Origin of the sequence: Anaerocolumna xylanovorans DSM 12503, assembly GCF_900143645.1 — a bacterium.
Taxonomy (GTDB): domain Bacteria; phylum Bacillota; class Clostridia; order Lachnospirales; family Lachnospiraceae; genus Anaerocolumna; species Anaerocolumna xylanovorans.
Window position 1 is genome coordinate 173014 of record NZ_FRFD01000005.1, and the last position, 115343, is coordinate 288356.

At 40.7% G+C, this 115343-nt stretch carries 110 protein-coding genes, 1 pseudogene and 1 riboswitch (2 of these 112 only partly in view); of the genes and pseudogenes, 90 read left to right on the forward strand and 21 right to left on the reverse strand.

Annotated features, from left to right (window positions below; translation table 11 throughout):
* The 5 genes from BUF11_RS09140 to BUF11_RS09165 all read left to right on the forward strand — a co-directional run.
* A protein-coding gene (locus BUF11_RS09140) for a sulfatase (protein ID WP_073588548.1) crosses the window boundary here: on the forward strand, positions 1 to 470 show its 3' end. Its footprint begins 1312 nt before the window's first position; only the last 470 of its 1782 coding nucleotides appear in the window; the start codon falls outside the window, past its left edge; the stop codon is at positions 468 to 470.
* Positions 471 to 604: 134 nt separating this feature from the next.
* Positions 605 to 1546: an ABC transporter ATP-binding protein gene (locus BUF11_RS09145; protein WP_073588549.1), complete on the forward strand. Its 942-nt coding sequence runs from the start codon at positions 605 to 607 to the stop codon at positions 1544 to 1546.
* Positions 1547 to 1567: 21 nt separating this feature from the next.
* Entirely contained in the window at positions 1568 to 2719 is a 1152-nt protein-coding gene (locus tag BUF11_RS09150; protein ID WP_073588550.1) for an ABC transporter permease, read from the forward strand.
* Positions 2694 to 3857: an ABC transporter permease gene (locus BUF11_RS09155; protein ID WP_073588551.1), complete on the forward strand. Its 1164-nt coding sequence runs from the start codon at positions 2694 to 2696 to the stop codon at positions 3855 to 3857. Before BUF11_RS09150 ends, BUF11_RS09155 begins: the two co-directional genes overlap by 26 nt.
* A 392-nt stretch (positions 3858 to 4249) precedes the next feature.
* The gene (locus BUF11_RS09165; protein WP_073588553.1) at positions 4250 to 11845 is read left to right on the forward strand and encodes a polysaccharide lyase family 8 super-sandwich domain-containing protein; all 7596 of its coding nucleotides are present in this window, start codon (positions 4250 to 4252) and stop codon (positions 11843 to 11845) included.
* A 60-nt stretch (positions 11846 to 11905) separates the two neighbouring features.
* Here BUF11_RS09165 and BUF11_RS09170 read toward each other — a convergent pair whose 3' ends face one another.
* Complete coding sequence (locus BUF11_RS09170) at positions 11906 to 12718, reverse strand: AraC family transcriptional regulator (RefSeq protein ID WP_073588554.1); 813 nt, start codon at positions 12716 to 12718, stop codon at positions 11906 to 11908.
* Between the two features lie 258 nt (positions 12719 to 12976).
* Here BUF11_RS09170 and BUF11_RS09175 point away from each other — a divergent pair, with 258 nt between their 5' ends.
* Positions 12977 to 14143, forward strand: a complete 1167-nt coding sequence (locus BUF11_RS09175) for a glycoside hydrolase family 88 protein (protein WP_242952349.1) — start codon at positions 12977 to 12979, stop codon at positions 14141 to 14143.
* Positions 14144 to 14169: 26 nt separating this feature from the next.
* On the opposite strand, the gene BUF11_RS09180 is transcribed toward BUF11_RS09175, so the two are convergent.
* The 3 genes from BUF11_RS09180 to BUF11_RS09190 all read right to left on the reverse strand — a co-directional run bounded on the left by BUF11_RS09180 (position 14170) and on the right by BUF11_RS09190 (position 17577).
* The gene (locus BUF11_RS09180; RefSeq protein ID WP_073588555.1) at positions 14170 to 15339 is read right to left on the reverse strand and encodes an ABC transporter permease; all 1170 of its coding nucleotides are present in this window, start codon (positions 15337 to 15339) and stop codon (positions 14170 to 14172) included.
* Positions 15290 to 16555 (reverse strand): ABC transporter permease, encoded by a 1266-nt coding sequence (locus BUF11_RS09185; RefSeq protein ID WP_073588556.1) that lies wholly within the window; start codon positions 16553 to 16555, stop codon positions 15290 to 15292. The genes BUF11_RS09180 and BUF11_RS09185 overlap by 50 nt, the downstream gene beginning before the upstream one ends.
* A gap of 92 nt (positions 16556 to 16647) precedes the next feature.
* Positions 16648 to 17577 carry an ABC transporter ATP-binding protein gene (locus BUF11_RS09190; RefSeq protein WP_073588557.1) on the reverse strand — a complete coding sequence of 310 codons (930 nt, stop codon included), beginning with the start codon at positions 17575 to 17577 and terminating at the stop codon, positions 16648 to 16650.
* Positions 17578 to 17758: 181 nt separating this feature from the next.
* Between BUF11_RS09190 and BUF11_RS09195 the strand changes: the two genes are divergently transcribed.
* Positions 17759 to 18946, forward strand: coding sequence for a sensor histidine kinase (locus BUF11_RS09195; protein WP_073588558.1), 1188 nt, complete (start codon positions 17759 to 17761; stop codon positions 18944 to 18946).
* Positions 18943 to 19602 (forward strand): response regulator transcription factor, encoded by a 660-nt coding sequence (locus tag BUF11_RS09200; protein WP_073588559.1) that lies wholly within the window; start codon positions 18943 to 18945, stop codon positions 19600 to 19602. Before BUF11_RS09195 ends, BUF11_RS09200 begins: the two co-directional genes overlap by 4 nt.
* Positions 19603 to 19859: 257 nt before the next feature.
* On the opposite strand, the gene BUF11_RS09215 is transcribed toward BUF11_RS09200, so the two are convergent.
* Positions 19860 to 22973 (reverse strand): discoidin domain-containing protein, encoded by a 3114-nt coding sequence (locus BUF11_RS09215; protein WP_084558570.1) that lies wholly within the window; start codon positions 22971 to 22973, stop codon positions 19860 to 19862.
* Positions 22974 to 23279: 306 nt separating this feature from the next.
* On the opposite strand from BUF11_RS09215, the gene pdaA reads away from it, so the two are divergent.
* The gene (gene pdaA, locus BUF11_RS09220; protein ID WP_073588804.1) at positions 23280 to 24056 is read left to right on the forward strand and encodes a delta-lactam-biosynthetic de-N-acetylase; all 777 of its coding nucleotides are present in this window, start codon (positions 23280 to 23282) and stop codon (positions 24054 to 24056) included.
* 320 nt (positions 24057 to 24376) lie between these two features.
* Complete coding sequence (locus tag BUF11_RS09225; protein WP_073588805.1) at positions 24377 to 25213, forward strand: TerC/Alx family metal homeostasis membrane protein; 837 nt, start codon at positions 24377 to 24379, stop codon at positions 25211 to 25213.
* A gap of 90 nt (positions 25214 to 25303) precedes the next feature.
* Here BUF11_RS09225 and BUF11_RS09230 read toward each other — a convergent pair whose 3' ends face one another.
* The 3 genes from BUF11_RS09230 to BUF11_RS24325 all read right to left on the reverse strand — a co-directional run bounded on the left by BUF11_RS09230 (position 25304) and on the right by BUF11_RS24325 (position 30592).
* Positions 25304 to 27994, reverse strand: coding sequence for a cation-translocating P-type ATPase (locus BUF11_RS09230; protein ID WP_073588560.1), 2691 nt, complete (start codon positions 27992 to 27994; stop codon positions 25304 to 25306).
* A 216-nt stretch (positions 27995 to 28210) separates the two neighbouring features.
* Positions 28211 to 30193 (reverse strand): endonuclease MutS2, encoded by a 1983-nt coding sequence (locus BUF11_RS09235; RefSeq protein ID WP_073588561.1) that lies wholly within the window; start codon positions 30191 to 30193, stop codon positions 28211 to 28213.
* Positions 30194 to 30454: 261 nt separating this feature from the next.
* Positions 30455 to 30592 (reverse strand): hypothetical protein, encoded by a 138-nt coding sequence (locus BUF11_RS24325; protein WP_175562027.1) that lies wholly within the window; start codon positions 30590 to 30592, stop codon positions 30455 to 30457.
* An 83-nt stretch (positions 30593 to 30675) separates the two neighbouring features.
* On the opposite strand from BUF11_RS24325, the gene BUF11_RS09240 reads away from it, so the two are divergent.
* The 7 genes from BUF11_RS09240 (at position 30676) to BUF11_RS09270 (ending at position 35160) form a co-directional block, all read left to right on the forward strand.
* On the forward strand, positions 30676 to 31017 hold the full coding sequence (locus BUF11_RS09240) for a spore coat associated protein CotJA (protein ID WP_242952350.1): 342 nt from the start codon (positions 30676 to 30678) through the stop codon (positions 31015 to 31017).
* Positions 31014 to 31271: a spore coat protein CotJB gene (locus BUF11_RS09245; protein WP_073588562.1), complete on the forward strand. Its 258-nt coding sequence runs from the start codon at positions 31014 to 31016 to the stop codon at positions 31269 to 31271. The genes BUF11_RS09240 and BUF11_RS09245 overlap by 4 nt, the downstream gene beginning before the upstream one ends.
* A 2-nt stretch (positions 31272 to 31273) precedes the next feature.
* The gene (locus BUF11_RS09250; protein ID WP_073588563.1) at positions 31274 to 31870 is read left to right on the forward strand and encodes a manganese catalase family protein; all 597 of its coding nucleotides are present in this window, start codon (positions 31274 to 31276) and stop codon (positions 31868 to 31870) included.
* A gap of 304 nt (positions 31871 to 32174) precedes the next feature.
* A complete protein-coding gene (locus BUF11_RS09255) occupies positions 32175 to 32552 on the forward strand; it encodes a zinc ribbon domain-containing protein (RefSeq protein WP_073588564.1) in 378 nt (125 codons plus the stop codon).
* Positions 32553 to 32614: 62 nt separating this feature from the next.
* Positions 32615 to 33166, forward strand: coding sequence for an NAD(+) diphosphatase (locus tag BUF11_RS09260; RefSeq protein WP_242952351.1), 552 nt, complete (start codon positions 32615 to 32617; stop codon positions 33164 to 33166).
* A 121-nt stretch (positions 33167 to 33287) separates the two neighbouring features.
* On the forward strand, positions 33288 to 34310 hold the full coding sequence (locus BUF11_RS09265; protein ID WP_073588808.1) for a S66 family peptidase: 1023 nt from the start codon (positions 33288 to 33290) through the stop codon (positions 34308 to 34310).
* Positions 34311 to 34386: 76 nt separating this feature from the next.
* Positions 34387 to 35160 carry a nucleotidyltransferase domain-containing protein gene (locus BUF11_RS09270; RefSeq protein ID WP_073588565.1) on the forward strand — a complete coding sequence of 258 codons (774 nt, stop codon included), beginning with the start codon at positions 34387 to 34389 and terminating at the stop codon, positions 35158 to 35160.
* A gap of 77 nt (positions 35161 to 35237) precedes the next feature.
* Here the strand turns inward: BUF11_RS09270 and BUF11_RS09275 are convergent, their stop codons facing one another.
* A complete protein-coding gene (locus BUF11_RS09275; protein WP_073588566.1) occupies positions 35238 to 35957 on the reverse strand; it encodes a lysophospholipid acyltransferase family protein in 720 nt (239 codons plus the stop codon).
* A gap of 42 nt (positions 35958 to 35999) precedes the next feature.
* The gene (rpoD, locus tag BUF11_RS09280) at positions 36000 to 37115 is read right to left on the reverse strand and encodes an RNA polymerase sigma factor RpoD (RefSeq protein ID WP_073588567.1); all 1116 of its coding nucleotides are present in this window, start codon (positions 37113 to 37115) and stop codon (positions 36000 to 36002) included.
* A gap of 389 nt (positions 37116 to 37504) precedes the next feature.
* Between rpoD and BUF11_RS09285 the strand changes: the two genes are divergently transcribed.
* On the forward strand, positions 37505 to 37849 hold the full coding sequence (locus tag BUF11_RS09285; RefSeq protein WP_073588568.1) for a phenylpyruvate tautomerase MIF-related protein: 345 nt from the start codon (positions 37505 to 37507) through the stop codon (positions 37847 to 37849).
* Positions 37850 to 37896: 47 nt separating this feature from the next.
* Here BUF11_RS09285 and BUF11_RS09290 read toward each other — a convergent pair whose 3' ends face one another.
* The gene (locus tag BUF11_RS09290; protein WP_073588569.1) at positions 37897 to 38472 is read right to left on the reverse strand and encodes an N-acetylmuramoyl-L-alanine amidase family protein; all 576 of its coding nucleotides are present in this window, start codon (positions 38470 to 38472) and stop codon (positions 37897 to 37899) included.
* Positions 38473 to 38674: 202 nt separating this feature from the next.
* Here BUF11_RS09290 and BUF11_RS09295 point away from each other — a divergent pair, with 202 nt between their 5' ends.
* The 3 genes and pseudogenes from BUF11_RS09295 (at position 38675) to BUF11_RS25135 (ending at position 40277) form a co-directional block, all read left to right on the forward strand.
* A complete protein-coding gene (locus BUF11_RS09295; protein WP_073588809.1) occupies positions 38675 to 39019 on the forward strand; it encodes a DUF134 domain-containing protein in 345 nt (114 codons plus the stop codon).
* Positions 39012 to 39848: pseudogene (locus tag BUF11_RS09300) on the forward strand (P-loop NTPase); the annotation flags it as partial. The gene BUF11_RS09295 and the pseudogene BUF11_RS09300, both read left to right, overlap by 8 nt.
* A 6-nt stretch (positions 39849 to 39854) precedes the next feature.
* Positions 39855 to 40277, forward strand: a complete 423-nt coding sequence (locus tag BUF11_RS25135) for a NifB/NifX family molybdenum-iron cluster-binding protein (RefSeq protein WP_334293030.1) — start codon at positions 39855 to 39857, stop codon at positions 40275 to 40277.
* Here BUF11_RS25135 and BUF11_RS09305 read toward each other — a convergent pair.
* The gene (locus BUF11_RS09305) at positions 40274 to 41476 is read right to left on the reverse strand and encodes a DNA polymerase Y family protein (protein ID WP_139243359.1); all 1203 of its coding nucleotides are present in this window, start codon (positions 41474 to 41476) and stop codon (positions 40274 to 40276) included. The genes BUF11_RS25135 and BUF11_RS09305 overlap by 4 nt on opposite strands.
* Before the next feature lie 220 nt (positions 41477 to 41696).
* Here BUF11_RS09305 and fba point away from each other — a divergent pair, with 220 nt between their 5' ends.
* The 3 genes from fba to BUF11_RS09320 all read left to right on the forward strand — a co-directional run bounded on the left by fba (position 41697) and on the right by BUF11_RS09320 (position 45741).
* Complete coding sequence (gene fba, locus BUF11_RS09310; RefSeq protein WP_073588572.1) at positions 41697 to 42560, forward strand: class II fructose-1,6-bisphosphate aldolase; 864 nt, start codon at positions 41697 to 41699, stop codon at positions 42558 to 42560.
* Between the two features lie 355 nt (positions 42561 to 42915).
* Complete coding sequence (locus BUF11_RS09315) at positions 42916 to 43938, forward strand: glycoside hydrolase family 130 protein (RefSeq protein WP_073588573.1); 1023 nt, start codon at positions 42916 to 42918, stop codon at positions 43936 to 43938.
* Between the two features lie 87 nt (positions 43939 to 44025).
* Positions 44026 to 45741 carry a phospho-sugar mutase gene (locus BUF11_RS09320; RefSeq protein ID WP_073588574.1) on the forward strand — a complete coding sequence of 572 codons (1716 nt, stop codon included), beginning with the start codon at positions 44026 to 44028 and terminating at the stop codon, positions 45739 to 45741.
* A 95-nt stretch (positions 45742 to 45836) separates the two neighbouring features.
* On the opposite strand, the gene BUF11_RS09325 is transcribed toward BUF11_RS09320, so the two are convergent.
* The 4 genes from BUF11_RS09325 to BUF11_RS09340 form a co-directional block, all read right to left on the reverse strand.
* A complete protein-coding gene (locus BUF11_RS09325; protein ID WP_073588575.1) occupies positions 45837 to 46796 on the reverse strand; it encodes an SPFH domain-containing protein in 960 nt (319 codons plus the stop codon).
* Positions 46797 to 46839: 43 nt separating this feature from the next.
* Positions 46840 to 47754: a TPM domain-containing protein gene (locus BUF11_RS09330; protein WP_073588576.1), complete on the reverse strand. Its 915-nt coding sequence runs from the start codon at positions 47752 to 47754 to the stop codon at positions 46840 to 46842.
* Positions 47751 to 48827 (reverse strand): hypothetical protein, encoded by a 1077-nt coding sequence (locus BUF11_RS09335; RefSeq protein ID WP_073588577.1) that lies wholly within the window; start codon positions 48825 to 48827, stop codon positions 47751 to 47753. The genes BUF11_RS09330 and BUF11_RS09335 overlap by 4 nt, the downstream gene beginning before the upstream one ends.
* A gap of 139 nt (positions 48828 to 48966) precedes the next feature.
* Positions 48967 to 49641: a PspA/IM30 family protein gene (locus BUF11_RS09340; protein ID WP_073588578.1), complete on the reverse strand. Its 675-nt coding sequence runs from the start codon at positions 49639 to 49641 to the stop codon at positions 48967 to 48969.
* Between the two features lie 317 nt (positions 49642 to 49958).
* On the opposite strand from BUF11_RS09340, the gene BUF11_RS09345 reads away from it, so the two are divergent.
* The 38 genes from BUF11_RS09345 (at position 49959) to BUF11_RS09530 (ending at position 79942) form a co-directional block, all read left to right on the forward strand.
* On the forward strand, positions 49959 to 51002 hold the full coding sequence (locus tag BUF11_RS09345; RefSeq protein ID WP_073588579.1) for a LacI family DNA-binding transcriptional regulator: 1044 nt from the start codon (positions 49959 to 49961) through the stop codon (positions 51000 to 51002).
* A gap of 285 nt (positions 51003 to 51287) precedes the next feature.
* Positions 51288 to 52175, forward strand: coding sequence for a class I SAM-dependent methyltransferase (locus BUF11_RS09350; protein WP_073588580.1), 888 nt, complete (start codon positions 51288 to 51290; stop codon positions 52173 to 52175).
* Between the two features lie 76 nt (positions 52176 to 52251).
* Complete coding sequence (locus BUF11_RS09355; protein WP_073588581.1) at positions 52252 to 55335, forward strand: ATP-binding protein; 3084 nt, start codon at positions 52252 to 52254, stop codon at positions 55333 to 55335.
* A 53-nt stretch (positions 55336 to 55388) separates the two neighbouring features.
* The gene (locus BUF11_RS09360) at positions 55389 to 56510 is read left to right on the forward strand and encodes a response regulator (protein ID WP_073588582.1); all 1122 of its coding nucleotides are present in this window, start codon (positions 55389 to 55391) and stop codon (positions 56508 to 56510) included.
* A gap of 182 nt (positions 56511 to 56692) precedes the next feature.
* Positions 56693 to 61477 (forward strand): collagen binding domain-containing protein, encoded by a 4785-nt coding sequence (locus BUF11_RS09365; protein ID WP_175562028.1) that lies wholly within the window; start codon positions 56693 to 56695, stop codon positions 61475 to 61477.
* A 319-nt stretch (positions 61478 to 61796) separates the two neighbouring features.
* A riboswitch (cyclic di-GMP riboswitch) is annotated at positions 61797 to 61885 on the forward strand.
* 14 nt (positions 61886 to 61899) lie between these two features.
* Entirely contained in the window at positions 61900 to 62721 is an 822-nt protein-coding gene (locus BUF11_RS09370) for a transglutaminase-like domain-containing protein (RefSeq protein WP_084558572.1), read from the forward strand.
* 470 nt (positions 62722 to 63191) lie between these two features.
* Positions 63192 to 63509, forward strand: coding sequence for a 30S ribosomal protein S10 (gene rpsJ, locus BUF11_RS09375; protein ID WP_073588811.1), 318 nt, complete (start codon positions 63192 to 63194; stop codon positions 63507 to 63509).
* Between the two features lie 143 nt (positions 63510 to 63652).
* Positions 63653 to 64285 (forward strand): 50S ribosomal protein L3, encoded by a 633-nt coding sequence (rplC, locus tag BUF11_RS09380; protein WP_073588584.1) that lies wholly within the window; start codon positions 63653 to 63655, stop codon positions 64283 to 64285.
* 27 nt (positions 64286 to 64312) lie between these two features.
* Positions 64313 to 64933, forward strand: a complete 621-nt coding sequence (gene rplD, locus BUF11_RS09385; protein WP_073588585.1) for a 50S ribosomal protein L4 — start codon at positions 64313 to 64315, stop codon at positions 64931 to 64933.
* Positions 64933 to 65232, forward strand: coding sequence for a 50S ribosomal protein L23 (rplW, locus tag BUF11_RS09390; protein WP_073588586.1), 300 nt, complete (start codon positions 64933 to 64935; stop codon positions 65230 to 65232). The genes rplD and rplW overlap by 1 nt, the downstream gene beginning before the upstream one ends.
* Positions 65233 to 65304: 72 nt before the next feature.
* A complete protein-coding gene (gene rplB / locus BUF11_RS09395; RefSeq protein WP_073588587.1) occupies positions 65305 to 66147 on the forward strand; it encodes a 50S ribosomal protein L2 in 843 nt (280 codons plus the stop codon).
* Positions 66148 to 66164: 17 nt separating this feature from the next.
* Positions 66165 to 66443, forward strand: coding sequence for a 30S ribosomal protein S19 (rpsS, locus tag BUF11_RS09400; protein ID WP_073588588.1), 279 nt, complete (start codon positions 66165 to 66167; stop codon positions 66441 to 66443).
* Positions 66444 to 66469: 26 nt separating this feature from the next.
* Positions 66470 to 66856, forward strand: coding sequence for a 50S ribosomal protein L22 (gene rplV, locus BUF11_RS09405; protein ID WP_073588589.1), 387 nt, complete (start codon positions 66470 to 66472; stop codon positions 66854 to 66856).
* 11 nt (positions 66857 to 66867) lie between these two features.
* On the forward strand, positions 66868 to 67524 hold the full coding sequence (gene rpsC / locus BUF11_RS09410) for a 30S ribosomal protein S3 (protein WP_073588590.1): 657 nt from the start codon (positions 66868 to 66870) through the stop codon (positions 67522 to 67524).
* Positions 67524 to 67961: a 50S ribosomal protein L16 gene (gene rplP / locus BUF11_RS09415; RefSeq protein WP_073588591.1), complete on the forward strand. Its 438-nt coding sequence runs from the start codon at positions 67524 to 67526 to the stop codon at positions 67959 to 67961. The genes rpsC and rplP overlap by 1 nt, the downstream gene beginning before the upstream one ends.
* Positions 67951 to 68160 (forward strand): 50S ribosomal protein L29, encoded by a 210-nt coding sequence (gene rpmC, locus BUF11_RS09420; protein WP_073588592.1) that lies wholly within the window; start codon positions 67951 to 67953, stop codon positions 68158 to 68160. Before rplP ends, rpmC begins: the two co-directional genes overlap by 11 nt.
* A gap of 129 nt (positions 68161 to 68289) precedes the next feature.
* Complete coding sequence (rpsQ, locus tag BUF11_RS09425) at positions 68290 to 68544, forward strand: 30S ribosomal protein S17 (RefSeq protein WP_073588593.1); 255 nt, start codon at positions 68290 to 68292, stop codon at positions 68542 to 68544.
* 24 nt (positions 68545 to 68568) lie between these two features.
* The gene (gene rplN, locus BUF11_RS09430; protein WP_073588594.1) at positions 68569 to 68937 is read left to right on the forward strand and encodes a 50S ribosomal protein L14; all 369 of its coding nucleotides are present in this window, start codon (positions 68569 to 68571) and stop codon (positions 68935 to 68937) included.
* A 14-nt stretch (positions 68938 to 68951) separates the two neighbouring features.
* Positions 68952 to 69269 carry a 50S ribosomal protein L24 gene (gene rplX, locus BUF11_RS09435; protein WP_073588595.1) on the forward strand — a complete coding sequence of 106 codons (318 nt, stop codon included), beginning with the start codon at positions 68952 to 68954 and terminating at the stop codon, positions 69267 to 69269.
* Positions 69270 to 69293: 24 nt separating this feature from the next.
* Complete coding sequence (gene rplE, locus BUF11_RS09440) at positions 69294 to 69833, forward strand: 50S ribosomal protein L5 (RefSeq protein WP_073588596.1); 540 nt, start codon at positions 69294 to 69296, stop codon at positions 69831 to 69833.
* Positions 69834 to 69848: 15 nt separating this feature from the next.
* Positions 69849 to 70034, forward strand: coding sequence for a type Z 30S ribosomal protein S14 (locus tag BUF11_RS09445; RefSeq protein ID WP_073588597.1), 186 nt, complete (start codon positions 69849 to 69851; stop codon positions 70032 to 70034).
* Positions 70035 to 70057: 23 nt separating this feature from the next.
* Positions 70058 to 70459 carry a 30S ribosomal protein S8 gene (gene rpsH, locus BUF11_RS09450; RefSeq protein WP_073588598.1) on the forward strand — a complete coding sequence of 134 codons (402 nt, stop codon included), beginning with the start codon at positions 70058 to 70060 and terminating at the stop codon, positions 70457 to 70459.
* A 141-nt stretch (positions 70460 to 70600) separates the two neighbouring features.
* Complete coding sequence (gene rplF / locus BUF11_RS09455) at positions 70601 to 71143, forward strand: 50S ribosomal protein L6 (protein ID WP_073588599.1); 543 nt, start codon at positions 70601 to 70603, stop codon at positions 71141 to 71143.
* A 17-nt stretch (positions 71144 to 71160) separates the two neighbouring features.
* The gene (gene rplR / locus BUF11_RS09460) at positions 71161 to 71529 is read left to right on the forward strand and encodes a 50S ribosomal protein L18 (protein ID WP_073588600.1); all 369 of its coding nucleotides are present in this window, start codon (positions 71161 to 71163) and stop codon (positions 71527 to 71529) included.
* A 16-nt stretch (positions 71530 to 71545) separates the two neighbouring features.
* A complete protein-coding gene (gene rpsE / locus BUF11_RS09465) occupies positions 71546 to 72055 on the forward strand; it encodes a 30S ribosomal protein S5 (protein WP_073588601.1) in 510 nt (169 codons plus the stop codon).
* A 13-nt stretch (positions 72056 to 72068) separates the two neighbouring features.
* Entirely contained in the window at positions 72069 to 72251 is a 183-nt protein-coding gene (gene rpmD, locus BUF11_RS09470; RefSeq protein WP_073588602.1) for a 50S ribosomal protein L30, read from the forward strand.
* A 28-nt stretch (positions 72252 to 72279) separates the two neighbouring features.
* Positions 72280 to 72720: a 50S ribosomal protein L15 gene (gene rplO / locus BUF11_RS09475; RefSeq protein WP_073588603.1), complete on the forward strand. Its 441-nt coding sequence runs from the start codon at positions 72280 to 72282 to the stop codon at positions 72718 to 72720.
* 3 nt (positions 72721 to 72723) lie between these two features.
* Complete coding sequence (secY, locus tag BUF11_RS09480; RefSeq protein ID WP_073588604.1) at positions 72724 to 74052, forward strand: preprotein translocase subunit SecY; 1329 nt, start codon at positions 72724 to 72726, stop codon at positions 74050 to 74052.
* A gap of 72 nt (positions 74053 to 74124) precedes the next feature.
* The gene (locus BUF11_RS09485) at positions 74125 to 74766 is read left to right on the forward strand and encodes an adenylate kinase (protein ID WP_073588605.1); all 642 of its coding nucleotides are present in this window, start codon (positions 74125 to 74127) and stop codon (positions 74764 to 74766) included.
* Between the two features lie 106 nt (positions 74767 to 74872).
* Complete coding sequence (gene map, locus BUF11_RS09490) at positions 74873 to 75622, forward strand: type I methionyl aminopeptidase (RefSeq protein ID WP_073588606.1); 750 nt, start codon at positions 74873 to 74875, stop codon at positions 75620 to 75622.
* A 34-nt stretch (positions 75623 to 75656) separates the two neighbouring features.
* Positions 75657 to 75941 carry a KOW domain-containing RNA-binding protein gene (locus BUF11_RS09495; protein ID WP_073588607.1) on the forward strand — a complete coding sequence of 95 codons (285 nt, stop codon included), beginning with the start codon at positions 75657 to 75659 and terminating at the stop codon, positions 75939 to 75941.
* 35 nt (positions 75942 to 75976) lie between these two features.
* Entirely contained in the window at positions 75977 to 76195 is a 219-nt protein-coding gene (infA, locus tag BUF11_RS09500) for a translation initiation factor IF-1 (protein ID WP_033168705.1), read from the forward strand.
* Positions 76196 to 76274: 79 nt separating this feature from the next.
* Positions 76275 to 76388, forward strand: coding sequence for a 50S ribosomal protein L36 (gene rpmJ, locus BUF11_RS09505; RefSeq protein ID WP_073285411.1), 114 nt, complete (start codon positions 76275 to 76277; stop codon positions 76386 to 76388).
* Positions 76389 to 76847: 459 nt separating this feature from the next.
* Positions 76848 to 77216, forward strand: coding sequence for a 30S ribosomal protein S13 (gene rpsM / locus BUF11_RS09510; RefSeq protein WP_073588608.1), 369 nt, complete (start codon positions 76848 to 76850; stop codon positions 77214 to 77216).
* Positions 77217 to 77369: 153 nt separating this feature from the next.
* Positions 77370 to 77765 carry a 30S ribosomal protein S11 gene (gene rpsK / locus BUF11_RS09515; protein WP_073278635.1) on the forward strand — a complete coding sequence of 132 codons (396 nt, stop codon included), beginning with the start codon at positions 77370 to 77372 and terminating at the stop codon, positions 77763 to 77765.
* A 16-nt stretch (positions 77766 to 77781) separates the two neighbouring features.
* Complete coding sequence (rpsD, locus tag BUF11_RS09520; protein WP_073588609.1) at positions 77782 to 78378, forward strand: 30S ribosomal protein S4; 597 nt, start codon at positions 77782 to 77784, stop codon at positions 78376 to 78378.
* 41 nt (positions 78379 to 78419) lie between these two features.
* Positions 78420 to 79379: a DNA-directed RNA polymerase subunit alpha gene (locus tag BUF11_RS09525; protein WP_073588610.1), complete on the forward strand. Its 960-nt coding sequence runs from the start codon at positions 78420 to 78422 to the stop codon at positions 79377 to 79379.
* 26 nt (positions 79380 to 79405) lie between these two features.
* Positions 79406 to 79942: a bL17 family ribosomal protein gene (locus BUF11_RS09530; RefSeq protein WP_073588611.1), complete on the forward strand. Its 537-nt coding sequence runs from the start codon at positions 79406 to 79408 to the stop codon at positions 79940 to 79942.
* Between the two features lie 61 nt (positions 79943 to 80003).
* Here the strand turns inward: BUF11_RS09530 and lepB are convergent, their stop codons facing one another.
* Entirely contained in the window at positions 80004 to 80555 is a 552-nt protein-coding gene (gene lepB / locus BUF11_RS09535; protein ID WP_073588612.1) for a signal peptidase I, read from the reverse strand.
* A 237-nt stretch (positions 80556 to 80792) separates the two neighbouring features.
* On the opposite strand from lepB, the gene BUF11_RS09545 reads away from it, so the two are divergent.
* From BUF11_RS09545 to BUF11_RS09625, 17 genes are all read left to right on the forward strand, one after another.
* Entirely contained in the window at positions 80793 to 81650 is an 858-nt protein-coding gene (locus BUF11_RS09545) for an energy-coupling factor transporter ATPase (RefSeq protein WP_073588614.1), read from the forward strand.
* A 102-nt stretch (positions 81651 to 81752) separates the two neighbouring features.
* Positions 81753 to 82601, forward strand: a complete 849-nt coding sequence (locus tag BUF11_RS09550) for an energy-coupling factor transporter ATPase (protein ID WP_073588615.1) — start codon at positions 81753 to 81755, stop codon at positions 82599 to 82601.
* A gap of 197 nt (positions 82602 to 82798) precedes the next feature.
* Positions 82799 to 83611 (forward strand): energy-coupling factor transporter transmembrane component T family protein, encoded by an 813-nt coding sequence (locus tag BUF11_RS09555; RefSeq protein ID WP_073588812.1) that lies wholly within the window; start codon positions 82799 to 82801, stop codon positions 83609 to 83611.
* A gap of 129 nt (positions 83612 to 83740) precedes the next feature.
* On the forward strand, positions 83741 to 84490 hold the full coding sequence (truA, locus tag BUF11_RS09560; protein ID WP_073588813.1) for a tRNA pseudouridine(38-40) synthase TruA: 750 nt from the start codon (positions 83741 to 83743) through the stop codon (positions 84488 to 84490).
* Positions 84491 to 84621: 131 nt separating this feature from the next.
* Positions 84622 to 85056 (forward strand): 50S ribosomal protein L13, encoded by a 435-nt coding sequence (rplM, locus tag BUF11_RS09565; protein ID WP_073588616.1) that lies wholly within the window; start codon positions 84622 to 84624, stop codon positions 85054 to 85056.
* 25 nt (positions 85057 to 85081) lie between these two features.
* Entirely contained in the window at positions 85082 to 85474 is a 393-nt protein-coding gene (gene rpsI / locus BUF11_RS09570; RefSeq protein ID WP_073588617.1) for a 30S ribosomal protein S9, read from the forward strand.
* Between the two features lie 409 nt (positions 85475 to 85883).
* Positions 85884 to 87809: a zinc-ribbon domain-containing protein gene (locus tag BUF11_RS09575; protein WP_073588618.1), complete on the forward strand. Its 1926-nt coding sequence runs from the start codon at positions 85884 to 85886 to the stop codon at positions 87807 to 87809.
* Positions 87781 to 88476, forward strand: coding sequence for an ABC transporter ATP-binding protein (locus BUF11_RS09580; RefSeq protein WP_242952352.1), 696 nt, complete (start codon positions 87781 to 87783; stop codon positions 88474 to 88476). The genes BUF11_RS09575 and BUF11_RS09580 overlap by 29 nt, the downstream gene beginning before the upstream one ends.
* 12 nt (positions 88477 to 88488) lie before the next feature.
* A complete protein-coding gene (locus BUF11_RS09585) occupies positions 88489 to 89727 on the forward strand; it encodes an ABC transporter permease (protein ID WP_073588619.1) in 1239 nt (412 codons plus the stop codon).
* An 11-nt stretch (positions 89728 to 89738) separates the two neighbouring features.
* Positions 89739 to 90884 carry an ABC transporter permease gene (locus tag BUF11_RS09590; protein ID WP_073588620.1) on the forward strand — a complete coding sequence of 382 codons (1146 nt, stop codon included), beginning with the start codon at positions 89739 to 89741 and terminating at the stop codon, positions 90882 to 90884.
* Between the two features lie 156 nt (positions 90885 to 91040).
* Positions 91041 to 91841: a hypothetical protein gene (locus tag BUF11_RS09595; protein ID WP_073588621.1), complete on the forward strand. Its 801-nt coding sequence runs from the start codon at positions 91041 to 91043 to the stop codon at positions 91839 to 91841.
* A gap of 466 nt (positions 91842 to 92307) precedes the next feature.
* The gene (locus BUF11_RS09600) at positions 92308 to 93201 is read left to right on the forward strand and encodes a phosphotransferase (protein WP_073588622.1); all 894 of its coding nucleotides are present in this window, start codon (positions 92308 to 92310) and stop codon (positions 93199 to 93201) included.
* 42 nt (positions 93202 to 93243) lie between these two features.
* Complete coding sequence (locus BUF11_RS09605; protein WP_073588815.1) at positions 93244 to 94203, forward strand: DUF1848 domain-containing protein; 960 nt, start codon at positions 93244 to 93246, stop codon at positions 94201 to 94203.
* Positions 94204 to 94290: 87 nt separating this feature from the next.
* Entirely contained in the window at positions 94291 to 95199 is a 909-nt protein-coding gene (locus BUF11_RS09610; protein WP_073588623.1) for a helix-turn-helix transcriptional regulator, read from the forward strand.
* 29 nt (positions 95200 to 95228) lie between these two features.
* Positions 95229 to 96104 carry an SPL family radical SAM protein gene (locus tag BUF11_RS09615; RefSeq protein ID WP_073588624.1) on the forward strand — a complete coding sequence of 292 codons (876 nt, stop codon included), beginning with the start codon at positions 95229 to 95231 and terminating at the stop codon, positions 96102 to 96104.
* A 57-nt stretch (positions 96105 to 96161) separates the two neighbouring features.
* Positions 96162 to 96605, forward strand: a complete 444-nt coding sequence (locus BUF11_RS09620) for an NUDIX hydrolase (RefSeq protein ID WP_073588625.1) — start codon at positions 96162 to 96164, stop codon at positions 96603 to 96605.
* Positions 96583 to 97251 (forward strand): YkgJ family cysteine cluster protein, encoded by a 669-nt coding sequence (locus BUF11_RS09625; protein WP_073588626.1) that lies wholly within the window; start codon positions 96583 to 96585, stop codon positions 97249 to 97251. The genes BUF11_RS09620 and BUF11_RS09625 overlap by 23 nt, the downstream gene beginning before the upstream one ends.
* A 159-nt stretch (positions 97252 to 97410) precedes the next feature.
* On the opposite strand, the gene BUF11_RS09630 is transcribed toward BUF11_RS09625, so the two are convergent.
* Positions 97411 to 98640 carry a DUF6273 domain-containing protein gene (locus BUF11_RS09630; RefSeq protein ID WP_073588627.1) on the reverse strand — a complete coding sequence of 410 codons (1230 nt, stop codon included), beginning with the start codon at positions 98638 to 98640 and terminating at the stop codon, positions 97411 to 97413.
* Between the two features lie 545 nt (positions 98641 to 99185).
* Between BUF11_RS09630 and BUF11_RS09635 the strand changes: the two genes are divergently transcribed.
* The 4 genes from BUF11_RS09635 to BUF11_RS09650 all read left to right on the forward strand — a co-directional run bounded on the left by BUF11_RS09635 (position 99186) and on the right by BUF11_RS09650 (position 105108).
* Entirely contained in the window at positions 99186 to 99884 is a 699-nt protein-coding gene (locus BUF11_RS09635) for an ABC transporter ATP-binding protein (protein WP_073588628.1), read from the forward strand.
* Positions 99885 to 99897: 13 nt separating this feature from the next.
* Entirely contained in the window at positions 99898 to 102240 is a 2343-nt protein-coding gene (locus BUF11_RS09640) for an ABC transporter permease (RefSeq protein ID WP_073588629.1), read from the forward strand.
* Between the two features lie 272 nt (positions 102241 to 102512).
* Positions 102513 to 102779: a CD3324 family protein gene (locus tag BUF11_RS09645; protein ID WP_073588630.1), complete on the forward strand. Its 267-nt coding sequence runs from the start codon at positions 102513 to 102515 to the stop codon at positions 102777 to 102779.
* A gap of 193 nt (positions 102780 to 102972) precedes the next feature.
* On the forward strand, positions 102973 to 105108 hold the full coding sequence (locus BUF11_RS09650) for a methyl-accepting chemotaxis protein (protein WP_084558574.1): 2136 nt from the start codon (positions 102973 to 102975) through the stop codon (positions 105106 to 105108).
* A gap of 50 nt (positions 105109 to 105158) precedes the next feature.
* Here the strand turns inward: BUF11_RS09650 and BUF11_RS09655 are convergent, their stop codons facing one another.
* Positions 105159 to 106130: a helix-turn-helix transcriptional regulator gene (locus BUF11_RS09655; protein ID WP_139243366.1), complete on the reverse strand. Its 972-nt coding sequence runs from the start codon at positions 106128 to 106130 to the stop codon at positions 105159 to 105161.
* 436 nt (positions 106131 to 106566) lie between these two features.
* On the opposite strand from BUF11_RS09655, the gene BUF11_RS09660 reads away from it, so the two are divergent.
* From BUF11_RS09660 to BUF11_RS09675, 4 genes are all read left to right on the forward strand, one after another.
* A complete protein-coding gene (locus tag BUF11_RS09660) occupies positions 106567 to 107574 on the forward strand; it encodes an ABC transporter substrate-binding protein (RefSeq protein ID WP_073588817.1) in 1008 nt (335 codons plus the stop codon).
* Positions 107575 to 107660: 86 nt separating this feature from the next.
* Complete coding sequence (locus tag BUF11_RS09665) at positions 107661 to 108719, forward strand: FecCD family ABC transporter permease (RefSeq protein ID WP_242952353.1); 1059 nt, start codon at positions 107661 to 107663, stop codon at positions 108717 to 108719.
* On the forward strand, positions 108719 to 109711 hold the full coding sequence (locus tag BUF11_RS09670) for a FecCD family ABC transporter permease (RefSeq protein ID WP_073588632.1): 993 nt from the start codon (positions 108719 to 108721) through the stop codon (positions 109709 to 109711). Before BUF11_RS09665 ends, BUF11_RS09670 begins: the two co-directional genes overlap by 1 nt.
* A gap of 10 nt (positions 109712 to 109721) precedes the next feature.
* On the forward strand, positions 109722 to 110543 hold the full coding sequence (locus tag BUF11_RS09675) for an ABC transporter ATP-binding protein (protein ID WP_073588633.1): 822 nt from the start codon (positions 109722 to 109724) through the stop codon (positions 110541 to 110543).
* A gap of 163 nt (positions 110544 to 110706) precedes the next feature.
* Here BUF11_RS09675 and BUF11_RS09680 read toward each other — a convergent pair whose 3' ends face one another.
* Positions 110707 to 111726, reverse strand: coding sequence for a LacI family DNA-binding transcriptional regulator (locus BUF11_RS09680; protein WP_073588634.1), 1020 nt, complete (start codon positions 111724 to 111726; stop codon positions 110707 to 110709).
* A 338-nt stretch (positions 111727 to 112064) separates the two neighbouring features.
* Here BUF11_RS09680 and BUF11_RS09685 point away from each other — a divergent pair, with 338 nt between their 5' ends.
* The 3 genes from BUF11_RS09685 to galE all read left to right on the forward strand — a co-directional run bounded on the left by BUF11_RS09685 (position 112065) and on the right by galE (position 115255).
* Positions 112065 to 112982, forward strand: coding sequence for a nucleotidyltransferase family protein (locus BUF11_RS09685; protein WP_073588635.1), 918 nt, complete (start codon positions 112065 to 112067; stop codon positions 112980 to 112982).
* A gap of 53 nt (positions 112983 to 113035) precedes the next feature.
* Positions 113036 to 114148, forward strand: a complete 1113-nt coding sequence (locus BUF11_RS09690; protein WP_073588819.1) for a phosphotransferase enzyme family protein — start codon at positions 113036 to 113038, stop codon at positions 114146 to 114148.
* A gap of 93 nt (positions 114149 to 114241) precedes the next feature.
* Positions 114242 to 115255 carry a UDP-glucose 4-epimerase GalE gene (galE, locus tag BUF11_RS09695; protein ID WP_073588636.1) on the forward strand — a complete coding sequence of 338 codons (1014 nt, stop codon included), beginning with the start codon at positions 114242 to 114244 and terminating at the stop codon, positions 115253 to 115255.
* A gap of 63 nt (positions 115256 to 115318) precedes the next feature.
* Here the strand turns inward: galE and BUF11_RS09700 are convergent, their stop codons facing one another.
* Positions 115319 to 115343: the final stretch of an AraC family transcriptional regulator gene (locus BUF11_RS09700; protein WP_084558576.1), read on the reverse strand. The gene runs 890 nt beyond the window's last position; 25 of the gene's 915 nt are visible here — the last part of the coding sequence; the start codon falls outside the window, past its right edge; its stop codon occupies positions 115319 to 115321.

Below are 115343 nucleotides of genomic sequence, written 5' to 3' on the forward strand. Positions count from 1 at the left end.
AGAATCTGCTTTTTGATACGATGGAAGACCCTGGGCAGACTCATAATATTGACGACAGGGAGACAGAGACAAGGCTCATAAATGGCATGCTTACCCTTCTTAAGAGCAGTGAGGCACCGAAGGAACAATATGAGAGGTTTGACCTGCCGGAAGAAGGAGAATTCAGCCTTTCCATGCTGCAAGACCAGAGGATGGAGAGAGAAAAAAGTATGTCCGGTGGTATTTATGATAAATACAGGTGGACTCCGGAAGCAAAGGAGCTCTATTATACCATATCGACATTATTCCGTCCGCAGCAATCAGAGCAGCTGACGGAAAGCCTTGATAAGTATTTAAGCGGAAACAGGGACGAAACTTTCATAGAAATTAGAGATATTACCTGTTTTGTGGAAAGAATGACAGAGAGTATGCAGGAGATGAAAATGGTTAAAAAGGTACTGGCAACTCTGATTGCCTATGCCAGAGCTTAAAAGACTGAATAAGTTCACTTAAAGAGTTCTTATGACAATTGTCATAAGAACTCTTTACAATTTACACTATTCATCCTTACAGGGAACTGGTAATATACCAATATGCACCAATAATTTCCGGGAGGAGAAAGAGAATGAGTGAAACAGTCGTAAAGATTGAGAATTTGGTTAAAAATTATAAGAATTTGACTGCTGTCGACCATTTTAACCTTGAAATAAAAGAAGGAGAGATACTTGGACTGTTAGGACCAAACGGTTCCGGCAAGACCACTACCTTAAACTGTCTTCTGTCCCTTTTAAGCTTTCATGAGGGAAAAATAGAGGTATTTGGAGAGAAAATGAAACCGGAAAGTTACTCTTTAAAGAAGAATATCGGAGTAATTTTTCAGAATGTTGCCGTTTTTGATACTCTCACTGTCTATGAAAACATTGACTTCTTCTGTGGACTCTACATAGAAGAAAAAGCACTTAGAAAAAAGTATGTAGAGGAAGCTATCCAGTTTGTAGAGCTTGGGGATTTTAAAAATTACTATCCTAAAAAGCTCTCCGGCGGCTTGCTTCGAAGGCTGAATATCGCCTGCGGCATTGCCCACAAACCCAAGCTGATTGTCTTAGATGAGCCTACCGTGGCAGTAGACCCCCAGAGCCGGAATAAAATCCTGGAGGGAATTCTGGAGTTAAACAAGCAGGGTGCAACCATTATCTATACCTCCCACTATATGGAAGAGGTGGAGGAAATATGCTCCCGGATTGTTATTATGGATAAGGGTAAGAACCTTGCAGAAGGTACGGCAGAGGAGTTAAAGCGCAGGATAAAGAACAATGAAACGATTTATATAGATATCAGGTCTCTTCCTGCGGAAGACATGGATAATATCCGGCAGCTAAAGCATGTATATTCGGTGGAGTATTCGGAGGAACGCCTTACTGTAAAATGTGACGGAGGTAACCACAACCTGATACACGTAATGGATTATCTGCAGGAGAGGGGAATTTCCTTCGGACGTGTTCATTCGGAGCTTCCCACATTAAATGATGTATTTCTTGAAATTACCGGCAAAGAACTTAGGGATTAAGAGGGAAAGGAAAGAGGCGCCATGTTCTTACACTTATTAAAATATAAATTAAAAAGTCTTTTCAGAGAAAAAGACCTGCTTGGCTGGGTATTTGCCTTTCCCCTTGTATTGGGTACTTTCTTTTACCTGGCTTTTGGTAACATGATGAATAGCGATGAGTATAACTTTAACCCGGTACCGGTAGCCTTTGTTTCGGAAGGAAATACGGATGCAACCTTTGAATCAGTGCTTGACAGCTTAAGCAAGGATACGAAGGACCGGATATTTGAAGTAACCAAAACCGGGGAGGGAAATGCCAAAGAGCTTTTGAAAAAAGGCCGGATAGACGGCATTATTTACACCTCGCCCGAGCTTTCGGTCATGGTTTCCGGTGATGGCATAAACAAAACCATTATCAAATCCTTTTTGGAAGGATATCTTAAAAATAAAGCAATCTATGAGCAGATTGGAAGTACTCATCCGGAAAAATTAGAATCTGCCGTAAGCATATTATCGAAGAATATTTCCTTTAACAAAGAGATTTCTTTTTCCAATACCAAGATGAACAGCTTATCCCAGTATTTTTTTGCACTTATTGCCATGACCTGTCTTTATGGCTCCTTTATGGGAAGCCGCGCCGTTGAGGATATCCAGGCAAACCTGTCCGCTATAGGGGCAAGAAGGGGAATTGCACCGGCCCATAAGCTAAAGGTAATCTTTGCGGATTATCTTGGCGCCGTTATTGTAAATTATTCCTCGATTCTCATACTATTCTTCTATCTGATTGTAATATTAAAGATAGATTTTGGAACAAGGATTCCTTATATCCTGGCAACCGGATTCTTAGGCTCGGTTATCGGAGTCTCCATGGGAACATTTACAGGCTCTATCAGTAAAATATCTGCCTCACTAAAGGGTGCTATTATGTCTGCTCTTAGCCTGATCCTTTCATTTTTAAGCGGTCTGATGATTGGTAATATGAAGGATATCGTGGAGCATCATGCGCCTCTCTTAAACAGGATTAATCCTGCCGCGTTGATTACGGACTGTCTGTATTCCCTTAATATGTACGAAAGTTTTGACAGATTTTACAGCGATATTGCTATTATGGGAGTGATAGCCGCGCTGCTTATTACCGGAAGCTATTTACTGTTAAGGAGGACCCGATATGAAAATATTCCAAGTCTTTTTTAAGACATTAAAGAAACGATCTGTCAGTGTTATCATTTATTTTATGATTTTCTTAGCCTTATCCGTATTGATGTCCGGCAACGGAAAGAAGCAGACGGAGGCAGTGTATAAGGATGCGAAGGTTAAGGTAGCCGTTTTAGACCGGGATAATTCCGTACTTAGTAAGAGTCTCTACGATTATCTTAGCAATACCCAGAAAATCGTAGAGATTAAGGATGATAAGCAAAGTATATCCGACGAGCTTTTTTATCAGAATGTAGAATATGTCCTGATTATCAAGAAGGGATTTGAAGAGGGAATAAAGACAGGAAAGTACGAAGATATCGTAGAAAATGTCAAGGTTCCGCAGAGCATTTCCGGAAAGCTCTTAGACAGTAAGATTGACCAGTACCTCTCTGAATTAAGTACCTATATGGCAGCAGGTTTTTCCGCAGAGGAAGCTGCAAAGAACACACTTAAGAACTCTGAAATCACGGCAGATGTGAAGCTTTATAAGGTACAGGGAGCAAGTGAGGAAAAGAGCAGCGCCTATTACTATTACCTCTATATTCCTTATGTGCTTATCGGTATGTTAATGACCGGTGTGGGAAGTATTCTCTTGATTTTCCGTAAGAAGGATCTGGATTGGAGAATAAAGTGCTCTTCTATGCCTGAACTCCGCAAAAATTCCATCCTGCTTTTAGCTTGCGGTGTCTTTAGCTTTGTTTGTTGGGCCGTATTTGTACTGCTCTCCCTGCTTTTATACCGCACGGATATACTGACCGGAAAGGGAGCGTTATTTATCTTAAACAGTCTGGTATTTTTACTGGTGGCAATGAGCCTAATCTATATGGTGAGTTTTTTGGTAAAGACATTAAATGCCATGAATATGGCCGCTAACGTTATCAGTCTTGGACTTAGCTTCCTTGGCGGCATTTTTGTACCGCTGGAATATATGAGTAAATCGGTGGTCCAATTCTCAAAGGTACTGCCCACTTATTGGTATGTAGTAAATAATGAGGCCATTGATTCTTTTGTCAATACAACAAAGCAGTATCATACTATTTTACGGAATTTCGGAATAGAGCTTATATTTGCTGTCCTTTTCTTTGTAATAGCACTGTATCTGTCAAAATCAAGAGCGATAGCACAGCATGGTTAAAACCTGGTATCCTTTCCTATAAATTTATGGCTATAAATGAATACTGGCAAGGAACTGCTGCAAAATGGATTAAAATTAAAATAAATAAAATGATGCATAGAAGAGGCCTTAAATTTCTTCGGTGCATCATTTTTTGCTGTAAAAGTCTGGTTGGTATAAAAATATAGTTACAGGATAAATCGTAACGAAAATAGTGGAATTTTAATAATGTATATCCTGCCTGTAAAGCAATAATATAAATATTGACTATAAAGTAATAATATTGCTTATATAACATTGTATATATTGTCTGTTAAATTATATTTGAACTATAGCTATATAGGGGTGTTTCGTTTTAAGTTAATGGGTCCAGGCATTTCAATGCCTATTAAACGAAAAACAAGGAGGAAGGTATGAGAAAAGTAAATCAACTAAAAGTAAAAGCTGTTTCACTGTTAATAATATTATGCTTTATGGGAAACAGCCTAATTCCGGCATTAGCGATGGAGGTACCGGAGGTTTCAGAGATGAAAGATGAAAAAGATACCGGTGAGAACCTGGAAACCAAATCAGTAAGCAATCTGCTGAATCTGGCCGGGTCCAATAACAGCAGCTTTGAAGAAGAACAGGCGGCAACCGGTACGGCTGCTAATTGGTGGGCAGATAAGATCAGCCCTATGTATTGGAATGATATGTGGGCAGCAAAGGTGCCGACTGTGAACCCAGGCTCTGTTAAATTTTCTTTGGATAAAGAAATATCTTATGACGGACAGCAAGCGGTGAAATATGCTTCCGGGGACAACACCGGGCGTTTTGAAATATACACCAATGTGGACAATATGAATTTGAAAGGCAGCTATGAATTTTCTGCAAAGGTTAAAACGGAAGCCGTTAGCGGAGCGGGTATATATTTAAGGATGCAAACCTATCGCCCTTTAAGCAGCGGGAATAATGCTACCTTACAAACCTATGGGACAAGTGCCAAAATAGCGGGAACAACAGATGGCTGGACAACTCTGAAATTACCTGTTGAAATCAATGAAACAATTGATGTCGGACGTATCCGTTTAGAGATCTTTTTTGAATATTTAACCGGAACCGTATGGGTGGATGATGTGAGATTAGTGCGTTCACCAAAACTAAATTTAAACGAAACAGAGAAAAAAATAGCAGTTTCAGAGAACTTTGAACTGGTAACTGCCTGCGATGATAATACCGTGGACTTAAGCGGGATTACCTATGATTCTTCCGATCCGTCAGTGGTATCTGTGGAAGGCAGCGGAAATAAAGCGAAAGTAACAGGACTAAAAACAGGTAACGCTACCGTTACAGCTTCTTTAGGGGAGTATCAAACCTCCTGTTTCGTTATAGTTGAAGATTCCTCCGTAAAAGAAGTCTTTGATACAGTAAGACAGAAATGGTCTGACCGGTTAACCGGTAATAATTTTACAGATATATCTGACAGTGACTATATAAAAAACATGGAACAGATGGACAAAACGGCAAAGGCTTATATTGACACGTTAATTGCGAAACCAACGGGAACGGATACAAGAACTACCTTATGGAGTGATTTAAACCTGAAGGTTTCTTATAAGCCGTCAAGCAATTCAGCGGATTCGGCAGCCTTTGAGACGGCCTTTGAGCGGATTTATGCCATGGCATTGGCATATGCGTCAAAAGGCTCCCAGTATTATAAGAATGAAGCACTGAAGACAGAAATCATATCCGCTTTGGAATGGATGTATACCAATGTATATAATGAAAATTATAGTGTAAAAGACAAGCTATACGGAAATTGGTGGCATTGGCAGATCGGAATGCCCCAGAACTTAGCGAATACCGTTATTTTGATGTATGATGTACTGGATAAAGAATTTATTAACAAAGAAGTTAAAACCTTAGAGAAATTTAATGAAAATCCCAACTATGCGTACAAAGTACAGGGCTGGGGCAAGATGGACATGACCAGTGCGAACCTCATGGATACTTCACTGGTATCAGCATTAAAATCAGTCATTGGAAGGGAGAGTACGGGCATCAGCTTCTCAAAAGATGCAGTCAGTACAGTATTGCCTTATGTCACTTCAGGAGATGGATTTTACGAGGATGGCTCCTGTATACAGCATACAAATCTTGCCTATACCGGAGGATATGGAGCAACCTTACTAAAAGGAATTGAGAAAATATTATTTTTAGCAGATGGAACTCCCTGGGAAGTATCAGATCCCAATGCAGAAAATGTATATGAATGGATATGGAACGGATACCGTCCATTGTTTGCAAACGGGGCTATTATGGATATGGTCAGCGGAAGAGGAATTGCAAGGCCCTCCAGAACAGATCTTACTGCCGGTCAGGGAGTTTTACAAGGAGCTTTGTTATTATCTGTAACGGCGCCGGAGCCTGTAAAATCCAATATTCAGGGCTTTGTAAAAAAACACTTGCAAAGTGCCATGGCATATGATGAAAACTATCTGGCCGGCATGTCAGCGGGAGAAATGACAGAGGCCAAAAATATATTAAATAACTCCGGAATAATTCCGGAAGATGGCACCCCTTATTTTAAGATGTTTTCTGTTATGGACAAGGCTGTCCACCACACTGATAAATTTTCCTTGGGAATTAGTATGTATTCTAAAAGGACCGGCAGCTTTGAGTATGGTAATGGTGAAAACATAAAGGGCTATCACATGTCAGACGGTGCATTATATCTATATAATGGCGACCAGTCCCAATTTGCCGATAATTATTGGCCGACAGTTGATCCTATGAGATTGCCCGGCATTACCACGGATCATACGGAAGGTACCATAAGCTCAACCTGGAATGCCCATACCAGTACAAAAAGCTGGGTTGGAGGTTCTTCCGTACTTGATTTATACGGTTCTGCGGGTATGGAATTTGAAGTTGAAAACAGCAGCCTGACCGGTAAAAAATCCTGGTTTAATTTTGATAATGAAGTAGTTGCCCTGGGAGCAGGAATTACTTCATCAGAAAATAAAAAGACAGAAACGATTGTAGAAAACCGTAAGATTAATGGAAATAATACATTACTAATCAATGGAACACCCGAAATAAATAGTATGGGGGATTCTAAGACAATGGGTAATGTAAGTTATGCCTGGCTGTCGGGGAATTTAAAGGATGGCTCTGATTCTATTGGTTACTATTTTCCGAAGGCAGCGGAATTAAGCCTGTTAAGGGAGGCAAGAACCGGCAGCTGGAGGGATATTAATACCTCTGTGCCGGCAAATTCGGAAGCGGCTGTTCCGGTAACGAGAAATTACCTAAGCCTTGCTATTGACCACAGCAGCAATCCCGATAAGGAATCTTACAGCTATGTTCTATTACCGGGCTTGACGGCAGAGGAAACAAGCAGTTACCAGGAATCACCCCAGATTGAGATATTATCGAATACGGATGCAGTTCAGGCGGTGAGAGAAAAAACACTGGGAGTAAGCGGATATAACTTTTGGTCAAAGGGAAGCGTCAATGGAATTGCATCAGACGGACCCTCTTCCATAACGGTGAAAGAAACGGAAGACGGGTTAATCCTTGGTATTTCCGATCCGACACAGTTACAAGCCAGTGTAAGCATTACGTTAGACGGTACCTATGAGGTAAAAAGCGGTGATGGAAGTATAGCGGTATCTGCTGAAAATGGAAAAACCGGTATTGCAGTCACTACGGCAGGTGTGCAGGGAAAAACTTTTTATGCCGAACTAAAAAAGGCAGAGGAAGGCAAGAATGAATTTAATCAGTTATATGACCGGGCATACCGGCAGATATTAGGAGTTATGCCTGATTCTACATTTGATTTAGGGAATGATGCTTTAAAAGCATATGTAGATAAGTTAAATAATGAAGCTAACAAATACTGGAATATACTTATCCCGTCCTCAGATACAACCAGGGATAGAATTTTTCAAGGGGTGAAGCCTGTACTTGCAGGAGGGGCCAATGCAAATAGTGCTGACTTAACTACCACATTTACATATTTATTGAAACTGACACAGGCTTATGCTACCAATGGAACAGATTTATATCAAAATGAAAGAGTAATAAAGGAAGTAATGGCAGCCGTTGATTTTATGATCAACAACAAATGGTATGGGCGGAATGTGCCTAAAAACAGCAGCAGCGTAAATTATTACGGGAACTGGTGGGATCACCAAATCGGGGTACCGGCTCAATTATTACCTATTATGATCTTATTACAGGGTAATTCACAATTAACCAAAGAACGCTATGATACCTATATGGATGCAATGGCCTATCAAAAGGCAAACGACTGGGGAAGCTATACCAGTGCGAACCTTGCGGATATTGGCTTAAATGCTATGTACTATGGCATATTAAAGAAAGACGGCAAGCTTTTAATAAATCTGAAAGAACGGTTTGGAAAAGAGTTGTTTGAATACGTTACTTCCGGAAACGGATGGTATAAAGACGGCTCTTACATTGACCATTCTATTTACGCCTATACCGGAGGATACGGTTCCGCTTTAATTTCAGCCATGAGCAGAATTCTTCCTGTTTTAAAAGATACGGAATTTGAGATGAAATTCGGCGATGAAAGAGATACTTTCTATGATAATGTTCTATTAGAAAGCTATATACCTCTTCACTATGCAGGAACTATTTCAGATGCAGTCGCAGGAAGAAGTGTCACAAGGGAAACGGCACAATTCAGGACCAGCGCAGGCCAATTAGCCGTTATGTCGGACTCTTTGTCACCGGATGCCGCACTTAAAGTGAAGCAGGTTGTGAAAAAGTGGCTTTTAGAGGATGGCGCCTTGCTGGGCAGATTAGTCAGACCAGGTGAATTAACTGCCTGTATCAATATTTTAAATGATAAGTCTATTCAGCCGGCAAATGTAAAAGCAGGAGTATATACATATTCTAATATGGATAAAGTAGTTGATCATACGGATAATTATATGGCTGTAATATCAAAGCACTCTAAGAAAATTGCTAACTTTGAATCCATCAATACGGAAGGATATAAACTGTGGAATGTTTCGGATGGCGCATTATTTTTAAATACAGCAGATATTAATCATTTCCGTGACGGTTATTGGGCAACGGCAGACTTACTTAGGCTTCCGGGTATCACAACGCTATATGATGCTGCCAGAGGGAAAGCGGCCGGTGCCGGGACAACGAATCCAAATGATTGGGTGGGCGGCACCAGTTTGGATAAATACGGAGCGACCGGGTTACAGGTTACAGCTATGGGAAATGGTGCGGTAAGAGATGGTGTGGAGGCTAAGAAATCCTGGTTTATGTTCGATGATGAAATTGTTTCATTGGGTTCAGACATTCACATTAAAAATACCGGTTTAACTTCCAGGGCGGAAACGGTAGTTGAAAATAGAAGAATCGATACAGAGCTGACCAATCGTTTTCTCATTAACGGCCAGGAGGTCAATATAAACAACAACAGAAAAGAGATTCCTTATCTTTCTGTTTATGCCCCGGTATATGACGCCTCCAATACTGCTGCGGACAAGATACATGCACATTCTTTAAATTACCCCATAAGCAAAACGGCTAAGAGTATTAAGCTGAAAACAAAAATACGTTTTCCGGAAGGTAAACGGAATTCGGCACTGCGTATTTATGGGGAAACAAACAGCGGCGTTTCAGGCGTAGCTTATGAATTGTTCTTAAACAATGGAACTACAGGTGCATTAAAAGCCTGGGGGGGTGCAGGCGGTGATTTTAATATTGACGGCAGGCAATGGTTTACAGTGGAAGCAGAAATTATTCCGGCCTCTCAAACGATTACTATAAAAATAACGGATCAAAATAATAATGTTGTTACAAGAACAGGTGTATTTATGAGCAGCTTAAATAATCCTACCAGGATTACAAGCATTGGATTTTATACACCGGGTACTTTAGAAGGCATGGTTGATGTATCGTACTTACATATTACAGAGGATGATACAGTTACTTGTGACGTTGACTTTAGTAAAGTAACGGCTTTAAAACTTCCTGACAAGTTTTTCACCTTATGTGCCAATGGCTACGGAACACCATGGGCAAATCATGATCATAAAGGATTTACAGTAACAACGAAAAAGGAAGTAATAGTTAAGGATCAAGAAGATGATGAATATAAAAATGTGCATTGGGCTTACCTGTCAGAGAAGGACGGCAAAGGGATAGGATATTATTTCCCGGAAGGTGAGACAGTAAAGGCATTTAAAGAAAGCAGAACCGGAAAGTGGGAAGATATCAATGGTTTATCGGGAATGCGGTATTCGGATGACCCATTGGCCAGGGGATATGCCACCATGTATATCGATCATGGTGTCCAACCAAAGGATGCTGCATATGCTTATGTGCTGTTACCGGGAGCTGCTTTGGAAAAAACAAAAGAGTATGAGGCATCACCAGATGTAACAATTCTTGCAAATACCTCTGATGTACATGCGGTATTTGAAAACAAACTGAACATTGCAGCAATGAATTTCTGGCAGGAAGCAGGAAAGAGTATAACAGCAGGAAAAGTAACTTCAGATGGTCCGGCTTCCGTAATGGTACAGGAAACCCCTGCGGGCTTTACTGTTTCCGTATCGGATCCAACAAGTTTACGCAGTACAATGAAGATTGCAGTAGAGATTCCATATGGTACTATTACATCTTTATCAGAGGGAATGACAGCCGGATTGTCCGGAAAGAATACCGTTATAACCATTAATTCCAATCCTGGGGCAAAGGGAAAAGTATTTCTCGCAGAATTTATAAAAGCAGAGACGAAGCCGGGAGAGATGGAGCCGGGAGAGACGGAGCCTGGAGAGACGGAGCCTGGAGGAACAGATCCGGGAGAAACGAAGCCAGGGGAGACGGAGCCTGGAGAAACAAATCCTGGAGGAACAGATCCGGGAGAGACGAAGCCGGGAGAAACAGATTCAGGTAACACGAAGCCGGATAACAATTCCGGCTCCGGAAATACGGTACCTAAGAATAATACAACGGTTGTGGAAAATGTAGAAACCAAAGATAATGTAAGAACTACTACCAGGATTACTACGGAATATAACAGTAAAACAGGGCAGACAATAACTTCTAAAATAGTTTCTGTTAAGGATTTGATCAGTAACAAGACTGTTAAGTCAGCAGAAAATACTATTTTAGACAGTAAAGGAAATGTAACAGAGCAATCCATATTAAAATATGAGTTTGATAACAAAGAAAATATCAAGCTGACAGAAGTAAATATAACCGTACCCAAAGAGGCCTTGCAGGCAGCAGAAAAAGAAGGACGTAATATAACGGTAGAGGTTAAAGACCATACCGGTAAAAAAATGGCCGAATGGCTAATCAGTAAGAAGGACCTGGAACTTTCATCCCAAAATCTTAAAGATCTTAAGGCATCCTTTATAATAAAGGATATAAAAGAACATAGTGCTATATCTTTTAAGGATAAGAATCAAAAGGGATTAGTTGTAGAATTAGGTGATAATAAGACAGAGATACCTTCCCGGTTGAAGATTCATGTGAAAGATACTGGCACCTTAGATGCCGGCAAAACCTTCTATATGTATCAATATAATGATAAATTACAGAAGTATGAAACAATTCCTTATACCTCCGGGCTGGCAGTAGATAAAGATGGTTATGCGGTGATACCGTTTTTTGAAGGAGGAGAATATGTATTATTGTCTAAAAAGGTACCTGCTAAAGAGCAATTAAATCTATTGAGCCGTATTACAGTACCACGCAGTTCTTATTTAATAAGTGCAGGAGAAAAATCAGCAATAACAACAAAGATACCAAATACTTTAAAGTTAACCAATAATCTTTTGGATAAATCAGTGCCGGACATAAAGGGTGCTGTGGTAATCAGCTATAAATCCAGTAATCAAAAGGTTTTAAAGGTAGCAAAGGATGGTACGATAACAGCCATAAAACAAGGAAAGGCAACAGTCACACTTAAGGTGGAATTATATTCACATAAATCCAAAATCATTAAAATTAATATTAAGGTCAAATAAAATTTAATTCAAATCCACAGAGCATGATAAATTAGTTTACTGCTCTGTGGATTTTTAATTTTAGGGGTATGGAAATCTCTCTTCCAGGGCGGCCTTAAAAAGATGCCGGTATTGGGTGGGAGTAAGTCCTTCCTTTTTCTTGAATTGCCGTATAAAATGCAGCTCATTTTCATAGCCGCAAAGGTCGGACAATGTCTTTACGGGCATATCAGTAGTGGAGAGGTAGAATTTTGCCCTTTCAATTCTGGCCAGGATAACCTCCTGCATACAGGAAATAGAAAAGAGTTCTTTATAGAGATGCTGAAAATAAGAAGGACTTATGTGAACGGAATCCGCCATCATATCTACCGTCCAGCTTTTATGAGGGGTATTATGAATATTCATCCGCAGCTGGTTCATAATTGGATAATACCGGCTGCTTTTACTGTTTGCCGGCAGCAGGGCAATCTGGGAATCCAGACTGTAGAGAAGAATGCGCATAAGAGAATCCTGCACCTGTTCCCGGTGAAGAGAATCCGAATGGTTTTCCTGTACCAGCAGGCGGACATAATTGGAGAGAGAATTCATTTGGGGCAGGTAAATAGGGCGGTTAAATGGGATATTTAAAGACTTAAGAAGAGAGGGCTCTCCCATAAAATCAAAATGAATCCAGTCATCATTATAAAAGTCCGCCACACCTTCATAATGGGTACAGGTATTCCGGTCAAAAAGAATCGCCATATTCGGATTGGTTGCAGTCATGGCCCCATCCAGTTCGAAAAGGGCCTCGGTTTTGACCAGCAGCAGAATGTAATTGGGAACACCTGACTTTCGGAGCATACAAAAATTTGTTTTGTGCCTTGAGTCGTGGCCGCAGTTTGTTACAGTAATCACAGAATATCCCTCCGGTAAAAAAGCAGAAATGGTAAGTTTATAATATTATAAAGCATTGTTCTTACAAAAGAAAGAGATTATGATAAATTATAGGACTTAGGCTAATATATCAGCCGGAATAGGAACTGTTTTTTTGTTTTCCAGAAAGGAAAAAGGACAGTTTTGGTTTATTCATGGAGCGGGTGTGAATTATTGAAAAGCATAATTTACACTCAAATTTGTGCCTGCGGCCCCAAATTCGCAGGTACAGGAAAGGGCATGGTTATTATTATGATTACAGACAAAGATAAGCAATGGATTGAGGAAACAGTGGAAAAGATAAAGGAAAAAATGGCATGGGTCAGTGAGAAGTCAAGGGATAAGATACCCTATACAACCGTAAACGGAACCCATGATACCTACAATGACAGTGATAAGTCTTACCGCATGTCTGAAGGACTTAATTGGTGGACCAATGGATTTTGGGGAGGGATGCTCTGGCTTATGTATCAGGAAACCGGAGAGGAAAAATATGCAGAGTATGCAAGGATATCAGAAAAAAGGCTCGACCAGTGCTTTGCAGATTTCTATGGGATCCATCATGATGCGGGTTTTATGTGGCTGTTAACGGCTGTGGCAGATTACAGGCTGACTAAAAATCCGGAAGCAAAAAAGAGAGGATTATATGCTGCCAATCTTTTAGCAGGACGCTTTAATTCTGTTGGTAAGTTTATTAGGGCCTGGAATGACTGGGGGAACGGAGAGGATAATACTGGATGGGCAATTATTGACTGCATGATGAATATTCCCCTCCTATACTGGGCTTCTGATGAGACAAAAGATCCAAGATTCAGCCACATTGCGTTAATGCATGCAGATACTGCTATGGCTCATTTTATAAGACCTGACGGTTCCTGTGAGCATATTGTGGAATTTGATTCAAAGACCGGTGAGAAGGTCAGAACCCACGGAGGGCAGGGCTATGAGAACGGCTCTTCCTGGACGAGAGGACAAGCCTGGGCTTTATATGGCTTTACTCTAAGTTATATTCATATGAAAAAAGAAGAGTATCTTAATGCTGCCAAACGGGTGGCCCATTACTTTATTGCCAATATCCCGGAGAGCGGTCTGATACCCATAGATTTCAGGCAGCCTGGGGAGGATGCCTGGGAGGATTCCTGTGCCGCAGCAATTGCAGCCTGCGGTCTGATAGAGATAGCCAAAGCAGTAGGAAAATATGAGAAGGACTTGTATTTAAGTGCAGCCTTAAAGATGTTGAAAGCCCTTACGGAGAAGAGAAGTGACTGGACGAAGGATTGTGATTGCATCATACAAAACTGTTCCGAGGCCTATCATACCAATAAGCACATGAATATTATCTATGGGGATTACTTCTTTATGGAAGCAATCTATAAGCTTAAGGGGAATGACATTCTTCTGTGGTAAAGCAAAAGTGACTTCTTATTGGATTATTAATTAGCGGCTTTTCGCCTAAAAGCTATAGAGAATACTGTAAATGCCGCTGTCATGCATAGTAAAGCAATACCCATAAGAGATAACAAGGGTCCTAACTGGGAGGCAATTGAGCTGTTGTGGAATAATACTGCTTCAAGCAGCTTCTGTCCCCAGCTTTCCGGAGTAAATTTTGAAAGCAGTACCAGATATCTTGGAGCTGTTTCCAGAGAGAAGAAGGAACCTCCCAGTATTCCGGTAGCAATGATAATAACAGCAAATGTAACAGTAAAGTCTTCATGCCGTTTCATAAACAGGGCTAAGGGCAAGCTAATGCCGCATAGTAAGAAGATATAAACGGCAAAGATAAGGATGGCAGGCAGAAGGTGGCTAAAAACGGGGAGCTTTAAGAAGTACTTTCCGACAAGAAGCACTGCCAGAATATGAAATGCTCCAAACAGATAGGCAGCAGCTATTTTGGCAGCCAGATATCTGTTATAGCTGGCAGGGGTGCTTAACAGCCTGTAATAGGTATTGTTCTCTCTTTCCTCGATTAAGGTGCGAAAGCCCTGGGTGATGGCAAACCAGATAAACATTACCAGAAAGCCAAGGAGTGTCTGTATCATTGTCTCCTGTTTAAGTGCCCGGGTATCAGCGGCATTGTTATTAATCTCGGCGGCAGAAGTATTTTCTATACCGTCAAATAACTTAGTAGTAAGGCTGTTTACGGGCACATTCAGTTCTTTTGAAAGAAAGGATGAGTCGGACACGATTTTTTTTAAGATGGACAGCTCTGTATTTAGCACCTGTTTTAGCACAGCTGAATCGGCGGATTCAAAGTTTTTGATAATCTCTGCAGGAAGAGGCTTATTATTTAAAAGGGCATTGTCAAAGCCTTTGTCTATCACAAGACCCATTGGAATAAGCTGGTCGTCAACCTTTTTAAGGATTTCCGCTCTGCTGGTGTTTACAACGGTAATATCCTTATGGCTGGTTATCATTTGCAGAAGCTGCCTGGAATAGAAGCTTTTGCTTAGATCTGCTACGTAAAGGCAGGGTTTTTCGGAGCTGCTTATGGAATTGGAAAACAAGTAGGTGAGTATCACAGGTACGGCAATTCCTGCAAATATGATAAGTCGGTTAGAAAATAGCAGCTTTAATTGTTTTTTTATCATGATTAGTATTTCCATGTCTTATAATCTCCTTTCCGCGAAAGATAAATAAAGTCAGAATCAGAAAAAGGGTTCCCATTAAGAATAATTGCAGCAGGTTGTCCCCAATGTCAGCAAAACCCTTGCCCTCACAAAGCAAAAGATAGCAATTAAGGGCGTTACCATTGGGAATAAGATTCTGTATAGGCTGTAAGCTTTTTGGCAAGGCATTACTGCTGACAAAGGAACCTCCAAGAAAGCCCAGGCCAAAAAGGATGGGTGAAGCAAGGCTTGAAACGGCATTTTGATCCTTGGCAAGCAGTCCCCACAGAAGAATGGGTGAGCCAATGGAAAAGGCATAAAGTATTGTTGTGAGCAAGATTAATTCTGGATTTCCCCACGTCATCCCATAAATCAGCCTGCAAAGGAGTATAACAGCACTCATTTGAATGACGAGGGTAAAAAGAATACTGCACAACTTGCCGGACACATATTGAAACTGGTGGGCTGGAGTTGACTTTATCCGAAAGAGTGTATAATTAAGCTTTTCTTCTACCACTTTGTGTGCAAGAGTAAAAGCGGTGGAAATGGAAAATAGAACAACCATGGCAATGGAAACATACTGCATGGCACTGATAGGAATTGCCTTAGGATTTGTAGAAACTTCGGGTATGGTAACGGGAGAAGAAGTATTTAGCTGCTTCTGAATTTTTGTCATGTCAGCCACTGTATTTCCGGAGGTATTTAAGAGCGTACCAAGTGCTTTTTCTTCGGTAAGAGTCACCTGAGTATTGCGGAGAAATTGCTCCAAAATACTGGTGATAATACTTTTATCAAAAGAAGTATCTCTACCTGCTGTTATAACAATACCGTTGTTTTCCTGCTGCAGGACAGCTTTTGTAAAATTCTTTGGGATATAAACAAATACAGAAGCTTTTTTATCCTGTATTAGATTAATACCTTCCTTATAGCTTGCTGCGGTTACGGTATGAAACAGACTGGCAGCATCTTTCGACTGAAAAACTTTATTTTCCAGAGTCTTTCCAAAGGAAATTGGCTGGCTGTTACTGGAATCCCCTACGTCTTCATTAAAGACAACCAAAGAGAAGGAGGAAATAGTACCGTCACTGCCGCCAAGAGCCCTGCCAAGCAGTATGATTAAAACCATGGGAAACAATATCAGTTTTAAGTAAAAGGTCTTGCTTTTCATCAATTGTTTAAAATCCAGCAAGGTAAAATGTATTATTTTATCCATAAAAATAACTATGCCCTTTCCTGTACCTGCAAATTTTGGGCAGGCACAAAATTGCGTGTAAAAAATGCTTTTTATTTTTCAACTAGCTTCGGCTAATTCCTTAGGGATTTTCCTGTTAATTGAAGAAAAATACTCTCCAGATTAATTTCCTCATATTGAAAACTTGTAAGGCGGATACCGGTATTTTTCATATCCTCTACGATATCAAGAACATTGGAACCTGGTGAAACAAGCAGTGTTATCATATCTTTTTCCACAGAAGTCCTTTTTACGCCCCGAATCGTTTCTAAACGTTTCAAGGCATCGGGGTTTGCTTTGCTAAAGCTTGCGGTTAAGGTATCACAGGCATCCAATTCCTGTTTTAATCCATCCTTAGAACCCAGTGCAATGAGATTCCCATGATCGACAATACCAACCCTCTCACATAGACACTCCACTTCCTCCATATAATGGCTGGTATAAACCACGGCCACCCCTTTCTCTTCTTTTAAACGTCTGATAGTATCCAATATATGGCTTCTGGATTGGGGATCAATACCCACTGTGGGTTCATCCAATATCAGTAATTTAGGGGAATTCATGAGGGCAATGCCAAAGTTGACCCTTCTTTTCATACCGCCGGAATATTCTGATACCTCCTGATTTCCTTTGCCTGTAAGCTTTAAAATATCCAGAACCTCTGATACCCGCTGCTTTAAGCGGTTCCCATAGAGTCCGTAAAGGCTGCCGAAAAATTCAAGGTTATCTCTGGCGGTTAAAGATTGGTAGAGTGCCAATTCCTGGGGTACAATTCCCATTCGTGTTTTACAATCGTGGGGGTTTTCACTTAGTGAGATACCATCGATAAAGATTTCACCTTTTGTAGGCTGTAAAATGGTTCCTATCATCGAAACAATCGTTGATTTTCCGGCACCGTTAGGGCCTAAGAGTCCAAATATTTCGCCCTTTCCGACCTCAAAGGAAACGTCCTCTACAGCTGTGAAATCTTTATATTTTTTTGTTATATTTTTTAACCGGAGCATGGTTAGTACCTCTTTCTTTCCTGTTATGATAGGTATTCTACACCGCAAAAAGGAAGATGGATATTCACTATAGTACTCAAAAATCTATTACTTTGGTAATATGTAGCTTCAGGCAATTACATGGTATAATAGTCTTAACAGGTAACATAAGCAAATCAGCTTATTGCAAAGGAGTAATCAGATGGACTTTTTATTATCCTTGGAAAAGAGAAATTACATCTTTAAAATCATTACAGCAATTATTACGGTTCTTTCCGTTATGCGTATCCTTAAGATTGATAGCCCCTTAAAGGTAGGAGTATTAATAGGGCTGCTTTTCCTGTTTACCGTCAATAATTATTGCCGGAGAAATTTCTTAAAAAAGAACCGGAATATATGCTTTTCCCTATCTTATGGACTAAGCGTTCTTGTCCTTGGATGTTTGAATTACGAAATTTTATTTACAGGAATATATATTTTTAATATTATTTTACTCATTGAAATTATCATTTTTAATGGTAAGCTAAACAAAAGGTTAATCGTCTTTTATTTTGTGGCTTATATGGTATCCTTTACTGCACTTGTGGATTTTAGCACATTGAAAAGTGCTTATAGTGATTTTATAGAGATATTTTTAAATCTTTTTATGCCATGTCTGGTATTGTTCTTATTCCGCAGCGTGATGGGAGAAAAGCTGAAATATGAAAAGCTGAATGAGGAATTAGAGGAAGCCAATATGACCTTAAAAACTTATGCAGATAAAATAGAGGAACTTACCAAAGCCAAGGAAAGGAACAGGATTGCCCAGGAACTGCATGACTCCATGGGGCATTCCCTGATGGCTCTTAATATGAGTCTGGAGTATGCGGAAAATGTGATTACCACGAAGCCGGAAAAAGCAATGGAAGTCATACACAAAACCAGAGATATGACGAAAGACTGCGTAAACGACTTAAGAAGAGTAGTAAGCCTGTTAAAGGATACTACTCATACCGAGCAGTTAAGACAAGCAATCAATGAGCTGTTCCATAATTTCAAGGAGAGCAGCAGTGTGAGATTTCGTCTTAATGTGGACGACTCCATAGAAGGAGAGCCTCCGGATATTAAAAGCTGTATTTATAAAATTATCAGAGAGGCAATAACCAATGGAATAAAGCATGGAAGGGCTACGCTATTTACGATAAATATCCTGGGGAAGGCGGATGCCATCAGCTTACGAGTAGAAAATAATGGGGCTGTGAACGAAAATATCATAAAATCAGACGGTATAGCAGGAATGGAAGAAAGAGTAAAGCTTCTGGGAGGAGGTATTCAATTTACCTCTGCCAGGGAAGGCGGCTTTGCTGTTGAAGCTGTTATACCCAGGCTGGAAAAGGAAGGGCTTTTATGATTAATGTTATAATTGCAGATGACCAGGAGAGTGTCAGGGAAGGTTTAAAGATGATTTTAAGCATGGGAGATGAAATTGAGATTATTGGAGAGGCCACAAATGGGAGGGACCTTCTTGATAAACTTGCCATATTATTGCCTGAAGTTATCCTGATGGATATCAGAATGCCGGTGATGGATGGGATTGAGGCCACCAGGATGGTTAAGGAAATGTACCCCCACATAAAGATCATTATTCTTACAACCTTTTATGAGGACAGCTATATTTTTGAGGTGTTAAAAAATGGGGCAGACGGATATATCTTAAAGGATTCCAGTTCGGCGGAAATTATCCGCTCCATAATAGCTGTCTGTGAGGGAAATGTTCTTCTAAATCCCAAGGTCGCCGCAAAGGTAGTAAAAGCCCTGGACTCTGTGAAAGACAGCCAAAGCATATCGGTCATAAAGAGAGAAGAGGAGAAGATTCTAAGTCTTTTAACCCAAAGAGAATTGGAAGTAGCAGAGCACATTCTAAAAGGGAAAAGCAATAAGGTGATTAGTGAGGATATGTTCGTAACAGAAGGCACCGTTAAGAACTATGTATCAAGGATTCTGGAAAAGCTTGAGCTGAACAGCAGGGCAGAGCTTATGCTGTACCTGCAGAAAGTGCGCCGTTAAGCACTTATTTATAAAAAGGGGTGCTGTAATGTATAAGCCTATCGTTTGATCAAAGCGAAAACCATACAAATATGATAGAAAATAAGAAAAATCGGCCTATTGGTTTAAATAAACCGGAGCATTTACTTGGTATTGCAGCGGAATTGGCAAAAGATAAAAAGATTTCAACATGGCACCGGAGGCCGCTCTTAGAGAATCAACTAAGAACAGCCTCCGTTTTTCTGCTTTAAATCAGTGGATAACCGGCCGATGTGATATTAATTCGCGGCAGTCCCCATTACCTGGAATTCCCACAGGGAATAGCCGTAAGGCAAGGCTCTTTCGATTCCTTTAAACTTCACATACCTTGCAGTAACCGGAGTGAGGTTATAGGTTTCTACTTCGCCGGTACCATTAGCCTGGTTTAACAGGCTGGTGAAATTTACTCCATCGGAAGATACTAAAATCTCATACTTTTTACCGTAAGCTGCCTCCCAGTTTAATATCAGCTGGCTTATCCGGCAGCTGTTTCCAAGGTCAAGAACAAACCAGGCATCATCGGCAAAGTTGGAAGACCATCTGGTGGCAGTGTTATTATCTGTCAGGTAGGAAGCGGGAAAAGTATCATTTTCCGAACCGGAACAAAGGACGGATTTATTTATGGCAACATTGGAGGCGGTAGAAGAACCTCCGTCTGTCCCCTGTGTCACTCCGTGAATATAGGTAAACCACTGGGTATCAAGAGCTCCTCCGCCCGGATTATAGGTAAAGAAATACTTTATGGTATCGCCATAGACAAGGTTATTAAGCGGATAGGTGAAATTGCCTTTGCCATCCGGTGCCATGGCTATATTTATCTGCCCTCCGTTATTAAGGATATAATGCAGGTCGGCAAAGGCTGCGCCATTGACATAGAACAGCACATTATCCCCGGTTTTCTTAAGACCCTTAACGGCATCTCCTATAGTAACTACAACAGGCGGCGGATTCGTTACAGTTACCGAACAGGAGGCATGGTAGCCGCCATCCTCTGTGGTGGCAGTAATAACAGCGCTTCCCGGAGCTACTGCCGTGACATTACCGCCTGAAACTGTTGCAACAGAAGTATTACTGGAGGACCAGGCAACAGCCTTGTTGGCAGCATTGGAAGGAGTAACCGTCGGGGTAAGGCCCAGGGTATCCCCGGGGAGGAGAGCAGCACTGCTCTTATCAAGGGAGATTCCGGTTACAGCAACGGTTCCCGGGGTCCCGCCGCCGGATTCTTTATAGACACGTACATAATCTACCTGCATAGTAGCAGGGATATCCCCGGCACCAGGTGTCAGTCCGCCGTCAAAGGTACCGCCTATTGCCAGATTCATGATAACATAAAAAGGCTGGTCAAAGGGAGCATTTTTATTGTCCGGAGCACCGGCAGAATACCACTGTTCCTTTGTGACCTTTAAGAAGCACTTACCGTCTACATACCATTTGAAATTGTCATTTTCCCATACGACGCTGTATACATGGTAGTCATTGTTAAAGGTCTGACCGCTTGGAAATGCATATTCGCCGCTGATATAACGGTCAGCAGGCCATTGGCCTCCAAAATGCAGAGCACCGCTGGTAATGCCGGAAAGTCTTCCCTTCGCTTCCATAACATCTACCTCACCGGAGGCCGCCCAGGTTCCGTAACGGTCTTCTAAAGGAAGCATCCAAAGGGCAGGCCAGATACCGTTCCCGGTAGGAAGCTTGGCTCTGAAATCAATTCTTCCCTCATGGAAGGAGAAGCTATTTTTTGTGGTGATTTTACCGGAAGAATAGGTGGCATACCGGGCAGGGTCCTGGGGGAAGGATTTGGGTTCATTATAAGCGGTAATATTTAATTTACCGTCTGATAGATAGATGTTTTTTGTACTGTCGGTATAATACTCCAGTTCATTATTTCCCCAGCCCCAGCTATTGGGATCATCGCTCATATAATAGCCGGTATTATAGCTCCATTTACTTGTATTTAAGGAAGAACCGCCAAATTCATCCTGCCAGATAAGGTTCAGGCCGTTAATAGATGGGTTGTCCGGTGTTCCAATCTCAATATTACCAAGGTCTGATACATCGGGACGGGGTGCATCCGGATTACCGATAAAAGTATAATAAATATAGTTGCTGCCGACAGAACCGCCCTTTTGCCCGTTTAGGGGGTAGCCGATACGAAGTTCCATATCAGTCTGAATTGGCTGGAACCACAGCCCATAGATATGGTCGGCGAAATAACCCCACTGGTTGGCATCGGATAAGCTGTTATAGCCGTTTGCCTGGTAGCGGAAGCCGCTTTGGCTGTAATCACCAAGTTCTGCCCAGTTTCCGTTTATCTTAATTTCATAAACGAAGTTATCAAGTTCAGATTTAACCGGAGCACCGCCGTCTATCTTCGGCAGGGGAACACCGATGGCACCCGTCTCACCGGCGGTATACCGGGTGGTATCGAAAGCAGTAAGCTGGTAGGTGTTTCTTACAGGTGTGTTGTAGTTTATGGTATAGATAAAAGAAGCGCCGGAAGTGGCGGAAACAAGCTTCACATTGATGGATTCGCTTACGATAAACCAGTAACCGCCTCCACCGTCGGTAAATTGTCCGAAATTGCTGTCATAAATCCAGCCGCTGGCGGCATTGTTATCGATACTTATCCATTCACTGCTGTTAACTGGCTTTACAAAGAGTCTTAAATCCTCTGCAACTGCAGCATAGGGAATAGAAGCATTCCCGTTAAAGACAGGATAAGTAAAGCCGGAACCTCCGGTTGTATCAGCGGTGATGACAGGCCCTTGGGTAGGTGCCATAGAGGTGATAGTGGTCTTTGGTATGCTGGTAAATTCTAAAGTATAGTCCAGTGTAACACCGGTTGAGCGGGAAGCGAGCTGGAGGTAGGTGGTTTTAGATATAGTAAACCAATAGCCGTAAAAGCCGCCGTCATTCCAGTTTCCCCAGTTCTGGTTGTAAACAAAATCGGTACTGTCGATATCAACCCAGCTTCCGTTTACCTTGACATTGACCTTTAAGTCAGAGGCTACATCCTGCCAGGTGGCAGCACCGCCGTTAAATACCGGCATCACAAAGCCATAGCTGGCCTGTCCCACACCGGAGTGAGAGATAACCGGACCGTCGGATGCCGAAAAGTACGCCATGGATGTAATTACCGTCGCTGCTGCCTGAACTCTCCCCGAAGTTCCCAGTGCCGGCAAATACGACCCTATGGCAATCATTGTTACCGTTAAAATGAAACTTAATAGCTTTTGTTTTAAACCCCTGTGCTTCCTTTGAAATTGATACATAAAATTACCCATGCCCTTTCCTGTACCTGCAAACTTTGGGCCGCAGGCACAAAGTTGCGTGTGAAATGTTTCTAATTTCACACTATACCCTCCTTATTAACGTTGCCGGTTAATAGTTTCCACAGAGTAAAAAAAGTGCGGGCTTTTTTATAATGCCTGCACTTAGTTGCTCTGTTACCATTATTATACAGTAATAAATTTACAAATTAAAGCATGAAGTTTAAAAACAGTGTTTAAAAACTATTTTTATTTGAAATTTTTTAGGAAAGATACAGAAAGGACAATGCATGGAGGAATCATAGGCTAATCCGTAAAATATATTGTATAAAAAGGGTAAGGGAGTTTATTTTGAATAACATACCATATAAAAAATGTATTATCATTGCGATGCTTTTCATTTGTGCCTATTTCTTGGGCGGAGGTGTCGCCATGCTGGTACAGGCTTACGGCAAGGATAGTGTGAAAGAAGAAGCTAACTGGGGACTTGGTTTTTCCACAGAAGGGCAGCCGCCAAAAGCCAATGCCACAGCGGATGAGATGAAAAAATACGATGCTTATTATATAGGAGATACAAGTAAAAAGGTCATTTACCTGACCTTTGATGCAGGATATGAAAATGGAAATATGCCGCCTATTCTGGATGCATTGAAAAAGCATAACGTTCATGCTACCTTTTTTGTAGTCGGTAATTTTATTAAGACCAGTCCGGATTTACTTAAGCGGATAGTGGCAGAAGGGCATCAGGTGGGAAACCATACATACAACCATCCCAATATGTCCAGCATTTCCTCTAAGGAAGCCTTCCAGAAAGAATTGGGAGATCTGGAGAAGAGTTATGAGGAGGTTACCGGACAAAAGCTGACGAAGTACTATAGGGCGCCGCAGGGAAAGTACAGCATTCCCAATCTTGAAATGGCAAAGGAATTAGGCTATAAGACATTCTTTTGGAGTCTTGCCTACGTAGACTGGTATCAGGATAAACAGCCGACAAAAGAGCAGGCATTTAAAAAGCTTCTTGGCAGAATCCATCCGGGGGCAATCGTTTTGCTTCACAGCACTTCAAAGACCAATGCAGAAATATTAGACGAACTTCTAACGAAATGGGAAGAGATGGGATACACCTTTGGTACCCTGGATGAACTGGTAAATGAAAGCAGCAAGTAGCGGAACTTGACAGGGACTTTTATCCCATGTTATACTAGAGTCCATTAAGAGGGAGTAGCTTACAAGATATAAAGTCAACAACCGGCACATACTGATTGCCTGGCTTTATGCTCCGTAACCGGATAGCAAGACTTTTAATATTTTCTGACAATGCCAGTTAATATTAAAAGTCTTTTTTTAACCCCTCATTAAAGGAGGAATTAAATAGAGGACAGACGCATATTTTCTTAGAGAAGTGCAACAGAAAGGCTGTGCATATGATTGTAAAGGAAAATCAACTACAGCAGATGAATAACAAAAAAACCGAGGAGGATATTTCATTGTCAACAAAAAAAGCACTATCATGGGTATTATTTTGGGTCGGATTAGCGCTATGCTTTAACATGGGCATCTATATATTTGCAGGAAAAGAAAAAGCGTTGGAATTCTTGGGAGGTTATGTAATTGAGCAGTCTCTTAGCGTAGACAACCTCTTTTTGTTCCTTATGGTCTTTTCCAGCTTCGGCATCAAGGCCAATTATCAAAGGCGTGTACTGAATTATGGAATTTTAGGTGCCATTATCCTAAGGCTGATATTCATACTGCTGGGAGTTACAATTGTAGATAAATTCGAATGGGTTCTTTATATCTTTGGTGCGATATTAATTGTCAGCGGTATAAAGATGATGCTAAAACAAGAGGAAAATACGAACTTTAAGGAAAGTGGAATTATCAAAATATTGGGTAAAATCATACCTGTTACTAACGAGCTGGAAGGGGACAGGTTTTTTGTAAGAAAAGGTAAAGTTCTTTATGCCACCCCCTTATTTGCCATAATAATATTGATAGAATTCACTGATATCCTATTTGCGATAGATTCCATACCGGCTGTTTTTTCCATATCAACAGACCCTTTTATCGTATACACTTCCAATATTTTTGCAATATTAGGACTGCGAAGTATGTATTTTGTTCTAAGCAAGGTTCAGGAGCGGTTCCAGTATGTAAAATATGGTGTTGCCCTCATTCTTACCTTTACCGGATTTAAGTTGGTTTCATTGCTGTTTGATCTACATATATCCGTAGAACTGTCACTGTTTGTAATCTTTGCAATTTTGTTATTAAGTGTAATCCTATCGGTCGTTTTTACAAAGAAGGACGATGTGAAGGTTAATTAAAAAAATCCCTGAAAGAATCAATGAAAGATTTCTTTCAGGGATTTTTTATGCTCTTTTCCAACCCGAAGGAGGTCGGAGAAATGGACAAATTTATGCGGCGGTTGGTCTTTTTGTAAGACTGACAAAAAATTTAATCAGCTCATTGACTGTTAAAGGTACCAGTGAGAACAGAATAACAAGTCCCCAATCTTTTAAGCTGATGTTATGAACTCCGAAAGCATCTGCTAAGAATGGTACGGAGATTACAACTTCCTGTAATAAAAGTCCGATGATAATAGAAGCAATAAGAAACTTGTTTTTAAACAGACCAATCTTAAAGATGGACTTATCATGGCTTCTCATAGAGAGGGAGTAAAAGAGCTGGGAAGCTGCTAATACTACGAAAGCCATAGTTCTGGCATAAATTAAAGCGGTGTTGTAATCAGAGGACTTTGTAACCTCTTTTGCCAGATTTGTAAAGATATTAAAGCCATGTTCATACATTCCAAAGAAGAAGGCAGTTAAGGTCAGAAGTCCGATTAAGAAACCGCCGATTACCGCACGGGCACCGGAGCCTTCTGCAAAAAAGCTCTGCTTTGGATCTCTTGGCTTGAGCTTCATAACATCCTTATCGCCGGGGTCAATACCAAGGGCGATAGCAGGCAGGGAATCTGTAATCAGGTTAATCCATAAAAGCTGGGTAGCTGCTAATGGTACCGGCCAGAAAAACAGGATGGAGAAAAGAATGGAAATTACCTCACCCAAGTTACAGGAAAGAAGGAAGATAACCGATTTCTTAATATTGTTATAGATATTTCTTCCTTCTTCAATAGCATTAACGATGGTTGAAAAATTATCATCAGTGAGAATCATATCGCTGGCACCCTTTGCAACATCCGTTCCCGTAATACCCATGGCAACACCAATGTCTGCATATTTAAGGGAAGGTGCATCATTTACGCCGTCTCCGGTCATAGATACGATATTTCCATGGGCCTTAAATGCCCTTACAATCTTAACCTTATGTTCGGGAGAAACTCTCGCAAATACTCTGTAGTGATTAATCTTTTCAGAAAATTCCTCATCGGACATTTCATCAATTTCAGCACCTGTAAGGCTCTGGCTGATAGAATCGGCAATACCAAGTTCCTTTGCGATAGCAACTGCTGTATTCTTATGGTCGCCGGTTATCATAATCGGTGTAATACCGGCAGCCTTTGCTTCCTGTATGGAATCCTTTACCTCAAGTCTTGGCGGGTCGATCATACCCACAATTCCGACGATCGTCAGTTCTTTTTCCATCTCTTTGGCATCAATCACAGATTCCGAATCCTTATAGGCTACACCTAAGACTCTTAGAGCAGAATCCGACATCTCTTCCGTTACCTTTAGGATGCGTTTCCTGATTTCGTCTGTCAGGGGAACAACCTTGCCGTCCTGCAGGATAGTCGTAGATATGCGGAGCAGATTGTCAATAGCACCTTTTGTATGGACACGGTAAGTACCGTTTTCTTCATTCAGGGTAGACATCAGCTTTCTGTCAGAATCAAAGGGTTTTTCTCCAACACGCTTGTGGGCATTGTTCAGGAAGTTCCTGGTAAGGTTAAAACGCTCACCCATTACTACAAGTGCGATTTCTGTAGGATCTCCGGTACCGGCGCCATTCTCATAGGTGGCATCGGAGCAAAGGACAAAGGATCTTATCAGTTCTTTTTCGTCGGAGGAAGGAGTCAGGGTATCCTTTCCGGCAGGGATATCTCTTAAATTATTAAGAGTGTAGGTTTTAACCACTGTCATCTTGTTCTGGGTCAGGGTACCTGTCTTATCAGAGCAGATAATATTGACAGAACCTAAAGTTTCAACAGCAGGAAGTTTCTTTACAATAGCATTAATCTTTGACATTCTGGTAACGCCAAGGGCCAGTACAATGGCAACAATAGCGGCAAGGCCTTCCGGAATGGCAGCAACGGCGAGGCTGATAGCTGTTAAGAACATCTCAAATAAATCACGCTTTTGTATAAGGGCTATGACAAATATCAGAACGCAGATGCCGATTGCCAGATAGCCGAGGGTTTTACCAAGTTCTTCAAGGCGTCTTTGCAAGGGGGTTAATTCATCGTTGTCCTCATCCAGAATCTTTGCAATCTTACCGATTTCCGTATCCATTGCCGTAGCAGTTACAACACCTTCACCACGTCCGTAAGTCACGAGAGTGGACATAAATGCCATATTGGCTTTATCACCGATAGGCGTTTTGGGGTCCTCCAAAAGTATTAAAGAATCCTTGCTGGAAGGAACGGATTCACCGGTCAGGGCGGATTCCTCAATCTGAAGGTTGGCACTTTCAATCAGCCTGATATCAGCAGGTATAAACCGGCCGGCATCAAGAATAATAATGTCACCGGGTACCACCTCTTCGGAGTTGATTTCTTTTACTTCACCGTCGCGGCGGACTAAGGATTTGGGTGTAGTCATCTTTTGCAGGGCTTCCACTGCTTTTTCTGCCTTGGATTCCTGAATTACGCCGATTACTGCATTCAGGATAACCACTAAAAGAATAATAATGGCGTCTGCATATTCCTTGATGAATATTGTAATGACAGCAGCCCCTAAAAGTACATAAATAAGCATATCCTTTAATTGGGACATAAACAGTGATAACAGGCTTTTCTTGGGCTTTCCCTTTAATTTGTTGGGCCCGTACTTTTCCAACCTGCTTTTAGCTTCCGCAGAGCTAAGCCCCTGGGATGGGTCTACATTAAGCTCTTTTAAAGCTTCTTTCGTAGGTTTTGAAAACCACATAAAAACACCTCTCTTATAATTTTTATCCGGCAGATTTATTCGGGTAATGGACATAAACCAGCAGATTTTAATGGTTTGGAACTAGTTTTTTCTATTCTGTAGAAGAATATACTTTGAACTATAATTGTACTATGTAATTGTCCCATAGTACAATTAAAATTTGATTAAAATTGCTAATTTTCCAAAAAAATGGTGCAATGTGGTGAAAATGGAAGGTCAGGGCTTAATGGAAGGATAATTTATTTCAAGACCCGGCTGGTGTCCTTTTCCCATCTTGTGCCGGGCTTTCCGGTTGGTAACCGTGTCAAAGATAATAGAGAAATCATAATCCGGAGGATATAGCTCCAGGGCCGGAGATATTAGCTTTAGGCGCTTGTGGTTTACGAATTCCTTTTTCTTTTGAAGCTGGACACCGATAAGTCCTTTCTCATCTGCAACTTGAAATACAATTCCAATTTTTTTCTGGGGATAGACCATAACACTGTCCCCTATGGTATATTTGGAGGCTGCGTTGCTTTTCTTCTGGACAGGGTCCTTTTTCCCGGCCTCAATCTTTGGAAAGACGGAAGAGGCAGAATAGGAAGGGGTACTGTCAGCCAAAGGTTCCTTCATAGAAGCGGTATCAGAAACAGGTGATAATCCGCCATAAGTCTGATGGGAGGACTCATAAGAATTCCGGCGGTAAGCTTCCTTATAGGCTCTTGCCAACATGCCTTCCGCCATTCCTAAACGTTTTGCAATATAGAGGGCACAGCTTTCGCCGGCTTCTCCGATTTCCAAATGGTAGAGGGGTTTTAGGCTTTCCTTGTCAAAGGCCATTCTGGCATTTATAAGCCCTTTCGTCTTTGCTGCATATTCCTTTACCTCGGGGTAATGGGTGGTAGCAACAAAGAGACAGTTCTTCCGGCGAAGCTCCTCTAAAATAGCAATGGCAATTCCCATGCCTTCAGCCGGATCAGTGCCGGAGCCAAGTTCATCTAAGAGTACCAGGCTTTCCTCATTGGAACTCTTTAAAATCTCAATAATATTTGTAATGTGGGAAGAGAAGGTGGAGAGATTCTCTGTGATGCTCTGACCGTCTCCGATGTCACAAAAAATCCCGTTGTTCATGGCTAATTCAGCCTCTATGCAGGGAACATGGAGGCCGCATTGTGCCATGAGGGAAAGAAGTCCGACAGTTTTTACGGCTACTGTCTTGCCGCCGGTATTAGGGCCGGTGACAATAACTCCCTGTATGCCTTCTCCCAGTCTGAAATCAAGGGGAACACATTCTTTGGCATTTAAAAGAGGATGCCGCCCCCCGGTAATGGATATCCTTCGCTCATGGTTCATATGAGGTGCCGCTCCCTGCATATCCACACTTAGCTTTGCCTTGGCAAAGAGAATATCAAGTGTTTCCATAGCCTGCATATTCAGATAAATATCCGAAGAAGCCTCTGCTATCATTCCTGTCAGCAGGTACAGGATTCGTCTGACTTCATTTTCCTCTCCGATTTTAAGAAGAGAGAGTTCTTCCTCCAGCTTTAATACCGTATTAGGAACGATAAAGCAGGTGGAACCGGTGGAAGAGATGTCTTGGGTAGAGCCGCTTATCTGATTCTTGTATTCTTTCTTTACAGGGAGGACATAATGCCCGTTCCTTGAGGAAACATAACTTTCCGAGAACCATTCCTTCTTGCTCCTTAACAGATTCTCCAGCTTATTTCGAATCTCTGTCTGGAGCTGTTCCATGCTTCTTCTTATCCCTTTCAGTTCCCTGGAAGCCTCATTTTCCACCTGATTTCCACGAAGGCAGCGGTTGATTTCTTCGGTCAGGGAAGTAAGGTCTGCAAAGGAGTTGCCATAATAGGCAATGTCCGTCTGTAAAAATTCAGCCTTTAGAAGGTATGATTTTAAGCGCTTTGTGGCAGTAAGAAACTGGGCAACAGAAAGCAGCTGTTCCGGTAACAGCATACTTCCTATGGAGGCCAGTTCCAGATATTTATCCATGTCCTTCATAGAGGGAAGCGGCGGCGTTCCAAGAGCTGTTAAGATAGCCTTAGCTTCGGTGGTTTCCTTTATTTTAAGATTAACCTCAGATAATGAGAGCAGAGGGGAGAGCATCATGAGTTTAGCTTTGGCATTATCTGATACTGCTCTTTCACATAGCATGGTTCTTATGGTATCAAATTCTAAAGTATGGTAAGTTTTATTAAACATTGTTCTAATCCTTTCTGTTTTTAAGAGTAAAATAATAAAAGTACCCACAGGAAATAAACAGAAAACTCCCTGTGGGTACAAAAATAAGCATAGCGGTATATACCTGCTACGCCTGCCTCTATATTGTGATGGCAGATTGAGTATTTTCTGTAGTCTTAAGGAAAGCACATAGCAAAAGTATGCAGCAAATAAAGTTTATTAAAATAAATAAACTTCTGTCACATCCCGATAATACTTTACCTTATTCGGTTAGGTTAATTCTTAGAAACCTCTCTTACAGATAATACCGACATCAAAACCATCCTTTCTTAATTCTTTTATAATGGTGTCATCATACCACAGAACCCTGATTTTGTAAAGGGGAATCACCGTGTCCAGGGTAAATTCATGATCTTGCAATCTATGCAAATTTCCCCTGTATTATGTCACCAACATCATCTGATTTCATAAGATAATATATATCTTATAAAGGAGTTTACCAGATGGATAACTACAGACGTCCGATGTACCCCCAGAATAGCAGAAATATGGGCTATAATCAGAATCAGCAATGCGGCTGTGGTGTTACACCGGTTTTAGAAGCTGTAAAAAGCGGATGTGATATAAAAAACGGATGTGATACGAAAAGCGGATGTGATACTCTAAGCAGCATTGATAAGTGTCTTGACAAATTGCCGTTGGCAATGTCTTATGTTCCGATGCAGAAATGGAGAAATATTTACGATACAGGGGCTGCAATGAAAGCAGGAACTATATTTCAGGAATTGGATTTGCCTTTCTTAGGAGCAGGTAATATGTGCAGAGGAAGGGGTGGCAGATCATGACGAATAAAAGCAGAGATCAGTTAATGTGCATTATTAATGAAGCCAGCCTGGCTGTTCATGACACCGTCCTGTTCCTTGATACCCATCCTTGTGACAAAGAAGCAATGGAATATTACCAGATGTATAGGCAAATTAGAAATGAAGCCATGGAGGAATATAGGGATTGTTACGGCCCGTTATCAGCTTATGATGTAGCTCCCTCCAATATGTGGACGTGGATCAATGACCCCTGGCCTTGGGAAGGAGAGTGCTGATTATGTGGGTATATGAAAAAAGACTGCAATTTCCTATTAATATTAAGACACCAAATGCCGCTGCTGCTAAAATCATTATGACACAGTTCGGCGGTCCTGACGGAGAACTCGGTGCCTCGCAGCGTTACCTCGCACAAAGATTTGCTATGCCTTATAATGAAGTAAAAGGCATTTTAACAGATATCGGAACGGAAGAGTTGGCTCATGTTGAAATGATTTGTACCATTGTACGTCAGCTGACAAGAAATCTTAGCATTGACGAAATCAAAGCTTCCGGATTTGACACCTATTTTGTAGACCATACGGTAGGCCTTTGGCCGCAGTCAGCAGGCGGAGTTCCTTTTAGCTCCACTACGTTCCAGTCAAAAGGCGACCCGATTACAGATCTCCATGAAGATATGGCAGCTGAGCAGAAGGCAAGAACCACCTATGACAATATCCTCCGCCTGGTTAATGATCCTGATATTATCGCCCCTATCCGTTTCTTAAGAGAAAGAGAAATCGTTCACTTCCAGAGATTCGGTGAATCCATGAGGATAGTTCAGGATAATCTGGATTCCAAGAATTTCTATGCATTTAACCCTGCTTTTGATAAATAATAGGATAAAGTATATGGTCTGTTGAAAACAATATTGAATAATGGAAGAAATCCCATGGTTTCCTCTAATGTGCTGTTTGCAGGCGGTGCGAAAGGGAAAACAGGGGATTCTTCTGTGCCGGTAATCGAAAGGGTATATTAGCTTTCTATTAGAGTGTTCTGTAAGATTTGTACCGGTTTGATTAAAAAGCGATTAACATACTTGCATTTATTGCAAATTATGATACTATTGACATATACTAATGGAGACAGACAATACAGCATATATAGTATAAAGATAAAATACCATATAAGGAGGTAATACAATGGATTTTTTTGAAAAAGTTGGCGGTACCATAACAGGAAAGAGTAAGGAACTGGCGAAAAAGGCAAAGGAAGTTGCTGACGCAGCTAAGTTAAGCAGCCAGATAAGCAGTGAAAAGGATAAGATAAATAAAAACTATATTGAGATTGGCCGTGCTTACTACAATGCCCATTTGCATGAAGAAAATTATGACTACGAAGGGCTTTGCGGAGAGATAACAGTTTCCATGGACAAAATCACAGAGCTGAAAAAAGATATCCAGACCTTAAAAGGAACCAAATGCTGTGAAAGCTGTGGGGCAGAGCTTCCAAAGGATGCTGCTTACTGCTTGAGCTGCGGAACCAAAGTGGAAGAGGAAGTAGAAGAGGAAGACCTTTAATAAGGAATAGAAAAAAGCTGTTTCCGGTCAGGGAACAGCTTTTATAATTGGCGAGGTGGAAAATGGCTGGACTTCTTATGAATTATTGTGCGGAATGCGGGACCAGGCTGGAACTTAAGAAATGCAAGGAAGAAGGGCTTGTTCCTTATTGTAAAAGCTGTGAAGCCTTCCGTTTTCCGGTATTTAATACTGCAATCAGTACTGTACTTATAAACAGGGATAAGAATAAGGTCTTGTTAATCCAGCAGTACGGGAAAACAGACAATATTCTTGTGGCGGGTTATATTAACAAAGGTGAATCTGCAGAGCATGCATTGGCCAGAGAAGTAATGGAAGAGATGGGAATGACGGTTGCTGCTTATCGGTTTATGAAAAGTGAATATTATCCGGGTTCCAATACCCTGATATTTAATTATATAAGTATGGCAGATTCGGAAGATTTAAGCAAGATGACCGAGGAAGTGGACAGGGCAGGCTGGTATTCTTTTGAGGAAGGGAAACGAATCATTAAGCCAGGCAGCCTGGCAGAAAGATTTTATCATTATTTTCTGGAAAGCACGGATAGTGGAAAGGACATTTCCCTGATTGCGGCAGGTCAGACAGGGATTATCTGACGGAAAACCCCTTATGCTAACAAATAGAAGAAAATAGTTTAAATATGAGGTGCATTTTCAAACGCAATTTTGTACCTGGGGCCCGAAGTTTGCAGGTACAGGAAAGAGCATGGTTATTTCTATGAAAGATTTGATAATACCAAAGAAGCTTAAAAAAGGAGATAAAGTTGCCCTGATAAGCCTGTCGTCAGGAATTGCAGGGGATGCGGATGTTTTATGGAGATATGAACAGGGAAAAGCCCGCCTTAAGGAGGTCTTTGGGCTGGAAGCTGTGGAAATGGAGCATACCCTCTCCGGAACAGAATATATCTGCAATCATCCCGAAGAGAGGGCAAAGGACCTATTAAACGCTTTCAGAGATCCCTCTATTAAAGGTATCATCTCCTGTATTGGCGGGATAGAAAGTATTCGTATGCTGCCTTATCTGGACTTATCCGTAATAAGAGAGAATCCGAAAGTTTTTCTTGGATATTCCGATACCACCACTTCCCATTTGATTTGCTATAAGGCTGGAATATCCAGTATATATGGGCCTTGCCTGCTGGTGGACTTTGCGGAAAATGTAAAGATGCATCCCTATACGGCAGAATATCTTAAAAGGGCATTATTTGATGAAGAACCCATGGGCGAAATCAAACCGGCACCTGAGTGGACCAGTGAATATCTTCCGTGGGAGCTGGGAAACAAATATCAGGAAAGAAAATATAGCCCTAATAAAGGCTATGAAGTGCTTCAGGGAACAAAAAATGTAAGAGGAAGACTTCTTGGCGGCTGCCTTGAGGTATTTGATATGCTTCGTGGAACGGAGCTGTTCCCCTCCATAGAGGAATTTGAAGATACCATCCTGTTCTTTGAGACCTCCGAGGAGATGCCTCCTGTCTGGTATGTTGAATGTGCTCTAAGAATGTATGGAATGATGGGGATTTTCGAAAGGACAAACGGAATCCTTTGGGCAAAGCCTTATGGAGAAAAATACTATGAAGAGTACAAAGAGGTTATTAAAAGAGTGCTAAAGGAATTTGGGAAAGAAAGCCTTCCCGTTCTATATAATGTTAATTTCGGACATACAGAGCCCAAAATAGCGATACCCTATGGTACAGAAGCGGTTATTAATTGTAAGGAAGGAACCCTTACGTTCTTATAATAAAATCAGCCTCTGCCGCAATGCATGGTTGCTGCTATTATGAATAAACACCTAAAAATGAGTTGAGGAACGGATTATGAGAACATATGATGCAATTGAAAAAGTCAGTCAGGTAATCATAAAAGATGGTATATGCGAAGCAATTTTAGTAAAAGGTTCAATAGGACGCGGGGATGATGATGAATTCTCGGATGTTGATATGTACATAGTCGTTACGAATGAAAATAGGGAATCATTTCTGGAAAGACGGTTGGAATATTTGGGAAATTATCTGCCTCTTATCTATGCCGAACAAGTGAACTTTGTTGCAGAGCAAATTGTTGCTATATATAATAATGGCCTGCACTTTGATTTGTATACAGTAACAGCAGATACCATGCCGCATACGGATAAAGCTAAAATTATATATGACCCTTCCGGTAAATTTGCAGATTATGCTGCAGAGCTTAAAACAGTAACGAAAGAGGAGCTGGCGGACTGTTTCAATGATTCCCTGTATAATTTTGTAGAGGCTGACGGAGCTTACCGCCGCATGAATTATCCGTGGGCTTCAAGGATCATGGACAATTCCATTGCAGAAAGCGCCAAATTATTAAGGTATCTATATGATAAGGACTACGCTTATCTGGGGCTGAAAAAGATAAATGAGGTTATTCCGGAGGAACAATTCATTTGGCTGACTGAAGCATCTGCCAATTTAAACAAAGAAGGGTTCTCAAAGGCAAATGGTTACATCATTAAAATATTGGAATTTGTAATTGGAAATATGGAGGATGATGTAAAATGCCTGTTTAATCTCAAATTCTTTGAATGGATGAAAGTCAATCTAAATACTACCTTGTTCACATAATGAACTAGAGGAATTAACACAAATAAAAAGAAGCTTCAGCCCAGTTAGGCTAAAGCTTCTCCTATTGTAAATGAAAGTTATGCATTCATTTCTGCTTCCGCTATCTTAAGCCTGATAGCTTCTTCTACATAGCGGGCAATATCATTGGATTTCATACCTTTATAATCTTCATAATATAAGGGTTTTAAATAGTGTATCTGAACGTCGACCTTCTTAATAGAACTGGTATCAAACACCTTGTAGGAATTAAGGATTGCAAGGGGAACAATAGGAGACTTGGCATTCATAGCACATTTAAAGCTGCCGCCTTTAAATTCCTGTATCTGGTTTCCCATTTTTGAACGTGTGCCTTCCGGGAAAATCAGATAATTTCTTCCCTGCTTTACCTCTGCCGTAACCTCATTTAATACCGTCAGGGATTGACGTACATCCTCTCTTACAATGAATTTTGAACCAAGGAGAGTGAATACATCCCGAAGAAAAGGAATATTCTTAATTTCGATTTTGGATATGGTAGCAAAGGGCTTTTCATGGGTCTCAAGAAGCAGCAGTGCATCAAAGAGCCCCTGATGGTTTCCGTATAATACATAGCCGTTTTCCTTTGGCAGGTTCTCGGTTCCTGTACAGGTTATACGTATTCCGCCTCTTTTATTGACTATCCTGGTTAAATGGCTAAGGAAGCTGTATCGGGTCTTCTCATCATATTTTTCCGGATGCTTTTTATATTTGTTTAAGAGAATCAGCCATAAGGGAAGCTGGAACACACTTTTTAGTGCCATTAATAGGATTCTTTTCATAGTGCTTATATCAACCTCCTGCTATGGGGATAAATGCTTGCCTTACATAATGTCATAGCCTTTTAACATGCGCGCTCTGCTGGGGTGTCTTAATTTTCTTAACGCTTTTGCCTCTATCTGACGGATACGTTCACGGGTAACATTAAATTCTTTTCCAACTTCCTCTAAGGTTCTGGTTCTTCCGTCTTTTAAGCCGAAACGGAGAATCAGGACTCTTTGCTCTCTCTCGGTCAGAGTTTCAAGGAGCTTTGATATCTGGTCCTGCAGTACAGAATAGGAAGCGGCATCCTCCGGTCCCATAATAGAGTCATCTTTAATAAAATCACCTAAGTGGCTGTCATCCTCTTCGCCGATTGGTGTATCAAGAGAGATGGGGTCAGCGGATACTTTTAAGATTTCCCTGACTTTTTCAATGGGAAGCTTCATGGCATCGGCAATTTCCTGTTCGCTGGGTTCTCTTCCCAGACTTTGCAGCAAGCTTCTGGATACACGGTATGTCTTGTTTATAACCTCAGACATATGTACCGGAATACGTATGGTTCTGGACTGGTCGGCAATGGATCTGGTAATTGCCTGGCGAATCCACCAGGTAGCATAGGTACTGAATTTATAACCCTTACTGTAATCGAATTTATCAACGGCCTTGATCAGACCTAAATTGCCCTCTTGAATCAAATCAAGAAAGGAAAGTCCGCGGCCTACATAACGCTTTGCAATACTTACAACGAGTCTAAGATTGGATTCTGCCAGAATCTGCTTGGCATGGGCATCTCCCTCTTCGATCTTCTTGGCAAGCTCTATTTCCTCAGCAATGGAAAGCAAAGGATAGCTTCCGATTTCCTTTAAGTACAGCTTAACCGGGTCGTCTGACATACTGCCAATCGTGGACAAGTCATCAATGTCCAGCAAGGCAGCCTCATCGCTGTCTTCCAGGTCTAAAATAACTTCATCATCCGGTTCGTCTTCTTCTATTGGATTCAAGATGACAATATTATGCGCCTCAAGATATTCATATATTTTATCGATTTGCCTTACTTCAAGGTTCATCTCTTTAAAAAAATCATTAACTTTCCCCACATCTACTACACCTTTGTTATCATTGGCATAGGATAGCAGTTCTTTAAGTCTTTCTTCAAAATTATGTGTTGCTTCGCTCATCATATTCCTCCATGGGTCTCATTAAATTAGCACCATACGATAAAAAGAAACCCTTTACAAAATTAAGTGCCCCAAGTCTAGTATGATTATTCAAGGGACATTTCATGCAAAAATATTTAGTAAATAAGTTTCATGGGACAAAATTACCACCAAATATCATTATAGCACAGGCTGTCCGATAAGAAAAGATTAAATTTATCTCGAAAGCCGAAATAACGCGAAAAATGTACATCAAAGCCTATTGTCTTTAGAATAAAATATGTGCCAAGCTGTGAAAATATCCATTAAATTAAAAGAACAATGGTCTTGACAAATTGAGGGATTTTCTTCTATTCTAAGAATGTTCCATTATCTATTGTATAGAATTTAAGTGAAGGAGGTTTCATATTATGCCCTATATCAGCACAAAAACTAATATTGCCATCCCAAAAGAAAAAGAAATAAAAATAAAAGAAAGATTAGGGAAGGCTATCAGTATCTTGCCCGGTAAAAGTGAGAACTGGCTTATGTTATCCTTTGAAGGTGATTCAAGTCTTTATTTTCAGGGAAAATCCGATAAGCCCATTGCTTTTGTAGAAGTTAAGCTTTTTGGAAAGTCCGGCGGCGAAGCCTATGACAAGCTCACTTCCGAGATTTCTAAAATCTTAAAAGAGGAGCTTTCCATTGACCCAGGCCAAATATATGTAAAATATGAAGAAGTAAGTTATTGGGGTTTTAACGGAAGTAATTTTTAAGCGGAAAGGGGTTGTCAGATGGTTTTGCAACAACCCCTGTGTATTGCTTATTCATTCGGCTCAAAACCGAAATAATTTAATAATCCCTGATAGATTGCATAGGCAAAATCATATTGTCTGTTCGCCAGTTTTTGAGAATCCTCATAATTGGTAATGTAAGCAAGCTCAACCAGAACCGCCGGCATATTCGTCCTTCTTAATACGTAGAGGGAAGGATTGATGCGCACTCCGTTGTTGAAGGTTCCAAGCCTGTCAACAATGGCTAGAAGGATACGTTCGGCCAGGTAATAGGATTGGCTGTAATTTTCGTAAACATAACATTCTGTTCCGTTTAATGCCGGGTTGTCACTTGCGTTGCAGTGTATGCTTAGGAAATAATCTGCCGGCCAGGTATTGGCAAGGCGTACACGTTCTGCGAGGCTGGTGGTGTTACTGAAGCCCAAAACCTGCTCCGGACTGGTCCGGGAGGTACGTGCCTCAAAGCGGGGATCTGCATTTAATATATTTGCCAGATAGATGCCTACCTGATAGGTAATATCCTGTTCTCTTAAACCAAAGCCTTCCGCGCCTGCGTTGATTCCCTGGGGATTATGCCCCTGATCTATAAAAATTCGTATTGCCAAGATAATACTCCTTTTCATTCTATTATTACATCATATTCAGGTATTGATTATTTGCTACTGCAGTAAGGAATAATTTTCTGCAAGGGTCAGCTAAGACCTTGACAGAAAATGCACAAAGAGTATAATGTGACATGTGCATATGCACGCTATACGCAAAGCGGCTGATATAATAAAAGCACATGTCAGCGGAAAGGAGCTTTCTTTGCCAGGAAATGAAAAATGCAGATTTATCTGTGCAGAATATAAACATAGAACCTTGAATCCGGCAGCGGAGGAAAAGGGTTATACCGAAATACAGATTGATGAGCTGGAAGCCTTGAGGTTATGTGACTTTGAGGGAATGGACCAGGAGATGGCAGCCCATAGCATGAATATTTCCAGAGGAACCCTCCAGCGTATTTTGTATGCGGCAAGACATAAGGTTGCAGAAGCCCTCTTAGAGGGCAGAGGCATCACAATAGCCGGAGGAAACTATCAGGTTTCACCGGGCTGCAGATGCAGTATGAGATGTAAAAAATGTAGAAAAGAGGTTACGGAAAATGAGTGAAACATATGAAACACAAAGCAGCTGCGGGGATAGTTGTTCCAGCTGCCAGGCTTCCTGTTCTTCCAGAAGTAAGGAAAAGGATGATTTCAGAGAGCCATTAAACCCTTACAGTAAGGTTAAAAAGGTAATTGGTATCGTCAGCGGAAAAGGAGGGGTTGGAAAGTCCTTTGTAACCTCCTATTTGAGTGTGCTGTTAAACAGGGAAGGCTTTCATACAGCTATTCTGGATGCTGATATCACAGGACCTTCCATTCCAAAAGCATTTGGCATACACAGTAAGGCACAGGGAAATGAACTTGGTATATTCCCCGCCATCAGTAAAAAGGGCGTAAAAATAATGTCAGTCAATTTGCTCCTGGAAACAGAAGATACACCGGTAATCTGGAGAGGCCCCGTTATTGCCGGAACAGTAAAGCAGTTTTGGTCAGATGTTTTATGGGATGATGTGGACTACATGTTTGTGGATATGCCTCCGGGAACCGGGGATGTGCCCCTGACAGTATTCCAATCCCTGCCTGTTGACGGAGTAATTATAGTGACATCTCCCCAGGAACTGGTATCCATGATCGTATCAAAGGCTGTAAACATGGCGGAAGCTATGAATATTCCTATCCTGGGCATTGTGGAGAATTACAGCTATCTGGAATGCGGTAACTGCGGCGAGAAAATAAGTGTTTTTGGAACCAGCCATGTAGAAGAAACCGCAGAAAAGTATCATCTTCCTGTTTTGGGCAGGATACCCATTCATCCTTCTATTGCAGAGGCAGTTGACAAGGAACAGATTGAAGAGCTTAATGGTCCCTGGCTTTTCGATGCAGCAGATGCCTTAAAGGCGATGTTAGGGGAGAAAAAAGGAGAAAGTAAAAAGAGCTTTCTTCGCATTGCAATCCCGACAGACGGTAATAATAACGTATTCGGCCATTTTGGAAAGGCAGCAGAATTCACCCTTTATGAAATCAAAGATAATGAGTTAGTTGGTAAAGCAATCCTTTCTGCCGCAGGTGAAGGGCATGGTAAGACCGTTGAAATGATGAAGAGGGAAAAAATCAATGTGGTGATTTGCGGCGGAATTGGCATGGAAGCGATGGAAGGGCTTATGACAGGCGGTATTCTGGTTATTCCCGGTACGTCAGGAGATGCTGATGTGGCGGCAGCCGCTTATTTGGACGGCAGCTTGCAGGAGAATGGCGGTAAAGCAACCTGTGTCTGTCAGGACGGAGAGCATGAGCATAAAGAGGGAAGCTGTGATTGCCATTAATTCTTAGGCTTAAGTAAAGCTGCCCGTTTAATGGAATCAGTTCCATATTTTTCCCTTATGCTGTCAAGTGCCTGGTCAAGCTTTTCCTTCTTTTCATCTTCTTTCATTGAGAAGAGGGAGAGCTGGGTATATTCTTTCTTTTCCTCAAGCTTTCCGGCTCTGACTCCAAGAAGTCTTAAGGGGGCACCTTTCCAGGATTCCTTTAGGAGCTTACAGGCAGTTTGGAAGATAGCATCGGTGGTATTGGTGGGGAGAAAAAGAGTTTCCTGGTGGGTCTGGTTATTAAAGTCACAATCCCGCATTTCTACCGTTATACAGGCAGCCTTTACATTTTCCTTTCGAAGCCTTGCTCCAACGCTTTCACTTAAGAGCAGAAGTATTTGTCTGGCGTTGTTAAAGTCCGTGATATCCTGGGACAGAGTAAGACTGTTGCCGATACATTTGGCGGCAGCGGGACAGACTTCCACAGGGCTTGTATCAATACCGCGGGAGTAGGCATATATAAGTTCACCGTGCTTTTTACCAAGGTGGGCTTTGAGAAGGTCGGGAGCCGTAGCAGCAATGTCTCCGATGGTGCGAAGCCCTAAGTTTTTTAAGATTCTGGCAGAGGAACGTCCTACAAAGAAAAGTTCCTCCAGAGGAAGAGGCCACATCTTCTTGCTTATTTCGGAAGGAAATAAGGTGTGTATTTTATCCGGCTTTTCAAAGTCGGAAGCCATTTTTGCCAGAAGCTTATTCGAGGAAATACCGATATTTACAGTGAAATTAAGCTCGTTTCGTACTCTGGCGGCAATTGTCATTGCAGTCTCAAGGGGAGTTAAGCCATAAGGAAGGGCACTTGTCATATCAAGAAAAGCTTCATCAATGGAAAAGGGTTCAATGGCAGGAGTATATTGGTATAGAAGTTCCTGCAGGGATTTCGAATATTCCTCATACAAACCATGATTTGGCGGAACAAGGTACAAAGAAGGACATTTTTTAAGGGCATTTACAACCGGTTCCCCGGTATTAATGCCATAGGCTTTCGCAGGATGGGACTTTGCAAGGATTACACCATGCCGGGTCTTAAGTTCTCCGCCCACAGCAGAAGGGATTGCCCTTAGATCAGCGGCATTTTTGTCCCTGCTAAGCCTATGGACGGCTTCCCAGCTAAGAAAAGCAGAATTGACATCAATGTGAAATATTAATCTGTCCTTCATAATGGCCTCTTTCCTGAATGGCTGATGATAGAAGTTACGGCTTTATTATAACACAAACATACATTCGAATAAAGAGTATTTTGCAGGAAACATTATTGATAAAAAAATAACAGAATATGAGCAACATGGAAAATTATATTTTCTTTTTCCTATAAATGAGGTATAATAGCTAGAGGTTCTATTTTAGCAAACAATATTTGAACAAAATGGAGGTATGAATATGCTAGTATCAGCAAAAGATATGCTTAATAAAGCAAAGGCCGGACATTATGCAGTAGGCCAGTTCAATATTAACAACCTTGAGTGGACAAAGGCAGTCCTTTTGACAGCTCAGGAATTAAATTCCCCTGTAATCCTTGGAGTATCAGAAGGCGCCGGAAAATATATGTGCGGTTATAAAACCGTTGCAAGCATGGTAACAGCCATGATTGACGAATTAAAGATTACTGTTCCTGTTGCACTTCACTTAGATCACGGCAGCTATGAAGGTTCTTTCAAATGCATCGAAGCCGGATTTTCTTCCATCATGTTTGATGGTTCCCATTATCCTATCGAAGAAAACATCGAAAAGACAAGAGAATTAGTTAAAATCTGCGGAGAAAAGGGACTTTCCCTGGAAGCAGAAGTAGGCTCCATCGGCGGAGAAGAAGATGGTGTTGTTGGTGCCGGTGAAGTTGCAGATCCTAATGAGTGCAAGTCTATTGCAGATCTTGGAGTAACAATGCTTGCTGCCGGTATCGGTAATATCCACGGAAAATATCCTGCTAACTGGCCCGGACTTCGCTTTGATGCATTGGATTCCATCCAGGCTTTAACTGGTGATATGCCTTTAGTTCTTCATGGCGGTACAGGAATTCCGGAAGATATGATAAAGAAAGCAATCTCTCTTGGTGTAGCTAAGATTAATGTTAACACAGAGTGCCAGCTTTCCTTTGCAGCAGCTACCCGTAAATACATTGAGGAAGGCAAAGACCTTTCCGGCAAAGGCTTCGATCCCCGTAAACTGTTAGCTCCCGGCTTTGAAGCTATTAAAGCAACTGTAAAAGAGAAGATGGAGCTTTTTGGTTCCGTAGGAAAAGCTTAATTAAAAATGATTCTGTAATTTAGGAAGCCGGTAAAAATGATCATGGATCATTTTTACCGGCTTTTTTGTTTTTACTGCCTAACTCCTTATCTCATAAAAATACTATTAATCGGTCTCTGGATAAATAGTAGCTGCATATTGGCAAGTGCAAAGTGAACACATTTGCTAATAAATGCACATTAAATGAAATATAAAAATAAGAAATATGAAATATAAATGCACATAATATTGACAGAATAGAGCAAATAATCTATAATAACCATAGCGATAAGAAAATTAATGCGAAAACAGATTATATTTGAGAAGCTGCAACATGATGCATTATTGTGCATTTTAAGTGAAAAGGAGATTTTATATGGATAAGGTTAGGATGCTGGCAGAAAGTCAGCCCAATATTCCCTGGCAGGAAAAACCGGCAAATGAGGCAGGACCTGTATGGAGGTATTCCGAAAACCCGATTATAGGAAGGAATCCGCTAAAAGGAGTTGCCAGAATATTTAACAGTGCAGTTGTGCCTTATGAAGGCAAATTTATCGGAGTGTTCCGAGGTGAACAGAAGAACGGCGTACCGCATTTGTATTTGGGACACAGTGAGGATGGTATCCACTGGACTTATAATGAAGAGAAGATTCCCTTTGTCAATGAAAAGGGAGAGCCATACATGCCAAGATATGCATATGATCCCAGGCTGATAAAGGTAGAAGATACATATTATATTATCTGGTGTACGGACTTTTACGGTGCTGCTTTAGGACTTGCAAAAACTACCGATTTTAGGACCTTTGTAAGGCTTGATAACCCATTCCTGCCCTTTAATAGAAATGGTGTGTTTTTCCCCAGAAAGATTAACGGAAACTTTATGCTCTTATCCCGTCCAAGCGACAGCGGACATACACCCTTTGGTGATATCTTCTTAAGTGAAAGCCCGGATTTGGTATATTGGGGCAAGCATAAACATGTTATGACCAAGGGAAACGGTCAATGGTGGCAGACTCTTAAGATAGGAGGAGGAGCAGCGCCTATCGAAACCACAGAAGGATGGCTTTTATTCTACCATGGGGTTGCAGGAACCTGTAACGGCTATGTATACAGTATGGGAGCGGCAATTCTCGATGCAGAGAATCCCTCTATCGTGAAATACCGTTCTGAAAATTTCATTTTGACGCCGGAGGAATGGTATGAAGAAAGGGGCTTTGTGGCCAATGTTGTATTCCCCTGTGCTACTTTGCATGATGCGGAAACAGGAAGAATTGCTATCTACTACGGTGCGGCAGACAGCTATGTAGGACTTGCATTCACAACACTGGATGAGATTGTCCGCTACATCAAGGAGCATAACGTAAAGATAGGAGACGATGATACCATCGGAATAATCTGATCTGTTTCGCGATAAAATCCATTGCAAGTTCATTGAAAATTCAGTACAATAAGGATGATAAAAAAGTGATGGAAGGAGACTAAGACAGTGGACTATTTGGAGAAATATAAGCAATGGATAACCGGAGAATATTTTGATGAGGATACTAAAAAAGAGCTCCTTGCCCTGCAAGGCAACGATAATGAAATCAAGGATCGTTTTTATAAAGACCTGGAATTTGGTACGGGAGGGCTAAGAGGAGTATTAGGAGCGGGAAACAACCGTATGAATCTCTATACGGTAAGAAAAGCAACCCAGGGGCTTGCTAATTACATCGTGAAACAGGGCGGTGAAAAGAAGGGCGTAGCCATAGCCTATGATTCCAGAAGAATGTCGCCGGAATTTGCAAAGGATGCCGCTCTTTGCCTCAATGCAAATGGAATTAAGGCTTATGTATTCGAATCCTTAAGGCCAACGCCGGAACTTTCTTTTTCAGTAAGAGAACTTGGATGCATAGCCGGCATTGTAATTACGGCAAGCCATAATCCGCCGGAATATAACGGATACAAGGTATACTGGGAGGATGGCGCTCAGATAACATACCCCAAGGATGTAGAAATAATAGGCGAAGTAAATGCCATAACCGAATATTCTGCCGTTGAGACAATGGATATGGAGGATGCAGTAGAAAGAGGACTGTACCATACCATTGGCAAAGAAATAGATGACAGGTACATAGAGGAGCTTAAAAAGCTTGTTATAAATCCCATAGCAGATGAATGCAAGGATATGAAGATTGTCTATACGCCTCTTCATGGAACAGGCAACCTTCCGGTTAGAAGAATTTTAAAGGAATTAGGCTTTACGAATGTATATGTTGTAAAAGAACAAGAGCTTCCTGACGGCAATTTCCCTACGGTTGGATATCCCAATCCGGAGGACCCGAAGGTATTTACCCTCGCTAAGAAATTAGCAGATGAAGTTGGTGCCGATTTAATCCTTGCAACTGACCCGGATGCTGACAGGCTTGGTGTACAGGTGAGGGGAGAAGACGGAGAGTTCAGGCTTTTTACGGGAAATATGTCAGGAGCATTGATTGCAGAGTATGTTTTCTCACAGAAGGCTGCCCATCATACTCTCCCTGAAAACGCGGCTCTTATCAAGACGATTGTAACCGGAAATATATCGGACAGAATCGCAGCTTATTACGGTGCAGCACTCATTGAGGTGTTAACCGGCTTTAAATATATCGGAGAGCAGATTAAGCTCTTTGAGGAAAACGGTTCCCACGAATATGTATTTGGTTTTGAAGAGAGCTATGGCTGTCTTGTAGGCACACATGCCAGGGATAAGGATGCGGTTGTTGCTGTTATGGCTTTGTGTGAGGCGGCGGCTTTTTACAGGACACAGGGTATCACACTTTATGAGCAGATGAACCGTGTATTTGAGAAGTACGGATATTTTAAAGAAGACCTGGTTTCTGTTACCTTAAAGGGTATCGAAGGTATGGAGAAGATTAAGGAAATCATGGGAAATTACCGCAAGAATCCTCCTTTGACAGCAGGCGGTCTTAAGGTATTAAAATTCAGGGATTATGAAAAAGATACCATCACGGATCTGCTGACAAAAGAAGTAACACCTACAGGGCTTCCAAAGTCCGATGTACTTTACTTTGAGCTGGAAGAAGATGCATGGTGTGCTGTAAGACCTTCCGGTACCGAACCCAAAATAAAGTTCTATTTCGGCATAAAGGGAACAAGCCTTTTGGACGCGGAAGAAAAGTTAGACAAGCTGGTACATGACCCGGTATTTGCAGTGGGCTGAAAATAAAAGTAAGGCAGAGGAACAATTCACTTTATTACAGGAATTGTTCCTCTGCCTGTTATTCTAAGCTGGAAAGTAAGTCTTCTGCCGCATAATTATAGCTTATTTCCGCAATTAGGACAAAAGTTCGCACTGGTAGTTTTTTGACCGCAGTTAGGGCAGAAGTTGGGTTTTGCACCATTATTTGAAGGAGTTCCCTGGTTCGTGCCGGCGTTATTCATCCTGTCAATCACTTGGCTGGCCATATTTGCACCCATCATCATGCCTGCCATATCGGATGCCAGACTGTTGCCGCCCTGCTTGCCGGAAAGAAGTCCGTCCGTCATGGCTACCTGCTGGTAACGGTTAAGATCACCGACCATTCCATAGGAGGCATTCTTATTTATCATTGCCTGAACCTCCTCCGGATAGGTAAAGCTCATTATCTGAAAGCCCGTTATGCTAAGTCCGGTATCGAACAGCTGCATATCAAGATCTGTCTTGATACCGGTTGCGATGTCATAGGAATTGGCCTGGAGGTTAAACATATCCTTTCCTTCTTTTGCAATCCATTTCATAAGAAGCTGGTCTAAGATTGCGGTAATACGAAGCTTTACATCCTCTACGAGGTAGCTTTCCTTAACGCCGGCAATCTTATCAATCAGCTTGATATAATCCTTTACCTTAAACTGAAAAGTGCCGTTAGAGCGGATAGGAAGCCCGCCGGGAAGAGAAGGGGCAGGAATATTAATGGCATTTTTTGTTCCCCATTTCACGGTGAATTCCTTTGTATTGATAAATAAGACCTCTGCACGCATGCCGCTGTTAAAGCCGAATCTAAAACCGCTTAAAGTGGAAAGAAAGGGAATAATCTGGGATTCGATATCGTAATCCCCCTCGTCCTGAAAAACTCCTTCTACCTTGCCGTTAAATAAAAATATGGCGTCCTGCCCGGGCCGGATAATAAGTCTACTGCCTTTTTTAATTTCCCGGTTGCTCCATTTCCAAAATATCATGTCTTCTCTGAATTCTTCCCATTCCACTACATTGGATAATTGATCTTTAAAGAAACCCATCGTTCGTTTTCCTTTCCGTGTTGTAATATTTTATAAACTTATATCAAAAGTCCCTGCTGCCCCCGCTGTGGGAGTGGCCGCCGCTTGAAACGCCGCCTCCGCCGCTGCTTCTTGGACCATCGTCACTTTGTGGCGTAGGCTTTTTCACTCTTGTTGTTGTGGTGCGAAGGTAATCGTCGCTGCTTTCTAAGATGCCGGAATTGCTGCCATCCATATAATCCTTTCCCTGTACGGTCATTCTGCCGCCGGAGTTAAAGGCCATTACTGCGACGGACACAGCGCCGATGACAAGAGCAATACCCAGTTGGACCAAGGTATTGTAGAAAGGACTTTCCTTCTCTTCCCCGTAGTAGTTGCTGGGACCGTCATAGGAGGATTCACCATAGTAATTACCGGAATCAGGGTCATTGGAAGCGGGGGCTTCCTTTACTCCCTCGCTCTCATTCATATAATAAGCAGATTCCTTGGCGAATTCCACAAAGGCCTTTTTGTATTTCTTCTCCTTCAAAAAAGGAGAGAGGTCATCTAATATATGTTCGATGCGGTCATTATTTACGTAATATTCTGCCTTTCCGTAGCCGTGAATAGTAACATTGCGTCTGTCTTCACCTATATAGACCAGCATCATTACGGTACTGCCGAATTTCTCATCATAGCCGAAGCCCTTTTCATCGTAGAAATCTTCCAAATAGTCGATAGCGGCTTTGCCTCCCAGATTATTTGAAGTAATCATAATAATATCGGCCTGTGCTTCTTCACGGTACTTAAGGCAGGCATCCGTCAGTTCATTTACGTCTTCCTCCGAGAAAAGACCGTAATTGTCATATACATACTGCTTATCATCTTCCGCGGAAGCATTTACGGAAAGAGGATATCTTCCGAAGAAAAAGAGGCCTGCAAGAACTGCAAAGAACAGAATAAAAGCCGACAGTGCGGATTTTCTGTAAACTGTTTTCATAGAATAGGACCTCCTGACAAGATTGCAATAATCTTTATAATAAGAAAGGCGGCAGCACTGATACCGGTAAACCAGGCAGCAATCTTGCCTGCGCTTAAGGGAGGTTTTCCTACGATTTTGCCGGTCTGTCCGTTCATGGCAAAAGTATGCTCGGATTGCTTATAATCATAACATACCATCCAGACGGGAAACAAGGCATATTCTGCTTTTAACTTCCGGATATTAATGTCTTTGAAATGATAGGCAGTGGTGGCATATCCATATATTGTCTGACTGATATAGTTGTCTACATACTGCTGCACTCTGGATTCCACACGGTGAAACAGGTCGTTATCATTATAATTATACTTTTCTGCCAGATAGCCTGCAAGGTATGGCATCTGAAACCCCTTTAAATCCTGGTAATGGTATGGTTCCAGTTTATCCATCATTTTGTCATCCATTTTCTCGGAAGCATCGGTGGGAACCTTTAAATAATTCAGGCTGACTTTTCGGTGTACATCAAAATAATCGGTTTCCGTATAGATGTAATCGCCTCTTTCATAACTTCTGACTTTGGTACAGGTTGCGTTGGCAGTCCCCAGACCGTTAAGGTCATACAGCCAGAAAGGAACATAAATGCCGGTTATACTCTTGATCCGGCTAGCACTCATAAAACCCTTTGGAGTCAGACGCCCTTTCTTGCACCATTTTTTAAAGGCGTCCTGTGCCTGCGCTTTGTTAATAGAAAAGGGAATTACCAGAGATGGAGCAAAGCTTCCCGAAAGGCGGTCTGAAAGTACGACAGCGGCACCGCAGAAGCTGCAGGTAGTGGCGGTGGTATCCTTATCAGTTATCAGCACCGCACCGCAGTTATTGCATTGATATTCGTTTACCTCCTCCTGATGGTTATGAGCTTCTCCGCTTTCTTCCTGATTGTTCTTATATGTGTGGCTTTCCTTCCCGTTTGCCCGGCTGCTGTCCATCTCTTCGATGTTCATATTTTTACCGCAGCTGTCACAATGCAGTGTTCCCGTAGTACTGTCAAACGCCATATCAGCGCCGCAGTCCGGGCATTTATATTGCACTACCATATGTTACCTCCCACCATGCTCATTTCCACTATTATAATATAAAGTTTCTTCCTGTACAAAAGAAAACTGCATACGAAAACAGCGGCATAAAGCCGCTATTTCGACGGATAGTTTATTTGTTTATCCAGATTTGATTCATTTACTTGTTAAGGCTTGCTTTTAAGGCGGCCAATTCATCCTCTACCCCGGCACCCTGGTTGTATTTTTTGGTGAGATCCTTTATGGAAGAATCCGGGCTGGAAGAGTTAAGTTCAGCCATGGCATTTGCTTTATCAAGGGCTTTATCGGCCATTTCTTCGTATTTTGAGAAGCTTGCAATGGAATCATTTGCACTTGCAAAGGAAGAGTTCATCTTATTCATGCGTTCCTGGGTTTTAGCAACAGCAAGCTTGCCCTTAATCATATCTTTTCTGGATTCCAGCTCGTTAATGTCAGAAACCAGTTTATCATGCATTTCTCTCATGCGGACTGCATTGGTATGGGAGAGGTCGTAAGCCTCCTGCAAGCCGTTTAATTTAGAAGTTAAAGAAGCTTTTTGCTCAAGGAATTTTCTTGCGTCATCTTCATTACCTGCTTCCAGGGCCTTTACTGCATAAGACTGCATCTTTTCGATTTCTTCTTTGCAATCATCCAGTACACGTTTTGCCCGCTGTTCCTCTGCCATAATGGCAGCGGTTTCGGCCTTTACCTTGCCTAAATCACTGGTCAGGTTTCTTAAACACTGATCTATCATCTTTTCGGGATCCTCTGCTTTATCCAAAAGAGCATTAATGTTACTGGACATAATGTCCTTAAATCTTGTTAAAATACCCATGAAAAATCCTCCGTTCATTTAATTTCCAGTTATTGTTTTCAACATAAGTTTATCTTTTTCCTGTTCTATAGTCAAGTTAAAATATGGTTAAAATCCTAATGGGAAGATTAGAAAGATTAATTTCTTAATCTGTTAAATACAGATTGACAGGATTCATGCACTGTTGTAAATTATTTATGTAAGATAGATGCAAGTCTGATTGTGAACATTTTGTTAACTTATTGTGCATTTTTGTTGTCTGGAATGATACATAAGCAGATTTGATGTAATAGATATCCTGGCTAGGAAGCAGATTACGTTAATAGGGAGGCAAGCAATTGAAAAAGATTACAATACAGGATGTGGCGAAGGAATTGAATCTGTCCCGCAATACTGTGGCAAAGGCATTAAATAACAGTGATACGGTAGCGTATGAAACGCGGTATGTAGTAATTAAGAAAGCTTATGAAATGGGATATTCCAAATTGTCTCCCCTTGTACTAAATGAATATAAAATAAAAGACAAGTTAGAAAAGTTAAGGACGGTTGTCGTATTTGCAAGAAGGGAACTGTCTACCTTTTGGAACCGTATTATTATGGGAATATCAGATGAGCTGAATAAAAACAACTGCAAACTGCAGCTTAATTTTATCAGCGAAGAAGATGAGGCAAAACATATTGCACCTCTTGACGTAGACACAGATATGAGCGGTATTATCATATTAAATGTATTCCACAAAGAGTTTCTTGAACTGATATTAAAAAAGGATGTTCCGGTGGTATTTTTAGATGGGCCCAGTGATGTTTTTGATATATCTTCCATGGGGGACATTGTTCTGTTTGAAGGCTTTCATACCACGAAAAAAATAACGGAACATTTGTTAAGCCAGGGAAACAAAAAGATTGCTTTTATTGGAGATACCAGCTATTGCAGGACAATCATGGACCGCTATGAGGGATACAGGGCTGCGCTTTTATGCTATGGAATCGAACCGGAGGAGCAGTATCTTATTACCCGCCATGTGGAACACAAATACTATAAACAGGAAGAAGTACATACAGAACTTGAGAAACTGAAAGAGCTTCCGGAAGCCATTGTATGTGCCAATGATGATATTGCCAAGGATGTTATGCTGTGGCTTAAGAGGAGAGGGATTAAGGTCCCGGAGGAGGTCGCGGTAACGGGTTTCGACGATAAAGAAGAAGTAGAGCTGCTTTCTCCCGCATTGACAACCGCTCACATCGGTAATCAGAGAATGGGGCGCAGGCTTGTACAGCAGCTTATCTGGCGAATTGATAATATGGACCTTCCCAAAGAGATAATAACCATCAATACAGAGACCATAATAAGGGAATCCTCTGTGCGGCAGGGAAACTCCTGACATTAGAATCAACAGGAATAAGACTGATTTTACATTGTTTAAAGATGATATCAAAAGCAAATTCCAAGATATTTAGCCTGTAACAGGCAGGTGTAACAGTTGAATATCTTGGAATTTTTGCGCTGTAATGGTATCTGTAAATAAAGTTTTCGGTATTTAAGCAACATTCCCATGTAAATTACTTGAAAAACTTCTGGAAGTATAGTAGATTTGTTGTATCACAGAACAAAGGGAAAATATCGTGTGCAGTTTACACTGTAAAAAGAAAGAGAGAAAGATAAAGATATGTGGCTTGCGGATAAATGGAAGGATTATGAGGTAATAGATACTTCAAACGGAGAAAAATTAGAGCGCTGGGGAGAGTATATTCTGGTCAGGCCGGACCCACAGGTGCTTTGGGATACAAAGCAAACAGATGCCAGGTGGAAGAAGCCAAACGGACATTACCATCGCAGCAGCAAAGGCGGCGGGGAATGGGAATTCTTCGATTTGCCGAAGGAATGGAATGTTACCTACAGGGATATGGTATTTCACTTACAGCCATTTAACTTTAAGCATACGGGATTATTTCCGGAGCAGGCTGCTAATTGGGACTGGTTTTACGATATTATCAAAAAGGATAAAGAGAAAAATCCACAGAAAGAAGTTAAGGTATTAAATCTTTTTGCTTATACGGGCGGAGCCACCATTGCTGCTGCAAAGGCAGGTGCAAGCGTGACTCATGTAGATGCCTCCAAGGGAATGGTAACATGGGCGAAGGAGAATGCTGCTCTTTCGGGTTTGTCGGAAGCACCTATACGCTATATTGTAGATGACTGCGTAAAGTTCGTAGAGAGGGAAATACGCAGAGGAAATCTGTATGATGCCATTATAATGGATCCTCCATCCTACGGAAGAGGTCCTAAGGGTGAGACGTGGAAGATTGAAGAAAACATTCATTCCTTTGTAAAACTGTGTACTGGCGCATTAAAAGAAAATCCGTTGTTTTTCCTGATAAATTCCTATACCACAGGCCTGCAGCCGGCGGTACTTTCTTATTTGCTGGGGCTTGAAATACAGAGCAGATTTGGAGGAGCCGTAAAGGCAGAGGAAATAGGGATTCCGGTAACATCAAATAATCTGGTTCTTCCCTGCGGAGCATCAGGGCGTTGGAGCAGCAGCCAGATTATATAGGAAAGCATATTCAAAATAACAACAGCGGTCAGAAGATTTGGAAAACTTGTGTCAGAAGATGGAATGAGAGGGCTGGATGAAAAGAAGGAGAAGAACGGCAGTTATTATCTGCATTGTAATCTTGGCAGCCAATATACTGGGGCTGATTCACTTGAATAATTCACCTAATAAAAATCTCATATCTGCTAAGGATGGGGTACTTTCCCTGGCAGGTTGGGATTTTTATAAACAAGAGACGGTAAAAATTGGAGGAACATGGGAATTCTATCCTGGAAAGCTGATTATTCCGAAACAAGACGAAGATATATTTAAAGAATACACCCGATTAAGAAAATTTGTAGAGGTGCCCAAGGATTGGAGAAACTATGCGGGTTATAGTTTGCATTCTTATGATTCCGGTACCTTCCGGCTGCGGTTAGAGGTACCGGAAGATGGAAGTTACGGAATCAGATCCGAGGATATAAAATGTGGGCTGGCCGTGTATATAAATGGCACGAAAGTGTGCGGAAACGGGCAGTCAACAGACCAGGCGAAAGAGTTTACTACTGATAGAAAAGGGCTCTTAGGAATTGGTGGTTCTTCTGGAAATGAGCTGGAATTAGTAATACAGATAGAAGGCTATTCCGGTGAGATAGGAGGAATATTACACTATATAGAGTTTGGAACTGCCGATGGAATACTTAAGCACAGAGATGCAGACCGGGCCATGGAAGTTTTTGTAGTCTCCTGCTGTATGGTTGTTGGATTCTGTCTGGCAGGCTCTTCTTTGTGGAAGAAAGGTTCAAGAAGTCTCCTTTACTTTGGATTTTTTTTAATCTTGCAGGGTATTTACATATCAACCATCGGCGAGAAGCTGATACGGGATATATTCCCTCTGCCGAAAGATATTCTGCTCTTTTTCGAATTCCAGATATATGTTATGTATTTATCGTTCTTTTGCATTCTTCTTTTAATTAATTATTTATTTAAAGAATATGCAATAAAGAAAGTTGTTGTTTTCTTGGGTATTATTTTGCTTTTAGTGGGGCCGTATTTTAACTGGGTACCTTATGGCTCTGTGCTTAATATGGGAATTTCTCTTTACCAGCATAAGGTGATAATAGTTGTGATTATTGCTGGTACCCTCTTTTATATCATAAGTATCCTGTGCAGGGCATTTTTAAAAGGAGTGGATTATGCCGGATATATAATTGTTTTAAGTACGGTATTTTTCTGCTATTTAAGCGCTTTGGGACTTAGTTTTTTATTTGATATCAGTGTGGGAAAAGTACCAACCATCATGATGCTGGCTATGATTCTGATGCAAATTACTTTTATGTATTACCGTTCAAGACTGGCATTTCGAAAAGTAGACCAGTTATCCTCACAGTTACTGGCTTATGACCATATGAAAGACAAATTTCTGGCAAAGACCTCATTAGAATTGCAAAAACCCACTAACAGTATTATTGACCTGTCCGAAACCCTGCTAAAGGGTGAAAAGGGGCCTCTAAGCTTTTATCAGCAGCAAAATATTATGCAGGTTAACAGGGAGGGAAAGAATGTCTTTAGTATCCTGGAAGAGATGCTGGAGGCATCCGGTGAAAATCAGGATATAAAAATCCAGATAGAAGACATTGACGGCGAGATGCTTAAAAGTATCATAACAGATCTTGAATATCTGGTTTATGATAGAAAGAATCTGAAAATCCTTAAGAATATCCCAGGCGATTTTCCGGGAATAAAGAGTGACAAGAGAAAATTAAGACAGATCATGTACCACCTGATGCATAATGCGGTTAAGTTTACGGAAGCAGGAGAAATCGCCATATCGGCAGAAGTACACGGAAATGAAGCCTTTATATCTGTAAGAGATACCGGAACAGGAATTCCCAAATCCCAGAGAGAGATTATTTTTATTCCTTTTTATCAGGGGAAAAAACAAGGGACGGGTGAGGCGGAAGGATTTGGATTGGGCCTTGGAATAACGAAGAATCTTGTAGAACTGATGGGCGGAAGAATATGGCTGGTATCAGAGCAGGGGAAAGGGTCCCGGTTTACGTTCAGTATGCCTTTGGCCAAAACAAAGGGCAAAGAAGAACTTAAGGTACCTTTACTTTTAGAAAAACCGGAATATACCGGCCTAAGAGAAGAGAAAGAACCGGAATATGTCAGATTTGATGGGTCAAAGAATGAGACAATACTAATAGCATTAAGAGAAGAGAGGCTTCTAAGAGAATTATTGCGTTTGAACCAGGAAGAAAAATATACGCTTATCGTTTTTGACTCTTATGATAAAGTGCCCGAATTCGTACGGGAGGAAAAGATTGATTTAATAATCCTTGATTTGAGTATGGATAATGTAAAGGGTTATGAAACCTGTCAGAGAATCAGAGAGCATTATACGATGGCTGAACTTCCTGTCATTATCTTAACGGAAGGCTGGCAGGCAAAGGAATTGCAAAAGTCAGTTCAGACAGGAATAAATGACTTTATGAAAATACCTTTTTCCTGGGAAGAGCTGAAGGTTCGTATCGAAACCCTGCTCTTAGTAAAGAATTCTGCGAAGGAAGCAATAAATCAGGAACATAAGAAACTGCATGCGCAGATTATGCCGCATTTTTTGTACAATACCTTAAACACCATTATCGGGCTAAGCTATAAGGATGCAGAGCAGGCTTGTGAGGCGCTGCAGCACCTATCGACTTATTTTCGCGCTAAATTGGACTTTAACAGCTATAATTCCTTTGTTTCTATTGAGAGAGAAGTAGAGCTGATGAAAGCATACTTATCCATTGAGAAAATGCGCTATCAGGAACGCTTAGAGATTATTTATGATCTGGATGAAACCCTTGATTTTGAATTGCCGGCGCTGACTTTGCAGCCTTTGGTAGAGAATGCCGTACAGCATGGGATTTTGGATCGGGATAAAAAGATTGTGGTAGAGATAGCCATTAAGCGGGCGGAAGAGAATGGAGTTGTAATACAGATTAAAGATAATGGAATGGGGATATCAAAAGTGAAACAGGAAGAGCTTTTAGCAGAGAAAAATCATCGGATTGGGTTTTCGAATGTTTTAAAGAAGATAAGATTAATGAAAAATTCGGATTTGACGTTGGAAAGTGAAGAAGGTAAGGGAACTTGTATCACGATTAATTTGAGGAACATACCATTACAATAGGAAAGCATGATTTTATAAAGAGTGTTGATTAAGAAGCGGTTAGGGTGGAAGTTATGAGGGTATTGTTGGTAGATGATGAAGAAATAGCATTGGAAGTTCTCGAAAGAATGTTAAAGAAAATAGGAGACATCCAGATTTTGGGCAAATACACGGATCCGGAAAAAGCATTAGCCAGACTTAAGACAGAAGGGGCAGATGCTGTATTTTTAGACCTTGAGATGGGAGGGCGGCATGGTTTACAATTCGCCCAGGAATTGCTCTGTATGGATTCCTCTCCAGGGGTTATATTTGTTACCGCTTATTCGCAGTATGCTGTGGATGCTTTTGAAGTGGATGCTGTGGATTACCTGTTAAAACCGGTAACAATGACCAGGCTGGAGAGAGCAGTTCAAAAGATAGAGGAAAGACAGAGACTGAAGCGGATTCAAAAAGTCCAGTCAAATGGAAATAAAACTAATATATGGATTCATTCTTTGGGGGCATTTCAAATGTTCACGGAAGAAGAGGCTTTAGTTCCAATGCGGTGGCGTACAAAAAAGGGGAAAGAAATGTTTTGCTACCTTTGGCTGAATAAGGAGAAGCCCGTAAATAAGTACCGCATACTGGAAGAATTGTGGCCGGAGGTAGCTTTGGATAAAGGCACAGCTCTTTTGCATACAACGGTATATCAGTTAAGAAAGGTCATAAAAGAATTGCAGATTGAGGATGGATTGCAGTACATAAATGACCAGTATGTCTTGAACTTGCCAATTAAGAGTGATTTGGATGAATTAAAGGACCTATTGGAGGAGACTAATCCTGCTCCTGAACAGATGAAAAGAATATTAGAACTTTATGAAGGGGATTTGTTCGAGCTGGATGAGTACAATTGGTGTATTTATGAACGGCAGAGCTTAAAAAACACCTATTTAAGCTGCCTTCAAAAATATGCAGAAAAAAACAGGAAAGAATTTCAAAATGAAATAGTCGAAAAATGTATGCAAAAAATGTTTAAGATGGATATCTACAATGAAAGATATGTTATTATGCTGATAAATTATTATGCCGACACGGGTAATACGAAGGAGATGATGGAGGCATATAAATATTATTGCAAGGTTTTATGGGAGGACTTAGGGATTGTACCATCAAGGAAAGTTATTGAATTATATCGGAAATATATCAAAAAAGAATAAAGTTTCTTAGAATTTTACTCCTTTTGTTTAGAATTTGTTCAGTGGGCCCGGATATAATGAATATACGGATAAATAGAAAGCATCCGCCTGCATCTGAAAAAGATACCGGACAGAGAGTATTTATATGGGATGCAGCGTTTCACAAATGCCTGACTAAATTTAACATATATAAGGAGGAAGAGATGAATATAAGTAAAAAAATAAAGAGCAGTATAAGCAAGATGCTGGTTTTCGTCTTGCTTTTGTCGCTCTGTGGAGGCTCATTGCCGGGAACACTGGCATATGCAGCAGGGGAACCCAGGCAGCTTTCACCGGAAGAGGCCTATATCACCTCGGTGGCGCTAAAGGTTAACGGGGTGGAAATAAACTCAGGAAACGTGAATCAGGACCCCATAGGGCAGGACTCTACGGTGGATTTATTCATTAACTGGAAATTGGCAAATACAAATCCTATCAATGAAGGGGATTACATGGAAGTAGACTTTCCGGTTCAGTATTTTGATGGGCTTAATGAAGCTGTCAACGGAAATTTGAATTCCAGCCAGGGAGATATAGGAACTTACAGTTTTTCGGATGACGGGAAGCTAAGGCTGACTTTTAAAGCAACGGTACAGCTTGACATTGAGGGTACGGTAATATTATCACAAGTACCATTTAAGATTCCTGCCAGCGGAAGCAACCCTGTAGAGATTACCTTTCCTGTTTCAGGAAGTGCCATAACATATGTAAAGTTTCAGCCGAAGAATATTAGCGATACCCTGACCAAGAAAGGAGCTGCAAACGCAAATCTGAATGCATCTTACATAGATTGGGAAGTGGACCTGAATCAGAAACTGGAACATATTACAAATGCCATGGTAGAAGACAGCATACCGGAGAATCTTACATTGGAGGAAAGCTCTCTTGAAGTTTATAAACTGGAAGTGGGCCTGGACGGTGCTAAAATAGTGACAGGTTCTGCTATAACCGGTATTACAAACACGGGTTCAGGCGGTGAATTAAAAATAGCACTGGGAGAGATTGACGGTGCTTACCGCATTAAGTACAGAACCACCATTGATCCGGCAGGTATAGGGCAGACCTCCTTTACCAATGAGGTGAAATTAAGCGGACAGAAGCCAGGCGCTCCGGAAGGCTTCCTTGAGAAAAAGTCTGCCACTGTATCCACGCCAAGAGGAGCAGTTCTTAAAAAGGGCGTGGAACTTGATAGGTCATACAACCCCAATAGTATAAACTGGACGGTTTATGTGAACTTAAGTGAGACAACAATAAACAAGGCAATTATAAAGGATACCCTTCCGGCCGGGCTTGAACTGCCTGGAAGTGTTAAGATTACTCCGATTAAGTACAATGGCAGTGGATGGGTAGATGACGGAGGAGCCCTTAGCGCAGCAGAATACACAGCGGAGATTGATGCTAATCCTATAAAAATAACGTTTAATAATCAAATCAACAGAGCATATAAGCTGGAGTATACCACCGATATTACGAATAGAACCAAGACCAGCTTTACCAATTCGGCCGATATCTATGATACCAGCGAAACTACACCCTTGAACCAAAAACCTGAAACTGCAAAAGCAGATATAACAAGGGGAGTTTATTTAACAAAGCTGGGTGATGACAGTCATATTGATTATGAAGACAAATACATTGACTGGACCGTTGACATTAATAAGAGAGAAGAGAGCATCAATGCTCCTAAATTAACGGATAAAATTGGAGACGGATTGGGAATACCAACTGATTTCAAGATAGTTAAATTAGGTATAGGTCCTAATGGCGAAGAAACACCCGGAGAAGATGTAACAAGTAATTTTATTTCTGGTAAATATACTTATGATCCTGCAGCCAAATCTTATACCATAGACTTTGGCCCCCAAATTACGGGAGCGTACCGCATCACTTACCGAACGGGAATAGAGGATGTTAACCAGGGCTCCTATACCAATAAGGCAACCCTTAGCGGAACTGTTGGCGGAGTGGGAATCGGCACAGGAACCGGTACAGACTGGAACGGACGTGATGTTACAAAAACCCCGACCATTAAAAACACCGTAGGAAAAGTAAATACGGGTATAGACTATGCGAATAAGACCCTTTCATGGGGAATAACCATTGACCCCAAGAAAGAACCCATGAAGAGTTTGGTTATAACGGATACTTTCCAGACTGTGTTTACCTCCGGCAAGATAGTGGAGGGAGGACAGAAACTGAAATCCGGCACTGTTGTGGTAAAACGAGACGGTACTCCTTTGGAAGAGGGATCCGGTAAGGACTATACTCTTTCGGTGAATTCAGATGAGGGCGGGTTTGTAATAACGTTCCTTAAGGATGTACAAGGGGCGGTATACACAATAAATTACCAGACACGGTTTGACCGCGAATGGTCTGAACAGGATGGTTTATTACTAAAGCAATACCAAAATACGGCTGCCAGTAAATGGACGGAAGACAGCAAGGGAGATGTAACCCCTCTTCCGATTGTCGTGAAGAAAGATATTAAAGATTCTGCCGCCCATAATGGAGCTAAGAATGGTACTGTAATTTTAAATGGTACCGGCAGAGCAGCCAGAGAAATTGACTGGACAGTGGATGTGAATTACCTGTCGGAAAATTTGAAGAATTTTGTGGTGACAGATAATGGATGGGATACCACCCAGCTGAAATTAAAAACTGACTCCGTAAAAATATATAACTGTACTACAGATGCAAATGGAAATGTTATTAGGGGTTCTGAAGTGACCAATCTTACAGCTGCCGGAATCCAAGTGACCAAAGGTGACGGAGGCTTTATCATCAATTTTGGAACTGTAACTTCTCCTTACCGTATTAGTTATACCACAGAGCTGCTCAACCAGTCACAGGGTATGTATACGAACACGGCAGCAGTCACAGGTATCAGAAATGGAAGCAATGAGCCGGTATCGGACACTCTGACAAAAACGGTTACCTTCCCGGATAATAAGCAAGATGTATTTCTTACAAAGGAGGGTAAACAAAGAGACGGCAATAAGCCTTATATAGACTGGACAATACAGTTTAACACCAGTTTATCCCTGATTCGGGATGCAGTTCTTACGGATACTCTGTCAGCAGGCCATAATTATGTCTATGGCAGCATTAAGGTGGAGAAACGTATTCCTGCAGGATACTTAGAAGTTATACCCGGCGGTACCACCTATAGTGTGAATATAACAGAGGATCCGGTTACCAAGGTTCAGTCTTTCCGCCTTGAGTTTGCAGGGGAAATCAACAATGAATATAAGATAACTTATGCGACAAAAATATCGGATAATGTTGTCAATAACGCATCCTTAAGCAACCGGATAGAATTCGCCGGAAATGGAGTTACGACTAGTAATAATAGTAAAGATAATGATATAACTGTCAAGAAAATATCCTCTGGCGGAACTGCTACCGGAGAAATCGGTGAATTCACCATCACAAAAGTGGATGCATCGGATAGTGGGATAAAACTTCAGGGCGCAAAGTTCCAGCTTTTAAAGTTAAATCATGACGTTATATATGATTCCCTGGTAACAGGAGAGGATGGAACCGTTACGGTTCTGATTAACAGGGCAGGAATTATAGACGGAGATTATTATCTGAAAGAAATAACAGCTCCGAATGGTTATCAGCTTCCGGATTCCAGTGATTCCTCAAACTGGATACCGGTGACACTGAATACATCTAAATTCAATGCTGTTACCGTTACAAACCAGAAGCTTAGGAAGATTCAGATAATTAAAAAAGATGCCGATGGAACTACTCCTCTTGAAGGTGCTGAATTTAAAATCACAGGCCCGGGATTAAGCGGAGTATCCTATCAGACAGATAGCAGCGGCAGGATAATGATTGGTAACCTGGTATTTGGTACTTATACTATAGAAGAATTAACGCCTCCTGGTGGATATCAGCTGCCAGATGATAATATCATGACAGTTACATTGAATGCCAGCTCAAGCCAAGTTACAGACGTTACCTGTGTCAATGAGAAGCTCCGTAAACTTGTAATTAAAAAGACGGATAAGGCTACTTCAACCGAGAAGCTTTCCGGAGCAGAATTTGAGGTGAAGGATTCCAAAGGTACCGTGGTTGCTCATCTTACCACGGATAGTAATGGAACGGCTTCAGTTGATAACTTAAAATTTGACACCTATACAGTGACAGAAGTGAAAGCTCCCACGGGATATGTAATAGGTGCACCGATTCCTGTTAAAATTGATAACACGAAGATGGAATTTGAAGTTACGGTAAAGAATGAAAAAGTAACTGCTACTCCAAGTGCAGAGCCAAGCCAAGAGCCCACTAATACACCGGCAAGCCCTACACCAACAGTACCCACCAATACACCGGCAAGCCCTACACCAACAGTACCCACCAATACACCGGCAAGCCCCACACCAACAGTACCCACTAATACGCCGGCAAGTCCCACACCTACGGTATCTGTAAGTCCTACCCCGGTTCCAACGAAAGCGCCCACTGGAACTCCCATACCGACTCCAAGCAGCAAGCCGACATTGACGCCTACTCCGGAACCAATTGTTGAAATCACTCCGGAGAATACACCGAAGGGCGGAAAGGTACCGGTACCGGAGGGCTCCACTACATCCCCGGGAAAGGAACCTGATAACGGCAAAGTAACAGTGGATAAGGATGGAAATTGGATTTATACACCGGACCCCGGATTCACAGGCAAGGACGAATTTACAGTAACAGTAACGCATCCCGACGGTACAACAGAAGAAATACCGATTCATATTGATGTGGATAAAGTTCCGCTGGGCAATGGTCCTAAGGATTCTGATAAGACCGGTTCCGGAGACAAGGGAAAAGGTCCCCATATACCTAAGACTGGTGAAAATATCCCCATTGGTATTCTTCCGATTGCACTAACCGGTATGGCAGCAGGAGTAATTGCAGTTACCGGCAGAAAGAAGAAGATGGGAAACAGCAAATAAAATAGGAAGGCTGCAGACTGTCTGCTATCTTACAAGAGCAAGTTCTCTTGCAGGATAGGGGATGGCTCCGCAGCTTTTTTAGAAAGGAATGCTTGTTTGTGTAAAATGAAGAAAAATAAGATAAATATTTGTTGAAATGTACTATTCACAAATGGAATAATATATGATATGTTGTTCTTATAAAAGAAAGTTAGTGAATTAAGAAGATAATGATTATCAATATCGAGTATTTGAGTTATGGTATTGCAATTAATAAATTATCTGAAGACTGACGGATGTAACTTCATAACCTTCTATAATATATATTTTCGGTGCTTTCCACCGATAAAGGCAAAACCAGTGAAAGCTGGTGACGCAAAGCTATAGGGTCTTCCCCAGAGATAAATGGGATGACAGCCAGTTACCGAAAGGAGGGTATTTTTATGTACAATTCTTTAAAAAGATTGGTTATCATAATCTTAGCAGCAGTGTTGTTTGTAAGCGTTCCGGAAACTTCTTCGATAGCTGCGGCCGCAGAATCTGATAGCTTTTTAGATGAAAGTGAGTTAGCCAACGGAATCATAACGGTTGATTATCCTGTAAAAGAATCGGATGCCTATGTGGTAAGAACCATAAAAGAAGATTCTATTTACGTATATAATTATAGCGACGGAATTAGAATTCCTCTGCAGGGAGGAAAAGGAACCTATAAAGTTCAGCTTCTGGCACCGGTTGGCGGGCAGAATTATACACTGAAAGCGGAACAGACCGTTGAATACAAAAATGAAGATTCCAAGAATCTGTATTTGCAGAGTAATATAATCGTAAATTGGGATTCTGCTAAGAAGACTGTAAAGAAAGCGGAAGAGCTTACGGCAGACAGTACTACGGATACGGAGAAAGTTCTTGCAATATATAACTACATAGTAAAAAACATAAAATATGATTATAAAAAGGCAGCTACAGTACAAAACTTATACTTCTCAAATGCAGATGGCACTTTGGAGAAGAAAACAGGAATTTGCTATGACTATTCCGTATTATTTGCATCCATGCTAAGAAGTGTTGGAGTACCTGCAAAGGTTACAATGGGAACTTCAAAGGATATCACAGGATATCATGCATGGAATCAGGTTTATATAAAGGAAACTGACAAATGGATAACGGTTGATACCACGGCGGATGCAGGGCAGAGCATAAGTAAGAACACATTGAGTGCCATATCGAAGAAGATTTCCCGGTATTCAACTGAAAAGCAGTATTAAGCAAATTATTAATTTAAATTGTTATAGGAAGAAAGAGTATTAGCGTATAGGATATCCCCTAACGTTAATACTCTTTTATAATTTACATCCTTTCTGTGTACAGGGTTCATAATATGGAATATGAGCTATGATATAAAATAATAAAAAAAATTAAAAAATCTTCTTGCATTATTGATTTTCCTATAGTATAATTAGTACTGCTGTGACATTGATAGCGTAGAAGCGTGAGGTTGCTACATAAATATGTAGGTTTTCCGTGGAGCGAATGTCAAGTTATGAAACTGGCGACAAGTCACTGTACAAATAAAAATTCTGCAAAGAATATCTGGCAGATGAGTGTGAGTACCCTAAGGCTCTGGCTTCCTGATATGGAGGCGCGCGTGGGCTTTAAAGACGGGACACACACGGCCGAGTGTACAGTCACCGCTTGTCGTACTGCTATTAAGTGCGAAAAGGAGGCGACTTTTTTTATGGCAAGTCAAGTAATGAGGATTACATTGAAAGCGTATGACCATCAGTTAATCGATCAGTCAGCTGCGAAAATCATCGAGACTGTAAAAAAGACAGGATCAAAGGTGAGCGGACCTGTACCCCTACCTACTAAGAAAGAAATAGTTACAATTCTTAGAGCGGTACACAAATATAAGGATTCCAGAGAGCAGTTTGAGCAGAGAACCCACAAGAGATTGATCGATATCATCACACCCACACAGAAGACGGTAGATTCTTTATCCAGACTGGAAATGCCTGCCGGTGTGTACATCGACATCAAGATGAAGACAAAATAATCATCGAAAGCAAGTAAAGACAAAATCCTTTAGGGTTTATATATAGGGTAAGGTTCTACAAGAGAACCTGCACCAAGGTAGACCATCTAGGATGATTGCGTGTAATGCGTAATCCGCTGTAGATTAAACAGGAGGTGCAAGTAATGAAGAAAGCAATTTTAACAACGAAAGTCGGAATGACTCAGATTTTCAATGAAAACGGAAGCTTGATTCCGGTAACTGTATTACAGGCAGGACCTTGCGTTGTAACACAGGTTAAAACAATTGAAAATGACGGATACACAGCTGTTCAGGTAGGTTATGGCGATATCCGCGAAGTATTGGTTAATAAACCGAGAAAAGGACACTTTGCAAAAGCAAAAGTTGCCAACAAAAAATATCTTAAAGAGTTCAAGTTTGATAATACCTCTGATTATACAGTAGGACAAGAAATCAAGGCTGACATCTTTGCAGAAGGTGACAGAGTTGATGCTACTGCAAAATCAAAGGGTAAGGGATTCCAGGGCGCAATCAAGAGATACGGACAGTCCAGAGGACCTATGGCTCACGGTTCCAAATTCCACAGACATGCAGGTTCCAACGGTGCTGCTACAACACCCGGACGTGTATTTAAGGGAAAACACATGCCTGGCCATATGGGTCATGTAAAGGTAACGGTTCAGAATCTGGAAGTTGTAAGAATTGATGCTGAAAAAAACATTATTTTAGTTAAAGGTGCCGTTCCCGGACCTAAGAAATCTTTAGTAATGTTAAAGAATACTGTAAAAGCAAACTAGAAGCTTTGAGAAAGGAGGACGACACAGATGGCAAACGTATCTGTTTATAATATGGAAGGCAAAGAAGTTGGTTCTATCGAACTTAACGATGCTGTCTTCGGAGTAGAAGTTAACGATCATTTAGTTCATATGGCAGTTGTTTTACAGCTTGCTAATAAACGTCAGGGTACACAGAGCGCCAAGACACGTGCAGAAGTAAGCGGCGGCGGAAGAAAACCCTGGAGACAGAAGGGAACCGGTCACGCAAGACAGGGTTCAACAAGATCTCCTCAGTGGAAGGGCGGCGGAATTGTATTTGCTCCCAAGCCGAGAGATTATTCATTCAAGATGAACAAGAAAGAGAAGCAGATTGCTCTTAAGTCTGCCTTGACTTCCAGAGTGGAAGAAAAGAAGATTTTCGTATTGGATGAATTAAAGTTAAGCGAAGTTAAAACAAAGAACTTTGTAAAAGTTCTTGATAATTTAAAAGTAAACAAGGCACTTGTGGTTACAGGGGAAAAGGATGAGAATGTAATCCTTTCCGCAAGAAACATCCCCACTGTGCTTACAGCGTTTCCTGGAACTATCAATGTATTTGATATCTTAAAGTATGATACACTGGTACTCACCAAGGATGCGGTAGCAAAAATTGAGGAGGTGTACGCATAATGGCTGATTTAAAATTTTATGATGTGATTTTAAAACCAATCGTAACAGAAAAAAGTATGAACTCTATGGCTGACAAGAAGTACACTTTCTCTGTTCATCCCAATGCTACAAAGAATCAGATCAAAGAAGCAGTTGAGAAGATGTTTGCCGGAGCCAAGGTTGTAAGTGTTAATACTATGAACCTGGACGGAAAAAACCGCAGACGTGGAAATACAGCAGGAAAGACTTCTAAAGTTAAGAAAGCAATTGTTAAACTGACTGCTGACAGCCCTGAAATTGAGATTTTCTCCGGACTGTAAAATCAAGTAACAAACTATGGTGTTTATTCGCCGATAACGGAATAAAATAATTGCTCGAAAGGAGTGCAAAAGATGGGAATCAAAAAGTTTAACCCATATACACCTTCCAGAAGAAATATGACCTCATCCGATTTTTCAGAAATTACAACATCCACACCTGAAAAATCCTTAGTTGTTTCCTTAAACAAGAATGCAGGACGTAACAATCAAGGAAAGATTACAGTAAGACACCAGGGCGGCGGCTCTAGAAGAAAATATAGATTAATAGATTTCAAGAGAAGAAAAGACGGAGTACCTGCAAAGGTCCTGACAATCGAATATGATCCCAACAGAACAGCAAATATCGCATTAATCTGCTATGCAGACGGTGAGAAGGCCTATATCCTTGCTCCTAACGGATTACAGGTAGGAACTACACTGATGAATGGTGAAACTGCAGAAGTAAGAGTAGGAAATTGCTTACCTCTTCAGAATATTCCTGTTGGTACACAGATCCACAACATTGAATTATATCCTGGAAAAGGCGGCCAGTTAGTTCGTTCTGCAGGTAATGCAGCACAGTTAATGGCGAAAGAAGGAAAGTACGCAACACTTCGTCTTCCATCCGGTGAAATGAGATTAGTTCCTATCATCTGCCGCGCTACCATTGGACAGGTGGGCAACATTGACCACGAATTAATAAACATCGGTAAAGCCGGCCGTAAGCGTCACATGGGTATCAGACCTACAGTCCGCGGTTCCGTTATGAATCCTAACGACCATCCTCACGGTGGTGGTGAAGGTAAGACTGGTATCGGCCGTTCAGGTCCTGTTACACCTTGGGGTAAACCTGCTCTTGGTTTAAAGACCAGAAAAACCAACAAAGCGTCTAACAAGATGATTGTAAGAAGAAGAGACGGTAAAACTGTTAAATAATTAAGGAGGTTAAACCTATGGCTCGTTCATTAAAAAAAGGACCGTTCGCTGATGAGCATCTGCTTAAAAAGATAGATGCTATGAATAAAGCAGGTGACAAATCTGTAATCAAGACATGGTCACGTCGTTCTACGATTTTCCCTCAGATGGTTATGCACACCATTGCTGTACATGATGGCAGAAGACATGTGCCTGTATATGTTACAGAAGACATGGTTGGCCACAAGTTAGGTGAATTTGTTGCAACCAGAACCTACAGAGGACATGGAAAAGACGAAAAGAAGACGAAGAGATAAAGTAACATTGAAAGGAGGTTTCATCCATGGCGAAAGGACATAGATCCCAGATCAAAAGAGAAAGAAATGAGAATAAGGATACAAGACCCAGTGCAAAGGTTTCCTATGCAAGAGTGTCTGTACAGAAAGCTTGTTTCGTTTTAGACGCCATTCGAGGTAAAGACGTTGAAACAGCTCTTGGTATTTTAGCTTATAATCCCAGATATGCTTCAACTGTTATAGAAAAAGTGTTGAAATCAGCAATTGCAAACGCTGAAAACAATAACCACATGGACGTGAGCAAGTTATATATTCAGGAGTGCTACGCAAACCAGGCTCCTACAATGAAAAGAATCAGACCTAGGGCACAGGGAAGGGCTTACAGAATCTTAAAGAGATTAAGTCATATCACTGTTGTACTAAATGAAAGATAAGGAGGGCAATAATGGGACAGAAAGTTAATCCTCATGGTTTAAGAGTCGGAGTTATCAAAGACTGGGATTCAAGATGGTATGCAGAAGCTGATTTTGCAGACAACTTAGTAGAAGACTACAATATCAGAACATACCTGAAAAAGAAATTATACAGTGCAGGTATTGCAAAAATCGAAATTGAACGTGCTTCTGACCGCTTAAAGGTTATTATCTTTACTGCAAAACCGGGTGTGGTTATCGGTAAAGGCGGACAGGAAATCGAGAAATTAAAAATTGAAATCCAGAAGTTTACTGCAAAGAAACTTATGGTAGACATAAAGGAAATTAAAAAACCGGACTTAAATGCCCAGTTAGTAGCAGAAAATATTGCAGCTCAGCTTGAGAACCGTATATCTTTCAGAAGAGCTATGAAGTCCACCATGTCAAGAACTATGAAATCAGGAGCAAAGGGAATCAAAGCTGCTGTTGCAGGACGTCTTGGCGGCGCTGATATGGCTCGTACAGAATTCTACAGTGAAGGAACTATTCCGTTACAGACATTACGTGCGGATATTGACTATGGATTTGCAGAAGCAGACACCACCTTTGGTAAAATAGGCGTTAAAGTTTGGATTTATCAAGGTGAAGTACTTCCCACAAAGGCAAAAAAGGAAGGGAGCGATAAATAATGTTAATGCCAAAAAGAGTAAAGCGCCGTAAACAGTTCCGTGGCTCCATGGCAGGAAAGGCAACGAGAGGTAATACTATCTCTAACGGCGAATTTGGTCTGGTATCATTAGAACCAGCTTGGATTAAATCAAACCAAATCGAAGCAGCCCGTATCGCGATGACACGTTACATCAAGCGTGGCGGTAAAGTTTGGATTAAAATATTCCCCGATAAGCCAGTAACAACCAAACCGGCTGAAACTCGTATGGGTTCCGGTAAAGGCTCCTTAGAGTACTGGGTAGCTGTTGTAAAACCGGGACGCGTTATGTTTGAAATTGCGGGTGTTCCGGAAGAAACTGCAAGAGAAGCTTTAAGACTTGCGATGCATAAACTTCCTGTTAAGTGCAAAATCGTCTCTCGCGCAGAATTAGAAGGAGGTGCGGGCAGTGAAAACTAGTAAATATTTAGAAGATTTAAAAGTGAAAACAGTCAGTGAACTGAACGAAGAATTAGTAGCTGCTAAAAAGGAACTTTTCAACTTAAGGTTCCAGAACGCGACGAATCAGTTGGATAACACCAGCCGTATCAAAGAAGTCAGAAAGAACATTGCCAGAATCCAGACAGTTATTTCTGAAAAAGCAAAAGCTTCTAACTAATTTTAAATAGTATATATCAATGCTCCCAGTGGTTATGTGGAAATTAAAGATAATTTTCACTCTTTATTGAGGCAGTACCACAAGCAAGCTCGCGGTATGCGACGGGGTTATTGGGAAAGGAGAATTGTTGTGGAAAGAAATCTGAGAAAAGTTCGTACCGGTAAGGTGATAAGCGATAAAATGGATAAGACAATCACTGTAGCAGTTATTGACCATGTAAAGCATCCTTTGTATAACAAGATCGTAAAGAGAACTTATAAGTTAAAGGCTCATGATGAAAATAATGAATGCGGTATCGGTGACAGAGTAAAAGTTATGGAGACAAGACCTCTATCCAAGGATAAGAGATGGAGACTTGTTGAGATTATCGAGAAAGCGAAATAATGAGATTCTGAAAGGAGTAAGGTCATGATACAACAGGAATCAAGACTAAGGGTTGCTGATAATACCGGTGCAAAAGAATTACTCTGCATCAGGGTACTTGGCGGATCTACAAGAAGATACGCTAATATCGGCGATATTATTGTTGCCACGGTTAAAGATGCAACACCAGGCGGTGTTGTGAAAAAAGGTGACGTTGTAAAGGCTGTTGTTGTTCGTACTGTAAAAGGTGCACGCCGTAAAGACGGTTCCTACATCAAATTCGATGAGAACGCAGCTGTTATTATAAAAGAAGACAAAAATCCCAAAGGAACACGTATCTTCGGACCTGTTGCCAGGGAATTAAGAGAGAAACAGTTCATGAAGATTGTTTCATTAGCACCAGAAGTACTATAAGGAGGTGGAAACCTGTGTCAATGTTAAAAATCAAAAAGGGAGATAACGTGAAAGTTATCACCGGTAAAGATAAAGGCAAAGAAGGTAAAGTAATTGCTGTTACAGACGGAAAAGTACTGATTGAAGGCGTTAACATGATAACAAAGCATGCAAAAGCCAGCCAGTCCAATCCTAAGGGCGGTATCATGCATCAGGAAGCACCTATCGATGCATCCAACGTTATGTATGTTCACAAGGGAAAGACTACAAGAATCGGTTTTACTACCGTTGAAGGTAAAAAAGGTTCCAAAAAAGTACGTATCGCTAAAGCAACCGGCGACGTAATTGACTAATTCTAAGAGAGGAGGTCCCACAAGTTGACTAGATTAAAAGAATTTTATTTGAATGAAATTGTAGCCGGAATGGAAAAGAAATTCGCATATAAAAACACACTGGAAGTACCCAAATTAAACAAGATCGTTATTAATATGGGTGTCGGCGAAGCAAAGGAAAACTCCAAGCTTTTAGATGCTGCCATTAAAGATATGGAAACCATAGCCGGACAGAAGGCTGTTGTTACCAAAGCTAAGAAATCCGTAGCTAACTTTAAAATCAGGGAAGGCATGCCTATCGGATGCAAAGTCACCTTAAGAGGAGACAGGATGTATGAGTTCGCTGATCGTCTGATTAATCTTGCACTCCCTCGAGTACGTGACTTTAGAGGTGTAAGCGCTAATGCATTTGACGGAAGAGGAAACTATGCTCTTGGAATTAAGGAACAGGTTATTTTCCCGGAAATCGAATATGATAAAATTGACAAAGTCAGAGGTATGGATGTAATTTTCGTTACAACTGCCAAGACTGATGAAGAAGCCCGTGAATTATTGACATTATTCGGTATGCCATTCAAAAAATAGTTAGGAGGGAATTTCATGGCTAAAACGTCTATGAAAATAAAGCAGCAACGTCCCCAGAAGTTTTCCACCAGGGAGTATAACCGCTGCAGAATCTGTGGCCGTCCACATGGTTATTTAAGAAAATACGGAGTTTGCAGAATCTGCTTCCGTGAATTAGCATATAAGGGACAAATACCAGGCGTTAAGAAAGCAAGCTGGTAATTAAAAGGAAGGAGGCAAACAACATGACAATGAGCGATCCTATTGCAGATATGCTTACAAGAATTCGTAATGCAAATACTGCAAAACATGATACAGTAGATATACCGGCTTCAAAAATGAAAATAGCTATTGCTGATATCCTTCTAAAAGAAGGTTATATCAGAAAGTATGACATTGAAGAAGTAGACGGTTTTAAGAATATCCATGTTACATTAAAATATGGTAAGGATAAAAATGTTAAGATCATTACCGGTCTTAAGAGAATTTCCAAACCCGGACTCCGCGTTTATGCCAACACGGAAGAGCTTCCTAAGGTTCTTGGAGGACTTGGTGTAGCCATCATTTCCACTAACAAGGGCGTCGTAACAGACAAGGAAGCAAGAAAGTTAAACGTAGGCGGAGAAGTTCTTGCCTTCATTTGGTAAGATAAAACGATACGATTTTTCCCTGCTTTATGTGCAGGAGAAATAAAAAACAGAGTGTTGTAAAAATTAATCCAATACCCCATTTGAATCTTTCTCACGGAAGAAGGAAATGGAGTATATAAAACCATAGGAGGTGCGGGCATGTCACGTATAGGAAGAATGCCTATCGCTATACCGGCAGGTGTAACCGTTGATATAGCAGAAAATAATAAAGTGACTGTAAAAGGTCCTAAGGGAACATTAGAAAGAGTGTTACCCTCAGAAATGGATATAAAGATTGAAGGTACAGAAATCGTTGTTACAAGACCCAATGACTTAAAGAAAATGAAGTCTTTACACGGTCTTACAAGAACATTAGTTGCCAATATGGTAACAGGTGTAACTGCCGGATATGAGAAAGTACTTGAAATCAACGGTGTTGGTTATAGAGCTGCTAAGTCCGGAAAGGAATTAACATTAACATTAGGATATTCCCATCCTGTAGTTATGGTTGATCCCGAAGGCATTGAAGCTGTATTAGAAGGACAGAATAAAATTACAGTTAAAGGTATCGATAAAGAAAAAGTCGGACAATACGCTGCTGAAATCAGAGATAAGAGAAGACCTGAACCTTACAAGGGCAAGGGTATTAAATATGCTGATGAAGTTATCAGACGTAAAGTTGGTAAGACTGGTAAGAAATAATTGGAGGTGAAATAAAAATGGTTAGTAAAGAAGCAAGATCCAAAGTTCGTGTAAATAAACATAGAAAATTACGTAATCGTTTTTCCGGAACTCCTGAAAGACCGCGTCTTGCTGTGTTTAGAAGTAATACCCATATGTATGCTCAGATTATTGACGATACAGTTGGTAATACTTTAGTATCAGCTTCCACCTTGCAAAAGGACGTTAAAGCTGAGCTTGATAAGACAAATGACGTAGCTGCAGCAGCATATTTAGGAACTGTTATTGCAAAGAAAGCACTTGAAAAAGGTATCAAGGCTGTTGTCTTTGACAGAGGCGGTTTCATATATCAGGGTAAAGTTAAAGCATTAGCAGAAGCAGCTAGAGAAGCTGGTCTGGAATTCTAAGCGAGGAGGGAAACGCATGAAACGTACAATCGTTGATACTGATCAACTGGAGTTAGAAGAAAAGGTAGTATCCATTAAACGTGTTACGAAAGTAGTAAAAGGTGGACGTAACTTCCGCTTTACTGCTTTGGTAGTAGTTGGTGATAAAAACGGCCATGTAGGAGCAGGACTTGGAAAAGCAACAGAAATTCCGGAAGCTATCCGCAAGGGAATTGAAGATGCCAAGAAGAAGTTAATATCATTTCCTATTGATGAAAACGGAAGTGTTCCTCATGACTATACAGGTAAATTCGGAAGTGCAACCGTTCTTATGAAGCGCTCACCGGAAGGTACCGGTATCATTGCCGGTGGCCCTGTACGTAATGTACTGGAACTTGCTGGCTTTAAGAACATCCGTACAAAGTCACTTGGCTCCAATAATAAGCAGAACGTAGTTTTAGCAACTATTGATGGATTAAGCCAGTTAAAGACACCCGAGGAAGTGGCTAAACTCCGCGGTATCACTGTAGAAGAGATGTTAGGCTAGGGAGGTGCCCAAAATGGCAGAGAAATTAAAAATTACTTTAGTAAAGTCTACGATCAGTTCTATTCCGAAACACAAGAAGACAGTGGAAGCGTTAGGACTTAAGAAGCTTCAAAAGACGGTAGAATTACCCGATAATGCATGTGTTAGAGGAATGGTTAATCAGGTAAGACATTTAGTAAAGGTAGAAGAGATATAATTCCGAAGAAAGTAAGGAGGTGTACTAGATGAATTTATCAGAATTAAGACCGGCAGAAGGTTCCAAGCACAGTGGAAATTTCAGAAAAGGCCGTGGACATGGTTCAGGTAATGGTAAGACTGCAGGTAAAGGACATAAAGGACAGAAGGCACGTTCCGGCGCACCCAGAGTAGGTTTCGAAGGTGGTCAGACACCTTTTATCAGAACCTTGCCAAAGAGAGGTTTTACAAATAGAAATACAAAAGAAATCGTGGCTATTAATGTAGACAGACTGAATGTTTTTGAAGATGGTTCTGTAGTTACAATCGACTCCTTAATGGAGTACGGTATTGTAAGGAACCCAAGAGATGGTGTTAAGATCCTAGGAAATGGAGAACTTACTAAGAAGCTTGACGTTAAAGTATCTGCATTCAGCGAATCCGCTGCAGAGAAAATTAAAGCTCTTGGTGGAAATGCTGAGGTGATTTAGGAGATGTTTAAAACAATCCGAAATGCTTTTAAGATTAAAGACATAAGAAATAAGTTAGTGTTTACTTTTATCGCATTAATAATCGTAAGACTTGGCTGCCAGCTCCCTGTACCAGAAATAAACAGGGAGTATTTCTCCCAATGGGTGACAAGCCAGACTTCTTTAGGTTTCTTTGATACTTTAACTGGTGGTTCTTTTACTCGGATGTCAATACTTGCATTGAATATTACACCTTACATTACAGCATCCATCATTATGCAGCTTCTTACCATCGCTATTCCTAAGCTGGAAGAGCTGCAAAAAGACGGTGAAGACGGAAGAAAGAAAATCGCCGAGTTTACACGTTACCTGAATGTTGCTTTATCTTTAGTTGAATCTGCTGCTATGGCAATTGGATTTGGCAGATCAGGTTTACTTATTGGCGGTACCACTTTCTCTAACGTAGTAATTGTAGTTGCTACTTTAACGGCAGGTTCTACCTTCTTAATGTGGTTAGGTGAAAGAATTACAGAAAAAGGCGTTGGAAATGGTATCTCAATAATCCTTTTAATTAATATCGTTGCAAAGTTGCCAAGCGATTTTACAAGCCTTTTCAGAAAGTTCGTTACCGGTGCTTCCAGTGTAATGAATGGTATTATTGGCACTATAATAATCTTGTTAGTAACAGTATTTGTAATTGCATTTGTAGTTTTATTGCAGAGTGCACAGAGAAAAATCCCTGTTCAGTATGCAAAAAAAGTACAAGGAAGAAAGATGGTTGGTGGACAATCCTCCCATATTCCTTTAAAAGTAAATACCGCAGGTGTTATTCCGGTTATCTTCGCGGGATCTATCATGCAGTTCCCTATCGTTGTATCCTCCTTTTTTGGAGTACAGCCTGCAAGAGCTGATGTATGGCCTAAGATATTGTACTTATTAAATCAGAATAACTGGTGCGATTTTAGAGACTTTGGTGAATTCAAATATACCTTAGGTTTACTCATTTATATTGCTTTAATCATCTTCTTTGCTTATTTTTATACTTCAATCACATTTAATCCGCTTGAAGTATCCAATAATATGAAGAAACAGGGAGGCTTTGTACCCGGTATTCGTCCCGGAAAGCCTACAACAGAATACCTCACAAAAGTAGTGAATAACGTAATCTTAATCGGCGCCATCGGTTTAACCCTTGTATCTGTCGTTCCTATCTTCTTTGCAGGAGCATTTAATGCACAGGTAACTTTTGGCGGTACTTCCATCATCATTATCGTTGGTGTAGTTCTCGAGACTATGAAGCAGATTGAGTCACAAATGTTAGTACGTCATTACAAAGGGTTCTTAAATGATTAATAAAATATAGAAAAACTGCAGGCGGGGCACAGCCCCGCCATTTGCAGATTGCTTATAGAAAGGAGTAACACAATGAAGATCATTATGTTAGGCGCACCAGGCGCAGGAAAAGGAACACAGGCTAAAAGAATAGCAGAAAAGTTCGGAATCCCTCACATTTCAACAGGTGATATTTTCAGAGCGAATATCAAGAATGGCACAGAGCTCGGAAATAAGGCAAAGGTATATATGGACCAGGGTCTCTTAGTACCCGATGAACTGGTAGTTGACCTGGTAGTTGACAGATTAAAACAGGCTGACTGTGAAAAAGGCTATATATTAGATGGTTTCCCCAGAACAATTCCCCAGGCAGAGGCTCTGGACGCCGCACTTTTAGCTATCGGTGAGAAGGTTGACTATGCTATCAACGTAGAGGTAGCTGATAATTACATCGTAGAGAGAATGTCAGGAAGAAGAGCCTGCCTGAATTGCGGAGCTACTTACCATCTTGTGAATATCCCTACTAAGGTTGAGGGAATCTGTGATGTCTGCGGCAGTGAAATCGTATTAAGAGAAGATGATAAGCCAGAGACAGTTTTAAAACGTCTTGAAGTATATCATGACCAGACACAGCCTTTAATTGACTATTACAACAAACAGGGTATCTTAAAAGAAGTAGACGGAAGAAAGACCATGTCGGATACGTTTGAAGATATCTTAAAAATACTTGACTAATTATCAATTATAATAAAATTATCCATAGTATGGCAAGCGTCAAAACCTGTCGAAAAACAGATAAGTCAGAGACGTAAGTTAAAAAGAACAGATGCAGGGAGAACTTATGTCAGTAACGATAAAGTCACAAAGAGAAATTGAACTCATGCGGGAAGCAGGTAAGATATTAGCTGCCGTACACGAGGAATTAAAAGCAATCATAATGCCGGGGATAACGACCCTGGATATTGACAAAAAGGCACGTGAATTAATAAAGGGATATGGCTGCATAGCTTCCTTTCTTAATTATAACGGCTATCCTGCATCTGTCTGTGTTTCCGTAAATGATCAGGTGGTTCATGGAATCCCCTCCAAGGGAAGAATATTAAACAATGGCGATATTGTAAGCTTGGATGCAGGTGTGATATATAAAGGATATCATTCAGATGCCGCAAGAACCTGGGCTGTAGGGGATATTACGGAAGAAGCAGAAAAACTGATACAGGTTACAAAGCAAAGTTTTTTTGAGGGTATTAAATATGCAAAAACTGGCAATCATTTAAATGACATATCCTCTGCCATTCAGAATTACGCAGAAGCCTTTGGATTCTCCGTTGTAAGAGACCTGGTAGGACATGGTATCGGTACAAGTCTGCATGAAGATCCGCAGATTCCAAACTTCTCACAAAAAAGAAGAGGAATAAAGCTTGCGGCAGGAATGACCTTAGCAATCGAGCCTATGATAAATGCCGGACGTCCTGAAGTATATTGGGAAGACGATGACTGGACAGTAGTAACAGAGGACAGATCCCTGTCTGCCCACTATGAAAATACGATTTTGATCACAGAAGGCGAGCCGGAAATTCTATCTTTATAAAATACAGCAAAAAAGAACGACGGAGCAGGCAAAAGTGAAATATTTGACAGGCAAAGGTGCAGTATCCACGGCAGGTCATGACATTGGTAAATGCTATGTCATATACAGAGAAGAATTGGAATATGTATATTTAGTGGATGGTACTGCGAGAACATTAAATAACCCAAAGAAAAAAAACAAAAAGCATATGAAACTCATAGAAGGGGTAGAAAACCTCCTTCCATGGATGAATGATGAAAAAATAACAACCCGGAATGAAGATATCAAAAGAGCAATAAAAACTTACAGTAAAATAGCAAAAGGGGAATTATCCCTATAGTATGTTGTACTTCTTCAAATTATGGAGGTGACTTAATGTCAAAATCTGATGTAGTTGAAATTGAAGGAACCGTTATTGAAAAGCTGCCTAATGCTATGTTTCAGGTAGAGCTTGAAAATGGACATCGTGTTCTTGCACATATCAGCGGAAAACTACGTATGAATTTTATTAAAATTGTACCCGGCGACAAAGTAACTTTGGAATTATCTCCCTATGACTTAACTAAAGGAAGAATTATTTGGAGAGATAAATAAAATAACAAATTTTACTTGATTTTCTATCTGTCAAATGCTATAATGATAGACGGACTTTTTTTGAAAGGAGTGAATTACTGTGAAAGTAAGGTCATCAGTAAAACCCATCTGTGAAAAGTGCAAGATTATTAAAAGAAAGGGAAGTATCAGAGTAATCTGTGAAAATCCCAGACACAAACAAAGACAAGGCTAATAATTAGTTAAGGCTGTCCTGTCGGAAGCTTAACTGTTTAATATAATACGTTTGTTTTGTAAACGGAGTAAATAGTTCTTGCTTTCTGTGTTACAATCTGCATTTTTGCAATTGTGATATTGTGGGTAAACTAAGAAGTTTATCTTGAAATCTATGGGGTTTCAGCGGGTTAACCCTAGGGGTTAGTCTGTCACAATTTAAAGCGGCTGCGCAATGAGACACCAGGAAGTGTTGTTCGTTGCGAAAAATCATTATTTTATCTTGAAAATGTTTTAAAACTAAGAGGAGGATATTACCACAAAGATTTTACCTTGAGGTACTATCCGTGAAGGGTGAGAAGAGGTATGCATTTCACCATATAGCCTGCGGCAGGTGTGAAAGACACGGTTACATTGCTATATGATACTTATCTTTTTCCTTTTCAGAACAACCTAAAATTAACGGAGGTGTAATACGCACATGGCTCGTATCAGTGGTGTAGATTTACCAAGAGAGAAACGTGTAGAAATCGGTCTTACTTATGTATATGGTATCGGCAGAGTAAGTTCTAACCGTATTTTAAAAGAAGCAAATGTTAATCCTGACACACGTGTTAGAGATTTAACAGACGAAGAAGTTGGCAGAATTCGTGATATTATTGATGCAACTCAGATGGTTGAAGGTGATTTACGCAGGGAAGTAGCGCTTAACATCAAGAGACTCCAGGAAATCGGTTGCTACAGAGGAATCCGTCATAGGAAAGGCCTTCCCGTTCGTGGACAAAAGACCAAGACCAACGCAAGAACCAGAAAAGGTCCTAAGCGTACGGTTGCTAACAAGAAGAAATAATAATTATCCAGTTACCCTGAAAAGTTCAGTGAAATTCGAATTTTTCAGCGTTAAACTATGCATTTTGCGGCAGTATTTGCTGCATAACTTATGCATGTGTGGCTGAATAGTCACGAAATAAGGTAATTAAAATCCAATAGGAGGGTTTGTTAAATGGCTAAGAAAATAGCAAAAAAAGTGACTAAGAAACGTGTTAAGAAAAACGTTGATCGTGGACAGGCACATATCCAGTCATCTTTTAACAATACAATTGTTACTCTGACAGATGCAGAAGGCAACGCTCTTTCATGGGCCAGCGCCGGCGGCTTAGGCTTTAGAGGTTCCAGAAAGTCAACTCCTTATGCAGCACAGATGGCAGCTGAAACTGCAGCTAAAGCAGCTTTAGTTCATGGTTTAAAATCTGTTGACGTTATGGTTAAAGGTCCCGGGTCAGGAAGAGAAGCAGCAATCCGTGCACTTCAGGCTTGCGGCATTGAAGTAACAAGTATTAAGGATGTCACACCGGTTCCTCATAACGGATGTAGACCGCCTAAACGCAGAAGAGTCTAATAGGAGGTAAGTAACAATGGCAAGAGATATGGGTCCTGTATTAAAGAAATGTAGAACACTTGGACTGGAACCGGCTTATTTAGGAATTGATAAGAAGTCCAACAGAACTTCTTCCAGAGCAGGTAAAAAAGTCAGTGAATATGGCACACAGTTAAGAGAAAAACAGAAAGCTAAGTTTATCTATGGCGTTCTGGAGAAACCTTTCAGAAATAACTTTGATAAAGCAAAGAAAATGAAAATCGGTACTACCGGTGAGAACCTGATGATTCTTCTGGAGCTTAGACTGGATAACGTAGTTTTCCGTTTGGGATTCGGCAGAACCAGAAGTGAAGCAAGACAGATTGTTGACCACAAGCATGTTTTAGTAAACGGCAAGTGCATCAACATTCCTTCCTACACAGTAAAAGCTGGAGACGTTATTGAAATTAAAGAGAAATTCAAGAGCGCACAGAGATATAAAGATGTATTAGAAGTAACAGCTGGAAGAACTGTTCCGGCTTGGCTTGAAGTAGATCATGAAGCTTTAAAAGGTACAGTTAAAGAGCTTCCTTCAAGAGATCAAATTGATGTTCCGGTAAATGAAATGCTTATCGTCGAGTTGTATTCTAAGTAATCATTAATCGTATCATAATAACCCAAAAGGAGGGTCCTATTGTGTTTGATTTTGAGAAACCAAAAATTGAAATTGCAGAAATCTCTGAAGATAAAAAATTTGGACGTTTTGTAGTAGAACCTTTGGAAAGAGGATACGGTACAACCTTGGGCAATTCTTTACGCAGAATTATGCTTTCATCCTTACCCGGAGCTGCAGTCAGCCAAGTTAAGATTGAAGGTGTAGTTCATGAATTTAGCGCAATTCCCGGAGTGAAAGAAGACGTAACTGAAATTATAATGAACTTAAAGAGCCTTGCAATTAAAAATACCAGTGAGACAAATGAGCCCAAAACGGCTTACATTGAATTCGAAGGAGAAGGAGTCGTAACAGCAGGAGATATCCAGGCTGATCCCGACATCGAAATCTTAAATCCTGAACTGGTACTTGCAACTCTGAATGGTGGAAGTGACAGCAAACTGTATATGGAAATTACTATAACAAAAGGCAGAGGATATATCAGTGCAGACAAGAACAAGAATGATGACCTGCCTATTGGTGTAATTCCGATTGACTCCATTTACACTCCTGTTGAGCGTGTTAACTTAAGCGTTGAGAATACCCGTGTTGGACAGATTACTGACTTTGATAAGCTTACACTTGATGTATTTACCAATGGAACTTTAGCTCCCGATGAAGCTGTCAGCCTTGCTGCCAAGGTTCTAAGTGAGCACTTAAATTCCTTTATCGATTTATCTGAAAATGCCAAGACAGCAGAAATCATGGTAGAAAAAGAAGATAACGAGAAAGAAAAAGTTCTGGAAATGAATATTGACGAACTGGAGCTATCCGTTCGCTCTTATAATTGTCTTAAGAGAGCCGGAATTAATACGGTAGAAGAATTAACGAATAAAACTTCTGAAGATATGATGAAGGTAAGAAACCTTGGTCGTAAGTCATTAGAGGAAGTACTTGCAAAACTGAAAGAGCTTGGCTTATCACTTAATGTAAGCGATGACTAAATTCAGAAGTCAAAGGAGGGAAAGAAATGGCAGCCTATAGAAAACTTGGAAGAACATCCAGTCAGAGAAAAGCGTTGCTGAGAAACCAGGTGACCAGCCTGTTATATCACGGCAAGATTAGAACAACAGAAGCCAAAGCAAAAGAAATCCGTAAAATAGCTGAGAGCATGATTGCTTTAGCTGTGAAGGAAAAAGATAATTTCGAAACAGTTACGGTAAAAGCAAAAGTTGCCCGTAAAGATAAAGATGGCAAGAATGTAAAAGAAGTAGTAAACGGAAAGAAAGTTACCGTTTATGATGAAGTTGAAAAAACTGTTACAAAGGACAATGCATCCCGTCTTCATGCAAGAAGACAGATGTTAAAGTACCTTTACACTGTAACGGAAGTTCCTGCAGAAGCAGCCGGAAGAAAGAGAAATACAAAGACTGTTGATGTAACAGATAAACTTTTTGAGGAAATTGCTCCGAAGTATGTAAACCGTAACGGTGGCTATACAAGAATCGTAAAGATTGGCCAGCGTAAAGGTGACGCTGCGATGGAAGTACTCATCGAGTTAGTTTAATCCAAGAGAATAATAGATAAGGCAGAAGAACTTAAAATACAAAGTTGCTTCTGCCTTTTTATTATTTTAACAATTTCGGATGCGGGTAGTAACGAAATTCTGCCTTTCCTATAATTTCATCTCTGGTAGCAAAGGTATGTTCCCAGAATCTTGAATCGAAAGAATCATTTCTGTTATCACCCATCATAAAGTAAGAATCCACAGGTACGGTGTAGGGGCCATAATCTCCTACGGGAGTTTCTCTTAAGTAATCTTCTTTTAACGGTGTTTTACTGCCATTGATATAGACCTTGCCATCTTTTATATCAACGGTTTCTCCGGGAAGCCCGATAATACGTTTTAAGTAGTTCTGACTTTCATCATCGGGAAAACTAAATACAATAATGTCACCGCGCTTTGGTTCGTGAAAGTGGTAGCTAAGCCTTGAAGCAATAATACGGTCGCCGGTCATAACGGTATTTTCCATAGAGCCGGTTGGAACTTCTGCACTTACTATAATATAGTGATTTAAAACAAAGGATATCACCAGGGCAAGCAGTATGAGCTTTATCCAACTGAATATCTCTTTTTTAGCAGAAAAGGTCGTGGGTTCATTATTTTCATTTTCAGCCATGATTGTGTACCTCTTTTCTCTGTTTACTGTATGGAGTTTTAAAAACATATTTAATATATTTTACCATAGAAAGATTCAAGTAACAAGGAAGAAAGAGGAAATGGGACGTAAAATGCGGTTAAGCCATTTGGACAGAGGTATCAATGAAAAATACGTTGCATTTATGGAGATAATAATTTAAAATGTAAAAAGTATTTCGTACTTCTTAATTGGCAGATTTGCAGGAAAGAGGTTTATATGGAAATGGTGAAGACAGAAGGTCTTGTTTTTGAATATATCAGACGAAATGATGAGGGAGAAGTGGAATCAATCAATCGTGCTGTTGATAATGTAGACTTGAGGATTAATAAAGGTGATTTTATAGCGATATTGGGGCATAATGGTTCCGGTAAGTCGACACTTGCTAAACATATCAATGCGATACTGACACCTACGGAGGGCTCTGTATGGGTGGGAGGAATCAACACCAGAGAAGAAGAGCATTTATGGGATATCAGACAGAATGCCGGCATGGTTTTTCAGAATCCGGATAATCAGATTATAGGGACTGTAGTAGAAGAGGATGTGGGCTTTGGCGCAGAGAATCTGGGAGTACCTACAGAAGAAATCTGGGAAAGGGTTGAGAAGAGCTTAAAGGCAGTTGGAATGTTAGAATACCGCAAGCATTCTCCCAATAAGCTATCCGGCGGACAAAAACAAAGAGTTGCTATAGCCGGAATCATGGCCATGAAGCCTCAATGTATCGTATTGGATGAACCAACGGCCATGCTTGATCCTATGGGACGTAAGGAAGTCATTGAAACGGTAATGGAGTTAAACAAGAAAGAAAAAGTAACGGTCATCCTCATAACACATTACATGGAAGAAGTTATTAATGCAGATAAAGTTTTTGTAATGGATAAGGGAAAGGTAGTTATGGAAGGAACACCAAGGGAAATCTTTAAAGAGGTAGAACAACTAAAAAGGTATCGCCTGGATGTTCCGCAGGTCACAGAATTAAGCTACGAATTAAGGAAAAGCGGCCTTAAGATACCGGAGGGAATCCTTACGGTAGACGAGCTTGTAAAGGCAGTATGTGCACTGAAAAAAGAATAACATTATTATAGGTATAAGCTCATAGGCATAGTACAATACGAAAAAGATGTGCAGCTAACGCTTAAGATACAGGATACCAAGAAGTATAGAAAAGAGGTAGTTATGCCAATTATAATAGATAAGTTACAGTATGTATACAGCCCACAGACCGCTTATGAAAAGCATGCCTTAAAAGATATCAATCTGGTTATTAATGACGGAGAATTTATAGGATTGATAGGACACACAGGTTCAGGAAAATCTACCTTAATACAGCATCTAAATGGCTTGTTACGGGCAACTGGCGGAACTATTTACTTTAATGGACAGGATATCTATGAAAAAGATTTCAGTATGAAGTATTTGAGAAGTAAGGTAGGACTTGTCTTTCAGTATCCGGAGCACCAGCTTTTTGAGACAACAGTGTATAGGGATGTGAGCTTTGGGCCAAAGAATCTTGGTCTGGATCAGTTGGAGGTAGATGTAAGAGCCTATGAAGCAATTAGAATGGTAGGACTGGGAGAAGAGATGGTTGATGTTTCTCCATTTGAGCTTTCCGGGGGACAGAAGCGAAGAGTTGCCATAGCAGGTGTCCTGGCAATGAAACCGGAAGTTCTGATTCTGGATGAACCGACTGCCGGCCTTGATCCCAAAGGCAGGGATGAGATATTGGAGCAAATAAATAAGCTTCATAAGGGAAGCGGAATTACCATCATCCTGGTATCCCATAGCATGGAGGATGTAGCAAAATATGCCGATAAGCTGGTGGTTATGAACAACGGAGGCATTGCTTTTTATGACACTCCCCATAAAGTATTTGAACACTATAAAGAATTGGAACAAATGGGACTTGCAGCGCCCCAGGTAACCTATGTCATGCATGAGTTAAAAGACAGAGGAATACCTGTAAAAACAAGTGCGACTACAGTGGAGGAAGCCAGAGAAGAGATTCTTCGGATACTAAAAAAATAGTAAAATCAAAGATGTGACCGGTAAAATTTGAAAAGCAATTTTTAATTTTTATTTGGGCAGTATCACAGCTTGCGAGCAATCTGCTGGCAAGCCCGCGATATGCATGGAGGGTCAGGTTGAAAAAACAAAAACCGTTTTTTCAACTACGTATTCAGGAATATCAAATCAAAGATTTGATATTTACGAAAGGGGTTAAAATGATTCGTGACATAACAATTGGACAATATTATCCTGCAGATTCCCTGATTCATAAGCTGGACCCTAGAGTGAAATTAGTGGGGACTATTGTTTATATCATCGCACTGTTTGTAATTGACTCTTATATTGGATATCTGCTGGCGGCGTTAGCCCTTCTGGCAGTTATAAGGTTGTCAAAAGTGCCGGTGAAGTTCATATTAAGAGGGCTTAAGCCGATTATTGCAATTTTATTGTTTACCCTGGTATTTAATCTGCTCTTTACCCAGGGTGATCCGGTATTTAAGGCTGGAATTATTACAATTACAAAACAGGGAATCAGACTTTGCATTACTATGGCAATACGTCTGGTTTTACTCATAATCGGTTCTTCCCTGATGACCTTTACAACAACCCCTAATCATCTCACAGACGGATTAGAGAGCCTTATGGGGCCTTTAAAGAAGGTAAAAGTGCCTGTACATGAAATATCCATGATGATGTCAATTGCTTTGAGATTTATCCCGATTTTAATGGAAGAAACGGATAAAATCATGAAAGCCCAGACAGCCAGGGGTGCGGATTTTGAAACCGGGGGTCTGGTAAAAAAAGCAAAAGGACTTATTCCTTTATTGGTACCTCTTTTTGTATCCGCTTTTCGCAGGGCAAATGACCTTGCTATGGCAATGGAAGCAAGGTGCTACCGCGGAGGTGAAGGAAGAACCAAAATGAAGCCTTTAAAATATACGGGAAGGGATATGGTGTCCTATCTGGTTTTAGCAGTATTTTTTGCGGGAATAATTGTATTAAACCATGTGGATTTGCTGATGTTTTAACTTAAAAAGGTATCCCTGAAATTATGTGCTTCTATCAGATATTAAATGAACATATCAATGTAGCCGCAGAAAGGCCGCTTGTATTATGGATGCGGCATACTAAAAACCCGCGGCAGAATGGTTAAGATGATGAAAAGGATTATGCTGGTGGTTGCCTACGACGGCACAAATTACTGCGGTTGGCAGGTACAACCTAACGGAATTACAATTGAAGAGGTGTTAAACCGGAGTTTAACGGAACTTTTGCGGGAACCTGTGACAGTAACAGGGGCAAGCAGAACGGATTCGGGAGTACATGCATTGGGAAATATAGCTGTCTTTGACAGTGAAACCAGAATACCGGGAGAGAAGATATCCTATGCCCTGAATCAAAGACTTCCGGATGATATAATTATAAGGGAATCGAGAGAAGTGGAAGCGGACTTTCACCCAAGAAGATGCGTCAGCAGGAAGACTTATTGCTATCGGATATTAAATTCCAGATTTCCCATACCCACAGAAAGACTGTATTCGTATTTTGTATATAACCCCTTGCAGGAAGAGCTTATGGCAGAAGCTGCCTCTTATTTAATCGGAGAGCATGATTTTAAAAGCTTTTGTTCCGCAAGGTCACAGGTAATAGACACTACGCGCATTATCTACGGTATCAAGGTTGAACGGTCAGGAGAAGCCATTACTATAAGAATCACGGGAAGTGGATTTTTATATAATATGGTGAGGATCATTGCGGGTACGTTAATAAAGGTTGGTCTTGGTTCCATGCAGCCGCTCCGGGTAAAAGAAATCCTGGAAAAGAAGAACCGTGCTTTTGCAGGTCCAAAAGCGCCGGCACAGGGATTAACTTTGGAAAAAATTGAATACATCAATAAAATCTATTGACACTCCAGGCACGATGTTGTATAATATGGAGATGTGACGTGAGAATACCAGAACCAAGCCCCGGTAAGGTATTTTAACATGTAAATTTAAGAAAATGACAAATAGATTGAATGAAATAAGGAGGGTATCCAATGAAAAGCTATATGGCAAGCGCATCAACCATTGAAAGAAAATGGTATGTGATAGATGCAACAGGACATACTTTAGGACGTCTTTCATCCGAAATTGCTAAAATTTTAAGAGGCAAGAACAAGCCTACTTATACACCTTTCATTGACACCGGCGACTATGTTATCGTTGTAAATGCAGAAAAGATTAAAGTAACCGGTAAGAAGCTGGATCAGAAAATATACTACAACCACTCCGATTATGTTGGTGGTATGAGAGAGACAACCTTAAGGGAATTAATGGCTAAGAAACCTACAGATGCAATCAGCATTGCAATAAAGGGTATGTTGCCTAAGGGACCTTTAGGAAGACAGATGATTACAAAATTACACGTATACGCTGGTCCTGAGCATGATAATGCAGCTCAGAAACCGGAAGTATTAGAGATTAAATATTAATCCAGACTGAAAGGAGGAAAAAACATTGGCTAAAGCAAAATACTACGGAACTGGAAGAAGAAAAAGCAGTATTGCCAGAGTATATTTAGTACCCGGAACTGGTAAAGTTACAATCAATAAAAGAGATATGGATGAGTATTTCGGACTTGAGACTTTAAAATTAATCGTTCGTCAGCCTCTTACCATTACTGATACAGTAGATAAATTTGATGTCCTTGTTAACGTTCATGGAGGTGGCTTCACTGGTCAGGCTGGCGCTATCCGTCACGGAATATCCAGAGCATTATTACATGCTGATCAGGATTACCGTCCTGTATTAAAGAAAGCTGGATTCTTAACAAGAGATCCTAGAATGAAAGAAAGAAAGAAGTACGGTTTAAAAGCCGCACGTCGTGCTCCTCAGTTCTCAAAGAGATAATAAGCAGGTATGTTCAAACCCTTGCAAACTCTACGTTTGCAGGGGTTTTTCTTTGCTTTCAGTTAAGTTTTTCCAGGGAGTGACACGCCGAATGATGCTGCACTCCTGATGTTTTTACATATAGCAAAATAATTATTTTGCAAAAAATAAGGTAAAATGTAGTTTTTTGCAGTTATATATTGACAAAATCAGTTTTGCAAGGTTAAATAATACTAAGTTGTACTTAATTTCAGCAGTATTACAGCAAGCTTGCTGTTCCAAAGAAGTTGTCACTGCGTGACGGCGCATCAGCGCCAGAGTCTGGCAAGCCAGACTCTTTCTTATCTAATATAAAACCATGTGAAAAGATAGAGATGGTAGGCTGGGATTCTGTGACAATTACAGATAGGAATTTGGGAGGAGAAAAGATATGTTTTGTAGAAATTGTGGAAGTGCAGTACAAGATACGAGTAAATTCTGTACGAAATGCGGATATCGTATTGAGAGAGATAGTCAGCCGGAAGACCAAAATAATGTTCAGCCAGTGGAAGGGACAGAGAATGCGGAGCAGCCGGAAGCTTATGATCCTGCAGCGGCTGCTTATAATCCTGCGGCAGAAGCTTATGATCCTGCGGGGGAAGCTTATGACCCTGCGGCGGCAGCATATGATTCAGCAGCGGCTGGATATAATTCCGCGGCAGCCGGGTATAATTCTGCGGCAAATCAGGGGATTTCCTCTGAAGTTTTGCCGGGTAAACGAAAAGGTATAAAGTTCAGGGGAAAGAAGGCAATAATTATCGTTGCGGCAGCAGTCGTTTTACTGCTTATAGGTGGAGTGGCCAATGCAGCTGCTATTCAAAATTTTGCCATAAGTACATTTTCTTCACCGGAAAAATATTATCAGTACGTAGAGGCAAAATCAATGGAGGATACATTTTCTGTAGTAGCCTCTTTATATGACAGTAATGTGAGAGAATCATTTCATTGGTATGATAGGAGCGCTAGTGGTGAAATAAATCTGGAATTGGGTGAGAAAGGCCAGGATGCCCTCAATATGTTAGGGACACAGGGCATTGATGTGTCTTGGCTGAAGAAAGCAGGCATTTCCTTTGATGCTTCGGTAAAGGATAATCTTCTGAATACCAATATGAAGCTGACTGTTAACGGGGATAAGCTGATTAGTGGTGATGCGACTTTGGATTTGGAAAAGGAAATTGCATATTTGCAGCTGCCAGAGCTGACCGAGAAGTACCTGGGCATGAAGCTTAGTGATATGGATGAACTGTTCAAATCTCTGGATATGATGAAAAAGATGTATGACAGCTGTCCTGATAAAGATGAAGTAAACAAGCTGTTGAATAAATACTTTTCCCTTGCAATGAGCTATGTAGATGATGTGAAAAAGAGCAGTGCAACATTGAGTGAAGAAGGGATTACCCAGAAGCTGACAGTGTTAGAGATAAAGATTGATGGAGATACCATCAGAGATATGACGGAAGCAATTCTGAAGACTATGCAAGATGACAAGGAACTGGAAGATATCATTAAAAAACTGGATTCTGTATATGAAGATATGAATTCTGAATATGGGGATTCAGAGGATTTATATGAGAGTTTCCAGGATGGGATTAAAGATTCTTTGGAAAACATAGATGAATTAAGTGCATATGAAGGCTTGCAGAATATGACGGTATGGGTTGACAGCAAGGGTGAGATTAAGGGAAGAAGTATCGAATTTGATGACGGAAAGATAGAAGTACTCATGCCAGAGAAAGGCAAGAACTTTGGTTTTGAAGCATCTGTAAAATACGAGGACAATACCTACAGCCTGTCGGGCAGCGGTAAGCGTTCCGGCAGTAAGATAGATGGTGATTTTGAAGCGACATATAATGGCGATGGGTTGATAGATATAAATGTAAAAGATTTTGATGCTGAAAATATGAGGGATGGTTATGTTAATGGTACTTTTACTGTAAAGCCATCTTCTCAGATAAGTAAGGTTTTTTCTATGGCAGACACTTATGATATATCTTCTTATATAAAAGATATGGCACTGAAGATGGATGTATCTATGAAAAAGGATTCTGCCAGTACCAAGCTGTCATTGTTAGAGAACAATAAACTTTGGGGGATCCTGATGATATCCGCCAATACTGGAAGCGGGAAGAAGATAAATCTGCCGGATGACAGTAAGGTCGTTTTTACAGATGATGAGTATGATGTCAGTGGATGGACAGATACCTTTGATTGGAATGGATTCCTTGATAAATTGAGTAACACAGATCTTCCGTCTGAGTGGATAGATGAACTTAGGAATATAAACATGGATGACGTATTGCCATATTATTGGTACTAAAATGATAGAGATTAGCAATATTCAAAAAAAATACAAAAAGAAAATGGTATTACAGGATATTTCATTTACCATACAGGAAGGAAGCTGCGTGGGGATTTTAGGCTGCAATGGCTGTGGTAAATCTACGTTGCTTTCCATTCTGGCGGGAGTCCAGAGGGGGGATGAGGGAGAATTCCTCTGGCAGGGTAAGAATCTGCTGCAAGATACAAAGCTGAGGGCACAGCTGGTAGGCTATGTACCTCAGGGCAGCCCCCTTTTGGAAGAATTAACAGCATGGGACAATCTTTTGCTCTGGTATGACAGAGGCGAGTTGAAAAAAGAATTATCGGATGGAGTATTGTCAATGCTTGGAATTGATGAATTCATCAAAACGCCGGTGCGTAAGATGTCCGGAGGAATGAAGAAGAGACTGTCTATCGGCTGTTCTGTGGCCAGACAACCTTCTGTTTTATTATTAGATGAGGCTTCAGCAGCTTTGGATCTGATATGCAAGGAACGTATTTACAATTATCTGAAGGATTTTAAGGCCCATGGCGGCTGTATACTGCTGACTACGCATGATGTACAGGAACTGGAATTGTGCGACAAATGGTATATATTGAAGGAAGGGCATTTGATGCCTTACAATTATGACGGCAATGTGCATCGCCTGGTGGGAATACTGTAAGGGAACAGTTTAATGGAAAATTTTTTGATATATCTTTGGATACAGCTGAAAAGGATGGGAAAAACTTTCCCATCCATATTGTTGATGACACTGTTATTGACCGGAAGCATGGTACTTTTGGCACATTTATTGTTAGAGACAGACGCTTCTGGTGAGGAAAAACAAAAGGTAGAAATAGGCCTTGTGGGAGATCTTTCGGATTCCTATTTAGGCTTTGGAATTTATGCCATAAAGAATATGGATTCTTCCCGTTTCGCAGTAGAGTTTCAGCCTATGACAGAGAAGGAAGCCATCGCAGGGTTAAACGCAGGGGAACTTTCAGCCTATGTCAGTATACCGGATGGTTTTATGGATTCCATTGCCTGGGGTGAGAATAAGCAGATTACCTATGTTACTTCCAGTGGTTCTGTGGGATTGGGTACGATTATAATGAATGAACTGGCAGAGACCATATCCAGTTTGCTTACAGAGTCGCAAAATGCCATTTATGGTATGCGGAAATTTGTGAAAGAAAATAATATGCAGGATAGACTGGGAAAAGCTACGGATGACATGAATCTGCGGTATATTAATTTTATTTTAAATCGGGCAAGCCTCTATGAATTGAAAATCATAGGGGTATCCAACCAGTTATCCATGATGGGATATTATGTGTGCAGTATTATTTTGTTTTTTCTGCTATTGTGGGGGATTAACGGCGCATCCCTGCTTATCAGGAAGGATGCAGCGCTGCCCAGGCTGCTGGCAGCAAGGGGGCAAGGCGCCGCCTGCCAGGTGTTCGGAGAATATCTGGCATATCTGGCACTTATGCTGGCAAGTCTGTTTTGTATAGCGGTGATTCTGGAAATTGGTATGAAAATGACGGGTTTTCAGATACCGGAATGGAAGGGTAAGGAGGGAGCAGTCCTATTATATTTTATAATAAGGATAGTTCCTGTAGCGGCAATGCTTTCTGCATTTCAATTATGGCTGTATGAAACAGTCTCCGGAATGGTCAGTGGTATTCTGCTGCAGTTTTTGTGTTCCGTATGTCTGGGTTATTTATCGGGATGTTTTTATCCATTGTACTTTTTTCCGGAAAGTATTGAGAAACTGGCAGGGGTGCTCCCTACGGGAGTCGCGCTGAAATACATGGATAGCTGTCTGATTTCACAGACTGCTTTGGGGAAACTTGCTGTTATACTGCTATATCTGACTTTCTTTTTATTACTTGCTGTTCTGGTTAGAAAGCGGAAAATAGGAAAAGGCTAGGGAGAGACAACATGGGAAGAATGCGGAGACTTTTAGTATGGTATTATTTGCTAAGTAAGCGTCTTATGAAAAAATACAGCTTTTTTCTGCTTCTTTGTGCAGTGCCAATTTTAGTGCTGGCAATGAAAACGGTGTCCAGGCAGGAGAGTGGGATGCTGACTATTCTGCTGTGCCAGGAGGATAAAGAGGATAAACTGTCTTCAAAAATTGTTTCGGATTTGGTAGAAAACAGAGGAGTTTTGCGTTATATCCTGGGTTCTTCCATAGAGGAAGCCTATGAAATTGTCAGAGAAGGTAAAGCAGATGCAGCATGGATATTCAAGGAGCAGATGCAGGATAGACTGGACACTTATACGGCAGACAATCTTTCGGAAGAACCGTTGATAAGTATTGTGGAACGGGAAGATAATGTACCTTTGCAGTTGTCCAGAGAGAAACTTTATGGAGCATTGTATTCTTATATTTCTTATTCTTTATACCAGAATTTTATTCGCAATGATTTGATGAAGGGAATTGAGATAACAGAGGAAGAGTTGGAGAGAGATTATAGAGCTACTGATGTGGAGGGTTCCCTTTTTCGTTTTGCCTTTGTAAATCCGACGGAATCTACAGAAGAGGCAGAAGAGTTGAACTATCTTACGGCGCCTCTTAGAGGAATGCTGGCACTTATTGTTATTCTGTGCGGTATTGCTTCTACTATGTATTATCTGCAGGATGAGGAAATGGGTATCATTTCCTGGCTGCCTGCGGCAAAGAGGCAGCTGTTTATTTATGGATACCAGGTAACGGCTATGTTGTATGCCGGCACAGCGGTTTTGCTGGCACTTTACTTTTCCGGCATCTTTATGACATGGAAGAAGGAATTGCTGCTGATGGGCGGATACATCCTGATGTCAGCAGGATTTTGCAATCTGCTGCGAAGGCTATGCAGAACGTTAAAGAGAATGGGGGCATGCATCCCATTTCTGATGATGGGAATGTTTGTGCTGTGTCCGGTCTTTTTTGCAATCAGGGGATTCAGGCTGATACAGTACCTGCTGCCGCCATTTTATTACCTAAGTGGGGTACATAATGCCGCCTTTTTCTATGGGATGATTTTTTATTGTGCCGCCGCTTATTTCATTGATGTTCTGTTATGTAAGATAATGGATAGATAGGATAAAAGATATTTAGGTATTACAATAACCGTTATCTTATAGATACTGAAATGATATGACGCTATTCAATTGTATCATTTTATTTAATTACATGTTATCATAGAATAAGGTATAATTTACAATAAATACAGAGGGTAATTTATAAGGGGAGTTGCAATGAAGCAAAAGATAAAATGTAAAACAGGCAAAAAGGCAGGATATTTGCTGTGTTTTATGATAACTATACTGTTCTCACTAACATTGACAGGATGCGCAGACCAAGGTGATAATTATTTGAAGTCCCAAAAAAGTTATTTGGATTATACTTTTCAGAGTAAAGATTGGAGATACACCTCTGAAATGCAATCTTCTAATAATGCTTTGGGGGGAACATCGAAATATGTGGTCAATACAATATATTTTACTGATAGTAACGGAGATGAGGATACCTTTGAGTTAAATACAAGATACTCGGGTTACACATACACAATGGCTGCTAATGTCTATAATAAAATGACGGAGATTATGGCGGAGGATATTTCTGATTCCATAGAAGAATATTCCGATTTAAATGAAGTATATATTTTGACCGACTACGAGTCTTTATCAAATACGGAGCGAAAACAAAACAACTATAACGATTCTGACGAATGGGCAAAATGGCTGGTTAATAATAAAAAAGGTGTTAAGTTATATAATATTTATGAATTTATAGAGAAAAACTTAAAATTGAAAAAGGACAGAGGCGGCTATATTATTTTAAAGATCGTGTTAAATAACACAGAGGATAAGGATTTATATGAGCACCTCAAAAATTCGATCAATTCAATATATAAAGATTATAGTAAAAATATAGGTTTCAATCCCAATATGAAGATTATTGTAGACAGCGATGATATGAGTACACTGTCTTATTTTAAAAGTGGCATATTACTTAAATGCGATTCAGATGAAGAGTATTATGAATATTTTAAATAATGCGAAATAGATTGGTTTATGCGATAGAAAGCGGTAACGGAGGGGAAGGGAGCAGCCGATAGATGAAAAAGAAAGTTTGGGTACTCCTTTACATTTTGTTTCAATGTACATGGGGATTTCTTCAGACATTTTTAGGCTTCTGTTTCTTTGTACGCTATATTCACAAACCACATGCATTTTATGAAGGATGCATTAAAACAAAATGGAAGCGTTTCGGGGGGCTCTCCCTTGGGCTTTTTTATATTTGTAACGAATGAAAATGCAGACATCAATGAAGAAAAATGTACCCTATACAGCTTGTTTTACGGAAAGTTGGGCAAAACCATCTTGGGGAAAAACTGACTGGCAGAGAGTCTATAAGGGATTAGTGTGAAAAATACCATGTATTTTTCACTTTCTATTTGAGCAGTATCGCAAGTAAACTTGCGATATGCATGGGTGTAGTGTGAAATGCATGGGGGGTAATATGACAGAGAAATTAATCAAAGAATGGAATATAGAGAGTACGCCTGTTCAGATATATCATTCAGCATGGGATATTAATAATTCGTATGTGTTGAAAGTTTATGATGATCCAACCACACTGCAGAGAAATATTGTAATGATGCAAACTCTTTATGAGGCAGGAATCCCTGTTCCGAAGATTATCAAACTGCCGGACGGAAGGGACTACTCAGAGAATGGCAAGGAATTTTATATACTTACAACAAAGCTGAAAGGAAAGAATATTGTTAACCTGAATGAATGTGATGATAGGTGGTTTTTTGAGTTTGGGACAATACTGGCGAAACTTCATATTGCATTCCAGACGTGCGAAGAGCATATAAGCTGTTGGAATGGCAGCATACTTGAGGAGATGAATGGGTGGGTAAGTGAGAATTTCTCCAAATTTAAAGTAGAGTATTTGGAAATGAATGATATAAAGGATTCGATCAATGAGCTGGCAGAAGTTTATGATGATTTGCCCAAACAGTTGATTCACCGGGATGTGCATTTGGGAAACTTTCTTTTTGATGATGGAGTATTTTCCGGATATATTGATTTTGATTTAAGCCAAAGCAATATACGTATATTTGATTTATGCTATTTCTTGTTAGGGCTTCTTCTTGAGGGAGATAATAACCGTGTTGAAGAGGAAAGATGGTATGAAATAATACGGCAGGTAATTAAGGGGTATGATTCCATTGCCATCTTGTTAGATGTTGAAAGGAATGCAATTATCTGCGTAATGCAAAATATAGAATTATTGTTTACAGCGTATTTTTTAGGAACGGGAGATGAAAAATCAGCAAAAGGCTCTGCCGATTTATTTTCTTTTGTTAAGAGAAATAAAGAGAAAATACAGGATGCTCTGATTTAAGTACAGCAGTCCTGGTTTTAATTTATGAAAGGAAGCAGAAAAGTGATATTAAGTGCCAGCAGACGGACAGACATACCCAATTACTATTCGGAATGGTTTTTAAACAGAATAAAAGAAGGCTATTTGTATGTGAGAAATCCAATGAATCAACATCAAGTCAGTAAAATAGACATCTCTCCGGAGGTAGTGGATTGTATTGTTTTCTGGACGAAAAACCCCGAATCTATGCTGGATAAATTAGAGCAGCTGAAAGGATATAAATACTATTTTCAATTTACACTTACCGGATATGGAAAAGACATCGAGCCTTATTTACCTCATAAGAGGGAAAAAATGATTCCGGTTTTTCAACAGCTTTCAGCTAAGATTGGAAAAGAAAAAGTCATATGGAGATACGATCCAATCATTATTACTGATAAATATTCAGAGGATTATCATATAAAAGCATTTAATGAGATTGCTTCTGCGTTAAATGGATATTGCGGCAGGGTGGTTATCAGCTTTGTTGACTTGTATGCCAAAATCAAAAAGAGTATGAACGAAATAGGGACAAGGGATATTAATACAGCTGATATTTTAAATTTTGCTTCTCGCTTAGCCTGCATTGCTAAAAGTAATAATATGCAAATTGAGACCTGTGCGGAAAGAATTGACTTATCTGCCTGCGGTATAAAGCATAGCAGCTGTATTGATAAAGAATTGATAGAGCAAATTACAGGGTACACGATAAAAGCAGAGAAGGATAAGAATCAGAGAGCAGAATGCGGCTGTATTGAAAGTGTTGAAATCGGAGCATACAATACTTGTTTGAATGGCTGTAAATATTGTTATGCCAATGACAGCAATGAGAGGATAAAGGCAAATACTGCTGTTTATGATGTGAATTCACCGCTTTTGTGCGGAAGAGCAACTGCAGAAGACCGGATAACGGAAAGGGCAGTGAAGTCCATAAAGGAGCACCAGACCAGTTTGTTTGATATAATGATAAAACATGACATATAGCTGTCTTGATTTAATGGGTATAATAAAGCATAAAGAAGCTATATTGCGGCAGTACCTTAGGTCCGCCTTTCGTATGTGGAGGTATGAATGAAAATTGACAGGCTAATTGGAATTTTATCAATTCTTTTGCAGCAGGAAAAGGTGACTTCTCCGGTACTTGCAGAGAAGTTTGAGGTTTCACGGAGAACGATTCACAGAGATGTAGAGGACCTTTGTAAAGCGGGGATTCCTATTGTTACCAGGCAAGGTATTGATGGCGGCATTTCAATTATGGACGGGTATAAGATGGATCGGACACTTCTTACCACCACAGAAATGCAGGCGGTCTTAAAGGGACTGCAAAGCCTTGATAGTATATCGGGAGGAAATAAGTATCAGAGGCTAATGGATAAGCTGTCTGTAAATAATTCAGATATTCTCTCAAACAATAACCATATACTCCTTGACCTCTCAAATTGGAACACCAAGTCCCTGGCACCAAAGATAGAGCTGTTCCAGGGGGCAATCGAAGGCCATAAACTGGTATCTATCAGGTATTTTGCTCCCAGTGGGGACAGTATAAGGATAATAGAACCCTATCTTTTGCTATTTCGCTGGCAGGCATGGTATATCTGGGGATTTTGCCGGTTAAGGGAAGAATTCCGCTTATTCAAATTAGGGCGGATGGATGAAATTGAAGTATTGGAAGAGTGCTTTGAGCCAAGGAAGGTAGAAGAGCCCGTAGATACGGGGATGGAGGCATTTAACAAGGAAAGCCTTAGGATAACGGCAGCTTTTGAGGAATCTGTTAAGTGGAGGCTGATGGAGGAATTTGATACAGAGAAAATGCAAAAGAAGGAAGACGGCAGGATATATCTTGAGTTTGTGTGGTGGGATAAGGAGTCACTGTTTCGATATCTGCTGGGCTTTATGGACAGCGTAGAAATTATAAAGCCCGAAGAACTGCGGGCGGAATTCACTTTGTCGCTGGAAAAAATTGCAGAGAAATATAAGTAAAAATGATTCTTACGGAAAGGAGGCGGAACATGCATGAGAAAGAGGTGAAGTCTATCTTATCTGCCCAGAACGGCATGAATATCTACAGAGGCTGTACCCATGGCTGTATTTACTGTGATGCAAGAAGTACCTGCTATCAGATACAGCATGATTTTGAGGATATTGAAGTCAAATCCAATGCGGTGGAATTATTGGAAAAAGCATTAAGGAGTAAGCGAAAGAAATGTATGATTGGCACAGGGGCCATGAGTGACCCGTACCTTCCTATAGAGAATAAGCTGCAACTGACAAGACAGTGCCTGGAATTGATTGATGAGTATGGATTTGGACTGGCCATCCAGACGAAATCCGATTTGATCTTAAGGGATTTGGATTTGCTGCGAAGTATTAATAAGAAGTCAAAGTGCGTTGTCCAGATGACATTAACTACGTATGACGAGGAACTTTGCAAAATCTTAGAACCAAATGTCTGTACGACAAAGCGGCGGGCAGAGGTGCTTAATATTATGAAGGAAGAGGGGATTTCCACGGTTTGCTGGATGACTCCGATACTTCCCTTTATCAATGATACGGAGGAAAATATACGGGGAATCTTAGATTATTGCATAAAAGCAAAGGTTTATGGGATTCTGTTTTTTCATATTGGAGTAACCTTGAGGGATGGTGACAGGCAGTACTTTTATCAAAAGCTGGAGGAGCATTTTCCGGGCATGAAGGAGAAGTACAGAAAGACCTATGGAAATGACTATGAAATATTCTCACCGAATAATAAAAATCTCGCGGACCTTGTAAGGCGTGAGTGCAGGAAGCAGAGAATTGTCTGCGGTACAAAGCAGTTATTTGACTATATGCATTTATATGAAGACAAGCAGGCAGGCGTACAGTTAAGCTTGTTTGATTTATAAATTCCCTGTGTTATAATTGGATGTATCAGTACACTTAAAAAGGGAGGAAGCTGCATAATGCCAGAAGTTAGATTCTATGAAACGGTCCCGGATGAAAAGTTTAAGTTCGCGGTTATTATGGCAAAGACCGGGGGGAAATGGGTCTTTTGCAGGCATAGGGAGCGAAGTACCTATGAAATGCCGGGTGGTCACAGAGAAGAGGGTGAGGCCATTCTGGATACGGCAAAGCGGGAGCTATACGAAGAAACAGGAGCGGTTACATACAGTATTCGCCCTGTCTGTGCCTATTCGGTAGCAAAGGCTGGAGCCGAGGAGTCCTTTGGCATGCTCTACTATGCAGAAATCGAGGAATTTGAAAACGAACTGCACAGTGAGATAGAGGAAATAATAATAACAGAGGAGCTGCCAGACAATTGGACATACCCTCTGATACAGCCAAAGCTCATGGAATATATGAGAAAAGCAGGAGAGAAAGAAGATGAAGAGGCAAATAAGTCTTAATGAGATATCTGACGGTTATCTGTATGATACCGATGATCTTGTAGAGGTCAGCTGCAATGGCTGCATGGGAAAGGCTACCTGCTGTCATGGCATGGGAAATTCCATTATTCTTGATCCTTACGATATCTATCAGCTTACAACAGATCTTAACCAGACCTTCGAAGAGTTATTGGCGGATAAGATTGAACTGAATCTGGTAGATGGTATCATTCTTCCCAATCTTAAGATGAAGGGTGCTATGGAACAGTGTTCTTTCTTAAATGATGAAGGAAGGTGCAGCATTCATGGCTTCCGGCCGGGAATATGCAGAATATTTCCCTTGGGGAGAGTTTATGAAAACCATAGATTTCGGTATTTTCTGCAAATAAATGAATGTGCAAATACCAGCCGGACGAAGGTTAAGGTCAGCAATTGGATTGATACAAAGGATCTTAAAAAGAATGAGAAATTTCTTACCAACTGGCATTATTTCCTGAATGATGCCGAAGAAGCGGTAAAAAGAGCTGGGGATGAGACGACAATAAGGAATATCAATATGTATATATTAAACTTATTCTACCTGATGAAGTATGATAAAGAAAGGGACTTTTATCCGCAGGTCTATGAACGGCTGCAAAAAGGGAAGGAACTGCTTTCGATGGGTTGAATATAAAAGCGTGCCTAATACACAACTAATTTGCATAACAGAAAAGGGATTGCTGCATTTTAAATTACTCTGCAGCAATCCCTTTCTTTCGTTCCCATGGCATAAACCGGGGTGTGAAACACGTATCATATTCTTCACGAAATATAATGTTTCCTAAGCTTAATCAAGATTAAACCACATAGCCGGTGCAGCGGAAAACTCATCGCTTGTTACGGCATAACCGTAATCCATTATCAGGCCTTTTTCTGAAAGAAAAGCAGCGCTGTTTGGATTGCCTCCCGGTGTACGCAGCCAGCTATTGTTTTTGAAATTTTTAAATATCGATTCATACTGTTTGGCTTCGTCAATGCTTAAAAGGAATAGAAAGTCAAGAGTATCCTTTCCGCCATCAGTGCCGTAGGTTGCATTATCACTGTTTTTTACCTTCGTGTGGATAATATTCTTCTGCTCTTCCTTTGAAAAAGCGTCATTCAAAAAGTCTGTATTGAGATACTGGTGAAGAGTAGAATTCTCCCACGTTACATCCTCCAGTGTGGTATGAAAAGCCTTCTTTTTAAGAGCGTTTTTCTTTATTAATAATACCTGATTATCTTCAATAGCTAGAATTCTCCAGGTGTATTTGCCGATTTTGACAAGAGTTCCTGCCTCACTATGCTTTAGAAACTGTTTCAGTGCATTTACTTTTTTGGCATCGCTGTCCTTGTAATCTCCGGCTGCTGCAAAGGCTCTCTTTGCTCCCAGATAATCATCCTTTTCCTCCAGATCCAGACCTATATTGTATTGGCACACAATAATTCTTTGCTTGCTCTCTTTATAATCACCTGCCCGATTGTAAAATTTCAGAGCATATTTATAAGAATCTGCCTTATAAAGGACATTTGCCACATTATATTTAACGACAGGGGTAACAAGCGTAAGAATAATGGCAAGGATGCCAAGAATAACTACTCCTATGACTAAGAAGAATTTTCCGGCCCCTTTCTTTTCGAGGTGGGAGCCTAAGCGGTCACATTCATTCGCCAAATTTTCTGAATCCAGAAAGCCGCCGGCCTTGCGGAACTCATCCGCAGCCGAACGGTAATCCGTTGCACTCTTAGCTCTGCGTTTCTTTTCATTTGCGCTTTCATAGAGCTTCTTTAAGACTTCATCATTTGTCTGCCTGGCCAGCTGCTTACATAGGGTAACGTATTCATCGCTATCCTTATAGCCTGCCAGCTCGGAAAATTTATTTGCCGTACTTGAATAAATCTCTGATTTTGAAAAGGTGGGAGGCATGCATTCCAGACTCTTCATCATGCTAACTAATTTTTGATAGCTCTGTTCTTTTTTCTCTTCTTCAGCATCCATAATGACACTTCCGGTATTTTCTGTGTTTTTCATATTTTCCATATACGAATCCTATTCCGTCCTTTATTCATTGTTTTATGGTCATATTCTTCTGAAAAATAGCTCATTGCCACATCTGAGTTATTCTGTAAAACTCAATGTATCTTTACCTGCATAGAATTTTTACACCTTATATTATCCCATTGTAAGCCAGATGTAAATACATAAAAGCGAGCTATTTCTTAATTCGTATTTACCTGGTTATAGCTTCTGCCATTTAAGCCATAAAAACTCCATGGCGAAGGCATAAAGAAACATATTTTTGTTATAATACAGTCAGGCTGAAAAGATAAAGAGAATGATAATATTTCTCAATAAAGGCCTTTTAGGAAAATAATTGATGATATTTTAAAAATGATGTTGTATAACAATGTTAAAGCATTGACAATATAAGCGCAGGCAGAGGATGAAGGCGTTCAGACTTATGGTAGGAAGCAGCGCGGAAACGAGGGAAAGAGTGAAAGATAAATCGTTCACTCCCCTTGATTTTATACGCGTGCTTTAGCACACCTGAAGGGTGCTAATAAGCACGCAGATGGGAGCCAAGCATGTATTTAACACTAAGAAATGTAGAGAAGGTGTATGGAGAAGGTGATAATGCCGTTAAGGTACTAAAGGGAATCAACACGGATATCGAGAAAGGACAGATATGTGTCCTCCTTGGTCCGTCAGGTTCAGGTAAATCCACGCTGCTTAATATTATCGGTGGAATTGAGCATATGGACGGGGGAGAAATTATTGTAAATGGCTTAAATCTGGCTGGAAGCAGTGAAAAGCAGATAGCAGGCTACCGAAGGGAGAATCTTGGATTTGTCTTTCAGTTTTACAATCTGGTACCGGATTTAACGGCAAAGGAAAATATAGAGGTGTGTGCCTATCTTAGCAAGTCACCGTTCAATACGGATGAGCTTTTGAAGATGCTTGGACTTTGGGAACATAAGGATAAATTCCCGAACCAGCTTTCAGGAGGGCAGCAGCAAAGATGTGCCATTGGCCGTGCACTGGTGAAGAATCCGGGACTTCTTTTATGCGATGAACCTACAGGAGCTTTGGATTATAGTACTTCCAAGGAAATCTTAGAGCTTATTGAAGATATTAACCGCCGGTATGGCAATACCATTATTATCGTAACCCATAACGATGCCATTAAAAATATGGCCCATAAAGTTATGAAGATGCATGATGGAAAGATTGTGAAAGAATATACGAATGAAGTTTTAGTCAGTGCAAAAGAATTGGAATGGTAGGGAGGCAGCAGTCATGAAAAATCCGTTAAATAAAAGACTGCCGCGGGAAATTAAACACAATCTGGGCAGATATCTGGCAGTATTCTTAATGATGGCTACCGTAATTGCACTTGTATCGGGATTTCTGGTGGCAGCAGAAAGTGCCAAACATATTTATAATGATAATTTTGAGAAATCAAGTATTGAAGATGGAGGCTTTATTACGGCTTATTCCCTGGATGATACCGCGTTAAAAGGTATAGAGAAGGTTGGTATTAAGGTGTATGAGGATTTTTACAGGGATTATAAATTATCCGATACATTTTCTAAAAACCATGAGGCTTCTGATTCTGCCATAACATTAAGGCTGCTCCATGAGAGAAAGGATATCAATCTGATACAGCTAATGAAGGGCGCCATGCCGGAAACAGATACCGGGATAGCCCTTGACCGCCTGTTTGCAGAATACCATGGAATAAAGATTGGGGATACCATTGAAATTGCAGGAAAGGATTATAAAATCACCGGTTTCATAGCAGCTTCGGACTACAGTGCCCTCTTTGAGAACCGGAATGATATTATGTTTGATGCTTCAACTTTTGGAGTGGCAGTGGTAAAAGACACGGCATTTCAGAATTTTCAGGGGAAAGAGCTGGTAAATCATTATTCCTTTCATTTTCAGGATAAAGCTCTTTCACAGGAGGGAAGAAATAAAAAATCCGATGAAATTATAGCAGAGATTAGTAAAACAAATGTCGTACTGGATTATTCCCTGGCAGAAAACAATCAGGCAATTTCCTTTGTGGGAGATGATATGGGGTCCGATATCCCCATGATGAAGACTCTTTTGTACATAATCATTGTTATTATGGGGTTCGTATTCAGCGTGATAATAGGAAATACCATTGAAAGTGAAGCTCCCATTATTGGAACGCTTCTGGCTTCGGGTTACAAAAAGCATGAACTTATCTGCCACTATATGGCGCCTCCACTGATTATATCGGCATTCAGCGGGCTGTGCGGAAATCTTATCGGGTATACGGCAATTGTTAATTTCATGAAGGGCATGTACTACGGAAGCTACAGTCTTCCGCCTTACCATACCTTTTGGAATGGGGACGCTTTCCTGGATACAACGGTAATACCGGTTATATTGCTGCTAGTAATAAACTATCTGTTCCTGCTTAAGAAAATGTCCTTAACGCCCTTACAGTTTCTGCGGAAGGAATTAAAAGGCAAGAAGGGAAAGCGTGCCGTAAAGCTTCCGGACTTCTCCTTTTTAAACCGCTTCCGGTTACGGATTATCTTCCAGAACAAATCCAATTATCTGGTATTATTCGTCGGAATATTTTTTGCAAGCTTCATACTTATGTGGGGATTGTGTATCACAACTACCATTGATAAATATGAAAAGGATGTTGTGAATTCAGCAAAGAGTTCCTACCAATATATTCTAAAGGCACCGGCGGACTATACGAAGAAAAGCAGCCAGACAGCTGCAGAGGGGAAGCAAAATGCGGCAGTTCTTTCAGAAAAGGAGCCGGAGAAGTTTACCTTTGCCTCTATGGAAAGCTATTATAAACTGGCTGGTGAAAATATTGAAGTCAGTGTCTATGGTATTCAGGAAAACTCGAATTATTTTCAGGGTCTGCCTGTAAAAGATAATACAGAAGGGGTGTACCTCTCGGAAAACCTTTTAAAAAAGCTGGGAAAGAAAACCGGAGATACCATTGCCCTGTACAACAAATTTAAGGATAAGACCTATAAAGAGAAGATACTGGGGACCTATGAATATGCCGGAGCACTTTCTGTCTTCTTGTCAAGGGAGGAATTAAACAGGCTTATCGGAAAGGACAGTACTTATTTTAATGGCTATTTTTCGGATGCGGAACTTAAGATTGCAAAAGAATATACCGCTTCTGTTATTACAATGGAGGATATGCTAAAGCTTGGCAGGCAGATAGATAAATCCATGGGGCCTATGCAGTACATTATATTCCTGATGTCTGTTATTATCTTTCTGGTATTAATGTATATTTTAACTAAGGTTGTAATAGAGAAGAATGCCATATCCATTTCTTTCATGAAGGTTTTTGGCTATGAGGACAAGGAAATAAACAGGATTTACTTAAACTCTATTACTTATACGGTATTGGTTTCCCTGATTGTAACTCTTCCTCTTGATGTTTTTTGCATGAGCCAAATCATGAAGTTTGTATTTATCAAAATGGACGGCTATTTTGAATTCTATATAAAACCATACCAATATGGGGAAATCGTATTGATAGGAATGCTCACCTATTTTGCGGTAAATGCATTGCACCGAAAAAGGATTCAAAAGATCAAGATGGCAGATGCCTTGAAAATGCGGGAATAAAAGCCGCATATAAGCCTTGCCAAAATGAAAGATATGGGTTAAAATTACAAAAGGAATACCCAAAAAGTAATAAAGGGGGAGTATGAAAAATGCGATGAATTTTTCATACGTAAATTTGTGCCTGCGGTCCAAAGTTTGCAGGTACAGGAAAGGGCATGGTTTTTTTATGAGACGACATGTTATTAATGCGTAGCATCGGCTATCGCATTTTTAGAAAATAAAATTGTTGTAGCCGCTGCTAATCCTAATAGTAATTATTTTAGGAGGGCGCAATGGGCTATAGAAGAGCAGAGCAGATTCTGCCAAGTGAAATTATTGAGCTGATTCAGAATTATGTGGACGGAGAATGTATCTATATTCCAAGAAAAGAAAATGCCAGAAGAGACTGGGGAGAGAATACCAATATCCGTACGGAATTAAAAGAGCGGAATAGAAGTATTTACCTTGATTACAAAAAAGGAATGAAAGGGAATGAGATAGCAGAGAAGTATTTCCTGTCCGTAAAGAGTATACAGCGCATTATAAATCAGATGAAATGAATGTAAAAAGAGTATAACCCCATTGTGGTTATGCTCTTTTTTTGTCAGGCCCGGCTTCTTTCAACAAAAGCAGCAGGTAAGATGAGGATTGGGGCACGGGGACATTATTTCTAATAAGTGACAAGATATATAAAAAACATAGCAATTATATTATTGCTATAAGATATGTTTAAAAGTAAAGTAAACATAGTTGATGACAACTAAGAAAGTTGGTAATGATTTGATGATGAAAAGAGCAAAAGAAATGAAAGCATCAATAAATTTGAAAAATAGAAGAAAAAAGCCGGCATTGCATAGCATACGTCTAAAGTTAACGATGTATTTCTTGGTTCCGATACTATTTATTTTAATATTAGGCATTACAGCTTATCTTAATGCATCGAAGTCACTAATACAAATCTTTACGCAGGCTAATATTGCATCATTTAATTCAATGAGCGATTATTACAAAGTAATCTTAAGTAACATTGAAGATAAGGCTACTCAACTGAACAATAATTCAGATGCAGCACGCTTGTATTCAGGCCATTTTACCTCTGATGTAATAAAAGAACTGGAAATATATAAAAATGTATCGGGTACGGTGAAGAAAACTGCAATTACAGACCGGTATATAGGAACTATATCGCTTTTGACGAAGTATGGAAATTCTATAACATCAAAAAGTCATTTTGGAGCGAATCAAAAACCATATGAAGAATTTGCCGCTTCAGAAGACGGTATTCAAATCGATAAAAGTGATAAGGTCAGTTTATGGTCAGGGTATCATAATTATATAGATGGAGCTTTAAAAATTGATAAAAGTGATTATGCTTTTTCACTAACGACCAAGTTTGTGAATGATTCTTTTAAACAGATTGGTTATATTATAATAGATGTTAAAATGAACATAATTACAGATGCACTGAAATCACTAAATCTTCCGCCAAATAGTATGGTTGCATTTATATCACCGGATGGAAGAGAAATCACTCCTGACGGTAAAACGAAAGAGTTTCAATTTGCAGATAAATCATATTACAAAGAGGCAATTACAGCTGAAAAAAGCCAGGGAAATTCTTACATAGAGTTTAATAAAAGTAAATATTTGTTTATCTATTCGAAGGTTGGAGAAACCGGCGCTTTACTATGCGCATTAATTCCTTCTGCTTCTTTAACAGATAAAGCAGATTCAATTAAAGCACTGACAATTATTATTGTACTGATCGCTTCAAGTATTGCTTTGGTTATGGGGGTATTAGTTGCCAGAGGAATAAGCAGAGAAATTAAAAATATAATCAAAAAATTAACTTTAGCTGCAGAAGGTGATCTTACTGTAAATATCCAGACAAAGAGAAAAGATGAATTTCAGGTTTTATCAAAGAGTATCAATAATATGGTTAAAAATATGAGAGTGCTCATAATGAAAGCATCTGAAGTTGGTAATTCGGTGATTCAATCAGCAGATTATGTTAATCAGAACTCAGAGCTTCTGCTGACATCTTCTAAAGATATTTCATATGCCATCACAGAGATTCAAGAAGGCATATCTTTGCAGGCAGGCGATACGGAACAGTGTCTGAAACAGACAAATGAACTTACAGATAAAATTAACACAGTGCATCAGAATACATATGCTATTGAAGAGATTGCTAATGCCACGAAGATTGAAGTGAAAGATGGTATAGAAAAAGTCGATCAGTTGAATAAAGCTACGAGAGCTAATATGATTATTATTAACGAAACAATACAGGAGATTGAAGAATTAGACAAGGAGTCTCAAACGATTACAGAAATCGTAGATGTGATGAATTCCATTGCTGAACAGACAAATCTGTTATCTTTAAATGCTTCTATTGAAGCAGCCAGAGCAGGAATCCATGGCAGAGGATTCTCCGTAGTGGCAGATGAAATTGGAAAACTGGCGAAAGGATCAATGGATGCTTCCAATGAGATTAAAGAAATTATTGATAATATAAAAAAGAAAACCGCCAGGACAGTGGTTACTGTAAAACAAACAGAGACTATCTCCAGAACATCTGAGGAAAGTTTAACGAATGTAGTAGCATTATTTAACAACATTAATGGACATGTTGATAATTTATCTGTTAAATTAGATAAGATCATGGGAAGTATATCCAATATGGAAAAGGCTAAAGTTGATACTCTGAATTCTATGGAAAGTATTTCTGCAATTGCAGAAGAAACATCAGCAGCTTCTGAGGAAGTAGATGCAACAACACAGCAGCAGCTAGAGGCTGTAACTAAATTAAATGAAGCTGTTAAAATTCTGCAAAATAATGCTGCGGATTTAAAGATTTCCATTCAATCATTTAAAATCGGGAATTAATATATTTATAAAACAAATCATTCCTAAAGTGACACCTTCTGGTGCTGTATTCATAGCTCAAATCCCTTGCGGAATTCACTGGGGGTAATTCCATGGACTTGCTTGAATACAGCTGTGAATTTGGCCGGATTTTCATAACCGCACAGTGCGGCAATGTTTTTAATATTCAACTCATCATCGGCAAGCATCTGCATGGCACGTTTCATTAGGGCTTCCCGTGTGTAATTGAAGATTGTCAGCCCGTAAAGACTCTTGAAAGAAATCCTTAGCTTGCTTTCACTCATTTCTGCCAATTTGCACATCTCCTCTATGGCCGGGGGATTAAAAGGATCCATATCAATCCGGTCGCTGACACGGTACAGTTTCACCTCATCATTCCAGGTAACGTGCTGGCGGCGGCTGCGCAGATGCGTTTCCTGTTCGGCATTATGCGCGATCAGGCAAAGAAGCTCAATGGCCTTGCACAGATAGGCAGGTGCAGGCATTCTGTTGCCGCGGATTCCCCAGCGTATCTGTTCCAGAACCATCATGATATTGGGATGACCTGCATGCTGCGGTTTCCATAGCTTGGCATCCTCAACCCGGATGGGATAGGAAATATTATTGGCAGTAAGAAAAGTCTCAATAAAATCATCAAATATCAGAACACTTGTAAAACAGGCATGTGAACCGGAGGGAATCGTAATGTGCAGCGGGGAACAGGGATTGATAAACAAGCGGTTAAAGGGGAGCAGCTTATAAGCAGGCTTCCCTTTTTGAGTAATAGTGATATCACCGCAGTCAATGCAGAAAATCCATAAGCAGGGACGGTTAATGTGCATGGTATAATTCAAGGTCTTGGCAGGAGTGAACCATGCACTGGCAGCAAAAAGGCCTGGTGCGGGATGAACTTCCATGATCCAGCCGTTTTTCCAACTGGAGGGGAGGGTATAATTGGCATAGTGATTGTGGCGGTGAACAGGAAACCCAAAGCTTTCAGCCCATGCACCCCATCCCAATTCATATTCCTGTGTATATGCCATATTATAAACCTCCTTATCTCATTTCAAATTTCTCTTATTATATCATATTTTCCAATGGGTCTATAGAGGTAATTATAATCCAATATGTGATAAGACTAATCCGATTCTAAAGTCTGGCCTGCTCCTATTGACATAGAAAAAACGGTATGCTAAGATTTTGAAGTTAGTCAAAGCTAACTAAATGCCGCTGTGTGCACACAGTTTTATAATTCAATATATGCATGGGAACTAATGTGAAAAATAAAAAGCATTTTTCACTTTTGATTTAAGCAGTTTCGCAAGTAAACTTGCGAAATGCATGGGAACTAGAGTGAAAGAAAATTTAAAAATGAAAGGATGCCACATATAGATTCTTTCACTCATTTTTATTTGTGGCAGTATCGTGCAGCTTGCAAGCAATCTACTGGCAAGCCTGTGATATACAATGGGTATAAAGATGAAAATATTTAGGAAAAGTACGGTTGCGGCCGTTTTATGTATTATTCTGGTTTTGACGGCTGCTGGCTGCAGCAATAAAAATAATGGAGGGAAAGAGACTTCCGGTGATGCCATTAAGGCTACGGAGGGAGCGGAAAGTACTTCCAATGAAAGTGCTGCTGCCCGTACGGTCAATACGGTGATGGGTGATATTGAGGTACCGGCAGATCCTCAAAGAGTGGTTGTAAACTGGTATCTTGGTGATGTGTTTTCCCTGGGGCTGAATGTAGTAGGCTATTTTGGCTGGGAACATGAGGCGATGCCCTTTTATGATAAACTTGTCTCCACAACCAAGATTGAAAATTGGGAGCCGGAGGATGTAATGAAGCTTGAGCCGGATCTCATTATCACCTATAGCGAAGAGGATTTCAGTAAGTTTAATAAGATTGCCCCTGTGCTGGTGATTCCGGAGAGCAATATTACCTCCCTTGAGAGGCTTAAGGTAATCGGAGAGGCGACAGGGCATACTGCACAGGCAGAAGCAGTGGTTCAAAATTTTGAAACAAAACTGGCAGAAGCGAAAGAAAAACTGCAGAGCAAAGAGTACAAAGATAAAACTTTCAGTGTTAACGAGGACTGGGGATCCGGTTCCTATGGGGTTTATTACGAAACCGAATCCCGGGGAGGTACCCTTCTTTACAAATATCTGGGATTACAAAAGCCTGATAAACTGGAAAAGCTGGTTAAAGAAACAGGAGAAGGACGGGAAGGCTTAAGCTACGAGGTGGCTGCGGATTATTTTGGTGATTATATGATCTGGTTCCGCCCTTATGATGCGGTGGAGGATGTACCCTCCGAGTACGAGAAAACACAGATATGGAAGACCATTCCTGCCGTACAGGAGGGCAAAGTGGTTACTATACCGGGAAATATGAGCGGTTTGTTCTATTATTCTGATGCTGCCAGCCTGACAGCCCAGCTTGACTACATATTAGGTAAACTTATCGCATTAACACAGGCACAGTAAGTCAGTCATCGGTATGGGGCAGCTTGCGTGAGTTTGCCCCTTTAGATTAAAGAAGCTCAAAGTGGAAGCATCTCCGGTGCCGGAACATGAAAAACATTTTTGAAAGGAACATATTAATGCGAAGCAAACTCTCTAATAGGCAACTAAGCAGTACAACACGTTTTTTGTTTTATCTGGTGGTGGGGAGCTGTTTGCTGGTGCTTGTATCCGCAGCATCTATTTCCTTTGGAGCTGCCAACATGCGGCTTTTGACAGCGTGGGAAGCGGTATTTCACTTCGACCCTGCACTGACAGAGCATCAGATTATTCATACACTTCGTTTTCCGCGTACGGTGGCAGATATTATTGTGGGCTGCAGCCTTGCCATCTGCGGTGCAATTATGCAAGGAACGACACGTAATCCTTTGGCGGATTCGGGTCTTATGGGCATCAGTTCGGGAGCAACCTTTGCCATAGCCTTGTGCATGGCATATCTGCCCGGCAGAACTTACGGTGCGACGATGCTGTTTGCCTGTTTGGGGGCAGCCATCACAACCAGCATGACCTATTTCATTGCATCGTTAGGAAAGCGTGGGATGACACCACAGAGACTGGTTCTGGCCGGTATTTCAATCTCAATGCTGTTTGAAGCTTTTAGTCAATATATAGCCATCCGGTATAATTTGGGACAGGCGCTGGCCTATTGGACAGCCGGTGGAACAGCAGGAGCCAAGTGGAGTGAACTGGCCGTTGTGGCCCCTTTCTTTATTATAGGGGTTTTGACAGCGGTGGCATTGTCTCCCGCTGTAACCCTGATGAGCCTTGGAGAAGAGGTTGCCACAGGGTTGGGATTAAAAATCCGGATGGTGAAGGGGATTTCCACTTTGATAGTATTAGTGCTTACCGGTCTGTCGGTCATTGTTATTGGTCCGGTAGGATTCATCGGACTTATTACCCCCCACATCGTCCGATATCTGGTAGGAGTGGATTACCGGTATATCATTCCTGCTTCCGGACTTTATGGGGCACTGCTTACCGTGGCGGCTGATTTGATAGGACGTATTATCAACAAGCCTTTTGAAACACCCATCAGCGTGATATTTGCAGTAGTCGGTGTGCCATACTTCCTATATCTTGCAAGGAAGCAAAGGAGGGAGTTTGATTGATGAAAAAAAAGCTATTAGTCATTATTCTGATGATTTTTGCGGCAATTGCTATAGCAGTTATCAGTATCAATACCGGGAAAATGAATCTTTCACCCATGGAGGTACTGAAGGTTGTCCTGGGTAAGGGTACCCAGAGACAGAACCTGATTATACTTGAATTCCGTCTGCCTCGTATTACACTTGCCGTATTGACGGGAATCGGAATGGGGGCTTCCGGCTGTATCATGCAGAGCCTGCTGCGCAATGATATGGCGAGTCCCGGTACCCTTGGCATCAGCTCCGGTTCGGGATTGTTCGTATTGCTGTACGTTGTGGTTTTTGCAGCCAAGGGAACTTCTTCTGCCATTGCTCTGCCGCTGCTGGCATTTTTAGGCGGAATGATTGCAGCTGGGCTGATTTTCTTTCTGTCCTACCGTCGGGGTAAGGATATCTCACCTACAGGACTGATTCTGACCGGCGTTGCCCTTGGGAGCGGATATGGCGCTGCAACGACACTTCTGGTACTAAGGCTTGACCAATATCAGATGGATTTTATGCAGCGTTGGTATGCAGGAAGCCTTTGGGGAGACAGTTGGGACTATCTCGTTATTCTTATCCCATGGACACTTGTTCTCTGCGGTTATGTATTCTATAAGTCCAGAATATTGAACGTGTTAAATCTTGGTAATCAAATGGCAAAGGGTCTGGGTACTGCGGTAAAGCAGGAATTTCTGGGGCTTTCCATTGCAGCAGTGGCGTTGGCCGCAGGAAGCGTATCCCTTGGCGGTAACTTTTTCTTTGTGGGCATGATATCACCCCATATGGCAAGAAAACTGGTAGGGCCTGACCATAAGTTTCTGCTGCCGGCCTCTTGCCTTGCAGGAGCAATTATAGTACTGCTGGCGGACACAATAACCCGAACTATTAGCTTTGGAACGGATATCCCTACCGGAATAATAATTACCGTGCTTAGCACACCGTATTTTCTATATTTATTGGCTAAGTCAAATTAGGAGGTCCCTTATGAATAGTATAACAACCCAAAACCTGGATATTTCCTATGAAGAGGCTTTGATTGTCCGGGGATTAAATATGAAGATTTCTCACGGAAAAATCACCTCCATCATCGGTCCCAACGGATGCGGAAAATCCACCGTACTTAAAGCGGTGGGGAGGATTTTGAAGCCAAAAAACGGAGCGGTATTTTTAAATGGTGAAGATATCCGTACCCTGTCTACGAAAGAAATTGCCAGGAAAATGGCGATTCTTCCCCAGACACCCACAGCCCCCAGCGGCCTTACGGTAAGTGAACTTATCGCATATGGACGCTTTCCCCATCAGCAGGGGTTTGGAAAACTGACGGCGGAGGATAAGAAAATTATAGAGTGGGCTCTTTCTGTTACCAGACTTACAGAGCTTAAGAACAGGGAGATTGATACTCTGTCAGGAGGCCAGCGTCAGCGGGTATGGATTGCCATGGCACTTGCCCAGCAGACGGATCATATCCTGTTGGATGAACCGACAACTTATCTGGATCTTGCCCACCAGCTTGAGGTATTGGAGCTTTTGTGGGATCTGAACAGAGAGCAGGGCTGTACCATTGCTATGGTACTTCATGACCTGAATCTGGCAGCCCGCTTTTCGGATTATATGATTGCAATCCGAGAGGGGGAAATCATTAAGTTTGGAACTCCCGAGCAGGTCATGACACCTGCTGTATTGCGGAGTACATTTTCTATTGATGCGGAAGTTGTCCGGGAGCCGCGATCGGGACGCCCGGTCTGCATTACCTATGATATAATTCAGAGAGGGGCAGTCAAAGGCAGGGAGGCGCTTGTCATATAAAGACAACATTGCGGTGCCATATTCTTTTCGTCCCGGGCTTTGCGGTAATGAGGCCCAGTGTGTTGAAAGTTCTTTAAATTGATAATGATAAATGGTTCCAACTTGATAAGAATGAGATATAACATCTTGTCAGGAAGGAACCTTTTTTACGGCAGCTGTGTTTTTAAGTTGAGCTTCTTTCAACAAAAGTAGTAGGTAAGATGATTTTTTGGGGCAATGTTTCATAGCCTTTAATTCTGGCAAGCAGCAGATTGGCAGCAACCTTGCCGATTTCCTCTTTTGGAACATGATATGTGGTAAGGGGAGGATTGGAGTACTGGGACATTTCAATATCTGACATTCCAATGACAGCCACTCTCATTGGCACCGGGATACCATTGGTATAAAAACTCTTCATTGCAGCCATAGCCATCAGGTCACTTGCTGCAAAAAAAGCAGTGGGATAGTGATTGCTCTTACATAATTCATCGACTTTCCCGGCACATTCGTCTTCATTCCAGCCACAGTCTATGACCCATTCTTTATGAACAGGTAAGCCAGCTTTGTGCATTGCAATTATGTAGCCCTGATAACGCTGGCTGTCTTTAATATCCCCGGATTCACCGCTTCCGCCGATAAATCCGATCTCTTTGTGTCCTTTATCAATGAGGTGTTTCGTTGCTAAGATACCATTTTGCAAATGGTCATAGCCGACATCATCGATATCATCTCTTAAGGTATCAATTCCAATGATATGAGGAACATGTTTTTTGATATATTGATAGATATTATCGCTCAAAGGTTCCATTAAAACCAGACCATCCAAAGAATCGCTGAATGCCGCGCTTAAATGATTCTTATCCTGAAGAATGGGTGCAGATTTAATAAAAGCTAAGTCAATGCCAAGTTCTCTTAATTGTTTTTCTACGCCGGCAAGGATAGACATATAGTAAGGGTCATTATAGCCTTTCTTTGTCACTCTTAAAATACAGCCTATTTTTGCATTTAAGAGGGCTTCTGCATTAGACTTGTGCGTCTTCTTGCGTTGTACTGTAACGGGAGTGTAATTTAATTGATTCACTGCATCAAGTACCCGCTTCTTTGTTTCTTCGGTCATCTTATATTTGGTATCATTATTTAAAACACGGGAGACAGTGGCGATTGAGACATTCGCCAGTTTTGCAACTTCTCGTATGGTACTCATAGGTGTAGTTCCCTTTCTATAAATAGTTATGGATCATAACAAAGATTGTTTAGTTGCTGTTACGTTGTATATTTACTTTACCCCATTTTTATTTAATTGTCAATGTTTAGGCAAAAAATTCATGGTTTATATAGCGGATAGTTATGAAATTAACAATTCATAAAAAATTCAATATGTATTCATAGAATTTATAAAGTGAAAAAATATGTTTTTACCTGTTTACAAATCATGAAACAAGTGCTAATATAAACGTAAACAGAGATAAACAATTTGCGTAACAATGCAAGTTACGTTACATTTTTCAAACTTTAATAAAACACATGGGAGGAAGTAATCATATGGAAAAACCAGTATTAGTAATTATGGCGGCCGGAATGGGAAGCAGATATGGCGGTTTAAAGCAAATTGATTCTGTTGATGAGCAGGGGCATATCATTATTGATTTTTCGATTTTTGATGCAATCAAAGCCGGGTTCCGGAAAGTGGTTTTTATCATTAAGAAAGAAATTGAAGAAGATTTTAAAAAAGTAATTGGAAATTGTACCAAAAATATTGATGATGTCGAGTTTGTTTATCAGGAGATTGCAAAAGTACCGGAAAGTTCTTTAATACCGGAAGGAAGAGTAAAACCGTGGGGTACAGGTCATGCGGTCTTATGCTGCAAAGATAAAATACAGGGACCGTTTGCAGTAATTAATGCCGATGATTTCTATGGCCGTGAAGCATTTACAAAAATATATGATTTCTTAAGTTCTAAGGCAGAGAGCCAAAAAAACCTTTATGCTATGGTTGGATATCAGTTAAAAAATACGTTAACAGAGCATGGATCTGTTGCAAGAGGTGTATGTGGCGTTAATGAGGAAGGTTTCTTAACCAAGATTACAGAAAGAACGAGGATTGAAAAGTTTCCTGAAGGTGCCAAGTACTATGATAACGAGAAGGACAAATGGGAAGATATTTCATCTGACAGTACCGTATCTATGAATCTGTGGGGCTTCCAGGCGAACATAATGGAAGAACTGGAGAAAGAATTTGATACGTTTTTAAAGACAGAGGTTTTAGATAACCCGCTTAAAAGTGAGTTTTTCCTGCCTACCGTTGTTCAGCATATGATTGAAACACAAAAGGCACAGGTAGAAGTGCTGCACTCTAAGGACCAGTGGTTTGGTGTTACCTATAAAGAGGATAAGGAAGTTGTGTTAAGAGAGATAGCAAAGTTAAAAAAACAGGGTGTTTATCCGGAAAATTTATGGTAAGGGTAGCAAAATTATTGTGGAAGTGATAGTATGAGAAAGGCATGGTTGTTGTTATGACAAGAGAAATAAAGAGTGAGTTAATAGAAAAAGCAATTGCACAGTTTCAGACAGAAGGAAATGTCAAAAGTTATGGAAGGTATGGAAATGGACATATCAATGATACTTTTGCCGTGGTTTTTAAAGAGGATGTGAAAGAAAAAAGATACATATTACAGCGTATTAACCATAGCATCTTTAAAGATCCTGAAAAATTAATGTTTAACATCACCCAGGTAACCTCATTTTTAAAAGAGGAGGTAAAAAAACTCGGAGGGGATGAGTTTAGGGAAGTCGTAACTGTAATAAGTACCAGGAACGGTAATTCCTTTTATTCAGACAGCGAGGGGTCTTTCTGGAGAATGTACCTTTTTATTGAAGATGCCAGCTGCTTTGAACAGGTTGATAAGCCGGAGGATTTTTATCAGAGTGCTGTTGCTTTTGGCAGATTTCAGAAGCTGTTATCCGCCTTTGATGCATCCGGTCTGTATGAGGTAATACCGGATTTTCATAATACACCGTTACGTTATGAACGTTTTTTACAGGTCGTGAAAGAGGATAAATGTAACCGTGCCAAAGAGGTAAAGGATGAGATTGAGTTTTTTATCAAGAGAAAAGAGGATATGGAGTGCTGCAAGAACTACTTGGATGAAGGAAAACTCCCGCTTCGTGTAACACATAATGATACGAAGCTTAATAATGTTATGATAGATAATAAGACGGGGAAGGGCCTGTGTGTTATCGATTTAGATACCGTTATGCCCGGTCTGTCCCTCTTTGATTTTGGTGATTCTATTCGTTTTGGTGCGAACACGGCGGCGGAAGATGAAAAGGATTTATCCAAAGTAAGTTTGGATTTGGATTTGTTTGAACAATATGTAAAAGGATATTTAACCGGTTGTGAAGGCAGTCTGACAGATACTGAAATCTCCATGCTGCCCCATGGGGCGAAGACTATGACGCTGGAATGCGGAATGCGTTTTCTGACGGATTATTTAGAGGGTGATGTTTACTTCCGGATTCACCGGGAGGAACATAACTTAGACCGCTGCCATACCCAAATGGCACTTGTTCTTGATATGGAACAGAAATGGAATGAGATGAATGAAATAGTTGCAAAGTACCGTTAACGGTTATCTGCTTGAAAAGGGAAAAGAGTGAAAGGAAACTTTCACTCCCCCTGATTTTATACGCGTGCTAAAGCACGCAGATGGGAGCTGAATATGTCAATATTAGTTACAGGTGGTGCAGGATACATAGGAAGCCATACCTGCCTTGAGTTGTTAAGAAAGGGCTATGATGTTGTTGTTATTGATAACTTAAGTAACTCTTCAAAAGAGTCATTAGAGAGAGTGAAAAAATTAGCCGGCAGAGATCTGACTTTTTATGAGTTCAATGTGGAAGATAAGGAAAAATTAAGGGCAGTATTTGAAAAAGAGAAGATAGAAGCAGTTATTCATTTTGCGGGATTAAAAGCAGTGGGAGAATCTGTTCAGAAGCCGCTGGCATATTACTATAACAACTTAGTATCAACGCTGGTGCTGTGCGAAGTGATGACAGAGTTTCATGTAAAGAAACTGGTATTTAGTTCCTCTGCAACTGTATATGGTAATCCCCATACAGTGCCGATTAAGGAAGATTTCCCGCTGTCTGTTACCAATCCATACGGAAGAACAAAATTAATGCAGGAAGAGATGTTAAGAGACTTAGCAGTAGCTGACAGCGAATGGAAGATTATCCTGTTACGCTATTTTAATCCCATTGGTGCGGATGAGAGCGGGATGATCGGAGAAGATCCCCTTGGTATTCCAAATAATTTGGTACCATACATTACTCAGGTAGCAGTTGGCAAATTAAAAGAGCTGCAAGTATTTGGTGACGATTATGAAACAAAAGACGGCAGTGGCGTAAGAGATTATATCCATGTTACCGACCTTGCGGTTGGCCATGTGAAGTCCATTGAGAAGCTGGACAAAATAGAAGGTGTAAAGACTTATAACCTGGGTACGGGTAAGGGCTACAGTGTTTTTGAGATGGTTGCTGCCTTCTCAAAAAGCTGTAAAAAGCCGATCCCTTATGTTGTGAAAGCAAGAAGACCGGGTGATATTGCAACATGTTATGCTGATCCGGGTCTGGCAAAAGAGGAACTTGGCTTTTGTGCAGAAAGAGAGCTTGCACAGATGTGCGAAGATTCTTATCGCTGGCAGTGCAATAATCCCAACGGATATCGTGATTAAGTCAGAATAAATAAAGAGTATCCTTTCAGGGGAGCTTCCGAATACAGGAAGCTCCCCATTGTTTTAATGCGATACTGAAATGGAGCCC

Excerpts from the sequence above, each read along its gene's own strand:
- BUF11_RS09145 (WP_073588549.1), top strand. The coding sequence starts at position 605 with ATGAGTGAAACAGTCGTAAAGATTGAGAATTTGGTTAAAAATTATAAG.
- BUF11_RS09150 (WP_073588550.1), top strand. The coding sequence starts at position 1,568 with ATGTTCTTACACTTATTAAAATATAAATTAAAAAGTCTTTTCAGAGAA.
- BUF11_RS09155 (WP_073588551.1), top strand. The coding sequence starts at position 2,694 with ATGAAAATATTCCAAGTCTTTTTTAAGACATTAAAGAAACGATCTGTC.
- BUF11_RS09165 (WP_073588553.1), top strand. The coding sequence starts at position 4,250 with ATGAGAAAAGTAAATCAACTAAAAGTAAAAGCTGTTTCACTGTTAATA.
- BUF11_RS09175 (WP_242952349.1), top strand. The coding sequence starts at position 12,977 with ATGGTTATTATTATGATTACAGACAAAGATAAGCAATGGATTGAGGAA.
- BUF11_RS09180 (WP_073588555.1), bottom strand. The coding sequence starts at position 15,339 with ATGGAAATACTAATCATGATAAAAAAACAATTAAAGCTGCTATTTTCT.
- BUF11_RS09185 (WP_073588556.1), bottom strand. The coding sequence starts at position 16,555 with ATGGATAAAATAATACATTTTACCTTGCTGGATTTTAAACAATTGATG.
- BUF11_RS09190 (WP_073588557.1), bottom strand. The coding sequence starts at position 17,577 with ATGCTCCGGTTAAAAAATATAACAAAAAAATATAAAGATTTCACAGCT.
- BUF11_RS09195 (WP_073588558.1), top strand. The coding sequence starts at position 17,759 with ATGGACTTTTTATTATCCTTGGAAAAGAGAAATTACATCTTTAAAATC.
- BUF11_RS09200 (WP_073588559.1), top strand. The coding sequence starts at position 18,943 with ATGATTAATGTTATAATTGCAGATGACCAGGAGAGTGTCAGGGAAGGT.
- pdaA (WP_073588804.1), top strand. The coding sequence starts at position 23,280 with ATGCTTTTCATTTGTGCCTATTTCTTGGGCGGAGGTGTCGCCATGCTG.
- BUF11_RS09230 (WP_073588560.1), bottom strand. The coding sequence starts at position 27,994 with ATGTGGTTTTCAAAACCTACGAAAGAAGCTTTAAAAGAGCTTAATGTA.
- BUF11_RS09235 (WP_073588561.1), bottom strand. The coding sequence starts at position 30,193 with ATGTTTAATAAAACTTACCATACTTTAGAATTTGATACCATAAGAACC.
- BUF11_RS09240 (WP_242952350.1), top strand. The coding sequence starts at position 30,676 with ATGGATAACTACAGACGTCCGATGTACCCCCAGAATAGCAGAAATATG.
- BUF11_RS09245 (WP_073588562.1), top strand. The coding sequence starts at position 31,014 with ATGACGAATAAAAGCAGAGATCAGTTAATGTGCATTATTAATGAAGCC.
- BUF11_RS09250 (WP_073588563.1), top strand. The coding sequence starts at position 31,274 with ATGTGGGTATATGAAAAAAGACTGCAATTTCCTATTAATATTAAGACA.
- BUF11_RS09255 (WP_073588564.1), top strand. The coding sequence starts at position 32,175 with ATGGATTTTTTTGAAAAAGTTGGCGGTACCATAACAGGAAAGAGTAAG.
- BUF11_RS09260 (WP_242952351.1), top strand. The coding sequence starts at position 32,615 with ATGGCTGGACTTCTTATGAATTATTGTGCGGAATGCGGGACCAGGCTG.
- BUF11_RS09265 (WP_073588808.1), top strand. The coding sequence starts at position 33,288 with ATGAAAGATTTGATAATACCAAAGAAGCTTAAAAAAGGAGATAAAGTT.
- BUF11_RS09270 (WP_073588565.1), top strand. The coding sequence starts at position 34,387 with ATGAGAACATATGATGCAATTGAAAAAGTCAGTCAGGTAATCATAAAA.
- BUF11_RS09275 (WP_073588566.1), bottom strand. The coding sequence starts at position 35,957 with ATGAAAAGAATCCTATTAATGGCACTAAAAAGTGTGTTCCAGCTTCCC.
- rpoD (WP_073588567.1), bottom strand. The coding sequence starts at position 37,115 with ATGAGCGAAGCAACACATAATTTTGAAGAAAGACTTAAAGAACTGCTA.
- BUF11_RS09285 (WP_073588568.1), top strand. The coding sequence starts at position 37,505 with ATGCCCTATATCAGCACAAAAACTAATATTGCCATCCCAAAAGAAAAA.
- BUF11_RS25135 (WP_334293030.1), top strand. The coding sequence starts at position 39,855 with ATGTTAGGGGAGAAAAAAGGAGAAAGTAAAAAGAGCTTTCTTCGCATT.
- BUF11_RS09305 (WP_139243359.1), bottom strand. The coding sequence starts at position 41,476 with ATGAAGGACAGATTAATATTTCACATTGATGTCAATTCTGCTTTTCTT.
- fba (WP_073588572.1), top strand. The coding sequence starts at position 41,697 with ATGCTAGTATCAGCAAAAGATATGCTTAATAAAGCAAAGGCCGGACAT.
- BUF11_RS09315 (WP_073588573.1), top strand. The coding sequence starts at position 42,916 with ATGGATAAGGTTAGGATGCTGGCAGAAAGTCAGCCCAATATTCCCTGG.
- BUF11_RS09325 (WP_073588575.1), bottom strand. The coding sequence starts at position 46,796 with ATGGGTTTCTTTAAAGATCAATTATCCAATGTAGTGGAATGGGAAGAA.
- BUF11_RS09330 (WP_073588576.1), bottom strand. The coding sequence starts at position 47,754 with ATGAAAACAGTTTACAGAAAATCCGCACTGTCGGCTTTTATTCTGTTC.
- BUF11_RS09335 (WP_073588577.1), bottom strand. The coding sequence starts at position 48,827 with ATGGTAGTGCAATATAAATGCCCGGACTGCGGCGCTGATATGGCGTTT.
- BUF11_RS09340 (WP_073588578.1), bottom strand. The coding sequence starts at position 49,641 with ATGGGTATTTTAACAAGATTTAAGGACATTATGTCCAGTAACATTAAT.
- BUF11_RS09350 (WP_073588580.1), top strand. The coding sequence starts at position 51,288 with ATGTGGCTTGCGGATAAATGGAAGGATTATGAGGTAATAGATACTTCA.
- BUF11_RS09355 (WP_073588581.1), top strand. The coding sequence starts at position 52,252 with ATGAAAAGAAGGAGAAGAACGGCAGTTATTATCTGCATTGTAATCTTG.
- BUF11_RS09360 (WP_073588582.1), top strand. The coding sequence starts at position 55,389 with ATGAGGGTATTGTTGGTAGATGATGAAGAAATAGCATTGGAAGTTCTC.
- BUF11_RS09365 (WP_175562028.1), top strand. The coding sequence starts at position 56,693 with ATGAATATAAGTAAAAAAATAAAGAGCAGTATAAGCAAGATGCTGGTT.
- BUF11_RS09370 (WP_084558572.1), top strand. The coding sequence starts at position 61,900 with ATGTACAATTCTTTAAAAAGATTGGTTATCATAATCTTAGCAGCAGTG.
- rpsJ (WP_073588811.1), top strand. The coding sequence starts at position 63,192 with ATGGCAAGTCAAGTAATGAGGATTACATTGAAAGCGTATGACCATCAG.
- rplC (WP_073588584.1), top strand. The coding sequence starts at position 63,653 with ATGAAGAAAGCAATTTTAACAACGAAAGTCGGAATGACTCAGATTTTC.
- rplD (WP_073588585.1), top strand. The coding sequence starts at position 64,313 with ATGGCAAACGTATCTGTTTATAATATGGAAGGCAAAGAAGTTGGTTCT.
- rplW (WP_073588586.1), top strand. The coding sequence starts at position 64,933 with ATGGCTGATTTAAAATTTTATGATGTGATTTTAAAACCAATCGTAACA.
- rplB (WP_073588587.1), top strand. The coding sequence starts at position 65,305 with ATGGGAATCAAAAAGTTTAACCCATATACACCTTCCAGAAGAAATATG.
- rpsS (WP_073588588.1), top strand. The coding sequence starts at position 66,165 with ATGGCTCGTTCATTAAAAAAAGGACCGTTCGCTGATGAGCATCTGCTT.
- rplV (WP_073588589.1), top strand. The coding sequence starts at position 66,470 with ATGGCGAAAGGACATAGATCCCAGATCAAAAGAGAAAGAAATGAGAAT.
- rpsC (WP_073588590.1), top strand. The coding sequence starts at position 66,868 with ATGGGACAGAAAGTTAATCCTCATGGTTTAAGAGTCGGAGTTATCAAA.
- rplP (WP_073588591.1), top strand. The coding sequence starts at position 67,524 with ATGTTAATGCCAAAAAGAGTAAAGCGCCGTAAACAGTTCCGTGGCTCC.
- rplN (WP_073588594.1), top strand. The coding sequence starts at position 68,569 with ATGATACAACAGGAATCAAGACTAAGGGTTGCTGATAATACCGGTGCA.
- BUF11_RS09445 (WP_073588597.1), top strand. The coding sequence starts at position 69,849 with ATGGCTAAAACGTCTATGAAAATAAAGCAGCAACGTCCCCAGAAGTTT.
- rpsH (WP_073588598.1), top strand. The coding sequence starts at position 70,058 with ATGACAATGAGCGATCCTATTGCAGATATGCTTACAAGAATTCGTAAT.
- rplF (WP_073588599.1), top strand. The coding sequence starts at position 70,601 with ATGTCACGTATAGGAAGAATGCCTATCGCTATACCGGCAGGTGTAACC.
- rplR (WP_073588600.1), top strand. The coding sequence starts at position 71,161 with ATGGTTAGTAAAGAAGCAAGATCCAAAGTTCGTGTAAATAAACATAGA.
- rpsE (WP_073588601.1), top strand. The coding sequence starts at position 71,546 with ATGAAACGTACAATCGTTGATACTGATCAACTGGAGTTAGAAGAAAAG.
- rpmD (WP_073588602.1), top strand. The coding sequence starts at position 72,069 with ATGGCAGAGAAATTAAAAATTACTTTAGTAAAGTCTACGATCAGTTCT.
- rplO (WP_073588603.1), top strand. The coding sequence starts at position 72,280 with ATGAATTTATCAGAATTAAGACCGGCAGAAGGTTCCAAGCACAGTGGA.
- secY (WP_073588604.1), top strand. The coding sequence starts at position 72,724 with ATGTTTAAAACAATCCGAAATGCTTTTAAGATTAAAGACATAAGAAAT.
- BUF11_RS09485 (WP_073588605.1), top strand. The coding sequence starts at position 74,125 with ATGAAGATCATTATGTTAGGCGCACCAGGCGCAGGAAAAGGAACACAG.
- map (WP_073588606.1), top strand. The coding sequence starts at position 74,873 with ATGTCAGTAACGATAAAGTCACAAAGAGAAATTGAACTCATGCGGGAA.
- infA (WP_033168705.1), top strand. The coding sequence starts at position 75,977 with ATGTCAAAATCTGATGTAGTTGAAATTGAAGGAACCGTTATTGAAAAG.
- rpsM (WP_073588608.1), top strand. The coding sequence starts at position 76,848 with ATGGCTCGTATCAGTGGTGTAGATTTACCAAGAGAGAAACGTGTAGAA.
- rpsK (WP_073278635.1), top strand. The coding sequence starts at position 77,370 with ATGGCTAAGAAAATAGCAAAAAAAGTGACTAAGAAACGTGTTAAGAAA.
- rpsD (WP_073588609.1), top strand. The coding sequence starts at position 77,782 with ATGGCAAGAGATATGGGTCCTGTATTAAAGAAATGTAGAACACTTGGA.
- BUF11_RS09530 (WP_073588611.1), top strand. The coding sequence starts at position 79,406 with ATGGCAGCCTATAGAAAACTTGGAAGAACATCCAGTCAGAGAAAAGCG.
- lepB (WP_073588612.1), bottom strand. The coding sequence starts at position 80,555 with ATGGCTGAAAATGAAAATAATGAACCCACGACCTTTTCTGCTAAAAAA.
- BUF11_RS09545 (WP_073588614.1), top strand. The coding sequence starts at position 80,793 with ATGGAAATGGTGAAGACAGAAGGTCTTGTTTTTGAATATATCAGACGA.
- BUF11_RS09550 (WP_073588615.1), top strand. The coding sequence starts at position 81,753 with ATGCCAATTATAATAGATAAGTTACAGTATGTATACAGCCCACAGACC.
- BUF11_RS09555 (WP_073588812.1), top strand. The coding sequence starts at position 82,799 with ATGATTCGTGACATAACAATTGGACAATATTATCCTGCAGATTCCCTG.
- truA (WP_073588813.1), top strand. The coding sequence starts at position 83,741 with ATGAAAAGGATTATGCTGGTGGTTGCCTACGACGGCACAAATTACTGC.
- rplM (WP_073588616.1), top strand. The coding sequence starts at position 84,622 with ATGAAAAGCTATATGGCAAGCGCATCAACCATTGAAAGAAAATGGTAT.
- BUF11_RS09575 (WP_073588618.1), top strand. The coding sequence starts at position 85,884 with ATGTTTTGTAGAAATTGTGGAAGTGCAGTACAAGATACGAGTAAATTC.
- BUF11_RS09580 (WP_242952352.1), top strand. The coding sequence starts at position 87,781 with ATGACGTATTGCCATATTATTGGTACTAAAATGATAGAGATTAGCAAT.
- BUF11_RS09585 (WP_073588619.1), top strand. The coding sequence starts at position 88,489 with ATGGAAAATTTTTTGATATATCTTTGGATACAGCTGAAAAGGATGGGA.
- BUF11_RS09590 (WP_073588620.1), top strand. The coding sequence starts at position 89,739 with ATGGGAAGAATGCGGAGACTTTTAGTATGGTATTATTTGCTAAGTAAG.
- BUF11_RS09595 (WP_073588621.1), top strand. The coding sequence starts at position 91,041 with ATGAAGCAAAAGATAAAATGTAAAACAGGCAAAAAGGCAGGATATTTG.
- BUF11_RS09600 (WP_073588622.1), top strand. The coding sequence starts at position 92,308 with ATGACAGAGAAATTAATCAAAGAATGGAATATAGAGAGTACGCCTGTT.
- BUF11_RS09610 (WP_073588623.1), top strand. The coding sequence starts at position 94,291 with ATGAAAATTGACAGGCTAATTGGAATTTTATCAATTCTTTTGCAGCAG.
- BUF11_RS09615 (WP_073588624.1), top strand. The coding sequence starts at position 95,229 with ATGCATGAGAAAGAGGTGAAGTCTATCTTATCTGCCCAGAACGGCATG.
- BUF11_RS09620 (WP_073588625.1), top strand. The coding sequence starts at position 96,162 with ATGCCAGAAGTTAGATTCTATGAAACGGTCCCGGATGAAAAGTTTAAG.
- BUF11_RS09625 (WP_073588626.1), top strand. The coding sequence starts at position 96,583 with ATGAAGAGGCAAATAAGTCTTAATGAGATATCTGACGGTTATCTGTAT.
- BUF11_RS09630 (WP_073588627.1), bottom strand. The coding sequence starts at position 98,640 with ATGGAAAATATGAAAAACACAGAAAATACCGGAAGTGTCATTATGGAT.
- BUF11_RS09635 (WP_073588628.1), top strand. The coding sequence starts at position 99,186 with ATGTATTTAACACTAAGAAATGTAGAGAAGGTGTATGGAGAAGGTGAT.
- BUF11_RS09640 (WP_073588629.1), top strand. The coding sequence starts at position 99,898 with ATGAAAAATCCGTTAAATAAAAGACTGCCGCGGGAAATTAAACACAAT.
- BUF11_RS09645 (WP_073588630.1), top strand. The coding sequence starts at position 102,513 with ATGGGCTATAGAAGAGCAGAGCAGATTCTGCCAAGTGAAATTATTGAG.
- BUF11_RS09650 (WP_084558574.1), top strand. The coding sequence starts at position 102,973 with ATGACAACTAAGAAAGTTGGTAATGATTTGATGATGAAAAGAGCAAAA.
- BUF11_RS09655 (WP_139243366.1), bottom strand. The coding sequence starts at position 106,130 with ATGGCATATACACAGGAATATGAATTGGGATGGGGTGCATGGGCTGAA.
- BUF11_RS09660 (WP_073588817.1), top strand. The coding sequence starts at position 106,567 with ATGAAAATATTTAGGAAAAGTACGGTTGCGGCCGTTTTATGTATTATT.
- BUF11_RS09665 (WP_242952353.1), top strand. The coding sequence starts at position 107,661 with ATGAAAAACATTTTTGAAAGGAACATATTAATGCGAAGCAAACTCTCT.
- BUF11_RS09670 (WP_073588632.1), top strand. The coding sequence starts at position 108,719 with ATGAAAAAAAAGCTATTAGTCATTATTCTGATGATTTTTGCGGCAATT.
- BUF11_RS09675 (WP_073588633.1), top strand. The coding sequence starts at position 109,722 with ATGAATAGTATAACAACCCAAAACCTGGATATTTCCTATGAAGAGGCT.
- BUF11_RS09680 (WP_073588634.1), bottom strand. The coding sequence starts at position 111,726 with ATGAGTACCATACGAGAAGTTGCAAAACTGGCGAATGTCTCAATCGCC.
- BUF11_RS09685 (WP_073588635.1), top strand. The coding sequence starts at position 112,065 with ATGGAAAAACCAGTATTAGTAATTATGGCGGCCGGAATGGGAAGCAGA.
- BUF11_RS09690 (WP_073588819.1), top strand. The coding sequence starts at position 113,036 with ATGACAAGAGAAATAAAGAGTGAGTTAATAGAAAAAGCAATTGCACAG.
- galE (WP_073588636.1), top strand. The coding sequence starts at position 114,242 with ATGTCAATATTAGTTACAGGTGGTGCAGGATACATAGGAAGCCATACC.